This is a genomic window from Streptomyces sp. NPDC001828 (assembly GCF_042892175.1).
Classification (GTDB): domain Bacteria; phylum Actinomycetota; class Actinomycetes; order Streptomycetales; family Streptomycetaceae; genus Streptomyces.
Genome location: NZ_JBIATV010000001.1, coordinates 850,836 through 963,676, shown reverse-complemented (window position 1 = coordinate 963,676; position 112,841 = coordinate 850,836). Strand labels below are relative to the sequence as shown.

The 112,841-nt window shown below is 71.6% G+C and carries 103 protein-coding genes and 3 pseudogenes (2 of these 106 cut by a window edge); 46 read left to right on the top strand and 60 right to left on the bottom strand.

The genetic code is table 11. The features are described from left to right. Positions 1-820: the 5' portion of an MBL fold metallo-hydrolase gene (locus ACFYZA_RS04475; protein ID WP_388487110.1), read on the bottom strand. The gene continues 50 nt to the left of window position 1, outside the view; the window shows 820 of its 870 coding nt (coding positions 1-820); it begins with the start codon at positions 818-820; its stop codon lies beyond the left edge, outside the window. A gap of 164 nt (positions 821-984) precedes the next feature. Beyond that, positions 985-2,922 (bottom strand): hypothetical protein, encoded by a 1,938-nt coding sequence (locus ACFYZA_RS04470; protein ID WP_388487107.1) that lies wholly within the window; start codon positions 2,920-2,922, stop codon positions 985-987. Between the two features lie 545 nt (positions 2,923-3,467). On the opposite strand from ACFYZA_RS04470, the pseudogene ACFYZA_RS04465 reads away from it, so the two are divergent. Both ACFYZA_RS04465 and ACFYZA_RS04460 read left to right on the top strand, forming a co-directional pair. Then, a pseudogene (locus ACFYZA_RS04465) lies at positions 3,468-3,578 on the top strand (VOC family protein); the annotation flags it as partial. 137 nt (positions 3,579-3,715) lie between these two features. Further along, complete coding sequence (locus ACFYZA_RS04460; protein WP_388487104.1) at positions 3,716-3,904, top strand: hypothetical protein; 189 nt, start codon at positions 3,716-3,718, stop codon at positions 3,902-3,904. A 60-nt stretch (positions 3,905-3,964) separates the two neighbouring features. Here ACFYZA_RS04460 and ACFYZA_RS04455 read toward each other — a convergent pair whose 3' ends face one another. Together ACFYZA_RS04455 and ACFYZA_RS04450 are read right to left on the bottom strand one after the other, a co-directional pair. Then, the gene (locus ACFYZA_RS04455) at positions 3,965-4,420 is read right to left on the bottom strand and encodes a GNAT family N-acetyltransferase (RefSeq protein WP_388487101.1); all 456 of its coding nucleotides are present in this window, start codon (positions 4,418-4,420) and stop codon (positions 3,965-3,967) included. Between the two features lie 267 nt (positions 4,421-4,687). Continuing rightward, the gene (locus ACFYZA_RS04450; RefSeq protein WP_100573672.1) at positions 4,688-4,861 is read right to left on the bottom strand and encodes a CsbD family protein; all 174 of its coding nucleotides are present in this window, start codon (positions 4,859-4,861) and stop codon (positions 4,688-4,690) included. A gap of 238 nt (positions 4,862-5,099) precedes the next feature. Here ACFYZA_RS04450 and ACFYZA_RS04445 point away from each other — a divergent pair, with 238 nt between their 5' ends. Then, positions 5,100-5,261: a hydrophobic protein gene (locus tag ACFYZA_RS04445; RefSeq protein WP_382596896.1), complete on the top strand. Its 162-nt coding sequence runs from the start codon at positions 5,100-5,102 to the stop codon at positions 5,259-5,261. A gap of 254 nt (positions 5,262-5,515) precedes the next feature. Here the strand turns inward: ACFYZA_RS04445 and ACFYZA_RS04440 are convergent, their stop codons facing one another. Beyond that, a complete protein-coding gene (locus tag ACFYZA_RS04440) occupies positions 5,516-6,373 on the bottom strand; it encodes a SigB/SigF/SigG family RNA polymerase sigma factor (protein ID WP_382596902.1) in 858 nt (285 codons plus the stop codon). Between the two features lie 262 nt (positions 6,374-6,635). On the opposite strand from ACFYZA_RS04440, the gene ACFYZA_RS04435 reads away from it, so the two are divergent. Both ACFYZA_RS04435 and ACFYZA_RS04430 read left to right on the top strand, forming a co-directional pair. Next, positions 6,636-6,827 carry a hypothetical protein gene (locus ACFYZA_RS04435; protein WP_388487099.1) on the top strand — a complete coding sequence of 64 codons (192 nt, stop codon included), beginning with the start codon at positions 6,636-6,638 and terminating at the stop codon, positions 6,825-6,827. Next, positions 6,824-7,789, top strand: a complete 966-nt coding sequence (locus ACFYZA_RS04430) for an SMP-30/gluconolactonase/LRE family protein (protein WP_388487096.1) — start codon at positions 6,824-6,826, stop codon at positions 7,787-7,789. The genes ACFYZA_RS04435 and ACFYZA_RS04430 overlap by 4 nt, the downstream gene beginning before the upstream one ends. A 52-nt stretch (positions 7,790-7,841) precedes the next feature. On the opposite strand, the gene ACFYZA_RS04425 is transcribed toward ACFYZA_RS04430, so the two are convergent. From ACFYZA_RS04425 to ACFYZA_RS04415, 3 genes are all read right to left on the bottom strand, one after another. Beyond that, a complete protein-coding gene (locus ACFYZA_RS04425) occupies positions 7,842-9,005 on the bottom strand; it encodes an oxygenase MpaB family protein (RefSeq protein WP_388487095.1) in 1,164 nt (387 codons plus the stop codon). Positions 9,006-9,086: 81 nt separating this feature from the next. After that, entirely contained in the window at positions 9,087-10,139 is a 1,053-nt protein-coding gene (locus ACFYZA_RS04420; protein ID WP_388487093.1) for a polyprenyl synthetase family protein, read from the bottom strand. Further along, complete coding sequence (locus tag ACFYZA_RS04415; protein ID WP_388487091.1) at positions 10,132-10,410, bottom strand: polyprenyl synthetase; 279 nt, start codon at positions 10,408-10,410, stop codon at positions 10,132-10,134. Before ACFYZA_RS04415 ends, ACFYZA_RS04420 begins: the two co-directional genes overlap by 8 nt. A 255-nt stretch (positions 10,411-10,665) precedes the next feature. On the opposite strand from ACFYZA_RS04415, the gene ACFYZA_RS04410 reads away from it, so the two are divergent. Beyond that, complete coding sequence (locus ACFYZA_RS04410; protein ID WP_382596883.1) at positions 10,666-11,436, top strand: maleylpyruvate isomerase N-terminal domain-containing protein; 771 nt, start codon at positions 10,666-10,668, stop codon at positions 11,434-11,436. Positions 11,437-11,439: 3 nt separating this feature from the next. Here ACFYZA_RS04410 and ACFYZA_RS04405 read toward each other — a convergent pair whose 3' ends face one another. Next, a complete protein-coding gene (locus ACFYZA_RS04405) occupies positions 11,440-11,934 on the bottom strand; it encodes a cupin domain-containing protein (protein WP_382596881.1) in 495 nt (164 codons plus the stop codon). A gap of 80 nt (positions 11,935-12,014) precedes the next feature. On the opposite strand from ACFYZA_RS04405, the gene ACFYZA_RS04400 reads away from it, so the two are divergent. Beyond that, positions 12,015-12,866: a LysR family transcriptional regulator gene (locus tag ACFYZA_RS04400; RefSeq protein ID WP_388487090.1), complete on the top strand. Its 852-nt coding sequence runs from the start codon at positions 12,015-12,017 to the stop codon at positions 12,864-12,866. 155 nt (positions 12,867-13,021) lie between these two features. After that, positions 13,022-14,158 (top strand): FAD-dependent monooxygenase, encoded by a 1,137-nt coding sequence (locus ACFYZA_RS04395; RefSeq protein WP_382596877.1) that lies wholly within the window; start codon positions 13,022-13,024, stop codon positions 14,156-14,158. A gap of 49 nt (positions 14,159-14,207) precedes the next feature. Here ACFYZA_RS04395 and ACFYZA_RS04390 read toward each other — a convergent pair whose 3' ends face one another. Beyond that, positions 14,208-15,932, bottom strand: a complete 1,725-nt coding sequence (locus ACFYZA_RS04390) for an acyl-CoA dehydrogenase family protein (protein ID WP_388487987.1) — start codon at positions 15,930-15,932, stop codon at positions 14,208-14,210. Positions 15,933-16,049: 117 nt separating this feature from the next. Next, a complete protein-coding gene (locus ACFYZA_RS04385) occupies positions 16,050-16,604 on the bottom strand; it encodes a PadR family transcriptional regulator (protein ID WP_388487087.1) in 555 nt (184 codons plus the stop codon). Between the two features lie 110 nt (positions 16,605-16,714). Here ACFYZA_RS04385 and ACFYZA_RS04380 point away from each other — a divergent pair. Then, positions 16,715-16,942, top strand: a pseudogene (locus tag ACFYZA_RS04380) (cytochrome P450); the annotation flags it as partial. A 48-nt stretch (positions 16,943-16,990) separates the two neighbouring features. On the opposite strand, the gene ACFYZA_RS04375 reads toward ACFYZA_RS04380, so the two are convergent. After that, entirely contained in the window at positions 16,991-17,632 is a 642-nt protein-coding gene (locus ACFYZA_RS04375) for a CatB-related O-acetyltransferase (protein WP_388487085.1), read from the bottom strand. Positions 17,633-17,705: 73 nt separating this feature from the next. Beyond that, the gene (locus ACFYZA_RS04370) at positions 17,706-18,377 is read right to left on the bottom strand and encodes a TetR/AcrR family transcriptional regulator (protein WP_388487083.1); all 672 of its coding nucleotides are present in this window, start codon (positions 18,375-18,377) and stop codon (positions 17,706-17,708) included. A gap of 99 nt (positions 18,378-18,476) precedes the next feature. On the opposite strand from ACFYZA_RS04370, the gene ACFYZA_RS04365 reads away from it, so the two are divergent. The 3 genes from ACFYZA_RS04365 (at position 18,477) to surE (ending at position 22,091) form a co-directional block, all read left to right on the top strand. Then, positions 18,477-19,742 (top strand): MFS transporter, encoded by a 1,266-nt coding sequence (locus ACFYZA_RS04365; RefSeq protein WP_388487081.1) that lies wholly within the window; start codon positions 18,477-18,479, stop codon positions 19,740-19,742. A 35-nt stretch (positions 19,743-19,777) separates the two neighbouring features. After that, entirely contained in the window at positions 19,778-20,878 is a 1,101-nt protein-coding gene (locus ACFYZA_RS04360) for an FAD-dependent oxidoreductase (protein WP_388487078.1), read from the top strand. Between the two features lie 307 nt (positions 20,879-21,185). Beyond that, positions 21,186-22,091, top strand: a complete 906-nt coding sequence (surE, locus tag ACFYZA_RS04355; protein WP_388487076.1) for a 5'/3'-nucleotidase SurE — start codon at positions 21,186-21,188, stop codon at positions 22,089-22,091. A 64-nt stretch (positions 22,092-22,155) separates the two neighbouring features. Here the strand turns inward: surE and ACFYZA_RS04350 are convergent, their stop codons facing one another. Then, on the bottom strand, positions 22,156-23,961 hold the full coding sequence (locus ACFYZA_RS04350; protein WP_388487073.1) for a coagulation factor 5/8 type domain-containing protein: 1,806 nt from the start codon (positions 23,959-23,961) through the stop codon (positions 22,156-22,158). 378 nt (positions 23,962-24,339) lie between these two features. Here ACFYZA_RS04350 and ACFYZA_RS04345 point away from each other — a divergent pair, with 378 nt between their 5' ends. From ACFYZA_RS04345 to ACFYZA_RS04310, 8 genes are all read left to right on the top strand, one after another. After that, complete coding sequence (locus ACFYZA_RS04345) at positions 24,340-25,461, top strand: DUF1996 domain-containing protein (RefSeq protein ID WP_382596859.1); 1,122 nt, start codon at positions 24,340-24,342, stop codon at positions 25,459-25,461. Positions 25,462-25,555: 94 nt separating this feature from the next. Then, complete coding sequence (locus ACFYZA_RS04340; protein WP_388487070.1) at positions 25,556-27,310, top strand: discoidin domain-containing protein; 1,755 nt, start codon at positions 25,556-25,558, stop codon at positions 27,308-27,310. Positions 27,311-27,356: 46 nt separating this feature from the next. After that, complete coding sequence (locus ACFYZA_RS04335) at positions 27,357-29,798, top strand: glycoside hydrolase family 3 C-terminal domain-containing protein (RefSeq protein ID WP_388487067.1); 2,442 nt, start codon at positions 27,357-27,359, stop codon at positions 29,796-29,798. A gap of 98 nt (positions 29,799-29,896) precedes the next feature. Beyond that, positions 29,897-30,937, top strand: a complete 1,041-nt coding sequence (locus ACFYZA_RS04330; RefSeq protein ID WP_388487065.1) for a LacI family DNA-binding transcriptional regulator — start codon at positions 29,897-29,899, stop codon at positions 30,935-30,937. Positions 30,938-31,401: 464 nt separating this feature from the next. Then, the gene (locus tag ACFYZA_RS04325) at positions 31,402-32,718 is read left to right on the top strand and encodes an ABC transporter substrate-binding protein (protein ID WP_382596851.1); all 1,317 of its coding nucleotides are present in this window, start codon (positions 31,402-31,404) and stop codon (positions 32,716-32,718) included. A gap of 14 nt (positions 32,719-32,732) precedes the next feature. Beyond that, a complete protein-coding gene (locus tag ACFYZA_RS04320) occupies positions 32,733-33,725 on the top strand; it encodes a carbohydrate ABC transporter permease (RefSeq protein ID WP_388487062.1) in 993 nt (330 codons plus the stop codon). Next, positions 33,718-34,611 carry a carbohydrate ABC transporter permease gene (locus ACFYZA_RS04315; protein WP_382596847.1) on the top strand — a complete coding sequence of 298 codons (894 nt, stop codon included), beginning with the start codon at positions 33,718-33,720 and terminating at the stop codon, positions 34,609-34,611. The genes ACFYZA_RS04320 and ACFYZA_RS04315 overlap by 8 nt, the downstream gene beginning before the upstream one ends. 29 nt (positions 34,612-34,640) lie before the next feature. Continuing rightward, positions 34,641-35,999, top strand: coding sequence for a GH1 family beta-glucosidase (locus ACFYZA_RS04310; protein WP_388487059.1), 1,359 nt, complete (start codon positions 34,641-34,643; stop codon positions 35,997-35,999). A 136-nt stretch (positions 36,000-36,135) separates the two neighbouring features. Here the strand turns inward: ACFYZA_RS04310 and ACFYZA_RS04305 are convergent, their stop codons facing one another. From ACFYZA_RS04305 to ACFYZA_RS04270, 8 genes and pseudogenes are all read right to left on the bottom strand, one after another. Beyond that, positions 36,136-36,684: a hypothetical protein gene (locus tag ACFYZA_RS04305; RefSeq protein WP_388487057.1), complete on the bottom strand. Its 549-nt coding sequence runs from the start codon at positions 36,682-36,684 to the stop codon at positions 36,136-36,138. Then, a complete protein-coding gene (locus tag ACFYZA_RS04300) occupies positions 36,681-38,135 on the bottom strand; it encodes a sensor histidine kinase (RefSeq protein WP_388487055.1) in 1,455 nt (484 codons plus the stop codon). Before ACFYZA_RS04300 ends, ACFYZA_RS04305 begins: the two co-directional genes overlap by 4 nt. Continuing rightward, entirely contained in the window at positions 38,132-38,830 is a 699-nt protein-coding gene (locus ACFYZA_RS04295; protein ID WP_388487052.1) for a response regulator, read from the bottom strand. Before ACFYZA_RS04295 ends, ACFYZA_RS04300 begins: the two co-directional genes overlap by 4 nt. Before the next feature lie 160 nt (positions 38,831-38,990). Beyond that, the gene (locus ACFYZA_RS04290) at positions 38,991-40,223 is read right to left on the bottom strand and encodes an acyltransferase family protein (protein WP_388487050.1); all 1,233 of its coding nucleotides are present in this window, start codon (positions 40,221-40,223) and stop codon (positions 38,991-38,993) included. 13 nt (positions 40,224-40,236) lie between these two features. Then, positions 40,237-41,094, bottom strand: a complete 858-nt coding sequence (locus ACFYZA_RS04285) for an SGNH/GDSL hydrolase family protein (protein WP_388487046.1) — start codon at positions 41,092-41,094, stop codon at positions 40,237-40,239. 171 nt (positions 41,095-41,265) lie between these two features. Beyond that, positions 41,266-41,822, bottom strand: a pseudogene (locus ACFYZA_RS04280) (pyridoxamine 5'-phosphate oxidase family protein). A 205-nt stretch (positions 41,823-42,027) separates the two neighbouring features. Beyond that, positions 42,028-43,896 carry a carbohydrate-binding module family 20 domain-containing protein gene (locus ACFYZA_RS04275; protein WP_388487044.1) on the bottom strand — a complete coding sequence of 623 codons (1,869 nt, stop codon included), beginning with the start codon at positions 43,894-43,896 and terminating at the stop codon, positions 42,028-42,030. Between the two features lie 399 nt (positions 43,897-44,295). After that, complete coding sequence (locus tag ACFYZA_RS04270; protein ID WP_388487041.1) at positions 44,296-44,907, bottom strand: hypothetical protein; 612 nt, start codon at positions 44,905-44,907, stop codon at positions 44,296-44,298. Positions 44,908-45,260: 353 nt separating this feature from the next. Between ACFYZA_RS04270 and ACFYZA_RS04265 the strand changes: the two genes are divergently transcribed. Further along, the gene (locus tag ACFYZA_RS04265; protein ID WP_388487039.1) at positions 45,261-46,682 is read left to right on the top strand and encodes a hypothetical protein; all 1,422 of its coding nucleotides are present in this window, start codon (positions 45,261-45,263) and stop codon (positions 46,680-46,682) included. Positions 46,683-46,698: 16 nt separating this feature from the next. Here ACFYZA_RS04265 and ACFYZA_RS04260 read toward each other — a convergent pair whose 3' ends face one another. Beyond that, positions 46,699-47,823 carry a hypothetical protein gene (locus tag ACFYZA_RS04260; RefSeq protein ID WP_388487037.1) on the bottom strand — a complete coding sequence of 375 codons (1,125 nt, stop codon included), beginning with the start codon at positions 47,821-47,823 and terminating at the stop codon, positions 46,699-46,701. Positions 47,824-48,165: 342 nt separating this feature from the next. On the opposite strand from ACFYZA_RS04260, the gene ACFYZA_RS04255 reads away from it, so the two are divergent. Continuing rightward, positions 48,166-48,621 (top strand): lamin tail domain-containing protein, encoded by a 456-nt coding sequence (locus tag ACFYZA_RS04255; RefSeq protein ID WP_382596823.1) that lies wholly within the window; start codon positions 48,166-48,168, stop codon positions 48,619-48,621. Between the two features lie 134 nt (positions 48,622-48,755). On the opposite strand, the gene ACFYZA_RS04250 is transcribed toward ACFYZA_RS04255, so the two are convergent. After that, the gene (locus tag ACFYZA_RS04250; RefSeq protein WP_388487034.1) at positions 48,756-49,343 is read right to left on the bottom strand and encodes a dihydrofolate reductase family protein; all 588 of its coding nucleotides are present in this window, start codon (positions 49,341-49,343) and stop codon (positions 48,756-48,758) included. A gap of 132 nt (positions 49,344-49,475) precedes the next feature. After that, on the bottom strand, positions 49,476-49,829 hold the full coding sequence (locus tag ACFYZA_RS04245) for a hypothetical protein (RefSeq protein WP_388487985.1): 354 nt from the start codon (positions 49,827-49,829) through the stop codon (positions 49,476-49,478). Positions 49,830-50,061: 232 nt separating this feature from the next. Here ACFYZA_RS04245 and ACFYZA_RS04240 point away from each other — a divergent pair, with 232 nt between their 5' ends. The 3 genes from ACFYZA_RS04240 to ACFYZA_RS04230 all read left to right on the top strand — a co-directional run bounded on the left by ACFYZA_RS04240 (position 50,062) and on the right by ACFYZA_RS04230 (position 52,358). After that, positions 50,062-50,781, top strand: coding sequence for a DUF6215 domain-containing protein (locus ACFYZA_RS04240; protein WP_388487031.1), 720 nt, complete (start codon positions 50,062-50,064; stop codon positions 50,779-50,781). Positions 50,782-50,862: 81 nt separating this feature from the next. Further along, complete coding sequence (locus tag ACFYZA_RS04235) at positions 50,863-51,069, top strand: hypothetical protein (RefSeq protein WP_388487030.1); 207 nt, start codon at positions 50,863-50,865, stop codon at positions 51,067-51,069. A 128-nt stretch (positions 51,070-51,197) separates the two neighbouring features. Further along, a complete protein-coding gene (locus tag ACFYZA_RS04230; protein ID WP_388487027.1) occupies positions 51,198-52,358 on the top strand; it encodes an epoxide hydrolase family protein in 1,161 nt (386 codons plus the stop codon). Between the two features lie 121 nt (positions 52,359-52,479). On the opposite strand, the gene ACFYZA_RS04225 is transcribed toward ACFYZA_RS04230, so the two are convergent. Next, on the bottom strand, positions 52,480-54,006 hold the full coding sequence (locus ACFYZA_RS04225; protein WP_388487025.1) for a neocarzinostatin apoprotein domain-containing protein: 1,527 nt from the start codon (positions 54,004-54,006) through the stop codon (positions 52,480-52,482). Positions 54,007-54,361: 355 nt separating this feature from the next. Here ACFYZA_RS04225 and ACFYZA_RS04220 point away from each other — a divergent pair, with 355 nt between their 5' ends. Then, positions 54,362-55,060: an ANTAR domain-containing protein gene (locus ACFYZA_RS04220; protein ID WP_388487024.1), complete on the top strand. Its 699-nt coding sequence runs from the start codon at positions 54,362-54,364 to the stop codon at positions 55,058-55,060. A 47-nt stretch (positions 55,061-55,107) separates the two neighbouring features. On the opposite strand, the gene ACFYZA_RS04215 is transcribed toward ACFYZA_RS04220, so the two are convergent. The 5 genes from ACFYZA_RS04215 to ACFYZA_RS04195 form a co-directional block, all read right to left on the bottom strand. After that, the gene (locus ACFYZA_RS04215; RefSeq protein ID WP_388487983.1) at positions 55,108-55,416 is read right to left on the bottom strand and encodes a transcriptional regulator; all 309 of its coding nucleotides are present in this window, start codon (positions 55,414-55,416) and stop codon (positions 55,108-55,110) included. Positions 55,417-55,476: 60 nt separating this feature from the next. Next, a complete protein-coding gene (locus ACFYZA_RS04210) occupies positions 55,477-55,653 on the bottom strand; it encodes a hypothetical protein (RefSeq protein WP_388487022.1) in 177 nt (58 codons plus the stop codon). A gap of 23 nt (positions 55,654-55,676) precedes the next feature. Then, positions 55,677-56,084, bottom strand: coding sequence for a GntR family transcriptional regulator (locus ACFYZA_RS04205; protein WP_388487020.1), 408 nt, complete (start codon positions 56,082-56,084; stop codon positions 55,677-55,679). A gap of 111 nt (positions 56,085-56,195) precedes the next feature. Then, the gene (locus ACFYZA_RS04200; protein WP_388487017.1) at positions 56,196-57,176 is read right to left on the bottom strand and encodes an ABC transporter permease; all 981 of its coding nucleotides are present in this window, start codon (positions 57,174-57,176) and stop codon (positions 56,196-56,198) included. Further along, the gene (locus ACFYZA_RS04195) at positions 57,173-58,117 is read right to left on the bottom strand and encodes an ABC transporter ATP-binding protein (RefSeq protein ID WP_388487014.1); all 945 of its coding nucleotides are present in this window, start codon (positions 58,115-58,117) and stop codon (positions 57,173-57,175) included. Before ACFYZA_RS04195 ends, ACFYZA_RS04200 begins: the two co-directional genes overlap by 4 nt. A gap of 328 nt (positions 58,118-58,445) precedes the next feature. Between ACFYZA_RS04195 and ACFYZA_RS04190 the strand changes: the two genes are divergently transcribed. Continuing rightward, positions 58,446-60,299, top strand: coding sequence for a M1 family aminopeptidase (locus tag ACFYZA_RS04190; RefSeq protein ID WP_388487012.1), 1,854 nt, complete (start codon positions 58,446-58,448; stop codon positions 60,297-60,299). Positions 60,300-60,403: 104 nt separating this feature from the next. Here the strand turns inward: ACFYZA_RS04190 and ACFYZA_RS04185 are convergent, their stop codons facing one another. From ACFYZA_RS04185 to ACFYZA_RS04170, 4 genes are all read right to left on the bottom strand, one after another. Beyond that, positions 60,404-61,597: an FAD-dependent oxidoreductase gene (locus ACFYZA_RS04185; RefSeq protein WP_388487010.1), complete on the bottom strand. Its 1,194-nt coding sequence runs from the start codon at positions 61,595-61,597 to the stop codon at positions 60,404-60,406. A 58-nt stretch (positions 61,598-61,655) separates the two neighbouring features. After that, a complete protein-coding gene (locus tag ACFYZA_RS04180) occupies positions 61,656-62,348 on the bottom strand; it encodes a TetR/AcrR family transcriptional regulator (RefSeq protein WP_388487007.1) in 693 nt (230 codons plus the stop codon). Positions 62,349-62,448: 100 nt separating this feature from the next. After that, the gene (locus ACFYZA_RS04175) at positions 62,449-62,913 is read right to left on the bottom strand and encodes an SRPBCC family protein (RefSeq protein ID WP_388487004.1); all 465 of its coding nucleotides are present in this window, start codon (positions 62,911-62,913) and stop codon (positions 62,449-62,451) included. Next, positions 62,901-63,857 (bottom strand): RNA polymerase sigma-70 factor, encoded by a 957-nt coding sequence (locus ACFYZA_RS04170; protein WP_388487001.1) that lies wholly within the window; start codon positions 63,855-63,857, stop codon positions 62,901-62,903. Before ACFYZA_RS04170 ends, ACFYZA_RS04175 begins: the two co-directional genes overlap by 13 nt. A gap of 227 nt (positions 63,858-64,084) precedes the next feature. Between ACFYZA_RS04170 and ACFYZA_RS04165 the strand changes: the two genes are divergently transcribed. The 3 genes from ACFYZA_RS04165 (at position 64,085) to ACFYZA_RS04155 (ending at position 67,084) form a co-directional block, all read left to right on the top strand. After that, entirely contained in the window at positions 64,085-64,411 is a 327-nt protein-coding gene (locus tag ACFYZA_RS04165; protein WP_382596792.1) for a helix-turn-helix transcriptional regulator, read from the top strand. A gap of 159 nt (positions 64,412-64,570) precedes the next feature. Next, on the top strand, positions 64,571-66,697 hold the full coding sequence (locus ACFYZA_RS04160) for a SpoIIE family protein phosphatase (RefSeq protein ID WP_382596790.1): 2,127 nt from the start codon (positions 64,571-64,573) through the stop codon (positions 66,695-66,697). A gap of 72 nt (positions 66,698-66,769) precedes the next feature. Next, positions 66,770-67,084, top strand: coding sequence for a hypothetical protein (locus ACFYZA_RS04155; RefSeq protein WP_382596788.1), 315 nt, complete (start codon positions 66,770-66,772; stop codon positions 67,082-67,084). A gap of 126 nt (positions 67,085-67,210) precedes the next feature. Here the strand turns inward: ACFYZA_RS04155 and ACFYZA_RS04150 are convergent, their stop codons facing one another. Next, entirely contained in the window at positions 67,211-67,846 is a 636-nt protein-coding gene (locus ACFYZA_RS04150) for a VanZ family protein (RefSeq protein ID WP_382600827.1), read from the bottom strand. Positions 67,847-68,099: 253 nt separating this feature from the next. On the opposite strand from ACFYZA_RS04150, the gene ACFYZA_RS04145 reads away from it, so the two are divergent. Continuing rightward, positions 68,100-68,936: a polysaccharide lyase family 7 protein gene (locus ACFYZA_RS04145; protein WP_388486997.1), complete on the top strand. Its 837-nt coding sequence runs from the start codon at positions 68,100-68,102 to the stop codon at positions 68,934-68,936. 55 nt (positions 68,937-68,991) lie between these two features. Here ACFYZA_RS04145 and ACFYZA_RS04140 read toward each other — a convergent pair whose 3' ends face one another. After that, entirely contained in the window at positions 68,992-69,462 is a 471-nt protein-coding gene (locus tag ACFYZA_RS04140; RefSeq protein WP_382600831.1) for a Dps family protein, read from the bottom strand. 270 nt (positions 69,463-69,732) lie between these two features. On the opposite strand from ACFYZA_RS04140, the gene ACFYZA_RS04135 reads away from it, so the two are divergent. The 3 genes from ACFYZA_RS04135 to ACFYZA_RS04125 all read left to right on the top strand — a co-directional run bounded on the left by ACFYZA_RS04135 (position 69,733) and on the right by ACFYZA_RS04125 (position 71,608). Continuing rightward, on the top strand, positions 69,733-70,002 hold the full coding sequence (locus ACFYZA_RS04135; protein ID WP_382600833.1) for a GlsB/YeaQ/YmgE family stress response membrane protein: 270 nt from the start codon (positions 69,733-69,735) through the stop codon (positions 70,000-70,002). A 156-nt stretch (positions 70,003-70,158) separates the two neighbouring features. Continuing rightward, positions 70,159-71,121, top strand: coding sequence for an SMP-30/gluconolactonase/LRE family protein (locus ACFYZA_RS04130; RefSeq protein WP_388486994.1), 963 nt, complete (start codon positions 70,159-70,161; stop codon positions 71,119-71,121). A gap of 82 nt (positions 71,122-71,203) precedes the next feature. Continuing rightward, positions 71,204-71,608 carry a DUF4440 domain-containing protein gene (locus ACFYZA_RS04125; RefSeq protein WP_388486991.1) on the top strand — a complete coding sequence of 135 codons (405 nt, stop codon included), beginning with the start codon at positions 71,204-71,206 and terminating at the stop codon, positions 71,606-71,608. A 23-nt stretch (positions 71,609-71,631) separates the two neighbouring features. Here ACFYZA_RS04125 and ACFYZA_RS04120 read toward each other — a convergent pair whose 3' ends face one another. Then, entirely contained in the window at positions 71,632-72,870 is a 1,239-nt protein-coding gene (locus ACFYZA_RS04120; protein ID WP_388487982.1) for a serine hydrolase domain-containing protein, read from the bottom strand. Positions 72,871-73,205: 335 nt separating this feature from the next. On the opposite strand from ACFYZA_RS04120, the gene ACFYZA_RS04115 reads away from it, so the two are divergent. Next, positions 73,206-74,174 carry an SDR family NAD(P)-dependent oxidoreductase gene (locus ACFYZA_RS04115; protein WP_388486988.1) on the top strand — a complete coding sequence of 323 codons (969 nt, stop codon included), beginning with the start codon at positions 73,206-73,208 and terminating at the stop codon, positions 74,172-74,174. A gap of 343 nt (positions 74,175-74,517) precedes the next feature. On the opposite strand, the gene ACFYZA_RS04110 is transcribed toward ACFYZA_RS04115, so the two are convergent. The 3 genes from ACFYZA_RS04110 to ACFYZA_RS04100 form a co-directional block, all read right to left on the bottom strand. Further along, positions 74,518-76,902: an ATP-binding cassette domain-containing protein gene (locus ACFYZA_RS04110; protein WP_388486986.1), complete on the bottom strand. Its 2,385-nt coding sequence runs from the start codon at positions 76,900-76,902 to the stop codon at positions 74,518-74,520. 203 nt (positions 76,903-77,105) lie between these two features. Further along, positions 77,106-77,462: a VOC family protein gene (locus tag ACFYZA_RS04105; RefSeq protein ID WP_388486983.1), complete on the bottom strand. Its 357-nt coding sequence runs from the start codon at positions 77,460-77,462 to the stop codon at positions 77,106-77,108. A gap of 353 nt (positions 77,463-77,815) precedes the next feature. After that, positions 77,816-77,995 carry a CsbD family protein gene (locus ACFYZA_RS04100; protein ID WP_382593906.1) on the bottom strand — a complete coding sequence of 60 codons (180 nt, stop codon included), beginning with the start codon at positions 77,993-77,995 and terminating at the stop codon, positions 77,816-77,818. Between the two features lie 158 nt (positions 77,996-78,153). On the opposite strand from ACFYZA_RS04100, the gene ACFYZA_RS04095 reads away from it, so the two are divergent. Then, positions 78,154-78,468, top strand: coding sequence for a hypothetical protein (locus ACFYZA_RS04095; RefSeq protein ID WP_382593725.1), 315 nt, complete (start codon positions 78,154-78,156; stop codon positions 78,466-78,468). A gap of 60 nt (positions 78,469-78,528) precedes the next feature. On the opposite strand, the gene ACFYZA_RS04090 is transcribed toward ACFYZA_RS04095, so the two are convergent. Further along, positions 78,529-80,112 carry an MFS transporter gene (locus ACFYZA_RS04090; RefSeq protein ID WP_388486980.1) on the bottom strand — a complete coding sequence of 528 codons (1,584 nt, stop codon included), beginning with the start codon at positions 80,110-80,112 and terminating at the stop codon, positions 78,529-78,531. Between the two features lie 148 nt (positions 80,113-80,260). On the opposite strand from ACFYZA_RS04090, the gene ACFYZA_RS04085 reads away from it, so the two are divergent. Continuing rightward, the gene (locus tag ACFYZA_RS04085; RefSeq protein WP_388486977.1) at positions 80,261-81,280 is read left to right on the top strand and encodes an Lrp/AsnC family transcriptional regulator; all 1,020 of its coding nucleotides are present in this window, start codon (positions 80,261-80,263) and stop codon (positions 81,278-81,280) included. A gap of 10 nt (positions 81,281-81,290) precedes the next feature. Here the strand turns inward: ACFYZA_RS04085 and ACFYZA_RS04080 are convergent, their stop codons facing one another. Next, positions 81,291-81,557 carry a DUF5133 domain-containing protein gene (locus tag ACFYZA_RS04080; RefSeq protein ID WP_382593734.1) on the bottom strand — a complete coding sequence of 89 codons (267 nt, stop codon included), beginning with the start codon at positions 81,555-81,557 and terminating at the stop codon, positions 81,291-81,293. 313 nt (positions 81,558-81,870) lie between these two features. On the opposite strand from ACFYZA_RS04080, the gene ACFYZA_RS04075 reads away from it, so the two are divergent. Then, positions 81,871-83,193: an aldehyde dehydrogenase family protein gene (locus tag ACFYZA_RS04075; protein WP_388486974.1), complete on the top strand. Its 1,323-nt coding sequence runs from the start codon at positions 81,871-81,873 to the stop codon at positions 83,191-83,193. Between the two features lie 79 nt (positions 83,194-83,272). Here the strand turns inward: ACFYZA_RS04075 and ACFYZA_RS04070 are convergent, their stop codons facing one another. The 4 genes from ACFYZA_RS04070 to ACFYZA_RS04055 are packed head-to-tail and all read right to left on the bottom strand — an operon-like array spanning position 83,273 to position 85,392. After that, positions 83,273-84,178 (bottom strand): aminoglycoside phosphotransferase family protein, encoded by a 906-nt coding sequence (locus ACFYZA_RS04070; protein ID WP_388486971.1) that lies wholly within the window; start codon positions 84,176-84,178, stop codon positions 83,273-83,275. A gap of 43 nt (positions 84,179-84,221) precedes the next feature. Next, positions 84,222-85,046 (bottom strand): ABC transporter ATP-binding protein, encoded by an 825-nt coding sequence (locus ACFYZA_RS04065; protein WP_388486969.1) that lies wholly within the window; start codon positions 85,044-85,046, stop codon positions 84,222-84,224. After that, the gene (locus ACFYZA_RS04060) at positions 85,043-85,150 is read right to left on the bottom strand and encodes a hypothetical protein (protein ID WP_388486966.1); all 108 of its coding nucleotides are present in this window, start codon (positions 85,148-85,150) and stop codon (positions 85,043-85,045) included. Before ACFYZA_RS04060 ends, ACFYZA_RS04065 begins: the two co-directional genes overlap by 4 nt. Beyond that, on the bottom strand, positions 85,138-85,392 hold the full coding sequence (locus tag ACFYZA_RS04055) for a hypothetical protein (protein ID WP_388486963.1): 255 nt from the start codon (positions 85,390-85,392) through the stop codon (positions 85,138-85,140). Before ACFYZA_RS04055 ends, ACFYZA_RS04060 begins: the two co-directional genes overlap by 13 nt. Before the next feature lie 183 nt (positions 85,393-85,575). Here ACFYZA_RS04055 and ACFYZA_RS04050 point away from each other — a divergent pair, with 183 nt between their 5' ends. From ACFYZA_RS04050 to ACFYZA_RS04035, 4 genes are all read left to right on the top strand, one after another. Further along, positions 85,576-86,271, top strand: coding sequence for a FadR/GntR family transcriptional regulator (locus ACFYZA_RS04050; RefSeq protein ID WP_388486960.1), 696 nt, complete (start codon positions 85,576-85,578; stop codon positions 86,269-86,271). A 450-nt stretch (positions 86,272-86,721) separates the two neighbouring features. Next, on the top strand, positions 86,722-88,179 hold the full coding sequence (gene proP, locus ACFYZA_RS04045; RefSeq protein ID WP_382593751.1) for a glycine betaine/L-proline transporter ProP: 1,458 nt from the start codon (positions 86,722-86,724) through the stop codon (positions 88,177-88,179). Positions 88,180-88,298: 119 nt separating this feature from the next. Next, positions 88,299-89,216: a glutaminase gene (locus ACFYZA_RS04040; RefSeq protein WP_388486956.1), complete on the top strand. Its 918-nt coding sequence runs from the start codon at positions 88,299-88,301 to the stop codon at positions 89,214-89,216. A 181-nt stretch (positions 89,217-89,397) separates the two neighbouring features. Continuing rightward, entirely contained in the window at positions 89,398-89,811 is a 414-nt protein-coding gene (locus ACFYZA_RS04035; protein WP_388486953.1) for a tautomerase family protein, read from the top strand. Positions 89,812-89,838: 27 nt separating this feature from the next. On the opposite strand, the gene ACFYZA_RS04030 is transcribed toward ACFYZA_RS04035, so the two are convergent. Beyond that, positions 89,839-91,092 (bottom strand): MFS transporter, encoded by a 1,254-nt coding sequence (locus ACFYZA_RS04030; RefSeq protein ID WP_388486951.1) that lies wholly within the window; start codon positions 91,090-91,092, stop codon positions 89,839-89,841. A gap of 192 nt (positions 91,093-91,284) precedes the next feature. Between ACFYZA_RS04030 and ACFYZA_RS04025 the strand changes: the two genes are divergently transcribed. The 3 genes from ACFYZA_RS04025 to ACFYZA_RS04015 all read left to right on the top strand — a co-directional run bounded on the left by ACFYZA_RS04025 (position 91,285) and on the right by ACFYZA_RS04015 (position 95,290). Beyond that, complete coding sequence (locus ACFYZA_RS04025) at positions 91,285-92,271, top strand: LysR family transcriptional regulator (RefSeq protein WP_388486948.1); 987 nt, start codon at positions 91,285-91,287, stop codon at positions 92,269-92,271. 94 nt (positions 92,272-92,365) lie between these two features. Further along, positions 92,366-93,748 carry an amidase gene (locus ACFYZA_RS04020; protein ID WP_388486945.1) on the top strand — a complete coding sequence of 461 codons (1,383 nt, stop codon included), beginning with the start codon at positions 92,366-92,368 and terminating at the stop codon, positions 93,746-93,748. 135 nt (positions 93,749-93,883) lie between these two features. Next, positions 93,884-95,290 (top strand): hypothetical protein, encoded by a 1,407-nt coding sequence (locus ACFYZA_RS04015; protein ID WP_388486942.1) that lies wholly within the window; start codon positions 93,884-93,886, stop codon positions 95,288-95,290. Between the two features lie 3 nt (positions 95,291-95,293). Here the strand turns inward: ACFYZA_RS04015 and ACFYZA_RS04010 are convergent, their stop codons facing one another. Next, on the bottom strand, positions 95,294-96,199 hold the full coding sequence (locus ACFYZA_RS04010) for a class I SAM-dependent methyltransferase (protein ID WP_382593772.1): 906 nt from the start codon (positions 96,197-96,199) through the stop codon (positions 95,294-95,296). Between the two features lie 182 nt (positions 96,200-96,381). Here ACFYZA_RS04010 and ACFYZA_RS04005 point away from each other — a divergent pair, with 182 nt between their 5' ends. Further along, a complete protein-coding gene (locus ACFYZA_RS04005; protein WP_388486940.1) occupies positions 96,382-97,806 on the top strand; it encodes a pyridoxal-phosphate dependent enzyme in 1,425 nt (474 codons plus the stop codon). On the opposite strand, the gene ACFYZA_RS04000 is transcribed toward ACFYZA_RS04005, so the two are convergent. The 11 genes from ACFYZA_RS04000 to ACFYZA_RS03950 form a co-directional block, all read right to left on the bottom strand. Continuing rightward, positions 97,763-98,104, bottom strand: a complete 342-nt coding sequence (locus ACFYZA_RS04000) for a YkvA family protein (RefSeq protein WP_382593777.1) — start codon at positions 98,102-98,104, stop codon at positions 97,763-97,765. The genes ACFYZA_RS04005 and ACFYZA_RS04000 overlap by 44 nt on opposite strands. A gap of 33 nt (positions 98,105-98,137) precedes the next feature. Further along, the gene (locus tag ACFYZA_RS03995; protein WP_388486937.1) at positions 98,138-98,623 is read right to left on the bottom strand and encodes an Asp23/Gls24 family envelope stress response protein; all 486 of its coding nucleotides are present in this window, start codon (positions 98,621-98,623) and stop codon (positions 98,138-98,140) included. A gap of 141 nt (positions 98,624-98,764) precedes the next feature. Next, complete coding sequence (locus ACFYZA_RS03990) at positions 98,765-100,408, bottom strand: ABC transporter substrate-binding protein (RefSeq protein ID WP_388486935.1); 1,644 nt, start codon at positions 100,406-100,408, stop codon at positions 98,765-98,767. Between the two features lie 55 nt (positions 100,409-100,463). Beyond that, a complete protein-coding gene (locus ACFYZA_RS03985) occupies positions 100,464-102,578 on the bottom strand; it encodes a hypothetical protein (protein ID WP_388486932.1) in 2,115 nt (704 codons plus the stop codon). Positions 102,579-102,792: 214 nt separating this feature from the next. After that, entirely contained in the window at positions 102,793-104,397 is a 1,605-nt protein-coding gene (locus tag ACFYZA_RS03980; RefSeq protein ID WP_382593909.1) for an APC family permease, read from the bottom strand. A gap of 119 nt (positions 104,398-104,516) precedes the next feature. Continuing rightward, positions 104,517-105,431 carry a GH25 family lysozyme gene (locus ACFYZA_RS03975; RefSeq protein WP_388486929.1) on the bottom strand — a complete coding sequence of 305 codons (915 nt, stop codon included), beginning with the start codon at positions 105,429-105,431 and terminating at the stop codon, positions 104,517-104,519. Between the two features lie 167 nt (positions 105,432-105,598). Next, on the bottom strand, positions 105,599-107,494 hold the full coding sequence (locus ACFYZA_RS03970; RefSeq protein WP_388486926.1) for a phospholipase C: 1,896 nt from the start codon (positions 107,492-107,494) through the stop codon (positions 105,599-105,601). Positions 107,495-107,682: 188 nt separating this feature from the next. After that, positions 107,683-108,915, bottom strand: coding sequence for an iron uptake transporter deferrochelatase/peroxidase subunit (gene efeB / locus ACFYZA_RS03965; RefSeq protein WP_388486923.1), 1,233 nt, complete (start codon positions 108,913-108,915; stop codon positions 107,683-107,685). Continuing rightward, on the bottom strand, positions 108,912-110,183 hold the full coding sequence (locus ACFYZA_RS03960) for an imelysin family protein (RefSeq protein ID WP_388486921.1): 1,272 nt from the start codon (positions 110,181-110,183) through the stop codon (positions 108,912-108,914). The genes efeB and ACFYZA_RS03960 overlap by 4 nt, the downstream gene beginning before the upstream one ends. 189 nt (positions 110,184-110,372) lie before the next feature. Continuing rightward, on the bottom strand, positions 110,373-111,305 hold the full coding sequence (locus tag ACFYZA_RS03955; protein WP_388487980.1) for an NADP-dependent oxidoreductase: 933 nt from the start codon (positions 111,303-111,305) through the stop codon (positions 110,373-110,375). A gap of 277 nt (positions 111,306-111,582) precedes the next feature. Beyond that, a protein-coding gene (locus ACFYZA_RS03950) for a cytochrome P450 (RefSeq protein WP_388486918.1) crosses the window boundary here: on the bottom strand, positions 111,583-112,841 show its end. The gene runs 1,897 nt beyond the window's last position; the window shows 1,259 of its 3,156 coding nt (coding positions 1,898-3,156); its start codon lies off the right edge, out of view — the gene reads right to left on this strand; it ends in the stop codon at positions 111,583-111,585.

Here is a 112,841-nt window from a genome sequence, read left to right as displayed (position 1 = left end):
TGCGTTCCGTCAGCGCCCGCAGCCGCCTGGACATCTCGGCGGCGGGCAGCCGGTGGCGGTCGCCGTGGCCCGGCAGTACCCATTCGAAGCGGAGCCGCCCGGCGTTCCTGGCCAGGGAGGCGGCCTGCTCCTCGATGGAGTACCAGGTGACGCTGTCCGCCACCGCCAGGTCCCCGGCGGCGCGTGACCAGTAGAAGCTGTCACCGCTGAAGCAGTACCGGTTGTCCGCGAGGTAGAGCACGCTCCCCCGGGTGTGGCCGGGCAGCGGGTGGACGGTGACCCCTTCGGCGATCTCCACGGGGTCGATGCCCCTGATCACCCGGTCGGCGTCCGGGGCCGCGTCGAGGTCTCCCTCGTGGATCCACAGGCGGGCTCCGAAGTGGTCCGCGTACCGGCGGCCGTGCGCGGCGTGGTCCCGGTGCGTCAGGAGTACGTCGGTCACCGGGCTCAACGCCGCGTAGCGCTCGGCGAGTTCGGCGCTCCAGCGCGGGGTGTCGATCATCATCGCCGTGCCGGAAGGCCGCAGCAGGAGGTAGGAGTTGGCCGCGGCGGTGTGTGGGGAGTTGTGCCCGCAGATCCACAGCCCGTCGTCCAATTCCATCGGAAACGGGTCGAGGGACTGGTCCGCCCGCCCGGACCTGCGGCGGATGGAGCGGGTGGGGCAGGCGAAGACGGCGGCGTGCAGACGCCGGGTCTCCGCCGCGTCGCTGGGGGGACGCCGGATCCGCGACTTGCCGTCGACCTCGCCGATCAGCTCGGGCGCGAACTGGCGGGCGACATCGCAGTTGGTGCAACGGTCGTCCACGTACCAGTCGTCCATGGCAGGGCTCCTTCGACAGAGGGGCGTGCTGAACCAGGGCCGTCACCGGTCTGCCAACTCCCTTACGGATGCGGCTGGTTGCGGTGACCGAACGGCCAAGTATTCACACCGACCGCCCCTCTCGCACATGGCCGACCACTGAGCGGCCGGGCCGCGCGCCGCGTTCAGTGAACGGCGCCGAGCGTCCTTCCGGTGCTGAGCACCCCACTGAGCTGGGCCGACTGACCCGCTGCCGCCTTCACGGCGAGCGTCGTTCCGGAGCCGTCGGCGCGCACCTGGCCCGTCACGGCGATCCGGGTGACGGCCCGGCTTCCGGCGGCCAGGAGGTACTGGGTGCCCGAGGGTGCGCTCCAGTGGGCGGCGGCGAGGATGTGCTGGTTGAAACGGCTGCAGTACGAGGTGTCGCGCGCGTCGGCGACCAGGGTGCCGGGCTCCCGTGGTGTCGTCGCGGGCGGCTGGAACCGCACGGTGGCCCGCCCCGGGCCGTTCCAGGTGTCGGCCCTGGAGCACAGCCACTCCGCTTGGCCCGCGCCCTCCGGCAGTTGCTGTTCCGCGAACACCCAGTTGTTCACCGCCCGTACGCCGTCCCCTGCCGTGGACCGCAACGTACAGGCCGTGTGCGACCAGCTCACCAGGGCTGCCGCGCTCGTCGCTTCGCGGGGCTGGCGGGCCGGGGCGCCGCTGCCCGGCGGCGGGGTGTAGGTGAGGTGGACCGGCGACAGGCCGCCGAGGTCGGTGAGCAGAAAGGCGTGCTTCTCGGCGATGCGCTCGGAGGAACGCAGTTGCAGGGCGGGCCAGTTGGAGCAGGGACCGGTGAGGCCGGGACGCGGCACCGCGTCGCTGACCCCGTCGTCGGCGACCGGCAGGGGGCGGGCCGGGCTGTCGGGTGCCAGCAGGTCGCGCGTGGTCGTCTCGGCGACCCAGGGGGCGAACAGGAAGCGGATCCGGCTCTCGGTCCGGGTGAGGACGACGGCGGCCGCCGTGGTGACGTCCGCGTTGTCGGCGCGGGAGAAGGCCAGTTCGGCCGGCTGCCCGGCTGTCTCCGCATAGCGCACGACCCGCTCGCCGTCGTACAGGAGGACCACGTCGGCGTCGTCCACCCGTCCCGCGTACAGGAGTTGAGGCGCGGCTGACGTGGGGCCGGTCCCGGTCCTGGGCGCGGCCGAGACACGGACGGCGGGGCCCGGGCGCGCCCAGGCGCGCAGCGCGCGGCCCAGCAGCGCGCGGTCGCCGGTGAGGCTGCCGCGTGCGGGCCAGACGGTGAAGTCGATGCGCGAGCTCGACTGCCAGGCCGCGGCGGGAGCGCGCACCAGGGATGCCGGATCGACCATGGCGACTGCGACGGCGGCGCGGTCGGTCAGATCCCGGGACGCCGGGTCCTTGGCACTCTGGCCCACGGTCAGCATGACCGCGACCAGGAGGGCAGCCGTGAGCCCCCAACGCCGCCAGTGGCGACGACGCAGCAGGTCCGTGGGCCGGGCCTGCACCGTGCACGGGTCGAACTCGACGGAGTCGAGCAGCAGCCCCGCCTGCGTCCCGTCCTGCGGGCCGAGCCGCTCGGCTGCGCTCAACGCGGCCTCCGGCTCCGGGATTCCGGCCGCTTCCAGGAGCTCGGCCGCGGCGTCCGGGGCGTAGCCCTCCAGGTGCTGCAGCACGAAGGCCGCCCGCACCTCGGCGGGTACGGTCGCCAGCTGCTGCTCCAGGGCCAGCTCGTCCGCGCCGCCGATGCGGGGCGACAGCCTCAGCCCCCACACGGTGGGCAGCGCCGGCCGCACGGCCCTGCGCCAGCGGGCGGCTCCGTGCTCGTACGACAGCGCGGCGCCGACCACGCGCCGCACGATCCAGCCGAGGGCCGGAGCCCTGTCCCCCCGTGGTGCGGGCACCCGGCCCTTCTTGATCGGCCCGGGCCTGGCGGGCAGCGCGTTCTGTACCACGCCGTGCGCGGCGAGCACGCGCCGATGGCGGCCGAGCCGGGGCGGGAGGATGAGGTAGGCCAGCCGGACGAGCCGGGGGTAGTGCTCGACCAGCGTCGCCTCCGCCTGGCCGAGCGCGGGCACCGGACCGGCAGGACGGGGATGACGCTCGCGTTGAGGGGCTGGCATGGTGGGGCACCTTCTCCGGGGCGGACGTTGGGACGATGCCCTTCAAACGAGCGAATCGGATGACAGTCACACCGCGAGCGCCTCTTGCAGGCGCACGCCCGCATCCAAAGCGCCCTTCGCGCCCCCGCATCCTCCGGGGGCGCTCCCTCGTTCGCCCTTCCATGGAAGAGTGCGCTCATCCGATCAACGGCCCGCGCGTGGCGCGGCGTCGGCCCGCACCGACGAGGGACGCCGACGCCGACGCGCCGCGCGACGAGGGCCCACCGCCCGGGGATCCGCGTGCGCGGCGCGGCCCGACCGGGACCGAGGCCAGCTTCAACCGGTGGTGCACGGTGTTGTTCTGACGGCCATGCGCGGAATTGGGCACCTCCGACACGGTGGAGCGCCGCTCCCCCGCCCCGCCGGGCAGGGGATCATCGAGAGCCAGAACGGGCCGGCGGCGAACCCGATGATCGGCGCGAGCGGCTGTACCGGCTGCGGGGCCACACCCGACGCCGTCCGGCCCTCCTTCGAGCGGGGAGGCGGCCTAGGCGAAGGCGCGGGAGCTCGGGTACGAGATCGTGCACCCGCTGACCACGGAGCCGTGGGGCTTCCGCCGCTTCTTCGTGCGGGCCCCGGACGGCAACGTGATCAACATCGGGTTCCACTGCGAATGAGGGCCCGCCACGGCACCGTCGACCGGCCCCCGCGCCCCCAATCGCGTCCGCGCCGGATTCACCCGAATAGCGTCCTGGACGGGCGTGGGCCCCCCAGGGGTGTTGGTGTGGAGTGCTCTCCCCTGTAGGAGGACCCCATGTACGAAATGCACGTCGGCACGGCCGTCACCGGCACCCGCCGGGTGTGGCACGTCGTCGCCCACGACCAGCGCGCCACCTTGTGCGGCCAGCCCCTGGACCCGGACGAGAACACCCAGACCGACCACCACTGCCTGCCCTGCATGACGGCCTTCCAGCGCCTCATGCAAGCTGTCGAGCCCGCCTGACGTCCAGGACCGGACGGCGGTCACGGGTGTTCGCCGCCGAGATCCGGGGCCCGGCACCCGCTAGAGGCTCCTGGTCATGAACGTACTGTTCCGGTCCGGCCGGTAATCGGCGAACGGCCCGCACGGGGCGAACCCGAACTTCTCGTAGAGCCTTCGCGCGGGCAGGAAGAAATCGGCGCTGCCCGTCTCCAGGCTCAGCCGCGTGAAACCCATGCGCCTGGCCTCGGCGATGACGTGCTCCAGCATCCGGGAGGCGATGCCGCTCCTCTCGCGCGCCGGGGCGGTACGCATCGACTTCAGCTCGGCGTGCGCCGCGTCGAGCCTCTTGATCGCGGCGCAGGCGAGCAGGATGCCCCCGTCCCGCGCCGCCCAGAAGGTGATCCCGGGCCGGCGAAGGGCATCAAGATCGAGGGCGTGTTTGCTCTCCGGAGGCGTGATGGACTGCATCTGCCTGACGTGTTCATCGAGGAACCCGGCGACATCGGAGCCGGAGAGGTCGTCCACCGCGATCTTCACCTTGTTCGTCCTCTTCCAGGTCACGTGGGGGCGCAGGGGCCGCTTGGCTCTGGCGCTGCGCCGACCGTACGCGGCCGGGAAACGGACTGCCAGGACTTCGACGCGTCCGCCGAGCCCGGACAAGGCGGTGTAGCGGCTACGGGCCGCCGACGTCGGGCGCCTGTCCCACCAGTGCTTCTGTCCAGGGTGCCGCCATTGACATGGAAACGGGGGCGGGGCCGACCGGATCAACCGGTCGGCCCCGCCCCCGCGCACTGACCGAATCGGTCAGTGCTTGAAGACGTCCTTGATCTTTTCCTTGGCCTGGCGGGCGTCACCCTTGGCCTGCTCGCCGCGGCCCTCGGCCTCGAGGCGCTCGTTGCCGACGGCACGGCCGGCGGCCTCCTTGACCTTGCCCTTGGCCTGCTCGACCTTCGACTTGCCCTTTTCCTCACCGGACACAACGACCACTCCCACACATCGACGCCAAACTACGACAGCAGTACTCCTCGCCGCATTCGGCCGATCCAAACCGCAGGAGCCAGAAGAATGTCCGCCGCCTTCCTCAAGCGTACGGGATGACGTCGGGGATTCGATCGGGCCCGGGATTCGGGAACCCGAACCGGGGAATACGTATCAAGCCGATTCGAGTATGTGACGGGTGCCTATCGGGCACACGGCGGACTGGAGGTTGATAGCCATGGTTCCCCTTCTTCTCGTGCTGCTGCTCGCCCTGATCCTTTTCGGCGCGGGGTTCGCTCTCAAGATTCTCTGGTGGGTCGCCATCGTGGTCCTGGTGCTCTGGCTCGTCGGCTTCGTCGCCCGCCCGCGAGGCGGAAGCGCCCGCTGGTACCGCTGGTAGGCGAGTAACGCGACGACAGACGAGAGGGGCCGGACCCGTCAAAGGGTCCGGCCCCTCTCGTCTGCGGTAGCCACCATCAAATGGCAAGGCCGCCGACGTCGAGAAAGAAATGCGCTGAAAACAACTTGAAGGAAGAAGAGCCGAAGAGAGGCCATTCATGGACGGGTTCGCGCCTGCGAGCCCAGAGGTGGAGCACCTCCATGGCAAGCCCGAACCCGGCCGCTTTTCCCTCATTCAGTCAATGCCAGGCATTTTCAGGCAGTGGCAGAAGTGGCGGTCTCGAACATTCCCGCGCGGAGCTTGGCGACGGTACGCGACAGGAGTCGGGAGACCTGCATCTGGGAAACGCCCAGCTCTTCGCCGATCTGGCTCTGCGTGAGCTCCTCGCCGAAGCGCAGCTGCAGCAACAGACGCTCGCGGTCGGAGAGTTCGGCCATCAGCGGGGCGAGGGTCTGGAAGTTCTCGACCAGGTCCATCGCGGGGTCCTCGGCGCCGATGAAGTCCGCGAGGGCCGCCTCGCCGTTCTCCTCGTCACCGGAGAGCGCGGCGTCCAGGGAAGCGGAGTTGTAGCCGTTGGCGGCCATCTGCGCCTCGACGACCTCGTCCTCGCTCAGGTCCATCAGAGCGGCCAGTTCCTTGACCGTGGGCGAGCGGTCCAGGCGGCTCTCGAGCTCCTCGCGGGCCCGTGCCAGCTCGCTGCGACGCTCCTGAAGGCGGCGCGGCACATGGACGGCCCAGGTGGTGTCGCGGAAGAAGCGCTTCATCTCGCCGACGATGTAGGGCACCGCGAACGTCGCGAACTCGGTCTCACGGGACAGTTCGAACCGGTCGATCGCCTTGATCAGACCGATCATGCCGACCTGGACCACGTCCTCCATCTCGTCCGCGAAATTGCGGAAGCGACGGGCGGCGAACCGCACGAGCGACATGTTCATCTCGATCAGGGTGTTCCGCGCGTACTGGTAGTCGGCCGTGCCCTCCTCCAGCACCGCGAGGCGCTCGAAGAACTGCCGGGACAGCGCCCGCGCATCGCGAGGCGCCACGCGCGCCGGGTCCACGATCACCGGAAGCACCTGTACCTCGTGTCCGGTCTCCGGCTCGGCGGTCCTCATCGTCGCAGTCGCTACGGCAGTCACAGCCACTCCCCTCCTCGTCCCCCGTACAAATAACATTCGTCCCGCGTCTGCCCCGATCTCACCGATCCATTCGTCGCGATGTCGAATCAGTTTCCGGCGTCTCGCCCCCACCCTCCCCGCCGCCTCCCCACGGGGGTTTTCGGCGGACGGGAGCGGTCACTCTTGCGAGTGGCTCGCACACGGGGCCCCGGCCGCGAAGCCCGTCACCTGTCACCTGTCCGCGACGAGAAGGGCCGCCATGCAGACCCAGACCGCATCCGTCCTCGCCGACCTGCCGGCCCGTACCCGGGTCCCTCGGCGCAAGGGGCCCGACCTTCCGCTCTCGATCATGGGCGGCGCCGCCTGTTCGCCCCGCACGGATGTCGCCCCGCCGCGCGCGGATGAGGCGAAGCGCTGCCTTCGGGCCCGCGCGGGCCGGCGCGACGCATGAGCCGCCGACGCCCGGCCCCGGACCCGTTGCCCCGGCTGCACCGCGTCGACCTCGACGCGACCGGCCCCGAGGACGTCGTCTTCGACCACGACGGCCGGGTGCTTGCCGGGGTGGGCGACGGCCGCGTCCTGCGGATGGAGCTGCCCGGGCGCCCGGGCGAACGCGCCTCGGTGGCCGAGGTGGGACGCACCGGCGGACGCCCGCTGGGGCTCGAAGTCCTGGCGGACGGGCGGCTGTTGGTGTGTGACGCGCAACGGGGCCTGCTCCGGCTCGATCCCGACGGCGTGCCCGGGCCCGATGTGCTCGCCGACTCAGTCGCCGGGCAACCGCTGCGGTTCTGCAGCAACGCGGCGGCCGCCTCGGACGGGACCGTCTACTTCACGGTGTCCAGCCGTCGTTACGGGCTCGCCGACTGGCCGAGCGACATCGTGGAACACCGGCCCACGGGCCTGCTCGTACGCCTGATTCCGGGCGGCGAGCCCGAAGTGCTGCTTGACGGGCTCCAGTTCGCGAACGGGGTGGCGCTCGCGCCCGACGAGTCGTTCCTCGTAGTGGCCGAGACGGGAGCGCGCAGGCTCACCCGGTGGTGGCTGACCGGCGCCGCGGCGGGCCGGCACGACACGTTCGCGCAGGACCTGCCGGGCTTCCCCGACAACATGTCCCGCAGTCCTGGCGGCGGGTTCTGGGTCGCGCTCGCCGGGCCGCGCACCCCGCCCCTGGACTGGCTGCACCGGACCCCTTCGCCGGTGCGCCGGGCGGCGGCGGCCGCGCTCCGGCTCCTGCCGCCCCTGCCCGCGCACGCCGCCGGCGTGGTGGAGCTGGACCTCCAAGGCCGGTTGCTGCGTCAACTCGCGGACACGGGACGGCAGTTCCGCATGGCAACGGGCGTGGCCGAGCGCGACGGGCGGCTGGTCCTTGGCAGCCTGGTGGAGGACGCGGTCGCCTGGTGCGACGTCCGGTAGAGCCGGGGCGGACCCCGCCCCGCCCGGCTGCCCTCGGAAACGGGCCAGCAGGTCAGGGGGCGACCGTGGCGGGCGGCGGCGTCCACCGGTGGGTGCGCGAGACCGTGCCGTCGACGCCGAAGTCCTTCTTGAGCTGTTCCGGGATGGCGTAGTGCATGACCCGGCCCCGGGTGAGGGAGGACAGTTCGAGGACGGCGGTGAGGTGGCCGAGGCGGTCGAGCGCCCAGGCACCGAGAGGGGAACGGTCCTCGATCGTCTCCAGTACGCCGAGGAGGTGCGGCACCGCCTTGACGACGGTGTCCCAGCGGGTGCGCGGCACCTGGAGCCAGTCGGCGCAGGTGTCGCCGACGAGGTGGCGGATGAGCGCGGAGACGATCGGGTCGAAGAAGGTGCCGGGCACGATCTCCTCGTAGAGGTCGATGAGCTGCCGGGTCAGATGGGCGCCCTCGTCGGACGGCGCCATGTGCCGGACCATGTACAGGTCGAGGAACTGTCGCGCTTCCTCAAGGGACTTGGGGACGGCCTCCTGGTCGATGCCGAGCATCGCGCCGACCACGCGCCAGGCGTAGTAGTACGCCTCGGCTCCTTCCGTGGACATGTGGATGCCGAGGCGGTGCAGACTGTCCAGGACGAGCATGGAGAAGAACATCTGCCCGCCGATCATGTCCTCCTGGCAGATCGGAGTGCCGAGCGTCCCGGTGTCCCAGCGGTTCTCCCGCTGGAGGTGGTGGCGGATGGAGGCGTGCAGGAGGCGGACCTTCTGGGCGGCGGGAATGAAGCGGCTGCCCGCCTCGAAGGCGTCGGGCTGCATCAGATAGACGGTGAACTGTCCGGTCTCCGCCATCCGTTTGGAGGGGTACTTGAGGCCGTGCGTGGCCGAAAGGAGTTTCGCCACGTGCGGGACGACGTAGCACGCCGGCATGGAGGCGAAGGACAGTGCGGTGGAGATGTGCACGTTGTTGTCGATGAAGAAGAGCCGGGCCCGCTCCATCTCGCCCCAGTCCACCCAGGCCGGCGGCGCGCTGGAGACCTGGAGGTATTCCCGGGCAACGTCGGGCAGCCCCTCCGGCAAGGGGGCGCCGACGGTGGAGACGTACCGCATCAGGGTGTTGAACTTGCCCACCTCGCCCCGCTCGAAGAGCGTGGCCACGGTGGCGTCGGCGAGTTCGTCACCGGCCTGCCGCAGGGCGTCCATCGATGCCTCGGTGTAGGTCATGACAGGTCTCCTCGTCCTTCACGGGTCGTCGGCGACGCGCGGGCTCCGCCGCCGGAGGCGGCACGGCCCGGCTGTACGGGGTCAGGACAGACGGATCGCGGCGGAGCGCGCCAGCACGGTCAGGGCGGCGGTGGCGGGCGCGGGTGCGTTCAGGGTGTGCAGCACGGCGAGGGCCTCCTCGACCCGTTCGCCGATCATGGCCTCGATGCGGTCGGGGGCCTTGAGCCGGCGCATCACCGCGCGGACCTCGGCCAGCCCTTCCTCGTCCAGGTCGCGGCGGCCGAGGAGCGACCCGAGCCGCTCCCGTTCGCCCTCTCCGGCCAGCCGCCAGGTCTCGGCCAGCAGGGCGGTGGGCCGGTGGCCGCGCACGTCGTCGGCGTTGGCCTTGCCCGTGCGTTCCGGGTCGCCGAACAGGCCGAGCAGATCGTCGCGCAGCTGGAAGGCCTCCCCCAGCGGAAGTCCGTACGCGGAGTAGCCCTGCCGCAGCCGCTCGCCGGCCCCGGCCAGGGCGGCGCCGATCAACAGGGGCTGTTCGACGGTGTACTTGGCGGTCTTGTAGCGGATGACCTTCAGCGACGCCGAGGTGTCCGGATGCGTTCCGGTGCGCAGGATCTCCAGGCACTCGCCCGCGATCAGCTCCCGGGCGAGCAGCGACCACAGCGGGCGGGCCCGGGCCAGATAGGCGGCGGGCAGGCCGCTGGTGGCGAAGAGCTGCCCCGCCAGGGACATCAGGAGGTCCCCCACCAGCATGGCGAGGGACCTCGCGGCGGCGACGGCACGCGGCCGACGGCGCACGGCACCACGTAACGCGATGTGCGCCGTGGGCCGGCCGTGCCGCAGCGGGCTGTCGTCGATGAGGTCGTCGTGCACCACCGCGGCGGCGTGCACCAGCTCCATCGAGGCCGCCGCGCGCACCAGCGCGTCACTGTCCGGCTGTCCCACCGCGCGCCAGCCCCAGTAACAGAACGCCGATCGCAGCCGCTTGCCGTCGGCGACCGCGGCCTCCAACTGGGCCGCGACCGGGCCGAGAAGAGGATCGACGGCCGCCAGCTGGTCGGCCTCATCGGCCACGAAACAGTGCAGCACCTCGTCGACCCGGGCCTTGAACGCGACCGGCTCCCACCGGTCAGACATCGTCGCCGGCCCGTCGGGCCCGGGCGTGCCGGGCGAGAACCTCCAGGTGGGCCGGCGGGACGGCCGCGTACCGGTCCATCACCAGGCGGCCGCGCGCCACCAGATCGTGCTCGGCGTCCGCCGCCAGCTCGGCCGCGTCCGAGCGGCGCAGCAACCCCCGCGCGACCCCGACGGCCGAGCCCAGCGTGCTCACCGCCAGATCGGCGAGTCCCGCCGCCAGTAAGACCGCCTGCTCGTCCAAGCCTCCGCGTCGGCCCGGTTCCCCTGTCATGGCACGCATCCCCTCACCCTCGGCACAGCCGGACGGCGCCCGTCATATGCCACCCCTCCCAGAATCGGGTCGCACCGGGGTCCGGGCCGCGAGAACTCACGATCGGGTGATGGGATCGCTCGTCCGTGCGCACCGGCTGCCGTCGCCGCAGCCCAGGGGCGCCGGTGTCCGGCGGTCGCGCCGGGCGGTCGCCCGACCGGGCGCCGTTCGGCCGCAGTGGTTTGGCGGGGCACCCGACCGGGATACCCGTGGCACGTGATCCCCTCTCACGTCGATGACAAGCTGCCCGAACTGGCAGCCTTCCTCCACGAGGTACGGGCCCGGCGGCCCGACGACGGCACCTGGTGCGAGGCGTGGACGGTACGCGACGTACTCGCCCACCAGACGGGCACCGCCGAGGAACTGGCCCGGGTGCTCGAGGCGTTCCTCGCGGGCTCCCCGGTGGAGACCCGCGGGTTCGACCGGGAAGAGCCGTACCGGCGGCTGTCCGACTCCGATCTCTGGACGGCGTTCATGAGCCGCTGCGAGCGTCTGGCCGAGATCGCCGCGGCCGCCGAACGGGACCTTTCGCCGGACACCGAGGTGATGTGGACGGGCCGGTCCGTGTCGGTGCCGTTCTTCGCGGAACACATGCGGGAGGAGCTGATCCTGCACCGCTGGGACCTCAGCGGCGACGACCGGACGGCGGCGTTGGCCCTCGGTGAGCCCTGGATGACGGAACACAGCGTGGTGTCCGTCGGACGCCCGCTGCTGGCCAGAGGCAGCACCGGTCTCGATCTGGGTCCCGACGGGAGCGTCGAGGGGCGTCTGCGTACGCCCGGCACCGACGATGTCGTCGTGACGGCGGACGCGGAGGGCACCGGCATTCGCCTCGCGGCCCCCGAAGGCCCCGCCACCATCGAGAGCGACGCGGCCACCCGTGTCCTGCTGCTGTGGGGGCGGCGTCCGGCCGACCCCTCGCGCTGGCGCAGCTCCGCCGGCCCGGAGCACTTGCGTCGGGTCCGGACGCTGCTGAGCGGCTACTGAGGTTCAGGCCGGGTCGACGGCGGGCTCGGTGGCGTACCGGCGCATCGTCCGGACCGTCGCCTCGGGTGTCATCGGCCGGCCGCCGGCGATCATGTCCTGGAGGTCCCGGAAGTACTGGACGTAGAGGTCCGGGGTGAACGTGCTGAGCATGACGGCCGGTTCGGCGGTCACGTTGGCGAAGGTGTGCGGGGCTCCGGGCGGGACCATGACGAGGGTGCCCGCGGGGGCGTCGTGGTCGCGGTCTCCGACGGTGAAGCGCACCGTGCCGGAGATGACGTAGAAGCCCTCGTCGTGCTGGGCGTGCCGGTGCTGCGGCGGTCCGGGGGTGTGCGGGGCGAGCACGGACTCGGCGATGCCCAGGCGGTGTCCGGTGTTGCTGCCGTCTTCCAGGAGGCGCAGTCGCGTGGTGCCCAGGACGATCGTCTCACCGTCGCCCGGGCCGACCACCGACACGGCGGGCTCGGCGGCCGGCTCACTGTTCTTCGGTTCCTCGGTCATGACTCGATTCCACCGCGGGGCCCTCCCGACTGTCCAAGACCCGTCTCGTGAGGCCGATACCGGACGGGTATCGTCGCAGCATGGAGCTACGTACGCTGCGCTATTTCGTGGCGGTCGCCGAGGAACTCCATTTCGGCCGGGCCGCTCGGCGCCTGCACATCAGTCAGCCGCCACTGAGCCGGGCGGTCAAGCAGCTGGAGACGGACCTCGGTGCCCGCCTGCTCGACCGCTCCCCGAACGGGGTCTCGCTCACCCCGGCCGGTGCGGTGCTGCTCGACGAGGCACGCGCCCTGCTCCTCCGGGCCGACCGGGTACGGGGACGTGTGTCCGAGGCAGCCGGACCCGCGGTCCTGACCGTCGGCATCCTGGGCGAGAGCGGCGATCCGCGCGCCCTTCGGCTGGCCGACGCCTATCGCCGACGGCACCCGCAGGTCGAAGTCCGCGTCCGCGAGGCCGACTTGAGCGATCCTACCTGCGGCCTGCACGCGGGAGCGGTCGATGTCGCCCTGACCCGGGGGCCGTTCGACGAGACCGGCCTGACCGTCCACGGACTCGGCGCCGATCCGGTCGGCGCACTGCTGCGCCGCGACGACCCGCTGGCCCGTCAAGTCAGCCTGCGATTGGGGGACTTGGCCGACCGACGCTGGTTCGTCTTCCCGGAAGGGACCGACCACCTCTGGCAGGCCTACTGGGGCGGCGGGGAGTCCCGCGAGGGCCCCGTCGTGCGTGCCGTTCAGGAGTGCCGCCAAGCCGTGCTCTGGAACGGCACGGTCGGCCTGACGCTCCTGGACCACGCTCCCGGCGAGGGCCTGGCCGTGGTCCCCTTGACCGACATGCCGCCGAGCCCCCTGGTGGTGGCATGGCGCGAGAGCGGGGCGACCCCGCTCATCCACTCGTTCGCGCGGACCGCGGCCGCCGTGTACGCGGCCTGACCGCGCCGCCCCGCGGACTTTGCCCGGAACGCAACGATTGCTTGCCGATCTGTGCATTGCCGTCGTGACACCCCCGTGCCAAGACTCGGAGTCGACGAGCCCGCGGGCACCGGCGCTCGGTCGACGTGATCCGGATCGGCAGAATGGACAGAGCCATGCGCAGCATGAACGTACTCATATCCGGAGCGAGCGTGGCGGGGCTGACGCTCGCCCACTGGTTGCAGCGGGCCGGATTCCGTCCCACCGTCGTGGAGCGGGCGCCCGGGCTGCGCAGGGGTGGGCAGGCCATTGACATCCGGGGCTCGGCGTTAGGCGTCGTGGAGCGGATGGGGTTGCTCGACAAGGTCCGGGCGGGCACCACCGACATGCGGGGCATGTCCTTCGTGGACGCCCGGGGCGAGGAGCTGTCCCGGTCGACCGAGGCCACCCTGACCGGCGGCCTGATAGACAACGACGACGTCGAGATCATGCGGGACGACCTGACGACGCTGCTGTTCGACGCGAGCCGCTACGGCACGGAGTACCTGTTCGGCGATGTCATCACCTCCATCGAGCAGAGTGACGACACCGTCGAGGTCCGCTTCCGGCACGAGCGTCCGCGCGGCTTCGACCTCGTGATCGGCGCGGACGGCCTGCACTCCCATGTGCGGCGGCTGGCCTTCGGACCGGAGTCGCGGTTCCTCCGCTTCCTCGGCAGCTACCTCGCCATCTTCAGCGTGGAGAACTTCCTCGGCCTCGACCACTGGCAGATGTACCACACCACCGAGGACGCGCTGGTCGGCGTGTACAGCGCGCGCCACAACACCGAGGCGCGGGCGATGCTGCTCTTCGGTTCCCCGGAACTCGACTACGACCACCGCGATGTCGATCGGCAACGGACCATCCTCGCCGAGCGGTTCGCCGGGTCCGGGTGGGAGACGCCACGGCTGCTGGACAGCATGTGGCAGGCGCCGGACTTCTACTTCGACTCGATGAGCCAGGTCCACCTCGACCGCTGGTCGAGCGGCCGGGTGGGGCTCGTCGGTGACGCGGGGTACTGCGCCTCGCCCCGGTCCGGACAGGGCACCAGCATCGCGATGGTCGGCGCGTACGTACTCGCCGGTGAACTCGCGGCCCACCGCCACGACCACCGCGCCGGCTTCACCCAGTACGAGCACCTGATGCGGGACTACGTCCGGAACAACCAAAGGCTCGCCCAGGACCGGGCGTCGGACAACAGCAGGACGCCGCCCGACGCGCTGGCCCGCGCCGCCAACTCGATCACCCTGCGGGACTATCCCCACGTCGGCTGATGTGCCGGCCGGGCGGCGAGGGCCGCCGCCCGGCGGACGACGGCGTCGGTCAGGGAGCCATCTCGTAGCTGCCGGACAGCGCCTCGACGCGCTCCCAGACCCGCGCCGAGCGCGCCTCGTCGACGACCGGGCGACGGACCGCGCCCAGGGCCCAGGCCTGCTGTTCGGGCGTGGCGGAGTCCTTGCCGTGCAGTTCGACGGCGTGCGCGGAGAAGTCGCGTACGAGGACGGCGAAGAGCTCGTCGAGCACATCCGCGTCCAGGTCCGTCGGACGGGCCTGCTCCAGGATCAGCTGTCCGTGGACGACCAGCGCGAAGAGCTGGCCGACGGCGAGCAGCAGGTCGAGGTCGCGGCTCTGCTCCTCGTCGGGGGCGGCGGTGGTCACGAACTCGCAGAGGGCGTCGGCCTGTTCGCGGAAGCGGGCGACGTTGGGCAGCTCGGCGAACGCGTCGTAGGCGGTGCGCCAGTCGTGGAAGCGTACGGATCCCAGGCCGCGGGCGGGCCCCTGCTGGAAGAGGAAGGCGTCGTCGGCCGCGTCGAGGCGCGTCGGAACGGGCGCGTAGTCGGCCGGGTTCAGCAGGTGGTTGCGCATGAACTTGAGGATCAGGGCGAGGTTGACGTGGACCGTGCCCTCCAGCTTGGGCAGGCCGCGGATCTCGACGGCGGCCTGGGCGAAGTACGTGTCCTTCTCGAAGCCCTTGGCCGCGATCACGTCCCACATCAGGTCGATGACCTTCTCGCCCTCCGTGGTCACCTTCATCTTCGTCATCGGGTTGAAGAGGAGGTAGCGCCGGTCGTCGGGCCCCGCGGAACGGAAGTAGTCGACGGCACGGTCGCTGAACAGCTTCATGCCCACGAGGCGGACGTACGCGTCGGTCAACTCCCGCCGCACATGCGGGAAAGCAGTGACGGGACGGCCGTACAGAACGCGGTTCTGCGCATGGGTGACGGCCTCGTACATCGCGTGTTCGCAGATGCCGATCGAGGCGGTGCACAGGTTGAACTTGCCGACGTTCACCGTGTTGAGGGCGGCGTCGAAGGCGGCCCGGCCGGAGTGGAGGACGTCCTCGGCGCGGACCGGGTAGTTCTCGAGGCGGAACTCGCTGACGTACTTGGAGGAGTCGACGACGTTCTTCACCAGGTGGTACGCCTCGTGGCGGCTGTCGGCGGCGAAGAAGACGTAACCGTCGGGTCCTTCGACGTCGGTGCGGCGGCCGAACACGGAGACGAGGCCGGCGGCGTTGCCGTTGCCGATGTAGTACTTGCCGCCGGTGGCCCGGAAGCCGCCGTCGCCGTCCGGTTCGAGGAGCATGTCGGTAGAGTAGATGTCCGCGCCGTGCGTCTTCTCGGACAGGCCGAACGCGAACACCTCGCCCTGGGCGAGGAGTTCGGCCGCGCGGGTGCGGGCCTCGGCGTTGTCGCTCTGCCAGACGGGACCGAGGCCCAGGATGGTCACCTGCCACGCGTACCAGTAGTCCAGGCCGTAGAAGCCGAAGATCTCGTTGAGGGCGGCGATCCGGGCGGTGTCCCAGCGCTTGTCCCCCTCGTCCTCCCCGGCGGCGGACGCCGGGGTGAGGAAGGTGGCGAAGAGGCCTTCCTTCGCGGAGAACGCGAGGAAGTCCGCCAGCCAGGCGCGCGTGCGGTAGTCCTCGATGAGACGGCGCTTGCCGCGCTGCTCGAACCAGTCGACGGTCGCGCGCAGCAGCCTGCGCGTCTCGGGGTCGAAGTGCGTCGGGTCATACGTGTGCGGGTTGAACAGCAGCGCGTCGGCCATGGTCATTCGCCTTTCCGGCTCGGGGAGTTGCTGAGGGGTGGACGGAAGTCTTCGGTGGCGTGGGGCACCGGGGCGGGGGTGCGGGCGTCCGCACCCGGTGTCGGTTCAGCGGCGGGGTCAGTCCTCGGCGCCGAGCCGGTGGAGAGTGGCGATCACGTCGTCGAGCCAGGCGAGCGTCATCCGCTCGTACGCGATGCCGCCGCGCAGCACCACGTGCTGGAGCTCGCGGCCCGCGTCGGGCGTGGGGGCCTCGGGTCCTGTGAAGTCGCGCAGCTCCCCCGCGAGATAGTGCGCGAGCCGTTCGGCGTGTGCCCGGCGGTGGCGCTCGACCTCGCGGAGCAGGGCCGAGGGGTCGTCGAAGGCCGCGCCACGGATCTTCACCGCGAGCTCGTGCCGGACGCTCTCGGGTTCGATCGGCTCGTGCAGCCACTGCGAGAGGGCGGCCCGGCCGGGGGCGGCGACGGAGTACTCCTTCTTGTTCGGCCGGCTGTGCTGCGCCACCTCACGGACATCGATCCACCCGTCGCCCTCCATGCGCTTGAGGATGCGGTAGATCTGCTGGTGGGTGGCTGCCCAGAAGTAGCCGATGGACCGGTCGAAGCGCCGGGCCAACTCATAACCGGAGCCCGGCTTCTCCAACAGCGAGACGAGAATCGCGTGCTCAAGCGCCATACCCGAATCCTTCTATGCAACTCGTTGCATAGACAAGCCGCACCGGCCAGGTGAGACACGGCTCACCCGGCGCCCTTGTGCCGGCTGTCTCGTTCACGTTGGCTGTCGCACCCAGCGCGGCGGCGAAGCGGCCGCGGCTCGCCCACATCCCCTTCGGACTCGGTCCCCGCCGTTGCGAGGGCGCTCAACTCGCCACGTTCGAGGCCCAGTTGGTTCTGGCCGTACTCCTCAAGCGCTTCCGGTTCCGGCCGGTGCCGGGGCACGAGGTGATCCCGATCGAACGGTTCGTGCTGTGGGCGGCGGACGACATCCGTATGACGGTGAGCCCCCGGGACTGACCGGACCGCCGGAGGCGCAGGCGCGGGAGCCCCGGGCCGCCCGCGCGCTCAGCGGCGCCGGGCGACGGATTCGAGATCGTCGATGCCGCCCGACATGATCGTCCGCACGTGCTCGGTGATGAGCTCCGCCGGCCAGTCCCACCACGCCACGGCCAGCAGCCGGGCGATCTCCGGTTCGCTGTAGCGGGTGCGGATGAGGCGGGCCGGGTTTCCGCCGACGATCCCGTAGTCGGGGACGTCGGAGGTGACCACGGCGCCCGAGGCGATGACCGCGCCGTTCCCGATGCGCACTCCGGGCATCACGGTGGTGCCGTGCCCGAACCAGACGTCGTGGCCGACGACGGTGTCTCCCCGGTTGGGCAGGCCGGTGAGCAGGTCGAAGTGGTCGGACCACGAGCCGCCCATGGTCGGGAAGGGGAACGTCGAGGGCCCGTCCATGCGGTGGTTGGCCCCGTTCATGATGAACCGCACTCCGGTGCCGAGCGCACAGAACCTTCCGATGACCAGCTTCTCCGGCCCGTAGTGATAGAGGACGTTGCGCGTCTCGAAGGCGGTCGCGTCATCCGGGTCGTCGTAGTAGGAGTACTCGCCGACCTCGATCAGCGGGGACTTCACGAGCGGCCTGAGCAGCACCACCCTCGGCTGCCCGGGCATCGGATGGAGGACGGTCGGGTCGGCGGGTACTGGCATGGAAGCGGTTCCTTTCGCGTGGCGCGCCGGCATCCGCCTCATGATCCCCGCGCCCGCCCCTCCGGGAAAGCGATTACTCGGCGCCTCGCTCCAACTCCCTTTCGCCGGGACTACGCCGACGGCTCCCCGCCTCGGCACGGCCGCGTCCTCGCGTGGCGGTGGCGGCCCAGCCGGCCTCCACGAAGTCGAAGGTCTCGTCGATAACTTGGGCCGCCTCGTCCAGTGAGGTGATCGACGGGATCACCCCGAGAGCCGTACGGGCCACGAGGCGCGAGGCGGTGTCGGGGGCGGAGAGTCCCACGTCGGTGGCGATGGCGTCCGCCAGCGCCTCTTCGTGACGCAGCCACATCTTCGCCGAGTAGTCCCGCAGGGCCGGGGTGCTCTCGATGAGCCGGTGGAAGCGGTCGAGGTCCGGTTCGCTCCTGGCCGTCTCGGCCATCCCGTGGAACCAGCGTCGCAGGGCCTCGGGGGTGGAGACGTCCTGGGGGCGTCGGCGCACGACGTCGAGGAGCGCCTCCTCCTGCTCGTCGTCCTGATCGAAGACCAGGGCCTCCTTGGAGGGGAAGTGCGCGAACAGCGTGGCGGTCGCCACGTCCGCTTCCTGCGCCACCTCGCGCACGCCGACGGCGTCGTATCCACGCTCGAGGAACAGCCTCAGCGCCGTCTCCGCGATCGTCCTGCGCGTCTGCGCCTTCTTCCGCTCACGCCGTCCGAGCTGCTCGTTCGCCGTCCCGTTCGCCACCATGGGATAACCATAGCAGTTGTAAAGTCGGAACGGTTCTGATTACAGTGCCGTTCCGACGGCCGCTGTGATGCGGCGTTCCCACGCTGGCTGGAGGAAGCCGTGAACACATCAACCACCGACTCCGGGTCCGCACCGGTGGAAGGCCCGTCGGCGCCCCGGCGGGCCTGGCTCGTCATCGTGTGTCTGACCCTGCTGAACGCGATCGGGATGACCGTGGTGTTTCCGGTTCTGCCGTTCGTCACGCTCGAGTACGTCGACGGCGGCTCGCTCGCCCTGTGGGTCGGCGTCCTCGAATCGGTCAGCGCCCTGTGCGCGTTCCTGGTCGCGCCGCTGCTCGGCGGCCTGTCCGACCGGATCGGCCGCCGCCCGGTCCTGATCATCAGCGCTTTCGGCGCCGCGGCCGCGTACGCGATGTTCGGCGTCGGCGGCGCGCTGTGGGTGCTCGTCGCGGCCCGCGCGCTCCAGGGGCTGTCCTCCGGAGACATGCCGGCGATCTTCGCCTACGTCGCCGACATCACCCCCGCGAAGGACCGCACCAAGCGGTACGGGCTGCTCGGTGCGCTGACCGGCGTCGGCATGATGGTCGGACCCGCCATCGGAGGCTTCCTGTCCAAGGTGAGCCTCGACGCCCCGGTCTACGCCACCGCCGTGACCGCCGCCCTGGTGGGGCTCGTATCGGTCTTCGCCCTCCCGGAGAGCCTCGCACCGCGAAACCGCACGGCGAGGCTGAAACTGGAGGACCTCCACCCGTTCAAGGTCCTGCGGGACGCCTTCGCACGCCCCGAACTACGAGTGCTGCTCACCGGGTTCACCCTCGTCAGCATCCCGTTCTACTTCTACGCCAACAACCTGTCCGTGCTGGGCAAGGACGCCGTGGGATGGGGGCCCACGCAGGTCGGCCTGCTGCTCTCGGTCGCCGGGATCCTCGACATAGCCGTCCAGGGCGGGCTGCTCGCCCTGCTCCTGCCCCGCATCGGGGAGCGCGGGGTCGTCATCGCGGGCATCGTCGCCCAGGCAGTGGGCTGCGGCGGCATGGCACTGGTCGCCTTCTCCCTCGACATGCCCCAACTCCTCGCCGTGACAGCCCTGTTGTTCGCCTCCGGGCAGGGAGCGATGACCGCGGCACTGGACGGTCTGATGTCCAACGCCGTGGCGGCGGACGAGCAGGGCTGGCTGGCCGGCGGCATCTCCTCCATCGGCTCGGCGATACAGATGACGGCGCCGCTGCTCGCCGGATGGCTGTACGCGAGCACCGGTCACGCCACTCCGTACGCCCTCGGCTTCGTCATGATCGTCGCCGCGGCCGTACTCCTCGTGCGCGCGGTGGCCGCCCCCGCCCGGGAATCCACCGCTCCCACGCCCTGAACCTCCCCCGCCTCCCCCTCCGAAGGGACTCCACCATGACGAACGACCACCCCCGCATCGCCGTCGTCGGCGCCGGACTCGGCGGCCTGCTGTGTGCAACCGCCCTGCACCGGTACGGGATCGACACCACGGTCTTCGAAGGCGATCCCGGGCCCGACCATCGCGACCAGGGCGGCAGCCTCGACCTCCACGAAGACACCGGCCAGGCCGCCCTGCGCACGGCGGGCCTCCACGACGCCTTCATGTCACTGGCCCGCCCCGAGGATCAGGAAGTGCGCGAGTACGACCACACCGGGCGCCTGGTGCACCGGGAGGAGTCCCCCTCGTCGTCGTCCCGTCCCGAGATCGACCGCACGGCGCTGCGGGGCATACTCCTGTCCGCTCTCGGCGAGGGCGAGGTCCGCTGGGGAACACCGGTCCGCGCGGTGACACCGACCCTCGACGGGCCGGCCCGTGTCACCCTCGGCACAGGCACCGTCGAAGAGTTCGATCTGGTCGTCGGCGCCGACGGCGCGTGGTCCAGGGTCCGGCCCGCCGTCTGTGACACCCGCCCCTTCTACACCGGCAACACCCTCGTCGAGATGTGCTTCACCGACGTGGAGGAGCACCACCCCGAACTCTCCCGGACGATCGGCCGCGGCATGATGATCGCCGTCGACCGCAGCGACACCGAGCACGTGCTCATCGGCCAGCGCAACGGGGACGGCATCCGCGTCTACATCGGACTCAAGGGCCCGCAGGACTGGGCCGAACGCGCCTCGGTGGATCTGTCGGACAGCGCCGCCGCGCGTACCCACTTCCTGAAGCTGTTCGCCGGCTGGCACGACGATCTGCTGCGCGCGATCCGCGAAGCGAAGGGCCCGTTCATCAACCGCCCCGTCCACCGGCTGCCGTATCCCCACACCTGGAAGCACAACCCCGCCGTCACGCTCCTCGGCGACGCCGCCCACCTCATGCCGCCCGCCGGGCAGGGCGCCAACCTCGCCCTGATCGACGCGGCCGACCTCGCCGGCGCCATCGCTGACGCGGTCACCGCCGGCGTCCCCCTCGGCCGGGCCGTCGCCCACTACGAGGAGATCATGCAGCCGCGCGGGGCGGTCGCGGCCGAACAGTCGGCACGCGCCCTGGAGCAGTGAGGCGCGGGTAGGGGCCCGCCCACGCCCGACACCCCGTCTGTTCGACCGGGTGCGGCCGGGCACCCCACCCCACCGCAGGGCCGTGGCTTCAAGAGCCGGAGCGCAATGACCCCGTCCCGAATGACGCACACGTCTATCCACGGCGACTCCCCGGGTGCTAGACAGTCCTCACCGAAATTGACACGTGTCACCACCACTTTCGCGCCATCCCTCACACCCTGACGGGCGCGCTCCGCGGGTCTCGCAAGCGCCGGGACCTCAGCCCCGCCTCCCCTTCACCTCCCGCACGTTCGAAGGAGCACCCACCATGCGACGCACGCGCGTCCTGTCTTTGGCGACCCTGCTGCTGTGCACATCCGTACTCGCCGGTGCGGTGCCCGCCGGCGCCACCCAGCACGACGTCCCCTCCGCGCCGCTGCGGATCCTGCTCACCAATGACGACGGCTACGACGCCCCCGGCATCCGGCTCCTGTTCCAGCGACTGACGTCCGCCGGGTACGACGTCACCGTCGTCGCCCCGCTCACCAACCAGAGCGGTACCGGGACGAAGATGCTGAGCAGCGCCTCCGTCGCGGTCGAGCACCCCGCGCCGCGGGTGTGGGCGGTGGGCGGAACACCGGGCGACGCGGTGGCCTTCGGGCTGGCCGAGGTGTTCGCCGACCGGGCCCCCGACCTGGTGGTCTCGGGAACCAACTTCGGGCCCAATGTGGCCGCCCTGGCCACTCACTCCGGCACGGTCGGTGGCGCCATCGCGGCCCTGGAGAGCGGGGTGCCGGCGATCGCGGTGAGCACCGGCGGGCTCACGGCCGAGGTGCCGCGGCTCGTCCTGAACGCCATGCGCCCCACCGCCGATTTCGCGGTCGGGCTCATCGACCGGCTGCGCTCCCGGGCGAAGCACGGGCGGCTGCTGCCGCCCGGCCTGGGCCTCAATGTGAACCATCCCGTCGTGGGCCCGGACGGCACCGGCACCGCACGCGGCACCGCCCTCACCCACCAGGATCCGCAGCTCCTCCTCCAGCCGCGGTACACCGACGCGGGCGACGGCACCTGGAAGGTGCGCATCGACGAGGTTCCGCGGCCCGTGCAAAGGGGAAGCGACGCGGAGGCGGTCGCCGCGGGCAAGGTGTCCATCGCGCCGATCACCCCCAACTGGGATGCGGGAGCTGACCGGTTGACCGGAATGACGGCGCTCCTCGCCGGGCTGCGCCCCTAGGCCGCACGCCCGCCCGGTCCCTTGTCCCGCGCGGGCAAAGGACCGGGCTCAGGGGCTCAGGGACTCAGGGGTACGACACCACCGTGGACGGCGTCGTCGACGTGCCCGACGTCGGGGCGCCGGCCTCGTTGATGACGTGTTCGTACTGTCCGTTGCCGCCGAGCGAGACCACGAGCACGCCGTGGAACTTCACCCCCGGGGTGTTCGGCGCGGCGAAGCCGTGGTGCTGCACGATGCCCGTGTCGGCGGTGTAGTTGCAGTAACTGCCGAGCCCCCAGGCCTCGTGGGCGGTGACGTTGTCACCCACCTTGTAGGCGGCATAACCCTTGACGTTGCCGTCCTGGACGGCCGCCTGGTTGGGTGCGTCGTAGGCCTTCTCGTTCTGGAAGAAGATGGTGCGGCCGCGCTGGCCCAGCCACTGGACGTCGTACTTGTTGAAGTGCTCCACGAACAGGCCGGTGCACAGCACGTCGTCGCCGTTGACGACGACTCCGTAGTCCGCGCGGTTGGTGTCCCAGCCGACTCCCGTGCCGTGGTCGGCGCGCCAGACCCAGGTGTGGTCGACGATCGTGTTGCGGCTGTTGATGACCATGCTGGTGGTGGCCTTGCCCGCGCCGGCCCCGCCGATGCGTACGAACACGTCCTGCACGGTGGTGGGGTTCGCCGAGTGGTCCTGCGACGCGCCCCTGGGGCCGACCTCAAGGAGCGTGGCGGAGTTGACCGGCCCGGCGTCGATGAGGAATCCGGCCAGACGTACGCCGTCCACGTCGGCGACCTTCACCGCGGTCACCCCGTTGTCCGGCACGATCGTCGCGTAACCGAGGCCCAGGACCACGGTGTTGGCCCGGTTGACCTGGACCGGCTGGTCGACGTGGTAGATGCCCGGGGTCAGCAGCAGGTGGAGACCTTGCGCGAGCGCCTGGTTGAGGGTGGCGGCGCTCACTCCGGGCTTCGCCACATAGAACTGGGAGAGGGAGAGCGAGGTACCCCTCGGGGTGCCGTTCCCCCAGGTGACCCCGCGTGCGTTGGTGCGCTTCTCCGGCAGGAAGACGCGGAACTCGCTGCCGTTGAGATACAGGAAGGGCTTCTCGCGCGAGACCGGTGTGGTGTCGAGCGTGGTGTACGGCGGGTTCGGGAAGCTCTGCGCGGGGGCGCCCTGGACACCGGAGAACACCATGTTCCACACGGCGTTGACCCAGCCGCCGATCACACTGTCCCGGGTGTACCACTGCTGCTGCGAGTACGGTCCGACCTGGCCGTCGACGCGGCTGTCCGCGATGTAGCCGCCGCTGGCCCAGCCGTAGCCGGACGGTGCGAGGTTGAGGCCGCCGCGCACATGCATCCGGCGGAAGGGCGCGGCCTGGGCGACGGCCCAGCGGTCGGTGCCGTTGACCGGGACGAGAGCGAGGTTCTCCGCGGAGCGCCAGAAGTTCTGGGTGGCGTTGCCGTTGGCCCAACCCGCGTCGACCGTGACGTCACCGTTGATGGTGGTGTCGTCCGGCGAGAGTCCGAGCCCGGCGATCGAGGTGTAGAAGCCGATCTGGGCATTGAGACCGCTGTAGGTCCCGGGCTTGAAGAGCAGGGCGTACCGCCCGGTGCCGAACTGGGCCGACTCCTGCTGGTGGAAGATCTGGTCGAGCTTGGCCTGGATGCCGGACGTGCCCGGGTCGAAGACCAGCACGTTGGGGCCGAGGTCTCCGCCGCCGGGCAGGGCGCGCGGCCGGACGGCCGAGGGCGCCGCCGAAGCGGGAGCGGCCAGACCGGTCAGCAGGGGAGCCGAGGCGGCCGTCGCGGCGACGGCGCCGAGCACGGTGCGGCGCGTGACCGTGGACGGGCGGGGGTCGCTGGACTCGGGCGGTACTGGGGGCATGGGGCGACTCTCCTGGTTCAAGAGGTGAACGAAGGGGGGCGGGGGAGCGCTCTCTCGCCGGGGAATGCTTCATCCCGCTGAAGGCAACGTCAAGGGCTCTGGCAGAAATCCTCGGGGTTCGCGTTCACAGGTCGTCAACCGGCTGGTGGCCACCTGACGGCACGACAGATGTTCCCCAACTGCCCTTGTCCCCATGGCCATGGGGTTCGCCCGGCAGACCGAGCGCCGCTCCCCTTTCTCCTGCCGCATCCCTTGACACCTTCGCTCCGACGCCCCGAGACTCCAGGACGGGAGAGCGCTCTCCCGGCGACCGGCCGGTGAACTCGCGCAGCCGGTGGCCCGCTCTGCCTCCCCATCCCCCACCTTCAGGAGGTCTCCATGCCAGGGAGATCGAAGCTCCTTTCCGGCACGCTGATCGCCGGCGCGGTCCTGCTGACCACGCTCGGCCTGGGCGGCGTCGCCGCGAGTGTCGACGCGCCTTCGGGCGGCTCCTCTGCCGCCTCCTCGGTCACGGCCGCTCAACAGGGTCATGACATGAGCGGCATGGCGGGGATGGCGGGCATGCCCGCGTCCACCGCCAGTTCGCCCGACGACCCGGACGGAGACGGCTACATTCCGGCGAACCCGCCGGTCACCGGCGTATCGCCGTCCACACAGGATCCACCGCACCGCTACTTCCACGAGTTCCAGGCCAACTGTTCGGTCACCCACACCGCACCGGACGACCCGATCGTCTACCCGCAGCAGCCGGGAAAGTCCCACGACCACACCTTCATGGGCAACACCACGACGAACGCGAACAGCACCACGGCCTCACTGGACGCCGGCTCCACGACCTGCAAGGCGCCCGGTGACAAGTCGGGTTACTGGATGCCCTCCCTCTTCAACGGCACCCAGAAGATCCTGCCGGTCGGCCCTCAGACGATCTACTACAAGGCCGGTGTCACCGACTACACCAGCGTCCGGCCGTTCCCCAAGGGACTGCGGTTCGTGGTGGCCAACCCGATGCAGTCGGCCGACGAGTTCCGTCACCACCCCGGCTTCGTCGAGGGCTGGGAGTGCGGTGACAGCTTCTTCAACGTCAACTTCCCGGTCAACTGCCCGAACCGGGCCGACGTCCAGCTCAACATCCGCTTCCAGGCGCCCAGTTGCTGGGACGGGAAGTACCTGGACACGCCCGACCACAAGAGCCACATGGCCTACCCCGTGGTGAAGCCCGGCACCAACGACAACATGTGCCCGGCCGACCACCCCGTCGCCCTGCCGATGATCGAGTTCAAGATGGCGTTCCCGGTCAACGGCGATCTCTCCCAGGCGAAGCTCGCGAGCGGACCGAGCTACTCCTTCCACTACGACTTCTTCAACGCCTGGGACGACGCCACGCTCAAGGCGCTCGTGAACCACTGCGTCGTCGGCGGCCTGCAGTGCGACGCGCGCGGCTACGACCAGACCCACCCCGAGGCGGGCGCGGCCCTGGACGCGAACTACCGGCTTCCCTGAGGCGGTTCGCCCTCCCCATACGCCGGCCCGGCCGCCCAGTCGTCCCGCCGCGGCCGGGCCGGCACCCACTCCCCCCATCCGAAGAGGACCCGACATGAGCCGACCACCCCGCACCCGCCCACGCCGTCTGCTGGCCCCCCTGGCCGCAGGAATCCTGACCGCCGGCGCCCTCGCCGCCCTGCCCGCGACGACCGCTCACGCCGCCGGAAGCGTCGTCAAGGTGACCGGCGCCCAGGGCAACTGGCAGCTGTCCGTGGACGGACACCCGTACCAGATCAAGGGCCTGACCTGGGGCCCCTCCGTCGCCGATGCCGACAAGTATCTGCCCGACCTCCAGTCCATGGGCGTCAACACCATCCGCACCTGGGGCACCGACGCCTCCAGCAAGCCCCTCTTCGACTCGGCGGCGGCGCACGGCATCAAGGTCATCGCCGGGTTCTGGCTCCAGCCGGGCGGGGGTCCGGGATCGGGCGGCTGCGTCAACTACCTCACCGACACGGCGTACAAGAACCAGGTGCTCGACGAGTTCCCGAAGTGGGTCCAGACCTACAAGGACAACCCCGGGGTCCTGATGTGGGACGTCGGCAACGAGTCCGTGCTGGGCCTCCAGAACTGTTACAGCGGAACCGAGTTGGAGCAGCAGCGCAACGCTTACACCACGCTCGTCAATGACATCACCAAGAAGATCCACAGCATCGACCCCAACCACCCGGTGACATCGACGGACGCCTGGGTGGGCGCGTGGCCGTACTTCAAGAAGAACGCCCCCGACCTCGATCTGTACGCGGTCAACTCCTACAACGCCGTGTGTGACGTCAAGTCCGCGTGGCAGCAGGGCGGTTACACCAAGCCCTACATCGTCACCGAGACCGGGCCCGCCGGTGAGTGGGAGGTGCCCAACGACGCCAACGGGGTACCGCAGGAACCCACCGACCAGGCCAAGGCCGACGGATACACCAAGGCGTGGGGGTGCATCACCGGCCACAAGGGCGTGGCCCTCGGCGCGACGATGTTCCACTACGGCACGGAGTACGACTTCGGCGGCATCTGGTTCAACCTGCTGCCGGCCGGGCAGAAGCGCCTTTCGTACTACGTGGTGAAGCGTGCCTACGGCGCGGACACCTCGCACGACAACACTCCCCCCGTGATCTCCGCCCTGGACGTCGAGGGTGGCGCGGGCAGTGTGCAGGCGGGCCGCGATGTCACGCTGGACGTCCGGGCCACCGACCCCAACGGTGATCCGATCACCTACGAGGTCCTGGACAACAGCAACTACATAGACGCGAGCAAGCAGTTGGTGTCCGTACCGTTCACCAACCTGGGCGGTGGCCGGCTCAAGTTCACGGCACCGGACCGGCCGGGCGTGTGGAAGGTGTACGTCAAGGCGACGGACGGCCACGGCAACGTCGGTGTCGAGACGCGCTCCGTCAAGGTCGTGCCGCCCGTGGTGAACGGGACGAACATCGCGCGCGGCAAGCCCGCCACCGCCTCGTCGTTCCAGGCGAGTTACGGCGACTGCCCGTGCACTGCGGCGAACGCGGTGGACGGCAACAACACCACGCGCTGGGCCAGTGACTGGAGCGATCCGCAGTGGCTCCAGGTCGACCTCGGCACCCGCACGTCGTTCAAGCACGTGCAGCTGCTGTGGGAGGCCTCGTACGCCAAGGCCTACACCATCCAGACGTCCGACGACGGCCAGAACTGGCAGACCCTGCGCACGGTGACCGACGGCAACGGCGGCGTGGACGACTTCGACCTCCAGGGCACCGGCCGCTACGTCCGCGTCAACGGCACGGCGCGCGGCACGGGCTACGGCTATTCGCTGTACGAGTTCGGCATCTACAACTGACGATCCGTCACCTCCGACAGCGGGGACGGATGACGAGGGGGGCGGCATGAGGGACGAGGACGAGCTGGACCGGCTGATCGACAAGCTCATACCGGAGGCGAAGGTCAGGCTGCTCACCGGCGCCGACACCTGGGCCACGGCGGCGGAGCCGGCCGTGGAACTGCGGCCGTGGGTGATGTCGGATGGCCCGGCCGGGGTGCGCGGCCCGTCGTGGGACGAACGGCACACCGCCGTGCTGCTGCCCTCGGCCACCGCGCTCGCCGCGACGTGGGACGAGCCGCTGGTCGAGCGGCTCGGCTCGCTCCTCGCCCTGGAGGCGCGGCGCAAGGGCGTGCACGTGGTCCTCGCGCCGAACCTCAATCTGCACCGCAGCCCGCTCGGCGGCCGGCACTTCGAGTGCTTCTCGGAGGACCCCGAGCTGACCGGCCGCATCGGGGCCGCCCTGGTGCGCGGCATCCAGGCGCAGGGGGTGGCCGCCGCGGCCAAGCACTACGTGGCCAACGACTCCGAGACGGACCGGCTGACCGTGGACGTGCGGGTCGGCGAGCGGGCGCTCCGCGAGGTGTACCTCGCACCGTTCGAGGCGGCCGTGGCGGCCGGCGTCCGGGTCGTCATGGCGGGCTACAACGCCGTCAACGGCACGACCACGACGGCGAGTTCACTGCTCAGCACGCCACTCAGGACCGAGTGGGGCTTCGACGGGTTGGTCGTCTCGGACTGGGGGGCGGTGCGCACCACGTGCGAGACGGCGCGGGCCGGACTCGATCTGGTGATGCCGGGGCCGGAGGGCGCGTGGGGCGAGGCGCTGCTGCGCGCGATGGAGAGGGGGGAGGTGGCACCGCACCTCGTGGACGCCAAGGTGCGCCATCTGCTCCAACAGGCCGACTGGCTGGGCGCGTTGGGGCCGGTCGGCCGCCCATCGAACCGACCACGCCCGCGCCCGGCGGCGGTGCGCGACCTGGTGCGCAGGGCGGCGGCCGCCGGGACGGTCCTGCTGGCCAACCGCGACGTCCTGCCGCTGGATGCCGAGCGCCTGGCGACGGTGGCCGTCATCGGCGCCCATGCCGCGCGCACGCGCACCCAGGGAGGTGGCAGCGCCGGAGTGTTCCCCCAGGCGGAGGCGAGTGTCCTGGACGGCGTTCGGGCGCGGCTGCGCGGCCGGGCGAAGGTGGTGCATGTGCCGGGCCCCGGTCTCGGCGGGCCACCGCCGGCGCTCGACGAGGCCCTGTCCACCGATCCGGACTCCGGAGTCCCCGGGGTGCTGCTGAGGGTCCTGGACGCCGACGGAATCGAGTTGCACGCTGAACACCGCTCCACCGCAAGGCAGTTGGAGCCACCCCTGCCCGACGGCGCGCATACGGTAGAGATCAGGGCCCAGCTGCGTCCCCGCGCATCGGGTGTCTGGACGCTGGGCATCGCCGGATTCGGCCGGATGAGCCTGCGCCTGGACGGACGGGAGCTCCTGGCCGGTGACTTCCCCCGGGAGACCGACGACCCGGCCCTCGTCCATGTCACGCCTCCGGTCCACACCGTCACCGCCGAGCTGACCGCCGGCACCCTGCCCCTTCTCGTGGCGCGCCGCGAACTCGCCCCGGACACCGGCCGCGCGGTGGTCGTCAGCGCCGCGCCGCCCGTCCCCGACACGGCGGCCGCGCTCGGCGCCGCCACGCGGGCGGCCAGCGCGTCGGACGTGGCGATCGTGGTCGTCGGCACGACGGAGGACGACGAGTGCGAGGGGCGCGACCGTGTGCACCTGCGCCTCGGCGCGGACCAGGACGCCCTGGTCCGCGCGGTGGCGGCCGCCAACCCGCGCACGGTGGTGATCGTCAACAGCGGTGGTCCGGTGGAGCTGCCCTGGCGCCACGAGGCCGGCGCGCTGCTCTTGTCGTGGTTTCCCGGGCAGGAGGGCGGCGCGGCTCTCGCCGATGTGCTGTTCGGGCGCAGGGAGCCGGGCGGACGGCTCCCCACCACGTGGCCGGCCGCGCTCGCGGACGCCCCCGTCACCAGCACCGCCCCTTCCGGCGGGCGACTCGTTTACACCGAGGGCCTGCACATCGGACACCGTGGCTGGCTCCGGGCGGGCCGGGAACCGGCCTACTGGTTCGGACACGGGCTGGGGTTCACGACCTGGGAGTACGAGGACCTGACCGGTCCCGCACAGGTGGCGGCGGGCGAGTCGTTCACCGTGCGCGTCCGGGTGCGCAACACCGGCGACCGCGCGGGCCGTGAGGTGGTCCAGGTGTACCTGGCCCGTCCCGGCTCGTCGGTGGAGTATCCCGAGCGTTGGTTCGCGGGCTACGCGGCCGTGCACGCGCGTGCCGGGCAGACGGTGACGGCAGTGGTCCGCGTCCCGGCACGAGTGCTGCGGCACTGGGACGAGCACGCGGGCGGGTGGCGTACCGAAGCGGGGCCCTGCCGGGTGCTCGCGGGCCGCTCGGCGGGGGACGTACGACTGGACCTGGAAGTGGAACTGCCGGCAGCCGACTGAGCCGCTCGCACCTGCGAGGGAGCTCGGGGCACGGCAGCCGCGAGGGAGGAGGGAGAGCGCTCTATACGGTGTCACCGGCATGCGGTTAAGGTGCGGGGATGAGCAGGCAGGCCCCCACGCTGGAGGACGTGGCCCGCGAGGCGGGCGTCTCCCGGGCGACCGTGTCCCGGGTCGTCAACGGCGTCCGCAATGTGGACCCGGCGATCCAGGAACAGGTACAGCGCGCGATCGAGCGGACCGGTTACGCCCCCAACCGGGCGGCCAGGTCCCTGGTGACCCGGCGCGCGGAGACCATCGCCCTGGTGGTGTCCGGCGCGGGCGGCGGCCCCGAGGAGAGCCAGGAGGCCTTCGCCGCCCGGGTCTTCGCCGACCCGTTCTTCGGCAGGGTGGTCGCGGGTGTCGTCGGCTTCCTGCGGCCGCGCTCGATGCACCCGGTCCTCATGTTCGCCGAGTCGGCCGACGACCGGCACGAGGTGCTCACCTATCTGCGGCAGGGCCGCGCCGATGGCGCGCTGGTCGTCTCGACGCACCCCGACGACCCCCTGCCCACGTTGCTCGCCGCGGCGCGCCTGCCCACGGTGCTGTTCGCACGGCCGACACCCCCGGTGCCGCTGAGCTACGTGGACCTGGACCACCGCGATGGCGGGCGGCTCGCGGCGCAGCGCCTGTTGGAGCGCGGATCCCGCCGACCGGCGACCGTGGCGGGCCCGCTGGCCGTATCGGCGAGCCAGGAACGGCTGGCCGGCTTCCGCGACACGATGGCGCGGGGCGGCCATCCGTATGTGCCGGTCGCCGAGGGCGGCTTCACACTGGACAGCGGTATCGCCGCCATGTCGCGGCTGCTTGCCGAACACCCCGATGTGGACGGCGTGTTCGCGGCCAACGACCTCATGGCCCAGGGCGTCTGTCAGCTCCTGCGCGAGCGTGGACGACGTGTCCCCGACGACGTCGCGGTGATCGGGTTCGACGACTCCGGCATCGCCCTGTCGTGCCGCCCCCCGCTGACCACGGTCCGCCAGCCGGTCGAGCAGATGGCGGCGGAGATGGCCCGCCTCCTCGACCAGCACATCCGCGGCGAGCGCACCGACCCCACGTCGGTGGTCTTCGACCCCGAACTGGTGGTCCGCGAGACGGCGTAGCCAGGGGTGTGGTGGCGGCACGGCCAGGGGTGGGGCGGCGGCCCGACCACTCACCTCCCCGGCACACCGATGGCCTCGTGAGACTGCAACTCTCCCTCACTTCAGCATGTTTGACGGTGTATCAGCGCGGGTGTCATCCCGGCCCGTGCCGAGCGGGCCCTGAACCCATCAAGTGCACCTCCGGGGCTCAACACCCCACCGAGATACAACCGTTGCAAAGCCCGCCTCGATCGCGGCGCCGCAGGTGACAGGCCGTACGGGCGCCGCATATGGCGATGTGACCGGCCCGCTCTACGAGTTCGTTGGGTGAGACACCCTGCTTTACATCTTGACGCCTCACTTCCGGCGCCGCTTAACTCACGTCTTAAATTAAGCCATGCGGACCTTCAGGAGTCGAACGCCTTGCAGGCGTCTCCGAAGGCGCCCTCACGGTTTTCGACTCCCGGGAAGGGACACCAGGGGCCATGCGCAACATCAGAGCCGCGGCCATCGGCGCCGCCACCCTGTCACTCGCCCTCGCGGCCACGGCCTGCGGCGGAGGCTCCGCCTCCGGCGGCGGGTCCAACGACTCGCCCAAGACGCTCACTTACTGGGCCTCCAACCAGGGCGCCAGCATCTCGGTGGACGAGAAGGTCCTCCGGCCCGAGCTCGACAAGTTCGAGAAGCAGACGGGCATCAAGGTGAAGCTGGAGGTCGTGCCCTGGGCGGACCTGCTGAACCGGATTCTCACCGCCGCCACTTCGGGCCAGGGCCCGGACGTGCTGAACATCGGCAACTCCTGGAGCGCCTCCTTGCAGGCGACCGGCGCGCTGCTGCCGTGGGACGCCGCCAACTTCTCGAAGATCGGCGGAAAGGACCGGTTCGTCGACTCGGCACTCGGCTCGACCGGAGTCGTGGGCAAGGACCCGGCCGCGGTGCCGCTGTACTCGATGTCGTACGCGCTCTACTACAACAAGCAGGCCTTCGCCGAGGCGGGCATCGCCAAGCCGCCGGCCACCTGGGACGAGCTGGTCGCCGACGGGAAGAAGCTCGAGGCGAAGGGCAGGAACGGGCTCGGCGCCGAAGGCTCCAACCTGTCGAACAACATCCACCAGGTCTTCGTGCTCGCCAAGCAGCACGGCGCCGAATTCTTCACCGCGGACGGCAAGCCCAGCTTCACCAGTGACGGCGCGGTCGCCGCGGTCAAGCAGTACGTCGACCTGATGGCCAAGGACAAGATCGTCAACCAGAGCAACGCCGAGTACGCCCAGAACCAGTCGCTGAGCGACTTCGCCAAGGGCAAGACGGCGATGGTGCTGTGGCAGACCGCCTCGGCCACCTTCGAGTCCCTGGGCATGAAGGACTCCGAGTGGGGCGTGACCGCAGCCCCCGTCCAGTCCGGAGCGCCCGGGACCGGAGCACAGACCAACTCGATGGTCGCCGGCATCAACATGGCCGTCTTCAAGAACACCCACAACCTCGACGGCGCCGCGCAGTTCGTGAAGTTCATGACCAGTGACGAGGAGCAGAAGCTCCTCAACACCGCCTACGGATCCATCCCGCCGGTCAAGGCGGCGCAGTCGGACCCGGCGTTCAACTCCCAGGCCACGGCGGTGCTCCGGCAGACCCTGGCCGGCAGTGCGCAGGCGCTGCCGCAGGTACCCGACGAGTCGCAGTTCGAGACCGCCGTCGGCACCGCGGTGAAGGACCTCTTCGCCGACGCGGCGGCCGGTCGCGCGGTGACCACCGAATCGGTGAAGGCCAAGCTGCAAAAGGCCCAGCAGCAGATGCCCGCGAAGTGAGGACCGACACCCTCATGACGACCACGGCCCCTCCCGCAGGCACGCGGTCGGTGCCCGAGCACTCCCCCGGGGCGGCGCGCGGCCCGCGCCGCCCCGGGCGGATCAGGCGCATCGGACTGCCCTACCTGCTCCTGCTCCCGGCCCTGCTCCTCGAACTACTCGTCCACCTGGTGCCGATGGTCATCGGCGTCGCGATGAGCTTCAAGGAACTCACCCAGTTCTACATCCGCGACTGGGGCACCGCGCCCTGGTCCGGCACGGCCAACTACCGCCTGGCGGTGGACTTCCACGGTGCCGTCGGCGAGGCGCTGCTCCACTCGTTCATGGTCACCGTCGTCTTCACCGTGCTCTCGGTCGGCCTGTGCTGGCTGATCGGCACCACGGCCGCGCTCTACCTGCAGGACAACTTCCGCGGCCGGGGTGTGCTGCGGACCATCTTCCTGGTGCCGTACGCGCTGCCCGTCTACGCGGCCGTCATCACCTGGGCGTTCATGTTCCAGCACGACAACGGCCTGGTGAATCACGTCCTGCACGACCAGTTGCACCTCACCGACAAGCCGTCCTTCTGGCTCATCGGCGACAACAGCTTCTACGCCCTGCTGATCGTGTCGGTGTGGAAGGGCTGGCCGTTCGCCTTCCTCATCGTGATGGCCGGCCTCCAGAACATCCCGAGGGAGCTGTACGAGGCCGCCGCGCTCGACGGCGCGGGCATGCTGCAGCAGGTCCGCCGGATCACACTGCCCTCGCTGCGCCCGGTCAACCAGGTGCTGGTGCTGGTGCTCTTCCTGTGGACGTTCAACGACTTCAACACGCCGTACGTCCTGTTCGGGAAGTCGGCGCCGGCGGCCGCGGACCTCATCTCCATCCACATCTACCAGTCGTCGTTCGTCACCTGGAACTTCGGCACCGGCTCCGCCATGTCCGTCCTGCTGCTGCTCTTCCTGCTCATCGTGACGGGCGGCTACCTGCTGCTGACCTCCCGAGGAAGGAAGACGGCCGATGTCTAGCACCGCCGACACGACCCGGCCGTCCCGGCGGCCGGCCCCCTCGCCGATGGCGCCGCCGCGCTCCTTCCGCTGGTCGCGGCGCGTCTTCCTCACCCTGCTCACCGCGTTCGTCCTGCTGCCCGTGTACGTCATGGTGTCCAGCTCGCTCAAGCCGCTCCAGGACGTCTCCGGGAAGTTCCGCTGGGTGCCGAGCGGGCTCACGATCCGCCCGTACATCGACATCTGGTCGACCGTGCCCCTCGCGAGGTACTTCGTGAACTCGCTGATCGTGGCGGGCACCGCCACGGTCTGCTCGGTCGTCATCGCGGTGTTCGCGGCGTACGCGGTCAGCCGCTACTCCTTCCGCGGCAAGCGCGTCTTCACGGTCACCGTGCTTTCCACCCAGATGTTCCCGGGCATCCTGTTCCTGCTGCCGCTGTTCCTGATCTACGTCAACATCGGCAACGCCACGGGGGTCGCCCTGTTCGGCTCGCGCGGCGGACTGATCCTGACGTACCTCACCTTCTCGCTGCCGTTCTCCATCTGGATGCTGATCGGCTACTTCGACTCGGTGCCCCGCGACCTGGACGAGGCGGCCCTGGTGGACGGCTGCGGCCCGCTCGGCGCGCTGTTCCGCGTGGTGGTGCCGGCCGCGATACCGGGCATCGTCGCGGTCGCCGTCTACGCCTTCATGACGGCATGGGGCGAGGTGCTCTTCGCCTCGGTCATGACCAACGACGACACCCGGACCCTGGCCGTGGGCCTCCAGGGCTACTCCACGCTCAACGACGTGTACTGGAACCAGATCATGGCCGCCTCCCTCGTCGTCAGCGTCCCCGTGGTCGTCGGTTTCCTGCTGCTCCAGCGCTATCTCGTCACCGGGCTGACGGCGGGCGCCGTCAAGTGACCAACTCCCGCATTCCGAAAGGGACTCACGTGTCCGCACCGATCGACTTCGCCGCGCTTCCGCACGACTTCGTGTGGGGCACGGCCACCTCGGCGTACCAGATCGAGGGGGCCGTCGCCGAGGACGGCCGCTCGCCGTCCATCTGGGACACCTTCTCGCACACCCCCGGCAAGATCGACAACGACGACCACGGGGACACGGCCTGCGACCACTACCACCGCTGGCCGCAGGACGTGTCCCTGATGAAGCAACTCGGCGTCAACGGCTACCGGTTGTCGGTCGCCTGGCCGCGTGTGGTGCCGGGCGGTGACGGCCCGGTCAACGCCAAGGGCCTCGACTTCTACGACCGGCTGATCGACGGCGTCCTGGCGGCGGGGATCACCCCCTCCGTCACCCTCTACCACTGGGACCTGCCGCAGGCCGTCCAGGACCGGGGCGGCTGGCCCGAGCGCGAGACCGCCGAGCACTTCGCCGCGTACGCCTCGGTCGTCGCCGAGCGCCTGGGCGACCGGGTGTCGCACTGGGCCACCCTCAACGAGCCCCTGTGCTCGGCCTGGATCGGCCACCTCGAAGGGAGGATGGCTCCCGGCCTCACCGACCTCACCGCGGCCGTCCGCGCCTCCTACCACCTGCTCCTCGGCCACGGCCTGGCCACCCAGGCCATCCGCGCGGCGGCCCCGGGCGCCGAGGTGGGCATCGTCAACAACCTCTCCCCCGTCCACCCGGCCACCGACCGCACCGAGGACCTGGCGGCGGCCCGGCGCATGGACGGCCACGTCAACCGCTGGTGGCTCGACCCCGTCCACGGCCGCGGCTTCCCCGCCGACATGCGCGAGGTGTACGGGGTCGAACTCCCGGAACGCGCGGGCGACTTGAAGACCATCGCGGCCCCGCTGGACTGGCTCGGCCTCAACTACTACTTCCCCGCATACGTCACCGACGACCCGGGCGGTCCGGTCCCGTACGGCCGTTCCATCCGCCGGGAGGACGTGCCACGCACCGGCATGGACTGGGAGATCGAGGCGGACGGCATCGAGTCCCTGCTGCTGCGCCTGACCGAGGACTACGGGGCCCGGAAGATCTACGTGACGGAGAACGGCTCCTCCTTCCCGGACGTGGTCCGCCCCGACGGCAGCATCGACGACCCGGAGCGCGTGGACTACCTGGAACGCCACCTGGCCGCCTGCGCGTCGGCGGCCCGCAAGGGCGCCCCGCTGGCCGGCTACTTCGCCTGGTCGCTCCTGGACAACTTCGAGTGGGCCTACGGCTACGACAAGCGCTTCGGCCTCGTGCACGTCGACTACGCCACGCAGGCCCGCACGCTCAAGGCCAGCGGGCACCGGTACGCGGACATCGTCCGGGCCCACCGCGCCGGCCAGGCGGACTGAGCCGCCACGCTCCCGAGCGGTGGGGCGGCTCGGCCGCGGCCGGCCCACCCGCCTCGGCGGAAGTCCTCCGGGTGGCCCCGCATCCGTACAGGTGCTGATCCTGTCGCGCGTGCCGAGCCACCGGCTTCGGCCCGCCTCAGGGGCCGCTCGGCGACGCGTTCGGCATGGGCAGGACGTTGCCGGCCGCGTTGCAGCGCACGGTCCAGACGCCGGGCGTGTCCGCCTCGTGGACGCGCACGTCCACAGCGGGTGGCTGCTTGCCGCCCGGTACCTGGGCGTTGGCGGCGGTGCAGACGAGCTGGGTCACGCCCAGGCCCCCGCCGCTCATCCTCGCCACCGGTACCGGAAGGTAGAGGTCCACCGCCCCGGCCCCGGCGGTCGCGGTGGGGCGTCCCGGCATCGCGGGCACCTCGGTGATCAGCCCACGGGCGCGTTCCGCCGCGTCGGGGCCTTCGAGGAGCAGATCGAGAGCCTGCTGCGGACCCGCCGGGGGCTTCGCTCGGCGGGCGACGGCCTGGACCCCGTACGGGCCGACGAAGTAGACCTGCGCGTAGTACCGCACGCTGCCCGGCGCGCGCAGCCCGGACGCCGGCGGCCCGGCCGGCGCCGGACCCGTCGTGCCCACTCCACATCCCGCGAGCGCGGCCGTCAGCAGGGCGGTGAGCGATACGAGACGGCGCCTCATGCCTGCTCCTCCCCCAGCGTTCCGATCGGCAGGGTCAGGGTGAACACGGCTCCCGCATCAGGGGAGTTGGCGGCGGTGAGGGTGCCGCCGTGCAGCCGCACGTTCTCCCTGGCGATCGCGAGGCCGAGGCCGCTGCCCTCGGAGCGGGTCCGCGCGACGTCCGCCTTGTAGAAGCGGTCGAAGACGTACGGCAGTACGTCCTCGGGGATGCCGGGGCCACGGTCGGCGACGTCGATGACGAGGCTCTCGTCCATGACGCGCGCCTCGACGGTCACGGGCGGGGCGCCGTGCCGCAGCGCGTTGGCGATCAGGTTGGCGAGCACGACGTCGACGCGGCGGGCGTCGACCCGTACGCGTACGTCATGGCCGGGCAGGCGGGTCACGACCTGCTCCGGTTCGTGCCAGCCGCGCAGGGCGAGCGTCTTGTGCAGGAGCGTGCGCAGAGGGACCTCGTCGAGATGGAGGGCCGCCGCGCCCGCGTCGAAGCGGGAGATCTCCATCAAGTCCTCGACCATGCGGGCGAGTTTGCGGGTCTCGTCGCTGATGAGGAGCACCGCGTCGGCGGTGTCCGGGGGCAGTTGGCCGGAGTGCGCGTCCTCGTCGAGCGCGTCGGTGACGGCGGCCATCGCGGCCAGTGGGGTGCGCAGCTCGTGGGACACGTCGGCGGCGAACCTGCGGGCGTTGGCCTCCATGCGGCGCAGCACCGCGTCGTCGCGTTCCAGTGAGGTGGCCATCGTGTTGAACGTCCCGGTGAGTTCGGCGAGTTCGTCGTTGCCGGTGACGTCGAGGCGGGTGTCGAGCGCGCCCGAGGTGATCTTCTCGGCGGCGGTGCGCAGGTGGCGTACGGGACGCAGTACGCGACGGGCCGCGAACAGGGCCGCCACGGCGGCGAAGGCGAGCGCCGGGACGGCGCCGGCCCACGCGGCGGTGATCAGGGCGGAGATGTCCGCCTGCTCGGCACCCAGGGCGAACGCGGCGTACACGACGATGCCCGACGGCTTCGAGGCCGAAGTGCCGTCCCTCGCGTCGTAGTTGACGGGCATGGCGATGAGCAGGCGCGGGCCGTCGCCCCGGTCGGTGCGTTCGTACAGGGTGGTGTCGCTCTTGCGGGCCGCCGCGCCCAGGGTGGTGCTGATGGGGCTGGCGGTGCCGAGCGGAGGTCCGTCGTCGCGGGAGACGGCGGTGTTCCAGCCGCGCGCGCCGCCGACGCGGTCCAGCTGGTGCGAGAGGCCGCGCAGGTCGTCGTCCGTGGGCTCGGCCGGCAGGTTCGGGGCGAGCGAATCGGTCTGGAGCCGCAGGTCGTGCACGGCCGCGTTCTGGGTGCGCTGGAGGATCGCGCCACGGGCCTGGCGGAAGGTGAGGGCCGCGGTGATCAGGGCGCTGAGCGCGGCGACGAGGAGGAACGCCACGACCAGGCGCGTGCGCAGGCCGCGCGCCAAGGGCAGTCTCACGCGGGCACCGGGCCGAACCGGTAGCCGAAGCCCCGTACGGTCTGGACGTACTCGGGGTTGCGCGGATCGTCCTCGATCTTGGACCGCAGCCGCATCACACAGGCGTCGACCAGGCGCGCGTCGCCGTAGTAGCTGTGCTCCCAGACGTCTTCGAGGAGTTGCTGCCTGCCGAAGGTCCGGGCCGGGGCGGCACTGAGGAAGAGCAGCAGTTTCATCTCGGAGGGGGCCAGCGGTACGAGTTCGCCGCGCTTGTGGACGCGCAGCGCGCCCCGGTCGATCTCCAGGTCCCCCACCACCGTCGGCCCGGCCTGCGTGTCGGTGTCGGCCTGCGAGGGGGCGACGCGGCGCAGCACCGCGCGCATCCGGGCCTCGATGAGCGCGCCGCTTGCGGGCTTGACCACGTAGTCGTCGGCGCCGGCTTCGAGACCCACCACGACGTCCATGTCGTCGCCGCGTGCGGACAGGATCACGATGGGGATCTGGCTCGTTTCGCGGATGCGCCGGCACACCTCCAGGCCGTTCATGCCGGGCAGCATCAGATCGAGGAGCACGAGGTCCGGCCGGAAGGCCTCCAGCGCCTCCATGCCGTCCTCGCCGTTGCCGACCGCCTCGGTCTCGTGTCCGTAGCGGCGCAGCCCCAGGACGACACCACGGCGTACCGCCGGATCGTCCTCGATCAACAGCACGCGGGTCATGAATGGATCCCTTCACCTTCACCGGACGCAATGCGCATGCGACACATGCACGGTAATAGCGGTACGAAGTCCGCGAACACTGCCGCACCGCGCCTTCGCTCCCTGACACCTCCTCCCGATCTGAGGCCTTTTGCGCGGCCCCGCCGGTGAAGGGGCGGCTTCAGCGCAATTGGTTGACGTCGACCGTGCCCGCGCCCGGCGCCGGGACCGGGATCAGCAGCCACAGGGCGACCGTGGCCAGCACCAGAACGGCCACCACGACCGGGCCCCGACGCCCGCGCGCCCAGCCCGAGCGGAACCGGACCGGATCCTCGACGAAGCGCTTGGTCGTCGCGGCGGCAGCGAGCGACACCCCGATCGCCACCGCCGTGGCACCCCACCCTCCCAGCCCGGACAGGCGCGGCAGCAGCACCAGATAGACCGGCCAGTGCCACAGGTACAGGCTGTAGGACCACTCGCCCAGGCGGCGCGGCAGCAAGCTCCCCACCAGCCGTACCGCCCTGGTGCCGGGCACCTGCGCGATGACGACGATCAGCAGGGCGGCGGCCACGGAGTGGAGGAACAGGCCGCCCTTGAAAAGCAGCGGCGCCTTCTCGCCGTCGGTCGCCACCCAGGCCGCCGCGAGCCCGGCGGCGAGCAGCAGGCAGAGCGCGTCCGCCGCGCGGCGCGGTATCGCGGCGGTGAGGGAACGCACCGGCGCGGTCGCCGCCAGCGCCCCGAGCAGCAGCGCCGCCGCCCTGGTGTCGGTGCCCTCGTACGCCCGGGTGGTGTCCACCGCGGCTCCGAGCGTGACCGTCAGGGCGAGGGAGACCAGGACACCGGCCCCGGCCACGGCGACCACCGCGCGCCGGGCGTGCCGGCCCCGGGCGACGGCGGCGAGGACCAGCGGCCAGACCAGGTAGAACTGCCACTCGACGCCGATGCTCCACAGGTGGGCGAAGACGCGGGTGTCCGAGGCGTTCCAGTAGCCGGTCCCATCGGCGATGTAGTGCCAGTTGACCGCCTGGACGGCGACCCACGGCAGGTCGCCGAGTGCGAAGCGCAGCTGCTCCACGGTGCCCAGCGCCCACACGAGCGGCACGGTGACCACGACCACGACGACCAGGGCGGGGAGCAGACGGCGGGCCCGGCGGATCCAGAACCGGGCGAGCGCCCCCGGTCCACCGCTCTGTGCCGCTCCGAGCAGCAGCCCGGTGATGAGGTACCCCGACAGGACGAAGAAGAGGTCCACGCCGAGGAATCCGCCGCTCAACTGCCCGGCGTGGAAGAGGAGTACGGCCGCGACGGCGAATCCGCGCAGCCCGTCGAGCGCGGCGATGTGGGCACGTCCGCCGTCGGGGCGCGGGGCGCGGTGGCGGGGCGGCGCGGTGGACGCGAGAGGGAGGACGGACATGGGTCGCGGGTCCTCAGCCGCCGCACTTGAGGTTGCCGTACCGGGCGTCCCCGGTCCACGCTCCCGTGGCCCAGGCGTCCACGGGTGCGGGCGTGAACCCAGCCTCCCGGCCCAGCTGTTCGCTCAGCCACTTGGCGAAGGCGGCCGCTCCTTGCTGGCAGTTGTGGATGCCGTCGGAGGAACGCAGCGCCTTCTGCGCCGCCGCGTCGGTGCCCCACAGCGGGGAGGAGTCGAGGAACACGGCCGCTCCGCCGCTGTTCTTGGCGGCTTCCCGAGCCGCCTTGGGGGCGGTACGCATCTGGGGTTCGTACTTCTTGTAGAAATCGTCGATCTTGATGGGCGGGGCCGGTACGAGGACGAGTTCGGCGCCGGCGTCCTGGGCCGTCCTGGCGAGCTTTTCGTACGCGGCCCGCTGTTTGTCCTGGGGGCCCCAGTCGTAGGTGGTGACCTGATAGGCGATCACGGTGGGCTTGAACGAGCCGATGTTCGCGGCCAGTTGCTTCCAGGTGTCGGCGGATATCTTGCCGGTGATCCCGTCGCCGGCGTCGACGACCGTGCCGCCGCCGTCGGACGACGCGTCCTTGAATGCCACCCCGCCCGCCTTCAGGGCCGCGCCCAGGGCGGGGGCCTCCGCGCCGGCGATGGAGTCCCCCACCCACAGCACCCTCGTACCGTTGCCGCCGGCGCCCGACGGCTTCGCCGCCGCGTCGGCGCCGCCTTGCCGTGCGTCCTTGTCGTGTCCGCCGCAGCCGACCAGCGCGACGCCGAGCACGGCGGCGAGGGCGGCTGCGCAGCCGGCGCGCCGGGTCAGGCCAGGGAAAGGGTGCTGGTGGGTTCGGTGGCCGGTCGAACCGGAGTAGTCGCTGTTCATGGCCTCAGCGAACCAGCACACAACGGGCACGAGGCCCGCCGTCATCGTTCGCTCACACAACACGAAGAAGGCTGTCAAAGAGCCGGGGGCCCGGTGGCCGTCGATCCCCGGGCGGGGCTCTCGCCCGCGCCGGAGCCGGACGGCCCCGCGACGCCTCCCTCCGTCACCGCTTCAGAACGACCACCGCGTGTGGGTGAAGGCCCCGCCCTCCCGGCCGAAGCCGTACGCGGTGGCCGGAGCGACCGCGAACAGCAGCACGTCCCCTTGCGCAAGGCGTCCCCGATCCCGTGGAAGGTGCCCTCGGGTGCGGTGATGTGGGCCCCGTACTTCGCCTCGTACGCCGCGATCACCTCCTCGAGGACCGCGGGATCGGTGACGGCCCGCGCCCTGCCCTCGACGACCAGGTCGAGCCCCTCCGTGAGCGAGTTGCCTCCGGTGGTGAGGGCGCAGTGGCCGTCATGGGCGAGGTTCTTCGCCTTCTGCTCGTCCGGGCCGGTGGAGAAGTACAGCACCCCGTCGTGCCAGGCGGCGATCACGGGAGTGACGTGCAGGCGACCGTCCGGCCGCACCGTGGAGACCCAGAAGATCTCGGCCCGCGCCAGCTGCCGCCGCGCCTCGGCCCACTCGGTGGCGGCGGCCTCCTCGGCGCCGGGCCTGGGGTTGAGCGCGGAGCTGTAGCGGGAGTCGAGCTCGGTGGTGGGCTGCTGGGCGGATCCGTGTGTAGGCATGGCGGATCTCCTTTCGCTCTCCCCCATAACGACTCCTGGGGCGCGTGGAAATCATCGGCCTGCCGATCCGTTCCCCCCGACCTGCCCGAAGCCGCGCGGCGGGCGGGCGCGGAGCCGCTCCGGCCCCGCGCCCGCCCGCACTCGTCCCGGCGGGGTCGGCGCCCCTTCCCACCTACCCGGCTTCCCACCCACACAGGGGCCCGCACTACTTCCAGGTGTCGTCCAACGTCTCCGAACCTGACGCCGCCGCCGTGTGGACGCGGTTGGCCCCGGACTCCCAAGTGACGTTCCCCGAACCGTCCTTGACGATGTACTTGTACTCGAATGGCGTGCTCGCCGGGGTGTTCACAGTGGCCGACCACACGGGGTAGGACGCCGAGGACAGGGCGATGGCGGCATTCGGGTCCCAGGCGCCCAGGGCCGGGATCGATCCGACCACGTACACGTTCTGGCCCCACGCCGTGGTCTTGGTCTCGTGGAAGGTCTCGCTCACAGTGCCGGACGCCGGGGGCGTGGGTGAGGAGGTCGGGCAGTTGCCGGTGCACGCGGCGCCGGCCGCGTACAGCGCCACCGAGTCACCGGCGTTGACCGTGACCGTGGCCTGGCCCGAGGAGTTGACCGTCACCGCCGGGCCCGTGCAGGTGCCGCCGTTGGCCGGCGTGCCGTGGATGACATCGCAGTACGTCCCGGCCGCGAGGCCGGTGGTGAAGGTCTGGGTGACCGCGCCGCCGCCGTTGTTGATGGCCACCCACGCGGCCTTGCCCCGGCTGAAGGCGATGGCGTTGGCGCCGTTGTCCCACCAGTTGGCCACGCTCTGGCCCTTGGCGGCGTTGTGCCACCCCACCATGTTGGCGATGCCCTGGTCGCGGTCCGCGCAATTCCAGGCGCTGGAGGAGCAGTCGGTGTCGGTGACGTAGCCCTTGGCGTCGGCCGGCGGGGAGTCGTCGTTGCTGTTGAACCGGAATCCGGAGTAGACCTGCGGGGTGCCGTAGCCCCAGGCGAGTTCGAAGATGTGGGCCAGGGTGTACTTGGACCCGTCCTTGTAGGTGAGCGTGCTGTTGTCGCGCTCCAGGTCGTGGTTGGTCACCATGACCGCGGACTTGTCGCTCGGCTCGAAGCCCCAACTCTGCCCGAACGTCTTCAAGTTGGCGATGCTGCCGTTGAACTGGTCCTTGAGCTTGTGCGCGTAGGTGAACTCCAGCACGCTGCCGTTGCCCTCGAACGCGCTGGGTGCCAGCTGCCCGCTGCCGCCCGGTATGACCTCCTGGTAGACGTAGGGCCGGCCGCCCCACCGGGTGTCGCCGACCTTCGCGAGGATCGCGGCCATGTCGGTCTGCGCGATGTGCTTGGCCGCGTCCACCCGGAAGCCGTCCACGCCGTAGCCGACCAGTTTGTTGAGGTATCCCGCGATCTTCGAGCGGACGTCGTCCTTCTCGGTGTACAGGTCCGAGAGCGACACCAGCTGGCACTCCTGGACCTGCTGGGCGCTGTTCCAGTCGTTGATGACGTTTCCGGCGTTGGGGCAGTTGGCCGGGTAGTCGTGGAAGCTGGAGCGGTCGTAGCCGATGCTGCCGTAGGTGTAGGCCCCGGGGTTGAAGCTCGCGCCGCCGTAGGAGTCGGTGCTGGTCTGGTTGGCGCCCGCGGTGTGGTTGATGACCGCGTCCGCGTACACCTTGACGCCCGCGTTGTGGCAGGCCGTCACCATGGCGGCGAACTGGGCTTCCGTACCCATCCGGCTGTTGAGGTCGTAGCCCACCGGCTGGTAGACGTCCCACCAGGGGTGGGTGCCGTCGGACAGCCTGATCGAGTCCCCGGGCGGGGCCACCTGGACCGCGCCGTACCCATTCGGGCCGAGGACGGTCGCGCACTCCTGGCCGACCGACTTCCAGTTCCACTCGAAGAGGTTGGCGATCACGTCTCCGCCGTTGGCGGTGGCGGCGTGCGCGGTGCCCTGGAAGGCGACGGGCAGGATCGCGCCGGCGAGCAGCGCTCCGGCGGCGAGCAGGCCGGCCGAAGCGCGGCGGGGCCCGGTCGACAGGGCGGCGGTTGCTCTGCGGCTCGGTGGTGCGGTCATGGCGGCTCCCTGGGCAGGTGGGGGCAGCGCCGATCCGCGCCTGTGGGCGGCCATGGGGAAGTGGCCGCCCGGCGCGCTCGTGCTGCGGGGAGGTGACCCGCGGCGTCGGCCGACACCGCGGCTCGCGCGACCCGCCCGCCGCCCACGGCACCACCCGCGCGCCCGGTCCGTCCCGGGACCGGCGCGCGGGCGTCCCGTGCCGAACGCCGGTGTGTCCGGCCGGCATTCGGCACTCGGCCCGCCGGGGCGGTCGGGCTCGGTCGCGCGAGGATGACGATCCCGCCGCGCCCGGCACCCCGTCAAGAGTTGGCGCAAAATCATTCAGAAACTTGCAGCAAGTTCTTGATGCTGTGCCACCGGCGCCGCGCGGACCCTGCTCTCCGCCCCTCAAGTGCCTGCTCAGGCGATGCGGGTGTGGACCGTCGCGGTGTTGTTGGACGTGGTCCTCTCGGGAGACGTGGTGGTCACCTTGGTGACGAGATGGACCTTGCCGCCGCCGTACGAGGGCCCGCGGCCCGCGATCTGGAGGCGTACGGTCTCACCGGGCTTGAGCGCGTCGACGCTGACCACGACGCGGCCCTGACCGTTCAGCTGGGCGTGCCCGTTGCCCTGCACGACGCGGTGGGCGCGGTGCTCGATGCCGTTGGGCATGGTGGTGACCGAACGCACCGTGTGAGCCGTGGACTTGCCGGTGTTGGTGATCGACACCGTCCACAGCCCCTCCACGTCGTGGTCGATGTGCGCGGGCCCGGACGCGGTGACGGCGACGTCGGCCCGGTTCTGGGCCGGCACGCGCGGGGTCCAGGCGTCGCCGTAGTCCTTGTCGTACGTCTTCGTCCAGTTGTCGCCGTAGTTGCCGGTGTAGCCGTTGGCCCACGCGTCACCGTAGTCGGGGCCGTACGCGGCGGAGGCCGGGCCGGCCACGGCGAGGGACACACCCGCGACGGCGGTGGTGACGATCGCGGCGGCGGCCACGCGGACGCGCAGGGGGCGAGTCGACCGGGAGAACATCAAGGGACAACCTCTCGAATGGGAGAACGTCAGGAGGCGCCACCCCACGGGTTGGAGCGGCACGAATCAAGCCTGTCCAAGCCGACGGCCGCCCCTCCCCGCCACAGGTCCTCGATGCGAGGGCCCTTGGCCCCGGCACGCCCGAGGGCCCCCTCGGCCGAAAGCACGACGGCCGAGCCGTCGGGCATCGGCCGGAATTCGGGCAGGGCGCCCGAAGCACCCTGAACTCCGCTGCCCAGGCGGACAGTTGGCGGGGGCGCACAATAGGCCTTGACCAGGCGCGTTCCCCGGGCGATAGTTGCGCGCCGAACCCATTCCAGCGGATCGGCGGGTTCATCAGGGGTGGGGAAACCATGCAGGCCGAGCACCAAGAGGTCATGTCCGCGTACGCGGAAGCGGAAGGGCACCTTCGGGCGGGGCGACTCGCCGACGCCCGGCGCACCGCGCGGAACGCGCTGAAGGCCGAGGGCCCCGACGCGCGGCTGTTCCTGGTTCTCGGCCGGGCCCACGCCGCCGAGGACGAGGACGACCACGACGACCGGGCGGAAGCCGCCTACCGCGAAGGCCTCGAAGCCTTCCCGGACGATGTCGAGCTCCTCGCCGCGTACGCCGAACTGTGCCTCGCCTCTGACTACATGGACCACCCCGCTCGCCATGGACGGGGCGCGCAACTCGCCGCGCGGGTACGCGAGTTGGCGCCGGGTTCGACTCAGGCACTGCGTGTGGAGCAGGGCGGTGCCGGGCTCCGGGGCCCCAAACCGACATCGCCGTCGCGGACTCAGCTGCACGACGTACGTCTGGCCCTGGCAGCCTTCGGCAACCCGGCCGTGGCCGCCGCACGAGCCAGAAGCCGAGCCGAGGCCAGCCCCTCGGACGATCGCCTCGCGGTGCTCGCCGAGACCCTCACCGCCCTCGGGCGCCCCGGCCGTGCACCGCTGCGCTGGCTGGTTCGGGCCCCCCTCACCACGGCACTCCTGCGCGGGGCCTGGTGCGTGGTGCTGCTGTTGGCGGTCCCGGCGTTGCACCTCCCTTCCTGGTGGAGGCTCGCCGCTTTCGCGCCGCTCCCGGTGCCCCTCGTGCTGAACACCTTCCTGCGTCGCGCCCGGACCCGCGCGGCCGTCCGCCCACTGGCTCCACCCGTCGACCCCACCGCCGCCCCGCCCTTCCCGGCCTTGCCGCCGGTCCCGGCCTACAGCCGACACGAGTTGGCGACCGGCGTCGTGGTGCTCGTCGCCGTCGTCGCGTCGGGCGTAGCCTCGGGCATCTGGAGCTACCGCCAGTACGCGGCGTACCCGCGCTACACGGTGTCGGCGCCCGACCGCTTCCAGGGCTTGGCGCGCCAGGACGCGAGTCCGGTCCAGGCACTCATGAAGAACGCCGCGCCGGACCTGTCCGACGAGGGCGCCCAGTCGTTCGCCTATGTGTACGGGCCGGATCCCGACCAGCCGGCGCTCATGATGTGGGGCGAGACGGGAGACTTCCACGACGCGCCCACCGACGCGCTGGGCGACTTCCAAAGCGGCATGGACGCGGCCGGATTCCCGGTGCACGCGACCTGGACCGCCGCCCCCGGCAGCCTCGGCGGTTCGATGCGGTGCGTGTCCTACGAGGTGGCCAACACCCCCATGGTGAACTGCGCCTGGCTGGACAAGGGCAGCATGGGAGCCGTGTACTTCGCCGACGAGGGCCAGACCCACGAGGCGACGGCGAGCCGCGCCAGAGCGGCACGAGAGGCCGTCCTGCACTGGGGGGCGCGCGGCGGGTCCGAGGTGTAGCGGGCGCGCCCGAGCGTCACGCCGCCTGCCCCGTCGTCGCGCGAAGCGGCGTGGAGGGGCGTTCCGCGGCCCGGGTGCGCTCCGCCTGACGGTGTGTCAGCTGGGGTGAGAACTGGCAGAGCAGATAGAGCAGGGCCAGGCTGATGAGCCAGTCGGTCACCCCGGAGAACTGGTTGATCGTGAACTTGAAGACCTGCCCGACGAGCAGGTCCACCAGGAGTGCGGCGCGCAGCGTCCGCAGGGCGGTGTCGCGGTCGCGGAGCAACTGGGCCGTTCCGCGCAGGGAGAGCACCAGGGATGCCAGGGAGCAGGCGAGCGCGCCGGCGATGGCGGTCCACTGGGTCTCGCCGTCGAGGCCGCCGGTGAGGCCTTCGGCGGCCACGGCGATCAGGAGGACCGCCGCCTGGAGTGTCGTGCCCCAGGCGACGAGGTGAACCAGCCTTCTTTTCGAGGCCAGTTGGGCCACTCGTGCCGATGCCCACCCGCGGGCCCGCTCCAGTGCCTCGTGGTGCGGGGCGGCCTTGCGGAGCGGGCGTTCGGGCACCGCTTCGAGCAGGGCCGCGAGCGCCTCGTCCACGGCGGACGGCCGCGCGTCGGTGCTCCGCAGGCGGCGCAGGGCCTCGCCCCGCTCCTGCGCGGTGAGGCCACAGAGGAGGCCCTGCAGGGCGGCGTCCGCGGCGCGGGCCGCGCGGGCCGCGCCGGCGCCGGGGGCCTCCTGCCGGTCCGTACGCGCGCGCCGCGCCACCCACCAGGCGAGGCCCGTCAGCGCGACGAACGACAGGTAGATGATCCCGGGGGCCGGCCGGTAGAAGTAGCCGTCGGTGGCGACGAGCTTGCCCACCTCGTCGATGAAGAGGCCGAAGCCGACGCCGCCGATCACGGCTCCGCGCCGACGGGACGCGACCCCGGTGAAGACCAGCATCACCAGAAGCCCGGCCAGCATCAGCAGGCCGCCCCACAGCATGTGCGAGATGTGCAGGCCGCCGTTGCCCGCCCCTCCCCCGAGCTTGGGGTAGCCGGTCAGCGCCAGGAAGGCGCGGGTCACCAGGACGGTGACGACGCCGACGAAGACGAACAGCCGAAGGTGCGCCGCGGCGCTCGCGGTACGCAGGAACCCGTTGTTCAGAGGCGTACGGAACATGCTCCGAGCGTCGCCCATGCGCCCGGCCCGGACCATGGGGCCAGCCCCCGTCCCACCCACGGGCTGCCCCCCGTTCGCACCGGTGCGTCCAAGTACCCGGCGGGTGCCGTACCGGGCCGCTACCCGCACGTGGCGCGCGTGCACCGTTCTGCGCGCGGGGGCGTACGCGCCGTGATCGCTGACGGTGTGTCATGTTCCGTGTTTGGTTACGTGTCACCGTTCTCCGGGCGGCCCGGCCGCACCCGGGCCACAGTGTGGGTGTCCGGCCGAACCAGCGTCGGACTTCACACCGTTCGGCACCCCCGGGCTCATGCCCCGGGCTGCCGTGAACTGGGAGTTCACATGTCTCCTCGCACCATCACCCGCGTCGCCGCACTCGCCCTGGCCGCCTCCGGCCTCGCCGCGGCAGCTGCCGTCCCCGCCTCCGCCACCGTACGGCCGGCGGCACCGCGCTCCCCGATCGTCTTCGGAGCGATCCAGTACGACAGCCCCGGACGCGACGACCACTCCCAGAAGAGCCTCAACGCCGAGTGGGTCACCGTCACCAACACGGGCCGCGGCGCCGTGAACCTCCGGGGCTGGACGCTCACCGACCGCGCCCACCAGACCTACACCTTCCACAACCTGCGTCTGGCCGGACACCAGTCGGTACGGGTCCACACCGGCAAGGGCCGTGACACCGGTCGCGACGTCTACCAGAACCGCCGCGACTACGCCTGGGACAACAGCCGGGACACCGCCACCCTGCGCGACGACCACAAGCACATCATCGCCACCAAGTCCTGGGGCCGCCGTTAAGCACCACTGCCACCGTCCGGTGCCGCCGCCACGGCGCCAGAGGTGAGAAGGCCGGCACCCCGAAGGTGCCGGCCTTCGGCGCGTCCGAGAACCAGGGGACCGTCGCGACGGAAGCGTCGAACTACTTCTGCTTCCTACTCCTGCTTCGAGGTGTCGGTCGCGTCGGCCGGCGCGTACAGCAGGTTCATCACGCCGGTGCCGAACGTCTCCGAGTGCACCAGCTTCAGAGGGAAGGGCCCCGCGCCGTCCTCGAAGAGGCGCAGGCCCCGGCCCAGGACGATCGGGTGCACGAGAAGGCGCAGTTCGTCGAGCAGGCCGGCGGCCAGCAGCTGACGGATGACGGAGACCGAGCCGGTGACGGCGATGTTCTTGCCGCCGCCCTCCGCCTTCAGCGCCCTGACGCCCGCCACGAGGTCGTCGCCCTGGAGCTGCTCGGAGTTGCGCCAGGTGAAGTCGAGCTCGCGGCTCGACACGACGACCTTGCGGGTGTCGCCGAAGTCCTTCGCCATGCCGGCGTCCTCGCCACCCGCGTCCTCGCGCGGAGGCCACGCCTCGGCAAAGCCTTCGTAGGTGGTGCGGCCGAACAGGAACGTGTCGGAGTTCTGTACGTCGCCCACGACAGCGGCGGCCATCTCGTCGCTGAAGTACGGGAAGTGCCAGGTGTGGGGATCGGCCACGACACCGTCGAGGGAGATGAAGAGGCTTGCCGTGATCTTGCGCATGTCGAGGGCTCCTGGGCTTGCGGGACGCGGTTCGTTCCGTCGCGGGTGAGACGGAGGGGAGCCTCGGAACTCATCGGTCCCCCGCACCAGAATCCCCCGACCGCCCGGCCGACGATCACCGCCCCGCCCACATCACGCTGGTGGAGTACTGGGGGACGGCTCGGGCGATGCCTCGGCCGGGTCGTCGAGAAAGCGGCGCAGGACGTCGGCTTCCGCATGGAGCTGGGCCGCCCGGTCGGCATGTGCCGGCGAGCTCAACTGCTCTGCTGCCGACACCCGTTCGGCGATCTCGGCGCGCACGATCTCCGCCATGTCCGCCTCGGTCAGCTCACGCCGTGCCGCCTCGGTGGCGCCGGCGCCGACCGGCGACTCCTCCAGCGAGAGGCCGCGCAGTTCGACCGCGCCGACCGGCACCGCCTCCGCGTTGTCCAACGCGGCGAGCGTGGCTCGCAGGGCACGTACCGCGACCTTGTCGCGGGCACGCATCGCTTCGGGCAGGGCTTGACGCATACGGGCGTGCAGTGACATGTCGGTGACCCTATGGCCCCCTGGTGGAGGGTGCAACGAGATACCCCCTGTCGGATCGGCCGCCGCACCGGCATCTCCGCCGTCGGAGACACACCTGGCGGCCCTGACGGCCTCAACTGCCTTGTCCCACCGATGATCACGGGTTATGGTCCGCGAGCACATATCCGGGGGGATCATGCAGGTGGGGGACATGACTGAAGACATCGGCGCGCCCGTGGACAAGGGGAATCCATGGCGGCAGGGCATAGCCGCCGTGGTGGCGGTGGCGGCGCTGTGTGGCGGTGCCTGGTGGCTCGGGGAGACGTCCGGGACGAGTCCCGCGAAGCCCGCGAGGTGCTCGGGCGGCAAGCCCGACAAGACGGCGGCGCCGGCCGAGCAGGCACACACCTCCGGCGCACAGCTGTGTGAGGCACTGAACCGTCCCGATCTGGCCGAACTGCTCGGCACTCCGGACCAGAAGCCCCGGACCGCCTCCGGCAGCCAGAAATCGATGCGCCTGCTGGGCAGCGAGGACATCGTCTCCCCCTCCGCCCGGGTGGAGTTCGACGCGTACACCGTGGAGCTTTCGGCCACCTACGACCGGCTGACGGTGGCGGAGTCGGCCGTGGTGTTGGGGAAGGGCGCACAGCAGCAGGCGGTTCTCGGGCACCCGGCGTTCTTCTACTCGGATCGCACCGTCACCTTCAGCATCGGCACCGACGGGCGCGGCACCAACAGCGGACCGGGCTCTCCGGTACGCGCCCTCACCGTCGCCCTGGGCGACAAGGACAGCGGCGGCTCCTACGAGGTGACACTGTGGCGCGCGGACGGCGTGTTGCCGGACGACGCCGTGGTGCGGCGCGTCGCCGAGAAGGTGCTCCCCACCGTGCCGGGATGGACCACCGGCGGGGCCGGAGTCACCCAGGGGTGACGCCCGGATGCGTGCGGAACGTGCCCATGGGGGGCGGTCCTTGAGGAGTGTCGCCGGACGCGGCCGGTCGTTGGGCAGCGCATGCTTCTGACTCGTACCGCCGTCGCCACGGTCACCATCGCCGCCTTCACCTCCCTCGCACTCGCCGGTGCCGCCCACGCCGTCCCTGCCACACCGAACGATGACGACAACTGTGCCGGGACCGGCGTGCATGTGGGGCTGTGCCAGGTCCTGGCCGAGCAGCATGTGCTCAGCGGCAACAACCAGCAGCTGGGCAGCCATCCCTGACGTACCGTCAACTGTGCGGCCCCTGTGCGTCCATGGACAACTCTGCTCCCATCCGGCGCAGTACGCCCGCCCGGATCGATCGCCGCCGCTGCTCGGTGCGGAGCGGCCTCATCGGTAGGGTGCGTCCCATGTCGGACACACTGCCTCGCCCCGAGCCGTTCACCCCGCAGACCGCCCCCTCGGCGCTCGACGACCTCCGCACACGACTGCGTGCGACCAGGTGGCCCGACGCGCCGGAGGACGCGGGGTGGGCGCTCGGGACCGATCTCGGATACCTCCGCGAACTCGTCGCCTACTGGGCCGACGGTTTCGACTGGTCCGAGCAGGAGGCGGCGCTCGCGCGGCTCCCCCGCTTCCGCGTCCCGCTCGGCGGGCTCGGGATCCACTTCGTGCACGCCCGGGCGGTCGCCCCGACCGGTCCCGTACTGCCCCTGGTCCTCAACCACGGCTGGCCGGACTCGTTCTGGCGGTACTCGAAGATCGTCCCCCTCCTCACCGACCCGGGCGCGCACGGCGGCGATCCCGCCGACGCGTTCGACGTGGTCGTACCCGACATGCCGGGGTACGGGTACTCCGACCGGCCCACCGGGGCACCCCTGGATTCCATCGCCGTGGCCGGACTGTGGGCCGAGCTCATGCGCGTACTGGGCTACGAACGCTTCGGCGCGTCGGGCGGTGACATCGGCAGCCACGTCAGCCGCTACCTCGCGCTCGACCACCCGGACCGGGTCGTGGCGGTCCACCGCACCGACGCGGGCGTACCGGTCTTCCTCGGCGACCGCGCGGACCTCGCGCCGGAGGAGCGCGCGTGGCTGGAGAGCATCGCGGCCTGGGGCGCCAGTGAGGGCGCGTACGGCGCCATGCACCGAACGAAGCCGCAGACCGCCGCCTTCGGCCTGACCGACTCGCCGGCGGGGCTCGCCGCATGGATCGTCGAGAAGCTCAGGGCGTGGAGCGGCTGCGACGGAGACATCGAGCGCAGCCTCACGAAGGACGAGATCCTCACGAACATCACGCTGTACTGGCTGACGGGAACCATCGGCTCCTCGATGCGCATGTACCACGCGAACGCGGCGATCCCGCCCGCGCAGCTGGCCCGCCGGGTCGAGGTGCCGTCGGGATTCTCGATCTTCCGCGGCGACGTCGTCCGCCCGCCGCGGGCGTGGCTGGAACGTACCGCCAACGTCGTCTACGCCTCGGAGCCGGAGCGCGGCGGCCACTTCGCCCCGTTCGAGGAGCCCGAGCTGTACGCGGAGGAACTGCGCGCGTTCTTCCGGCCGTACCGCTGAGCGGGCGGCCGAGGAACACCCAGGGGTGCACATGACGGCGGGGCCGCGTCCTGGGACACGGCCCCGCCCGGTCACCGGGCTCCGCCCGGGCATCTCACCGCGACGCACTGCCTGGGAAGGCTCAGCCTCGCGGCGTCGCGGCCGGCGTCGGCACGAAGCCGAGGGGGTGGCGGACGGTTTCCGGGCCGCGCACCCTCGTGCCGAAGACCACCAGCTCGCAGGCGTTGGCCGCACGGCAGTCGATGGTGCGGCCGTCGATCGCGGTGAACGTCGCCGACAAGGTCACCGTCTCGTCCAGGCGACCGTTGTCGCTGGTGGCCGGCGGCCTGGAACGCGGGCGGCAGCCGAGGGTGTCGGCGGAGCCGGTGGCACACTCCATGACCAGCACGTGGTACTGCACCTCGTAGCCCTTGCCCGTCGCCCGCACCGCCTGGCCGTCGACCAGCCCCTTGTCCGGGTTCACCTGCAAGGTGGGCGGCGCCTCCAGCGGCCCGTGCGGGGCGAAGCGGAGCGGAACGGTGGTGAGCAGCGCCCCGTTGTTGTCCGTCAGGGCCAGCGTGCACGGGTTGGCGGTCGAGACCGTACGGCAGTCGAACGACCCTGCTGTGGTGGAGAGTTGGGCGTACAGCTTCTTCGGGGAGAGCTGGTACGTGCCGTCCGGATACACCCGGAACTGGCGGCCCGTGTCGTCGTCGCAGGTGGTCACGGACGCCGAGGGGCCGCACTCCTTGACCCAGACGTAGTCCTTGGGCGGGCCGCCCGCGATGGCGAACTTGACGATGTCACCGTCCCGCAAACCGGTGGTGCGGTCCACGTTCAGCTGCGGCCCGGCCGGGGCGGCAGCCGGCGAGGGCGCCGCCAACGCTGCCGGGGACACCAGCTGCCAGGGGCCCCAGCCGCCGCCGGGCAGCGTCTGGTAGACCTCCCACATGCGGTCGCGGTTCCACTCACGTGCCGTCAGATGCAGCCTGCCGTCCGGGAGTTGCTCCACCGTGCTGGGCTGGCTCAGACCCACGTCCTGGCCGGGGACCAGGCCCGTCGACAGGACCGGGCCCCAGCCGGATGCCGCGTTCTGCTGGTGCCGCAGCTCCATCGTGCTGCCGTTCCTGGAGCCGGAGGCGAAGGCGTCGATGCTGCCGTCCCGCTCCTTGAACAGCACGACTCCGCCGTGGTACGGGGTCGGGGCGAGGCCGAACGCGTCGGGCTCGCTCCAGCCGCCGGGGCCGGCGGTCTCCACGGAGTGGCAGAACGTCCCGTAGGTGGAGAACAGCAGCTCGATGGCGCCCGCCGAGTTCTCCATCGCCGTGATGTAGTAGCTCTTCGGGCCCACGGTCGCCGCGCTCACGCGCTGCCAGGCACCGTAGGTACCGCCCGGCGTGACCTGTTCGCGGTGCCAGACGAAGGGCAGGCCCCTGGTCGCCGTCGAGTCGTAGAAGAGCTGGAACTGGGCGATCCGGCCGTCCGTGCGGTCCACCGAGACCAGGCTGTCGGAGACCGGCGAACTCGCCAGGCCCTTCGCGCCCGTGTCCGTACTACACGCGGACGTCGTGGCGGCCGTGGCGGCCGTCGCAGCCGTGGACGCGGTTCCGGCGGGAACCGCCTGGGCGACCGCCGGCAGCCCCGCCACTCCGGCACAGGCGATGGCCACGGCCACCAGACCACGCCCGAGCAGCCCAACTCCCCTGTCCGGAGCCCCTCTTCGTCGTATCCTCATCTGCTCCCACCCCTCTCGGTATCCCCACCCGGCAGGGGAGAATCCTCTCGGCGCACGCGGCCCACGACCAGCTCGCAATCGGCCAGCGTCACCCGCGAGAACAAGCCGCGCCACGCGATCACGGCGTCCCGACCGTCGCGGCCCGGGGTCCGTGTACGCGTGAATCGCAGGTCCGGCGGTTCGCGATGCGGAATACCCGAACCTGGCTTCCGGTATCACTTGACGTGTATCGCGTGGGCGCGCGAATCTGAGCGGGAATGAACTGCCGTAGCGTGCAGGGGGAGATGCCATGCCGCGCTGTGAACAGGACGGGGCCGGGCCGACCGGCACATGCGGCGGGCCGGCCGGATTCGCCGGAGCGCACCGGCTGTCCGGGCTCACGGTCTTCAGCCGCCCCGACGGCGACCGGACGGTCGTGAGCGTGTGCGGCGAGCTCGACCTCGACGCGGACCACCGGCTCCTGCACGCCCTGCGCCACGATTCCGCCGCCTCGGACGCGTCCGGCGCAGCCGATGCGTCCGAGGCCACGCCGAGCGGAGAGACCTTCCAACTGGACGTCGGCGGTGTCGACTTCCGCGCCTGCTCCGGCGTCGACCTCCTCCTGATCGTCAAGCGGCATGGCCTAGACCCGGATCACGACGAGCCGCCGTCCCCCCACCCGGACGGTGCGGACGACCCCGATGCGGACCTGCGCCTCGAACTCGACCAGCTGCGACGCGCGATGCGGAGCCGGGGAACCATCGACCTGGCCCGTGGCATCCTCATGGCCGCGTTCGGCCTGAGCCCCGACGAGGCCTGGAAGGTGCTGGTCTCCACCTCCCAGCACACCAACACCAAGCTGCGGCGTCTCGCCGAGCAGGTGGTGGACTCCGCCGGGGGCACCCCGCTGCCCGAACCCGTACGCAAACAGCTGGCCGCCGCTGTCGCCCAGGAAGGCAAGGAAGCCCGGGAAGCCCGGGCAGCCTCGTCCGCCGAGTCGCAGGTGTAGCAGGTGTAGCAGGTATAGGGGGTGGAGTGAGCAACTCGCTTCGGGGCCTAGGTGTTGGGGCGCGCGCCAGGACGGGACGAGTCGCCTCCCGCGCGTGCCGCTCCCACGCTGCGGGCCGCCGAAGCCAGGTCCTGGAGGGCCTCCAGGTGCCGGGCCGGCGCGTCGCGCCCGGCGTCCGTGAGGTACAGCCAGGTGCGGAAGCGCCTGCCGGCCGCGCCCTTGCGGATACCGAGGTAGCCTGCGGCCTCCAGGGCCGAGGCCGCCTTGCTGAGGACCGAGTCGGAGACCTGGCAGTAGTCGCGTACGCTCGCGAACTCGGCCTCGTCGCAGGCGCTGAGGAACGCAGCGGCCGTCAGCCGGGTCGGATGCCGGAAGGCCGCATCGAAGGCGGCACTCTCCGAATCGGGGGGACGTCGTCATACGCCTTGCCTCAACTTCCGTCCGACCGTGGCGTTCTGCCAGGCGGAGTGCGCCCAGGCACCGAGGCCCAGCGTCACCCCTGTCACGCCGAGCGTGACCGGGGTGCCGAGGCCGAGGAGCCGGCAGGCTCCCCACACCAGGGCGAGCGCGACGGCGACGGACCCTCTCAACAACTTTCCAATTTGGAAAGTGGACCTCAGGCCGACGGCGTCCGGGTGAGCCCGGCGGCGTAGATGTGAGACCGGACCGTGTCGAAGAGGGTGCTGACCTCCTGCTCCGTCAGACCCGTGGCGGCGGCCTCCCGCATCCAGTCGGCGAGCCGGGCCCGCAGCGGGGAATCGGGCTCGCTCTCGGGAGCGGCCAGGGAGCGGAGGATGAAGGTGCCGGCGCCCTGGCGCACCTCGACGAGACCCGAGCGCTCCAGCTCGCGGTACGCCTTGAGCGTGGTGTTGGGGTTGACCTTCGTGTCGGCGGCCACCTGCGCCGCGGTGGGCAGGCGGTCGCCCTCCCCCAGCGCACCCATCCGCAGCGCCTGCTCGACCTGCTGGACGATCTGGAGGTACGCGGGCACTCCGCTGCGTCGCTCTATGCGGAACACGACCATCGCACCCGCCTCCTTCCCCTTCGCCCTGACAATACGGACTGCCGCAACAACTGCCGTACGGCTGTGGCGACCATACGGACCGATGTGGACCCGCATGGACCCGCGCTGCGGCTACAGCGCCTGGCGCCGGGTGCGCCACACGATCAGCGCCACCAGGAGGACTGTCGGCACCAACAGGAGACCGGCCGCCGTCCACTGCAGGGTGGCCATCTGGTCGTAACCGAAGTAGTCCCACACCGAGTTGACGATCCCCAGTCTGGCCCGGCAGGCCTCGGTGGCCGCGTCGTTCACACACGTACCCCAGCCGTAGACCTTGCCGGAGGCGGTGCCGATCCACTGGTCGACCTGGACCGCGTCGTTCAGCACGGCCGGGTGTGCGCCGTCGAGCGGGAAGGCGACGCGGCGCGGGGTGGCGAGCCGCGTCCTGAAGTGGTCGCACACCAGGAGGAAGGCCGCCGAGGTGAAGAACGTGACGGCCATCGCGGTGACCGCGCGTCGCGCCAGCGCGCCGATGGCGATGCCGAGGGTGGTGGTGAACAGGGTGAGCGCCACCAGGACGGGCAGGGTGTTGTCGAAGACCGTGCCCTCGAGCCAGGTGCTGGAGACCACGTGCCGCACGGCCCGCCACCACCAGCCGAACAGTGCTCCCAGGATCCCGGCGGTGACCACGGCCAAGCCGAGCGCGAAGCCCAACTTCCAGAGCAGCCAGCGCAGTCGGGACACCGACTGGGTGGCTACGAGGCGGGCGGTGCCGTGCTCGTGGTCGGCGGAGAGAAGAGGCGCGCCGATGAACACGCCGAACACGAGCGGCAGGTAACCGAGGTACCCGGCGAAGTTGCTGAAGGAGTTGTCGAGGCGCTGTACCGTCGCCCCGTCCAGGGCCTCGGTGGACTTCGCGGGCCAGCCCGCACTGTGCAGCGTGTCCAGCATGGTGGCGCGCTCATGGATGACCCAGAGCGCGCCTATGAGGGTCGCCGCGGTGCAGGCGATCAGAGCGGCGCGATGCTGACGCACCATCAGCCACGCCAGTCCGCGGATCCGGCGGGACCCGCCGAACGAGGCTTCCTGCTGTCCGGCGGTACGGGCGCTCATGCCGCGTGCTCCTTTCGGTGGCCGGGGACGGCGGTCGGGGAGAGCAGCGCGGGGGCCTCCGGGTGGCGCAGATAGCCGAGCAGCACCTCTTCGAGGCTGGGTTCGGCGAGCTGCCACGAGGAGTCGAGCGGTATCTCATGGCGGACCAGGGCGGTGAACTGCCTTCCGGCGGTGCGGACATCGATCACCGTGTGCGTGCCGAGCGCGTCGGGCAGGCCGCCGTCCGTGGTCACGCCGGTGACCAGGGTGTGCATGGGCACCAACTCGTCGGCGTCACCGGCCATGCGGACCCGGCCGTCGGACACCACGAGCAGGAAGTCACACATGTGTTCAAGCTCGGAGAGCAGGTGGGACGACATCAGTACGGTGGTGCCGCGTTCGGCCACCTCCGACATGAGCAGGGAGCCGATCTCGTCCCGGGCGAGCGGGTCGAGGTCGGACATCGGCTCGTCCAGGAGCAGCAGGTCGGGGCGCTTCCCGAAGGCGAGCGCGAAAGCCACCCGGGTGCGCTGGCCGCCCGAGAGGGTGGCGATCTTGGCGTTCGGGGCCAACTGCCCCTCACGAACGATCCGTTCGGCCGCCGCCTGGTCCCAGCCGGGGTTGAGCTCCTGCCCCATGCGCAGGGTCTCGGCCACGGTGAACCGCTTGAACAGCGGCTTGTCCTGGCCGAGGTAGGCGCACCGGGGCATCACGGACGGGTCGCCGACCGGGCGCCCGAAGATCCGCAGTTCGCCGCGCGTCGGCTGGACGAGCCGGGCCGCGATCCCCAACAGGGTGCTTTTCCCCGCCCCGTTGGGCCCGACCAGACCGCAGACGCGGCCGGCCGGAATCCGGAAGGTCTCCTCCCGCAGCGCCCACCCCCGGCGGTACTTCTTGCCAAGACCGTGCGCCTCCAGGGCCCACCGGTCGTCACCCCCACCCGAAGTGGCCGTGCCGCTCATGCTCCCCCTCTCGACCGATTCCATTAGTCAACTAGTGGAATCATGGTCTGGCGGGCGCGAACCTGTCAATCTCCGCCGACGGAGCCGGATGGCGGAGGGCCGGATGGCGGGGGCGTGAACAGCTCCGGCGGGTCTCTTGGCATGGCCTGGTCAGACCTGCGAAGCTTCCCCCCGGCTGTCGCCCTGACCCCAGGAAGACACGCGCTCAAGTCCCACCCCAGTGATCGTGCACGTGCCGCACACAGTCCGCGGCCGCCTCCGGCGCACCCAAGCCGGTCGGGCGGCCACCGAGCAGGCCGAAATCCCGGCCGCCTCAAAGGAGTTCCGTGTGAGATCCACCCCCCACAAGTCCCTCGTGGCGGCCGCCTGCGCCGTCGCCGCGCTGGGCACCGTCTCCCTTCCCGCCGTGTCGGCGTCGGCCGCGGCACCTGCCGCTCCCGCCGCCTGCGCCCCGGCCCAGGTCGTCGCCAACGGCGACTTCGAGAGCGGTACGTCGCCCTGGACCCAGTCGTCGACGAGCGTGATCACCAATCGGACCGGCGAGACCGCCCACGGCGGCACCCACTTCGCATGGCTGAACGGTGTGGGCAGCACACACACCGACACCCTCTCCCAGAGCGTGACCATCCCCTCGGGATGCAGCACCGCCACACTCACGTACTGGCTGCACATAGACACGGCCGAGACGACGACGTCGACCGCGTACGACAAGCTGACGGCGAAGATCGGCAGCACCACGCTCGCGACCTACTCGAACCTCGACAAGAACACCGGCTACGTACAGAAGTCGGTCGACGTGTCCGGGTTCGCGGGGCAGACCGTGAACCTCGCCTTCACCGGCACGGAGGACTCCAGCCTCAAGACGAGCTTCGTCCTCGACGACATCGCCCTCAACACCTCGGGCGGCTCCACCCCGCCGGCCGACTCCACCCGCACCCCGGCATCGCCCGCGTACACCGTGAACCTGAGCAGCAACGCGAGCGGCAACGGCTGGACCGGGCACGAGAGCGCGACCTTCACCAACGCCTCCGCCACCGCGCTCAGCGAGGTGTACCTGAGGCTGTGGGACAACTACCACGGCACCTGCTCGGCGATGCCGATCACGGTCACCAACGTCACCGGCGGCACCGCGGGTGCCCTTTCGGTCGGCTGCACGGCCCTCAAGATCGACCTGCCGGCGCCGCTGCCCCAGGGCCAGAGCACGACCATCGGCTTCGACCTGGGCATCACCGTGCCCGACGGCGCCGACCGCTTCGGCGCCGACGGGGCGTTCAACAACATCGGCAACGCGCTGCCCGTCCTGGCGGTACGCGACGCGGCGGGCTGGCACCTGGACCCGTACACCAACAACGGGGAGTCCTTCTACTCGCTGGCCGCCGATTTCAAGGTGACCCTCGACCACCCCACCAGCCTGCTGGTCCCGGCCACCGGCACCTCGGTCGACACCCCCGGGTCCAGCGGCCGCACGATCACCACGGCGACCGCCTCCAAGGTCCGCGACTTCGCCTGGGCGGCCGGACCCTTCAGCAAGATCTCCGGCACCTCACCGGCCGGGACCGCCATCAACATCTACTCGGTGTCGGGCATCAGCTCGGCCAACGCCCAGTCGATGCTGGCCACCGCCAAGTCCGCCGTGGACACCCACGCGGCCCGCTTCGGGGCCTACCCGTACGGTGAGCTGGACGCGGTGATCGACAACAACTACTGGTTCGGCGGCATGGAATACCCGGGCTTCGTGCTCGACCTGGTGTCCACCACGGCGCTCACGCACGAGATCGGGCACCAGTGGTGGTACGGCATCGTCGGCGACGACGAGTACAACAACCCGTGGCTGGACGAGGCGTTCGCCGACTACTCCACCGACCTCGCCCAGAACCAGACCGGCACCAACTGCTGGAACAGCGTCTCGTGGGCCTCGTCGAGCGAGAAGATCACCAACTCGATGGCCTACTGGGACGCCCACTCCTCCCGCTACTCGACCGTCGTCTACGGGTACGGGAAGTGCGCCCTGCACGATCTGCGCCGGGTCCTCGGTGACAGCGTGATGGCCAAGTTGCTGAAGGACTACGCCACTTCGCACTGGTACGGCGTCTCCACCACGGCCGAGTTCAAGGCGGCCGCGCAGGCGGCCACGACCACGGACCTCACCTCGTTCTGGACCCAGCACCGCATCGACGGCTGACCAACCGTCACGTCCCGCCGGCCGGCCGCGCAGGACCGTGGTTCCCCACGCGTCCTGCGCGGCGAACCCGCGACAGGGGGAACTCGCGTGCCCCGTCGCCGACTTCAGGCACGCTCCGTGTCGAAGGCGGCGAACATGTCGAGCAGCGGCTGTGGCGCACGCGAGTTGAAGATGGCTTCGAGCCCCTCGGCCGAATCCCGGGCCGTCGCCTCGCTCCGGGGGAAGAGCGCCTCCTCGTACGCCGCGAGGGCCGCCTCCGTGTCTCCGGCGCACCGGGCCAGGGCAAGGCCGAGGTCGGAGCCGTCCTTCATGGCGAGGTTGGCGCCCTCGCCGGCGAACGGGGACATCAGGTGCGCCGCGTCGCCGAGCAGGGTCACACCCGGCACCCGCTCCCAGCGGTGGCCGATGGGCAGGGCGTGGATCGGCCGGGCCGTCAGCGGGCCGTCGGCGTCGGTGACCAACTGCCGCAGCGCGGGCGCCCAGTCGCCGAAGTGCGCGAGGAGTGCCTTCTTGGCGGTGGCCGTGTCGCCGAAGTCGATGGTGGACAGCCAGTCCTCGTCGGCGCGCAGCGCGGTGTAGATGTGCAGGCTGCCGTCGGTCTCCCGGTGGCCGAGGAAGCCCTTGTGGTCGCCCAGGGCGAAGAACATGCCGCCGCCGATGAGGCGTGCCGCCTCGGGGTGGCGGGCCTCGGCGTCCAGGAGGTCGAGTTCGACGAAGGAGATCCCGGTGTACGCGGGTGTCGCGCCGGAGAGCAGCGGCCGGACCCGGGACCAGGCGCCGTCCGCGCCGATCAGCACGTCGGCCGTGAACATGCCCCCGTCGGCGAGCGTCACCTCGTGCACTCCCGCGCCGGCCGGGCGCGCGGCCGTGACCTTGGCGCCCCAGCGCACCGTGCCGGGCGGCAGCGAATCGAGCAGCAGCGCGCGCAGGTCGCCGCGGTCGATCTCCGGGCGGCCGCCGGTGCCGTCGTCGGGTTCCTCGCGCAGGACGCGCGCGTGCTTGTCGAGGACGCGCATCGACTGGCCGCCGGGGTGCACCTTGGCGAGGAACTCGTCGTGCAACCGCGCTGCGCGCAGGGCCTCTTGACCCGATTCTTCGTGAATGTCGAGCATGCCGCCCTGCGTGCGGGCGTCCGGGGAGGCGTCGAGGTCGAAGACTGCGGCGCGGATGCCGTGCACGTGCAGGACCCGGGCCAGCGTGAGGCCGCCGCCGATGACGGCGATGGGGTGGTGCGGAATGCCGCCGGGCGTGGACGGGCCGGCGGAGGCGTTCTCGGAGTCGTTCGTCGGCGTGGTCATGACGAGGTCCTTTCCTTGCGTGGTGCGCTGAGTGCGGCCGTTCCGGGCGCCGGCCCGCTCACGGGGTGTCGCGCGGCGTGGCCTTCGTACCGTTGATCACCGCGCGGAAGATCCAGGCGAAGCGCTGCTCGGGCGTGCCGGAGACGAGGTCGTCGCCGAGCGCGGCGATGCGCGGATAGGTGGCGGCGGGCGCTTCGCGCAGGACCGCCGTGAGCGCCGCGTGCTCGTCGTCGGCCGTGCGGGACCGCGCGCGCGTCGACTGTTCGGCGGCGGTCGCGGTGGCGACCTGGAGCAGCACGTCCACGCCCCAGGCGGCCTGAGTGTCCGGCACTCCCCCTTCGTGAAGGAGCGCGAGGACGCCTTCGACCAGGGCCAGGTAGTGGGGGCCCGAGGGCCGCGCGACCAGCGCGGAGCGGGCCAGGCCGGGGTTCGCGAACAGCACCTCGACGTAACTGCCGAGCACCCGGAGCAGCCGCTCGCGCCATTCGCCCCGCGCGGTGACGGGGGTCAGATCCACCGCCCCGAGCAGCGCCTCCAGGATGGCCGCGTGCAGCTCGGCGGTGTTGGCCACGTACACGTACAGCGAGGCGGGGCCGGTGTCGAGCTCCTGGGCCAGGCGCCGCATCGTGACGCGCTGCAGCCCCTCGGATTCCATGAGGCGGACGGCCGTCGCGACGATGCCCTCGTACGTGAGCGCGGGCTTGGCGGGCCGCTCGCGGCGGCTGCGGGGGGTGGCGGGCTGCGAAGTCACAGCCTCAGGGTAACGAACATGTTCGTCACGAACAAGTACTGAGCGAACACGTTCGTCCAGCGCGGACCGAGCGGCCTCGGGCACATCTTCTGATGCGGCGTCACTTCCCTTGTGCATCAGGGCTGTTGACCAGAGCCCTGTCAGCCGCGTCGAGGATGCTGTCGAAGGAGCGGGTGATCATCGGGCGTACCAGGTGCCGGGTCAGTACGGGCCCGAGCAGCGGCAGCTTCATTTCGGCGCGGGTGGTCCAGCGCACCAGGGTCTTGCCGTCGGCCTCGCTGAAGGTCATGCTGCCGAACTCGTGCCGGGACGGCGGCACGCTCCGCTCGACGACGTACTCCGTGACGTACGGCGCCTCGTAGCGGGTGATGCGTTCCCTGAGCCAGCCGATCGCCCAGAGGTGGCTGCGTACCGCGCCCACGCCGTACGGCGCCCCCTCGCCCCGGCGGGTCAGCCGGCAGCGCAGCACCAGCGGCGAGCGGGTGTAGTGGGTGGTGGTCGTGAGCCAGGCGAAGACGTCGTCGATGGGGGCGGCGATGACGCGCTCGGAAGTCATGGTTTCCACAGCCGGTGATCTCCTCTGTCGAGTGGGCGCACCGTGTCCGCGCGGTGCAGCTTGTCCGGGTTGCGCATGGCGTAGAGGCCGGTGATGCGTCCGTCGTGGATCTCGAAGGCGACCAGCCAGTCGAGCGCGCCGCCGGTGAGGAAACGCGCGGCGGGCATGCCGTTGTAGGTGGCGTGCTCGATCTCGGTCGCCTCGGTGAGGCTGGTGCGGGCCACCCCCAGGACGAACCGGGCGACGTCGGCACTGCCCGTGATCGGGCGGCGCGCGGCGGACACCTTCCCGCCGCCGTCCGAGATCTGGACGACGTCGGGCGCCATCAGGTCCATCAGCGCCTGGATCTCACCCGCCGTCGTGGCGAGCAGGAAGCGCCGGACGATCTCGCGTCCTGCCGCGGAATCGGGCTCGAAGCGGCGACGGCGCGCATGGACGTGCCGCCGCGCCCTGTGGGCGATTTGACGGACCGTCACTTCGGTCTTGCCCACCGAGGCCGCGATCTCGCCATGGGTGTAGCCGAACACGTCGTGCAGCACGAACACCGCGCGCTCGGTGGGGTTCAGCGTCTCCAGGACGAGCATCAGGGCCATCGACACCGACTCGGCCAGGATCGCGTCCTCGCTCACCGCGGGCCCGGTACGGATCGGCTCCGGCAGCCAGGTGCCGACGTACTCCTCGCGCCGGGCCCGGACCGCACGCAGATGGTTGAGGGCCTGCCGGGTCACCACCCGCACCAGATAGGCACGCGGGTGCTCGACCCCCGCCGCGTCGACCGCGCTCCACCGCAGATAGCTCTCCTGGAGCACGTCCTCGGCGTCGGCCGCGCTGCCCAGCATCTCGTAGGCGATGGTGAACAGCAGCGCGCGATGTTCGGTGAAGGCGTCCCCGCCGGGGGCCGCCTCCCGGCGCGCGGCCCCCTCCTTGCCGCACCCGCCCGAATACTCCGGCATTCCGTCCGGCCCTTCCTCACGGTGCACGCGGCCCCATCGGCCCGTGTATGCCCATCGAGACACCTCGGCCCGGAGAAGCGTGACAGACCGCCCATGTGATGTGCTTCACAACGGCGGCCCACGGTGGTGTGCCGGGAATGTGGGCGCGGGGCACATACACGACGTGGGTTACGTGAACTACGTTTCTCCTGATTGTTTGCGCGAATGGCACGACCTACCCTGAGGGAATGGGTGCCGTACCTGAACCACATGCCGGCTGGACCTTCCTCACCAACCACGCCCGCGTGCTGGCCGCGATCGCCGACGACCCCCAGACCCGCATACGCGACATCGCCGCGCACTGCAGACTCACCGAGCGCGCCGTCCAGCGGATCATCGCCGATCTGGAGGAGGCCGGTTACCTCTCCCACACCCGGCACGGCCGCTCGAACACGTACCAGATCGAAGCGGGCCATCCCTTGCGGCACCCGGCCGAGGCGGGGCTGACCGTGGCCACTCTGCTCGCGGTCCTGGCCCAGCACGACGAGCAGCGCGGGAAGCAGTCGCAGCACTGACCGCTCGGCCCCGGCCGGGGCTCGGCGCACCCAGGTCACTCACCGTGCTCACCTGCCTCTCTTGCGACGTCTGGTCTGCCGATCGAGCCGGGCGGGGAGAAGATGGTGAAGGCGCTGAGGCAGGAGTGAGGCACCGGACGGGCTGACGAAGGGCCGACGATGAACGCATCCGAGGTATTCGGGGAGCAGCTGAGCCCCGTCCGCGTCGCCGCCTCCGAGCCGGGCGGGCTCCTCGACGTGCTGGGTGTCGCCGCGATCGTCCTCGACGAGGGCGGACGGATCACCCTGTGGAGCCCGCAGGCACAGGAACTGTTCGGCTGGGACGCCCAGGAGGCCCTCGGCCACTCCGCCGCCACCCTCCTGGTCGCCGAGGAGCACCGCCCGCTGGTCCTCGAACTGTTCGCCCGGGTGATGAGCGGCGGCGGTACCTGGGCCGGGGTCTTCCCCATCCGGCACAAGGACGGCCGTACGCGGATGGTGGAGTTCCGCAACATGCGGCTCCAGGACGAACACGGCGGCCTGTACGCGCTGGGGATCGCCACCGACGAGCCGACGCTGCGGGCCGTGGAGCGCGACCTCGCCCTGTCGGTGCGGCTCGTGTCGCAGTCCCCGATCGGTCTCGCCGTCCTCGACACCGAACTGCGCTACGTCCTGGTCAACCCGACGCTGGCCCGCATCAACGGCGTCTCCCCCGCCGACCACATCGGGCGTTCGGTGCGCGACGCCCTGCCGTTCCTCGACCACGTGCACATCGAGTCCACGATGCGACGGGTCCTGGAGACCGGTGTGCCGCTTCTCGACCAGACCGCGATCGGCCGGACCCCGGGCGATCTCACCGAGCACGCCTGGAACGTGTCGTACTACCGCCTGGAGGACCCGGCCGGGCGGGTCCTCGGCGTCGCGACGTCGATCGTGGACGTGAGCGAGCAGTACCACGCGGCGAACGAGGCGGCCGAGGCGCGCAGGCGCCTCGACCTGATCGCCCGTGCGTCGGTGCGCATCGGCACCACCCTCGACCTGAACCGCACCGCGCACGAGCTCGCGGACCTCGTCGTGACCGACCTCGCCGACATCGCGGCCGTCGACCTCCTCGACTCCGTTCTGGACGGCCGCGGCCCCGTCGAGGACCCCTCGGCCGGGCCCGTGGCCATCAGGGCCCTGGCCGTCGCGGCGGCCTACCCGACCGACGCCCTCCAGGCGGCCGACCCCCCGGGCAACATCGCCAAGTACAACGCGGAGCGCCTGGTCACCCGCTGCGTCACGACCGGCAGGCCCGTCCTGATCAGCCATGTCGGACCCGGCGACCTGGCGAACATCGCCCGCGACGACGCGGCGGCCGCCTTGCTCGCGCGGGCGGGCCTGCACTCGTATCTGGCAGTCCCGCTGATCGCGCGCGGCGAGGTCCTCGGCGCGCTCGACCTCAAACGGGCCAGGAACCCCCAGCCCTTCACGCACGACGACGCCGTCCTGGCGCTCGAACTCGCCACCCGGGCCGCCGTCTGCATCGACAACGCGCGCTGGTTCCAACAGCAGCGCCACGCCGCGCTCGCCCTCCAACAGCACCTGCTGCCCCGCCAGCCGCCCCAGCCCACCGGGCTCGACGTCGCCTACCGCTATCAGCCGGCCGCGACGGTCGGCGAGGCCGGCGGCGACTGGTTCGACGCCATCCCGGTGGCCGGCGACAAGACCGCCCTCGTCGTGGGCGATGTGATGGGCCACGGCATCAACGCCGCCGCGACGATGGGCCAGTTGCGCACCGCGACCCGTACGCTCGCCGGCCTCGACCTCGACCCCGCCGATGTGCTGCACCACCTCGACCGCATCACCGCCGAGCTGGACGAGACCACGGCGACCTGTGTGTACGCCGTCTACGACCCGCACCGCACGACCTGTCGCATCGCCCTCGCCGGGCATCTGCCGCCCATCTGGGACCGCCCGGGCCGCGCCCCCCGCTTCCTCCAACTGCCCACCGGGGCGCCGCTCGGCGTGGGCGGCGTCCCGTTCCGGGCGACCACGGTCGACTGCGCGCCCGGCGACCGGCTCGTGCTGTACACGGACGGGCTCGTGGAGACCCGGGACCAGCCCATCGACGACCGGCTGCGCGCCCTGCTCGACGCCCTGACCCACCATCGGCTGCCCCTGGAGGCGACCTGCGACCGGCTCCTGGCGGCGATGCCCCCGCCGCAGGGCCACGACGACATCGCCCTGCTGATCGCCCAGGTCACCCCGTCGAGGCGGCCGGCCGACGGCACCCGGGCCCGGGCGACCCCCGCCGACGGCCGGTAATCGCCGCCCGGGCACCCCGTTCGCCGCAGCGCGGGGTGTACGAAGCGGGCCCACGGGGCACCCGGTAGCTCTATGACCACCTATGTCGTAACGATCCCCGGCACCCTCCTCGCGGAGCGCACCGAGGAGACCATCAAGACCCTCGAAAGCGCCCTGCGCCCGGCCGACCCGCGCGGAACCCAGCTGGGCGAGGCGGAGCATCTGGAGATGCTCACCTTCTACAGCGGGTCCTCGGCGTTCAGCATCCGCCTGGAGGTGGAGGCCGACGACACCGCGACCGCCGAGCAGCAGGCCCGTGAGACGGTCGCCGCCGCGCTGCGGACGGCGGGCTACTCGCAGGATCAGGCGCCCCTGGGGGACGCGACCATCACGGGAATCACCGAATAGCGGCGGAAGCGCACGGGGCGGGTTCCTTCCGTCAACTCCCTTGTTGCTCAAGGGAGTTGACGGAAGGAACCCGCCCCGGCGTCGTCGTTCAACGGCCGGTCCGGCTCGCCCCGTCTCGCGACGGGCTCAGCGGACCGGCTTCCGCACGGCCCTCAGGATCGCGGGCAGGCGTGACTTGGAGGCGTAGGGAGAGTCCGAGGCCTCGGGAGGGGGCGCGTCCCCCTCTTCCACCGGACGGCCCTGGGGATCGACCGGCTCGGCCGGGCGGTGCTGCCACCAGTGCCGGCGCCGGGGGTGCAGGGCGCGGCCGAGCCGGCGGCCGAGCAGCAGGTAACCGGCGAAGGCACCGGTCGAGTTGAGGATGACGTCGTCGATGTCGAAGGCGCGCCCGGTGACCAGGAGCCCTTGAGCCCCCTCGACGGTGAGCATCACGAAGGCGGTCATGAGGACCACGCGCACGACCCCGCGCGTCCTCGGGAACAGTACGGGCAGCAGCACGCCGAACGGCATGCCGAGCACCACGTTGCCTCCGACCTGCTTCACCGCGTCCCGCCAGTCGGGCTGCGCGAGATAGGCGCGGATCGAATCGCCGGGGTGCAGATTGGTGTGCGTGAGCCGGACGGACGCCGGTGACGGAACCAGGGTGGCCTTGGCCAGCACCACCGCGAAGCCCACCATGCAGACGAATCCGACGACCAGCACGACGGCGCGGGCCGCCACCGCCGCCCAGGTACGGCGTTGAAGCCGTGGTTCTGATGCCATGCCATCCCCAGTACCCGCTGCGCATCCGGGCACGCCCCCGGCCCGGGGCCGCAGTCGACGACCGCCGCCCCTCAACACGCGCCGCCCGCCGATGAGTTCGCGTAACGGCGGCTCGCGCATCTATTGACGCGCCCACGCCAGGGTTCTACGGTTTCCCCGTTCACATCCAGGCATGTCGTTCATCATACGGAACGCGCCGCCTCGGAGAGGTCCCGCACCGAGCCACCCCACCCCCCCACGAAAGGGTCCCCTCATGCGCATACGCCCTCTGCTCCTGCCCCTCACCACCGCTGCCGTCGTCGCCGTCGGCGGCCTGGCCTTCGCGGCCCCCGCCTCCTCAACCACCCACGACGGCACCCGTGTTGAGGCACAGAGAGGCGGCGGCGCCTTCGGGCCGGCCGCGAGCACGTCGGTCGCGCCCGGGGGCAACTTCGACCTGTCGGTGTGGGAACTCCAGGAGCCGGTGGGCTCCCCGGGTTCGCCGACCACGATTCCCTCGTCCCGGCTCCAGGGCGCGGACGGCTTCCAGGACTCGTACTTCTACACCGACACCCGCGACGGCGCGATGACGTTCTGGGCCCCGGAGAAGGGCGTGACCACGCCGAACTCCAACTACGCCCGCTCCGAGCTGCGCGAGATGAACCGCGACGGCAGCCCCGCGAACTGGTCGCTGAGCGGCTCCCACAAGCTGAACGCGACGCTGCGCGTGGTGTCGGTGACGTCCAACGTCTGCGTCGGACAGATCCACCTCGGCACCGGCGGCTCGTCCACCAAGCCGCTGGTGGAGCTGTACTACCGCGCCTCCGGCGACATCGTCCTCGGTACGGAGAACTCGCCCTCGGGCGGCCAGACGACGCACACGGTGGGCCATGTGGCGGTCGGCAAGACGTGGAGCTACACGATCGCCGTCTCGGGAGGTCACACCGTCGACCTGACGGTCAACGGCAGTACGACCCACTACGCGATCCCGTCCTCCTTCGACAGCTACCGCCAGTACTTCAAGGCGGGCTCGTACAACCAGTCGTCCTCCAGCAGCACCACGAAGGGCGCGCGCGTCGCCTTCTACGGCCTCGGCGTCTCGCACGGCTGAGTGCCCGGCCGTCCAGTCATGTGAACGGCTAGCCGTTCGCCGCGTGGCCCATCGGCTAGCTGTTCTCCGCCTGGAACATCCAGGCGTGCTTCTCCAGCTCGCCCGTCACGGTGATGAGCAGGTCCTGGCTCACCGGGTCCGGCTCGGCCGTTGCGGTGATCCGCTCACGCATCCGCTCGATGATCCTGCCGAGGGCGGTGACCAGCACCTGGACCGCCTCGGAGTCCTTGATCCAGCCATCCGGCACCGTGCCGATCGCACTGGCCCCGGCAAGCGTGGCGGCCCGCCCGTCTGGGTTCACGCCGAGCGCCGAGGCGCGTTCGGCCACGGTGTCGGAGTGCTGGCGGGCCGTGGCCACCACCTCGTCGAGCTGCAGGTGGACGGAACGGAAGCGCGGGCCGATGACGTTCCAGTGCACCTGCTTGGCCACCAGCGACAGGTCCACGAGGTCGACGAGCGCCCCCTTGAGGGCCGGTCCGACCACCTTCAGATCCGCGTCGGACAAAGAACCCTTCACTCCAGACACCGCTTCTCCCTTCGACGATCCCCGTCGATCGACGGTCGTCGATCCCGGTAGACCGCGTTCCTCGCAAAGCGCGCGTCAAACCCGGGCGGACACCGCCCCCGACCACCTGCGACCCGGCACCCCACGCACCACCAATGGCCGATGCGACTGGCATAGCGATTCCCGGCCTGGGCACTCTTCCTGACAAGGCCCTCGGCCACTCGGAACAGCTCACCACCAGCACCGCACCCATCAGGGTGCGGTCACATCGACGTTGGGACGGACCTCACCATGAGCATCATCGCCTGGATCCTGATCGGCCTGCTCGCAGGCGCCATCGCCAAGGCACTCATGCCGGGCAGGGACCCGGGCGGCTGCGTCGTCACCATGATCATCGGCATCGTGGGCGGCCTCCTCGGCGGGTGGCTCGGGAAGGTCATCTTCCACGTCCACTCCATCAACGGCTTCTTCCACCTCTCCACCTGGATCGCCGCCATCGTCGGCTCGATCATCGTGCTGATCCTCTACCGCCTCATCATCGGCAACCGCAGCCGCAACTGAGCACGCGCGGACAGCGGTGACGACGCACACACCGGTGAAGCGCCGGCAAGTCGGTTGAACTCCCCTCGCCCTGCCTCCTGTTGACGCACAATCTACGGAGCCGGATGACCCCGGAGCCGAAGAGTTGCCCAACAGCCCAGGCAGGGAAGGGAATTGATGAGGCCGACGCACACGCGCCGCACCGCGATACGAGGCTCCTACCGCAGCACCCTGTTCGCGGCCGCACTGGCCACGGCCGCGGCCCTGCTCACCCCCGCCACCGCCCAGGCGGCCCCCGCGTGCGAGTCTTCCACGTCGGCCGCGCCGGTCCAGCTGGCGCAAGTCCCCGACTGGACCGAGTCGATCGTGGTCGACCAGCGGGGCCGGATGTTCGCCACCGCGTACTTCACCGGCCGCGTCTACCGCATCGACGCACCCGGCAGCACCCCCGTGCCGCTCACCGCGGGCATCGGCGCCAACGGCGGCATCGTCGTCCGCCCCGACGGCCGCCTGCTCGTCGGCACGGGCAACGATCTCGGCCACTCGCTCACCGGTGACGTCCTCCCGGTCTCGAAGCTGCTCGAAGTGGACCCCGACTCCGGCGCGGTCAGCACGTACGCCTCCGGGCTCGGCGGCATCGACGGTGTGGCCCTCGCCCCCGACGGCACGGTGTACACCACCACGGTGGGCGGCCGGCACATCGGCCGTGTGACGCCCGACGGCCGGGTGAACCCGGCGTGGGCCCAGGTCCCGATGCCCAACGGCATCGCCGTCTCCCCCGACGGCGCCCAGGTCTACGTCATCCAGACGACCCCGGCGCCGGCCCTGTACCGCATCCCCGCCGACAACCCGGCACAGCCGCGGCGCTGGATCAGCACGGGCATCGCCGACGCGCTCGCCCTTCCCGACGGGCTCACCCTCGACAGCCGGGGGCGCCCCCTGATCGCCACGCACGCCGCGGGCCAGATCTGGCGGGCCGAGGGCGGAACGCTGTGCTCCGTGCAGTCGGGGATGTACCTCTCCACCCAGATCACCTACGGACACGGCGACCACGGCTTCTCGGCGGGCAAGCTCTACCGGTCCGGCGTCGACGGAAAGATCTACGAGGTCCCGGCGGGCGCCGACCCCGCCGCGCGATAGCCGTACGGGCCCCTGGACAATCACCTCACAGCCAGTGCGAGGACAACCCCAGCGAGGCGACCCACCCGTGGAAGGCGTACCCGTGCCCGACGTCAAGGCCGAGATCGACCAGCTGATGCGCGCCTTCCTCGGGGCGTTCACCAATACCGACGGCGATCGGCCGAACCTGGGCGCCGTCCGCGAGGTGTTCGTCCCGCAAGGGATGATCATCAACAACTCCGGCGCGCAGCCCGTCGTCTACGACCTCGACGGGTTCATCGCGCCTCGGGAGAAGATGCTCACCGACGGCACCCTGACGGAGTTCTCCGAGTGGGAGGTCGCCGAGCGCACCGAGATCTACGGTTCGGTCGCGCACCGCTTCAGCGAGTACGCCAAGTCCGGCTTCCACGACGGGCAGTGGTTCGAGGCGGTCGGACGCAAGACCACCCAGTTCGTGCGCACCCCGGCGGGCTGGCGGATGAGCTCGATGGCCTGGGACGACGCCTAGGCACATGCCCGCTTGACGCCGGGTCAGATGCGCGAGTCCTCGACGGCCACCAGCGCGTGCGTCCGCCCGGTGGGCGCGTGCCTCGGGGTGGCGGGGTGGGCTCCGCCGCAGAACGCGGGCTCGAGGAGATCCATCAGGGCTTGTGTGACGGCACCGTTGTTGGAGGCGTTGGCGAAGACGACGACCGTGCGCCGCCCGTCCGGCGTGGCGAACGCCTGCGACTGGTAGCCCTGGACGATTCCGCCATGGCCGAACACCGGGCCGCAGGTGAGCGAGATCTGGCGCAGGCCCAGCCCGTATCCGATCCTCGGCACGCCCGTGGGCAGTGCCCGTTCCAGCTGCCGCAGGGAGGCGTCCGAGACCAGGCCTCCGGCGCGCCCGGCGAGCAGCGCGGTCAGGAACCGGTCCAGGTCGCCCGCGGAGGACACGACGGCTCCGGCGCTCCAGATCCACGATGCGGTCTGCTCGGTCGAGTCGAGGAGGGGCTCGCGGGGGTCGTCGTTGGTCAGGTATCCGGTGATGTGCCGGCCCGCGATCCGCTTCGCGGGCACGGTGAACGACGTCCGGCGCAGTCCGAGCGGCCGGACGATCCCCTCGCGCAGAAGCTCGGCGTAGGGGCGGCCGGTGAGGTGTTCGGCGGCCAGGGCCAGCAGCACGAAGCCGGTGTTCGAGTACGCGTAGGCGCTGCCCGGCGCGTACTGCGGGCCGTGCTTCACCGAGAGGGCCACCAGGTCGCGGGGCGCGTAGACGCGGTCGCGAATGCGTGCCTCGAAGACGGCCGTGGTTTCCTCGCCGCTCTGCTCCAGGAGGTCGTTGACGTGGTCGTACAGCCCGGCGCGGTGTTCCAGGACCTGGCGTGCGGTGATCGGCCAGCTGTCGGGAAGCGTGCCGGCCGGCAGATAGTGGCGCAGGGGCCGGTCGAGGTCGAGGAGCCCCTGTTCGGCGAGGCGCATCACGATGACCGCGGTGAACATCTTGGTGTTGCTGCCGACCCTGAACCGCGCGTCCGCCCTCATGGCCGTGCCGTCCAGATCGGCCTCGCCGACGGCGAGCGACCGGTCGAGTCCGGGGTGGGCGTGATCCCGGATCACGGCGAACGCGCCCGGCGCCCCCGCCGCCACGACCCTCAGCAGTCCGGCGCGCAGCCCGCCCGGGTCGGGCCGCGTCCGCGCCTGCTCACCGGACGCACTCGGCGCGCTCGGAGCCACGAGGGCCACGGCGGCGGCGAGCGTGGTCACCGAACGGGCGAGCCTTGTCCTCATCACGGTCGCGGTCCTCACTGTCCATGGGTGCGGCCCCTGGATCCCCTGGGTGGTGTCCGAGCCGCCTCCGGCTGCTGTCCGGCGGCCGAGATCGTATCCATGTGCCGGGTCCCGGCCCCGGCAGCGGCGGACGCCCGGCGTTTCGGCGTACATGGGGAGCGGTTGACGTGGGTGGGGACCGCCACGTGGGTGGGGACCGTTGATGTGGGTGGGAGGAGCGGTCGCTGTAGGTGGGATGTCGGGGAGATGTAGGTCCGGCCTGTGAGGTTGTGGGTGTCACCGCGACTCGGTGGGCCGGTCCCCCGCACGTCGCGCACCGAACGCAAGGAGCTCCCATGAAGTCCACCGCACCCCGGAACCGACCGTGGGACGTGCGCGATCTGCCGCGTGCCGAGGGCAAGAACGTTCTGGTCACCGGCGGCAACGCGGGCATCGGGTACTTCGTCGCGGAGCAACTCGCCGGAGCCGGCGCGGTGGTGACGCTCGGCAGCCGGGACCCGGCGAAGGCCGAGGCCGCCGCCGGTTCCATCCGCGCCCGGGTTCCGGGCGCTGAGGTACGCCATGTGCGGCTCGACCTGGCCGACCTGTCGTCCCTTGAGCACACGGTGGGGTCGCTGGGGCCGTGCCGTCTCGACGCGGTGGTCCACAACGCGGGGGTGGCGCTGGACGATCCGCCCCGGCGCGAGACCGAGGACGGCCACGAGCTCATGTTCGGCACCAACCACCTCGGGCACCTGGCACTGACCCGGTGGCTCGCACCTCTCCTCGCCGAGGCCCCGGCCGGCCGCATCGTGACGGTGGGCAGTTTCGCGGCGAAGTCCGAGCGCCTCGACCTCGACGACCTCCAGTCCCGCGAGGACTACGTCCCCAAGCGCGCGTACGCCCGGTCGAAGCTGGCCCAGATGTATGTGGGTCTCGAACTCGCCCGGCGGCTCGGGGCGTTGGGCAGTCCGGTGAGCAGTGTGGTGGTCCATCCCGGCGGCGCGCTGGACTCCCTCACCCCCGCACGGCCGCCCGTACACAGGCGGACCTCCGGCGAGCGGCTTCGGGGACTGCCTGCGGCTCTCGTCCTCCAGGGCAAGCACGCCGGTGCGTGGCCTGCGGTGCGGGCCGTCCTCGATCCCCGGGTGAGGACGGGCGAGTTGTGGGGGCCACGGGCGTTCGGCCTGCGGGGCCGACCGCACCGCGAGGCCGTCTGGAGTCAGCTCACCGACACGGCCGTGGCGTCCCAACTCTGGTCGGCCAGCTGCGAGTTGCTCGACATCGACCCGGATTTCCTTCGTGACCGACGGGCATGTTCATGAGGATCGCGGGCAGGAGCACCGTACAGACGTTGGTTCGAAGGGGAGGCTGCTGCCATGTCGGTGCTTGGGCGTTTTCCCGCTGGCGGTCCGCGCGGCTCTTGGCCGGCCGAGGAGCTCGCGGCTCAGTTGAGGCGGCGTGGCCGCGCGGCCACGGTGGTGATGGACCTCGACAGTGACATGTTCCTCGTGGTTGAACAGCGCCACGAGGAAGCCGCGTAACCACTCCCCGACCCTGGGCCTCCGCCCCTCTCCGGTTGTCTGCCCGCACCCCCTTGAGGGGTAGCGGGCAGACGACCGCGCCATGCAACTCGCCTATTCCTCAAGGTACTTGAGGTGCACACCGTCACCCGGTGACGTACTTCGCGAGGTGTTCGCCCGTCAGGGTGGGACGGGAGGCGATCAGGTCGGCCGGGGTGCCCTCGAAGACGATCCGGCCGCCGTCGTGGCCGGCGCCGGGGCCCAGGTCGATGATCCAGTCCGCGTGGGCCATCACCGCCTGGTGGTGCTCCACGACGATGACCGACTTGCCGGAGTCCACGAGCCGGTCGAGGAGGCCGAGGAGTTGCTCGACGTCGGCGAGGTGCAGGCCGGCGGTGGGCTCGTCGAGGACGTACACGCCACCCTTCTCCCCCATGTGGGTGGCCAGCTTCAGCCGCTGGCGCTCGCCGCCGGACAGCGTGGTGAGGGGCTGGCCGAGGCTCAGGTATCCGAGGCCCACGTCGGAGAGCCGGGTCAGGATCCGATGGGCCGCGGGCGTCGCCGCCTCGCCGGAGCCGAAGAACTCCGTCGCCTCGGTCACCGACATCGCGAGCACCTCGCTGATGTCGCGGCCGCCGAAGTGGTAGTCGAGCACCGACGCCTCGAACCGCTTGCCGTCGCACTCCTCGCAGGTGGTGGCCACCCCGGCCATCATCGCCAGGTCGGTGTAGACGACGCCCGCGCCGTTGCACGTGGGGCAGGCGCCCTCCGAGTTGGCGCTGAACAGGGCCGGCTTCACGTCGTTGGCCTTGGCGAAGGCCTTGCGGATCGGTTCGAGCAGGCCCGTGTAAGTCGCCGGGTTGCTGCGCCGCGAGCCGCGGATCGCCCCCTGGTCGACCGATACGACACCCTCGCCCGCCGGGATGGACCCGTGCACGAGCGAGCTCTTGCCGGAGCCGGCGACGCCGGTGATCACGGTGAGCACGCCCAGCGGGATGTCGACGTCCACGTCGCGCAGGTTGTGCGACTTCGCGCCGCGCACCTTCAGCACACCGGTGGGCTCGCGGACCTCGTCCTTGACCCCGGCGCGGTCGTCGAAGTGACGGCCGGTGATGGTGTCCCCGGCCCGCAGCTCGTCGACCGTGCCCTCGAAGCAGACCGTGCCGCCGCCCGCTCCCGCGCCCGGCCCGAGGTCGACGACGTGGTCGGCGATCGCGATGGTCTCCGGCTTGTGCTCGACGACGAGCACCGTGTTGCCCTTGTCGCGCAGCCTGAGAAGCAGGTCGTTCATCCGCTGGATGTCATGGGGGTGCAGCCCGATGGTGGGCTCGTCGAAGACGTAGGTGACGTCGGTGAGCGAGGAGCCGAGGTGGCGGATCATCTTGACGCGCTGGGCCTCGCCGCCCGACAGCGTGCCGGAAGGGCGGTCCAGCGAGAGGTAGCCGAGGCCGATCTCCACGAACGAGTCGAGCGTTTCCAGGAGGGTGGTGAGCAGCGGAGCCACCGACGGTTCCGTCAGGGCCCGGACCCATTCGGCCAGGTCCCTGATCTCCATGGCGCACAGGTCGGCGATGTTCTTCCGCTTGATCTTCGACGATCGTGCGCCCTCGTTGAGCCGGGTGCCGTCGCAGTCGGGGCAGGTGGTGAAGGTGACCGCACGCTCCACGAAGGCCCGGACGTGTGGCTGCATCGAGTCGGTGTCCTTGGACAGCATCGACTTCTGTACGCGCGGGATCAGCCCCTCGTACGTCATGTTGATGCCCGCGATCTTCATGCGGGTCGGCTCGCGGTGGAGCAGGTCCTGGAGTTCCCGCTTGGTGAACTTGCGGATCGGCTTGTCCGGGTCGAAGAAGCCCGACTCGATGTACAGGCGGGAGTTCCAGCCGCCGCCGGTGTAACCGGGGATGGTGAACGCGCCCTCGTTGAGCGACTTGCTGTCGTCGTAGAGCTGAGCCAGGTCGATGTCGGTGACCGCGCCCCGGCCCTCGCAGCGCGGACACATGCCGCCGGTGATGCTGAAGCTGCGCCGCTCCTTCACCTCCTGCCCGCCGCGCCGCACGGTGACGGCTCCGGCCCCGCTGATGGAGGCCACGTTGAAGGAGAACGCCTTGGGCGAGCCGATGTGCGGCTTGCCGAGCCTGCTGAACAGGATGCGCAGCATGGCGTTGACGTCGGTGGCGGTGCCGACGGTGGAGCGGGGATCGCCGCCCATCCGCTGCTGGTCGACGGTGATCGCGGTGGTGAGACCGTCGAGCACATCGACCTCGGGGCGCCCGAGCGTCGGCATGAAGCCCTGCACGAAGGCGCTGTACGTCTCGTTGATCAGGCGCTGCGACTCCGCGGCGATCGTGTTGAACACCAGCGAGCTCTTGCCCGAGCCGGAGACACCGGTGAACACCGTGAGGCGGCGCTTCGGGATCTCGATGCTGACGTCCTTGAGATTGTTCACGCGTGCCCCGTGCACACGGATCATGTCGTGGCTGTCGGCAGCGTGCGGCGCGGGTGGCTGCGTGTCCGTCCTCTTGGCCATGCTGATCGCGTTCTCCATCCCGTAGGGCGGGTCCGCCCGAGCGGACCCCTCCCGATGTCGCCTGATTCGACCTGCCCGCCTGCGAGCAGTACGTACGGTTCTACTTCGTCGGGACGGCCGCGGCAACGCTCCGCCGCCCACCGCCCGGTGGGGCCGGCCGGTGCGGGAGCCAAGCACGCCGGGCCGGCGCCGGCGCGCCCCGGTCAGCTCTGGATCAGCCCGAGGACGTTGCCGTCGGGGTCGGTGAACGTGGCCACCAGACGGCCGCCGCCCACATCGTGCGAGGGCTCCTTGACCTTGGCGCCGGCCGCGGTCACCTCGGCGAGCTTCGCCTCGATGTCCGGCACGTGCCAGTACGCCACCGGCGAGGTCATGCCCTGCTCGGCGCCGCCCGGCACCAGACCGATCTGCTGGCCCTCGGCCTCGTAGCCGACGTAGTACGGCTCGTCGCTCGTCGGCGTGACGCCGAGCAGGGCGGTGTACACCGCCTTGGCCGCCGCGAGGTCGGTCACGGGGTGCAGCACGGTCTTGATTCCCTGGGTGGAAGAGCCGGTGGTCATGGTCACTCCTGAAGTCGTGAGTCGCGTCAACCCGGTACGGCATGGCGCGGGTGGTGTCGTGCGGGTGTGGTCCCGCAGGTGTCCTGTCACCCTCGGCGCCGGGCCCGGCGCCCGGTGGAACGAGGTGCTGATCACGCTAGTGCCGGGCCGGTGGCCGCGCTTCTCCGTTCCTGACCGGTTGGCGCGGGGCGCGCCCAACAGGGGAACACCCCCCGGGATCACACGGTCCGCGCGGGACGAATCGGCCGGAGGGAGTCGGCCGCTGGAGGGAGTGGAATCGGCCGGAGGGAGTCGGCCGGGCGCACGGCGAAGCCCCCGGCCGAGTACGGCCGGGGGCTTGGCTCTGCTACCGCTCAGGAGTCGTCGCGCTTGTCGGTCAGTGAATCCCTGACTCCCTCGCCGCGCTCCTTCATGTTCCGCATCGCGTCCTTGGCCTTGCCCTTGGCCTGGTCGGTCTTGCCCTCGGCAGCCATACGGTCGTTGCCGGTGGCCTTGCCCGCGGCTTCCTTGGCCTTGCCCTTGATCTTGTCCATGGCGCTGTTGTCGCCCACGGCGAACTCCTACTGGTCGGGTTCACTGACAGCACCAAGCTAGGACATATGCCTACATACCGCCCGGCGAGCGTCTCTGGTCGGGTGCATCGCACCCCCTGGCGGCGAGGGCCCGTCCGGCGGCACGGGATGATGGCGTCATGAGCCTTCCCGACGCCATCACCGCCACCCTCGCCGCCCGCGACAAAGTCGACTTCGAGCAGGACTTCACGCGCACCCGTCAGATCATGACGTTCGTCCACAGGACGGAAGGCGCCGAGGCGGTCGAACTCGCCATGTTCGAGGGCCCGTTGCCCATCCCGACCGTCGGGCAGAGCGTCACCCTGTGGATCACGGGCCACCCCCTCGTCGTCCAGCGCGTGGAGACCCACTACGGACTCGGCGGCGCCGAGACCCACGCCAAGCGGGAACAGGTCGCCTCGGTCATCGTGTTCGTGGCGCCCCGAACTCCCTGACGCGGCAGCCCGGTTGAGACGACCGGCCTTGCTCCCTGGGTGAGGTGCGGCCCCGCCCGGTCACACTCCCGACGCGACGGATTCCCTCTCCGGCCGCGCCTGCGGTGAGCCGCCGCCGTGGGCGCCCGGAGCGGACCGGCGCGGCGGCCGGACGAGTGCGAGGACGATCAGGCCGCCGAGGGCCGCCGCTGCCGCCGACAGCAGGAACACACGGTCGAGGCCGGTGGCGAACGCCTGGTGGACGAGGTGCTGGGCCGCTTCCTGGTGTCCGGCGGGGGCCGCTTCCACGAGGCGCTGCGCCTGACCCGCCGCCAGTGCGTCCGCTCCCCCGTCGGCGTCCGCCACCGTGCCCGACCCGGCGAGTGCGGCAGCCGTGCGGCCGGTGAAGACGGCGCCGAGCACGGCGATGGCCAGGGTCATCCCGAGCTGGCGGAAGGTGTTGACGGCGCCGCCCGCCATGCCCGCCCGCTGGGGCGGCACGGTGGAGGTGGCGGCCGAGACCAGCACCGGAGTGGCCAGGCCGACGCCGATGCCCGTGACCACGAGACCCGCTATGAGGGAGGCGCGCCCGGCGTCGGCCGTCATGCCCGTACGCAGCAACAGCATGCCCGCCGCGACGACGAGCAGGCCGCCGCCGATCGGCACGCGGGGCGCGAGGCGCTGGATGTGGCGGCCTGCGAACACGGCCACGACGAAGGACGCGGCGGCCAGCGGCGTCAGGGCCAGGCCCGCGGCGACCGGGCTGAGACCCAGCACGGACTGCAGCCACAGCGAGAGCAGGACCAGGCAGCCGAAGGCGCTGCCCTGGAGCAGCAGCGCGCCGCCCATCAGGCCCGCGAACGAGGGGCGGCGCAGCAGCGCCAGGTCCAGCATCGGGGCGCCGCCGCGCCGCGCGGTGCGGTGCTCGATCACCACGAACGCGAGCAGCGCGAGCACGGTGACGGCGAACGTCGCGAGGGTCACGGCCTCGGTCCAGCCGGACTCCCCGCCCCGGATGAGCCCGTACGTCAGACTGCCCGCGGCGATGGTGAAGGCGGCGGCGCCGGGGAGGTCGACGCGGGACCGCGCGCCGCCGCCGGACGAGGCGCGGGGGCTGTCGGGGCGCACCACGCGCAGCGTCAGGGCGATGGCGACGGCGGCGATGGGCAGATTGACCCAGAAGATCGTGGGCCAGCTGATGTGTTCGGTGAGCAGGCCGCCGAGGAGCGGGCCCGCAGCGGCGGCGGCGCCGTTGGCCGCGCCCCACACACCGAATGCCGTGCCTCGGTCCCGGCCCTGGTAGGAGCCGAGGAGCAGGGCGGGGGTGGTGGCGAACATGGCCGCGCCGCCGACGCCCTGCACCACGCGGGCGGCGATCAGCACACCCGCGTTCGGTGCCAGGCCGCACACGAGGGAGGCCGCGGCGAAGAGCGCGAGGCCGTAGACGTAGAAGCGCCGGTGGCCGAAGCGGTCCGCGAGGGAACCCGAGGCCAGGAGCAGGGCGGCGAGCGCCAGCGCGTACCCGTCGATCACCCATTGCAGCGAGGAGAAAGAGGCGTCGAGGTCGTCAGCCATGCTGGGGAGTGCCACGTTCACGATGGTCACGTCCACCAGCAGGATGAAGGCGCCAAGGCAGACCGCTGTAAGGGGCCACCACTTGCGCATGTCAGGTTCTCCGATCGGATCGAGGGTGCTGTCGGGACCCGAAGGGCGCTTACGGTCGGCGCCGGCCCCGGGAGCGAGTGTTGAACGGCCCGACCGATTTCCTTGAGCCAGCGCTCACGTTTTGCGCGGATCCGACATCATGGGCTCCATGAAGACGTATCTCGACACTTCGAGCCGTGGTGACCGTGAACTGTCGGAGGAGGACCTGGCCCTCGCGCACGCCCTGCAGATCAATGGGCGGGCCTCCTTCCGGGAGATCGCCGACGCCCTCGGGGTGTCCGACCAGACGGCCGCCCGGCGCTGGTCGCGGCTGCAGTCCGCCGGGAAGCTGCGGGTCCTCGGGCTGACCGACCCGCAGCGCGTCGGCGACTCCCCGTGGATCGTCCGGGTGCGCTGCACACCGGACGCCGCGGCCTCCATCGGGGAGGTGCTCGCACGGCGGCAGGACACCAGCTGGGTCAACCTGAGCTCCGGCGGCACCGAGATCTCCTGCTCGGTACGCACGCGGGGCCCCGGTACCGAGGAGTCGCTGCTCCTGCAGAAGCTGCCGCGTACACCGCAGGTGGTGGACGTCTCGGCGCACTGCCTGCTGCACGTCTTCTTCGGGCAGGACCTCAGCACCATCAACAAGAGCGGTCCGCTGACAGCCGCGCAGGTCGAGCAGCTCACCCCGCCCGCCCAGCCGGAGCAGGCCACGGCCGACACCCCGCCGGTCACGCTCGACGAGAGCGATCGCCGGCTGCTCGACCTGCTGGCCAGGGACGGCCGGGCCGCACCCGCGGAACTGGCCGCCGCGACCGGCCTGTCCCTGTCGACCGTGCGCCGGCGCATCACGGAACTCAGGACCGCCGGGGTCCTCTACTTCGACGTCGAGTACCACCCGAGCGTGCTCCACCGGAAGTTCAGGGCCGCCCTGTGGCTGGAGGTCGACCCGTCCCGGCTCGCGGAGGCCGGCGCGGCGATCGCGGCGCATCCGGAGGTGTCCTTCGCCGCCGCCGTCACGGGCACGGCCACCCTCTACGCGAGCATCGACGTGGCGAGCGCGCAGCTCTTCTACCGCTATCTCACCGAGTCGGTTGCCGCGCTTCCGGGCCTGCGCCACACCGCGACCGTCCCCATCCACCGCACCCTCAAGGGCCCCGGACCCCATCTGCCCGCCCGGCCCTGAGGCGCCCGCGTCAGCGTGCCCGGTCCGGGGCGGCGGCCGCGACGCCGGGCAGCATCGCGCGGCGACAGTGCGCGAGGTAGCGCTCGGCGGCTTCCACGGCGGCGGCCATCGAGCGCTCCCCCATCAGGACGCACAGGGTGTACGCGGCGTCGTCCCGCGCCTGGAGGGCACCGGAGTCCAGCGGTGCCCGGGCGGCCCGGCGCTCCCTGCTGCGCAGCAGGGCCAGGAGTTCATGGACGACGTGGCAGTGGGGCAGCAGCATCGTGTACTCCGGCATCGGACGAAGGACGTGGGGCATGGCGGCGTCGACGCCCCTACGGGCGTCCGCGTCGCCAGCCACTGGCGACCCGGCCCTGAAGCGCCTCTCATCGTCGCCCCCCACCTCACGATCCGCACCCCGAAGCATCACATTGCGTTACGGAGGCGAGCTTCCCCCGCAGCGCCACCGTCCGCCTCACCCTGATCACGCAAAGTAGTTCCCCTCCCCATGGAATGTATTTCGCACCCTCAATGGTTGGCATATACATCGACCGAATCGGATCGACCCGCCGGCTCATCGCCGGTCGGGCCGGCACTGACAGCGAGGCATCGTGAACGACCACACCACCGAGCAGCCCGCCGAGACCGTCGCGCGGCTGCGCGCCACCTTCCGCTCCGGCCGTACCCAGCCCGTCGAGTGGCGCACCACCCAGCTGCGCCGACTGCGCGAGATGCTCACCACGCACGGTGCCGACATCGCCGAGGCCCTCCACGCCGACCTCGGCAAAAGCACGACCGAGGCCTTCCGCACCGAGATCGACTTCACGATCCGGGAGATCGACCACACCCTGGAGCACCTCGACGAGTGGCTGCGCCCGGAACCCGCTCCGGTTCCGGCCCACCTCGGCGCCGACGCGACGGCCCGTACCCAGTACGACCCGCTGGGCGTCGTCCTCGTCATCGCCCCCTGGAACTACCCGGTCCAGCTGCTCCTGACCCCGCTGCTCGGCGCGCTGGCCTCGGGCAACGCCGTGGTCGTCAAGCCGAGCGAGCTGGCCCCCGCCGCCTCCGCGGCACTGGCCCGGCTGCTGCCGCGCTACCTGGACACCGCCGCGGTCGCCGTCGTCGAAGGCGCCGTACCCGAGACCACCGCCCTGCTCGCGGAGCGTTTCGACCACATCTTCTACACGGGCAACGGCACGGTCGGCCGCATCGTGATGCGGGCCGCCGCCGAGCACCTCACTCCGGTCACCCTCGAACTGGGCGGCAAGTCCCCGGCGTTCGTCGACCGCGACGCCGACCTGTCCGTCGTCGCGGACCGTCTGGTGCGCGGCAAGTTCCTCAACGCCGGACAGACCTGCGTCGCCCCCGACTACGTCCTCACCGACCCGGAAACCGCCCGCGCCCTGGAGCCCGAGTTCGCGCGCGCCGTCGAGGCGCTGTTCGGCGCCGATCCGCAGAGCTCGCGCGAGTTCGGCCGCATCGTCAACGAGCGCCACTTCGACCGGCTCAGCTCGCTGCTCGACTCCGGGCGGGCCGTGACCGGCGGCGGCACCGACCGGGCCACCAAGTACATCGCGCCGACGGTCCTGGCCGACGTCGACCCGAAGTCGCCGGTCATGCGGGAGGAGATCTTCGGTCCGATCCTGCCCGTCGTCACCGTGGCGGACCTGGACGAGGCGATCGGGTTCATCAACGACCGCGACAAGCCGCTCGCCCTGTACGCGTTCACCGAGTCGGAGCGCACCCGCGACCGGCTGGCCTCCGAGACGTCGTCCGGCGGCCTCGGATTCGGTCTGCCGCTGGCCCATCTGACCGTCTCCGACCTGCCGTTCGGCGGGGTCGGCGAGAGCGGGATGGGCAACTACCACGGCCGCTACTCGATCGAGACGTTCAGCCACCGCAAGGCCGTACTGAGCAAGCCGCTCGCCTGATCCGCCCCTGCTCGGCGAGCGACACCGCCGGGACGGTCAACTGCTTTACGACGTAGTGCAGTTGACCGTCCACACAGCATCAGGCCCACTCCCCCATCACCTCGCGGATCACATGACGGGCATTGCGCGCCATCGTCGGGTTCGTGGTGCGGTAGTACGGCAGGGCGATCAGCGCCTGCGACAGCGTGCGGGCCCGGCCTCGGCGCCACATCGCGTCGTCCACGCCGAGTGCTTCCCGGAAGGCCTCGCGCCCGGCGGCCGGAAGCAGGTTCCAGGCGGGGAAGAGGTCGCAGGCGGGGTCGCCCACGCCCGCGCAGCCGAAGTCGATCACGGCGGCGAGCCTGCCGCCGCCGTCCACCAGCAGGTTGCCCGGCATGAGGTCGGCGTGCAGCCACACCGGCGGGCCGTCCCAGGCCGGAGCACGCAGCCCGTCCTCCCACACGGCATCGACGGCATCACCGTCGATGCCCTCCTGAGGGATGCCGCGCAGCACTGCGAGGGCCTTGCGCGTCTCCTCGTCGAGGGCGTCAAGTGGCCCGCCCCGGTGGGCCATTGGGGCTTCCGGCAGCGTGACGCGCCGCATCGCCGCGACGAGCCCGGCCAGGTCCCGCGCCAGCTCGACGGGCTCCCGCAGCGCCCCGGCCTCCGGGTTCTCACCGGGTAGCCACCGGTACACCGACCACGGTGCCGGGTACCCCTCGGCGGGCGCCCCCGCGACGAGTACCTCGGGGACGGGGACGGGCAGCAGGGGCGCGAGCCGGGGCAGCCACTCGCGCTCCATCACCACGTCTCCGGCTCCACCCGCGACCAGGGGCAGCCGTACGACCTTGTCGTCGCCGAGGCGGTACATGGCGTTGACGGTGCCCCCGGACGCGAACCGCTCCACCGCGAGGCCGTCCCATTGCGGGAACTGCCGGGCGATCAGCCGCCGTACGAGATCGTCGTCCAGGGCGTACTGACCGGGGTGCAGGGGTTGGGTGCTCATGAGGCGCCATCCCATCGCCGTACGGCCCGGCCCGTCAAACACATTAAGAGCGGCCCACACCCGCCGTTGTGGCCCGGCCCGGCCGCAGGGCGCGGACCGCCCAGCGGCCGTCTACGCGGGTCAGCCGGATCGGGTGGTCGAAGCACGTGCTGACCAGATCGCCGGTGAGAACGTCGTCGGCCGGCCCCGAGGCCAGCGCCCGACCGTCGCGCAGCAGCATCACATGGCTCGTGCCCGGGGGCAGTTCCTCCAGATGATGCGTGACGAGCACCGACGAGAGCTCCGGGTCCGCGAGTTGGAGCTCGTCGAGGCGTTCGATGAGCTGCTCGCGTCCGGCGACGTCGAGCCCGGTGGCCGGTTCGTCGAGCAGGAGCAGCCCCGGCCGGGGCATGAGGGCCCGGGCGATCAGTGCCCGGCCCCGCTCGCCCTGGGACAGGGTCGGCCACCGTGCCTCGCGGCGTTCTCCGAGGCCGAGCAGCCCGATGAGCCGGTCGGCCCGCTCGGTCTGCTCCGGCGTGGGGCGCCAACGCGGCACCCACTCGGTCGTGTTGGTCGCCCCCGTCAGGACGACGTCGCGGACCCGCAGTGGCGTGCGCGGCGCGTGCCGGGGATCCACATGCCCGATGTATGTGCGCAGTTGGCGCAGATCGACCCGGCCGAGCCGCTGCCCGAGGACCTCGACCGTGCCCCGGGTGGGGTGCACGAGCGCGCCGAGCAGACTGAGCAGGGTGCTCTTGCCCGCGCCGTTGGCGCCGAGCAGTGCCCAGTGCTCCCCCGGGCGTACCGTCAGCGACACATCGCGCAGGATCGGATTGCCGTCGCGGACGACGTCGGCACCGGTCACCCGGATCACGGGCGTCGTGGTCACGGTCGGGCCGCCACGGCTCGGTTGACGGCGGCCATGACCGCCTGCACGGACGCGGCGAGGATGGAGGTGTCCCAGCCCGCTCCCCAGCGGGTCACCTCGCCCACCCGGCATTCGGCATGGGTGACCGCGGGGCTGTCCGGTCCGATGGCGGTGGAGTGCGCGGCAGGCCCTGGACGGAGTCGACGGTCCGGTCGGTGAGGGGCAGCGCGACCCGTTCGTGCGCGGGCCGGTAGCGGTGGTGGGGCATGGCGCTCGGGCGCTGCGGGTTCCAGAGGGGTGCGCCCTGCGGCACGGGGGCCGAGGAGGTGCGCAGGGTGGGGAACGTCCTCGTGCTGGACGAAGTCATGGGACGGAGCTTCTCTCGGTCGGCCAGGGGCGACCGGCACGGCCAGGCACCCGCTGCGGGGGGCCGGTCGTGTCAGACCCCGCAGCGGCGGCCGAGAAGAAGGAGCTCGCGCGGCAACATGCCGGTACAGTAACCACAGTTGAACTCCTCAGACAACCTGAGGACCGAAAGAAGGTGGCCGGGATGCCGCTTGGTGCGCTGCGCCCAACTCCCCTCGTACAGCAGGCGACCGACCGCCTGCGCGAGCAGATCACCGCCGGCGAGTGGCCCGTGGGGACCAAGCTTCCCGGCGAGACCTCGCTGGCCCAGATCCTCGGTGTCGGCCGCTCGACCGTCCGCGAGGCGCTGCGCGCACTCGCCGGGGCGGGCCTGGTCCGGGCCCGCCAGGGTTCGGGGGTCTTCGTCATCGCCACCGAGCCGGAGGAGACCTGGTCGACGCAGCTGCGCCGGGCGGCCGTCGTCGATGTCTACGAGGTCCGTGTGCTCCTGGAGGTCGAGGCGGCTCAGCTGGCCGCGCTGCGCCGTACCGGGGAGGACCTGACCGCCATCGAAGCCGCGCTCGCGGGGCGCCGTGCCGCTTCCAGTGGGGGCGACGCCGAGTTCGTCGACGCCGACATCGCCCTGCACACGGCCGTGGTGGCCGCCGCCCACAATCCCGTGCTCACCGCCCTGTTCACCGAGTTCGTGCCCGCCCTGCGGCAGGGTCTGATCGATCTGGTGGAACTGCTCGGCCCGCGCGGCGACGAGCCCGGCCACGGCGAGGCGGGGCACACCGCGCTCGTGGAGGCCATCGCGCGAGGCGACGCCGGGGCGGCCGGCAGCACGCTGCGCGCGGAGCTGCACGGAACGCTGGCCCAGCTCCGGGCCGCCCGGGGCTGATCCGAGGGCGGCACATCGGCGACGCGCGCGATCGTGCGCAGCCCGCCCACCCTGGCCGGGCAGCCCGGCTGACGGCTCACGAAACCGCTGGTCACAGCCATCTCTCGCAGCCGCATGGTTTGAGATCCGCAGAATCGGCCAGGCGTACTCCTGTCGGAAACATGATCAACCGCAGGTGGAGGTAACCCATGACGAGCGACGAGCGGGCCTCGCGGGCACACGGCAACGCCGAGAGCGCCGCCAAGGACGTCGTCGACGGCTGAGCCGTCGGTCTCCCACCTCCCCCTCCCTCACCTCGCGCGGATCCCTTATGTCGCGTTGAGGACCAAAGCCCTGCCGTCAGTCCGGGCTTTGGTCCGGCGATCAAGGACTTTCACCGCGTGATCGCGCCGCCCGGAGGGAGTTCCATGTAGGGCGCACCCTTCTATTGTCGAACGAGAGAGACGTTGCGTGCTGAGCACCGAGGATCAACAGCCAGAGTCAGAGGCAGTCGCCCGGCACCGTTCGCTGTTCCGGGCGGTCCACCGCAGGCGTAACCCCGCGCTGCGCCGCTCGGACATCACGGTCACGGACGAGGCCGCCGTCAAGCGCGCGGTCAAGGCCACGGCCCTTGGCAACGCCATGGAGTGGTTCGACTTCGGCGTCTACTCCTACCTCGCCGTCATCATCGGCAAGGTGTTCTTCTCCGGCGCGGGCGACACGATGCAGGTCATCGCGTCGCTTGCCACGTTCGCCGCCGCCTTCCTGGTGCGGCCGCTCGGAGGCATGTTCTTCGGACCGCTCGGCGACCGCGTCGGCCGGAAGAAGATCCTCGCCCTCACCATGATCATGATGGCCGCGGCGACCCTGTCGATAGGCCTGATCCCCAGCTACGCGACCATCGGCATCTGGGCACCCGTGCTCCTGATCCTCTGCCGCATGGTCCAGGGCTTCTCGACCGGCGGCGAGTACGGCGGCGCCGCCACCTTCATCGCGGAGTACGCGCCGGACAAGCGCCGCGGCTTCTGGGGCTCCTTCCTCGAGTTCGGCACGCTGATCGGCTACACCGTGGCCGCCTCGCTCGTGACCGCCCTCACCGTGTTCCTCAGCGACGACGCGATGCAGTCGTGGGGCTGGCGGATCCCGTTCCTGGTGGCGGGACCCCTCGGTCTCGTCGGCCTGTACCTGCGGCTGAAGCTCGACGAGTCGCCGGCCTTCAAGAAGCTGGAAGAGAGCGGCTCGTCCGACCGGGAGCGCGAGAAGCTGCCGCTCAAGCGCATCCTCTTCGGCAACGGCCGCGCGATGCTGCTGTGCCTGGCACTGGTCGCGGCGTTCAACATCACCGACTACATGCTGCTGTCGTACATGCCGACGTACCTGTCGACGCAGGGCTTCAACGAGACGACCGGCCTGATGTCCATCGTGATCGTGATGATCGTGCTGATGGCGATCATCAATTCGGTCGGCCGCCTCTCCGACCGGGTCGGCCGCAAGCCCGTCCTCATCGGCGGCTCCATCGGCTTCATCGTGCTCGCCGTGCCCAGCTTCCTGCTGATCAAGCAGGGCAGCACCGTCGCGGTGTTCACCGGCCTGCTCGCCCTCGGCCTCGCCCTGGTCTGCTACATGGGCACCATGTCCTCGGCGCTGCCCGCCCTCTTCCCGACCGCGATCCGCTACGGCTCGCTCTCCATCGGGTTCAACATCTCGGTGTCCCTGTTCGGCGGTACGACGCCGCTGGTGGTCCAGGGCTTGATCGGGGCCACGGGCAACGACCTGATGCCGGCGTTCTACACGATGCTGGCCGGCCTCGTCGGTCTGGTGGCCGCGATGGCCATGAAGGAGACGGCCCGCCAGCCCCTCGACGGCTCCCCGCCCTCGGTCGCCACGGACGAGGAGGCGGCGGAACTCGTCGCGGCCTCGCGCGCCTGACGCGGTACGAAGCCACACATCAAAGCCGCACCCCGCTGATCGCCTGCGCAGCGGGGTGCGGCGGCTGTCGTAGGGTGAGGCAGTCGTGCAGTGCCGCGGGAATCCGGAGCAAGTTGAGCGTGTCCTCGTCCTTCCAGTCGGTCCTGGACCGCATCGCCACCGAGATCGCGGCCACCCCGGGTCGCGGCCGCCCGGCCGACTACATCCCCGTACTCGCCTCGGCCGACCCGCGCCGCTTCGGAATGGCGGTCGCCGAGCTCGACGGCACGGTGTACGGGGTGGGCGACTGGCAGCACCCCTTCTCCACGCAGTCCATCACCAAGGTCTTCACGCTCGCGCTGTGTCTCGCGCGGGAGGGCGAGGAACTGTGGGAGCACGTCGGCCGTGAGCCCTCCGGCAACCCCTTCAACTCCCTGGTGCAGCTGGAGTACGAGGCCGGGATCCCCCGCAACCCGTTCATCAACGCGGGCGCCCTCGTCGTCACCGACCGGCTCCAGTCCCTGACCGGCGACGCGGCCGGCACCCTGCGGACCTTCCTACGCGCCGAGTCCGGCAACCCCCTCCTCGACCACGACGAGCAGGTCGCCGCCTCCGAGGCCACGCACAGCGACCGCAACGCCGCGCTCGCGCACTTCATGGCCTCGTACGGCAACATCACCACGCCGGTCCCCGAGCTCCTCGACCAGTACATCCGCCAGTGCTCCCTGGAGGCGTCCTGCGCGGACCTCGCGCGGGCCTCCGGATTCCTGGCCCGGCACGGGATACTGGCCGACGGTTCGTCCCTGCTCAGCCGCAGCCGGGCCAAGCAGATCAACGCGGTCATGCTGACCTGCGGTACGTACGACGCGGCCGGCGACTTCGCCCACCGCGTGGGCCTGCCCGGAAAGAGCGGGGTCGGCGGCGGCATCATCGCCGTGGTGCCGGGCCGCTGCACCCTCTGCGTCTGGAGCCCCGGCCTCGACGAGCGCGGCAACTCGGTGGCGGGCGTGGCCGCCCTGGACCGCTTCACGACCCTGACCGGCCTCTCCGTATTCTGACGTAGCGTCAAAAGACTTACGCCGCTCGGGCGTTGAGCCAGACCCCGGATCGAGCCGCATGCGCCGCTCGTCGGCCGTTTCTGTACCTACTAGTATGTACGGGCTACCGTTTCGCCACCGCCGGAGCAGGGCCGGACGCATGTCCGCCCGGTGTCCGGCCAACCGCAAGGGGGAACCCGCCATGCCGTTCGTCCGTATAGACGCGCTGGGCGCCGACAGCGAGCGGCTCGACGCGCTCGGCCGGGCGGTGCACGACGCCCTGGTCCAGACGATCGGCATCCCGCCCGACGACCGGTTCCAGGTACTGGTCGGCCACGACGGAACGCACAGCACGCTGCGCTACGACGACTACCTCGGGGTGCGCCGGGACCACGGGATCGTGTACGTGGCCATCACCCTGCGCGCCGGACGGACACCCGATCAGAAGCGGGCGCTCTACCGGAGGACCGCCGAACTCGCCCACGCGTACGCCGGCACCGAGCCGCGCAACGTGTTCATCGCGCTCACCGAGAACGAGTCGGTCGACTGGTCGCTCGGGGAGGGGGTCGCGCAGTACGCGCCGGCCCCCGACTCCCCCGGCCCGCGCGGCGCTTGAGGGCGCCGCGCATCGGGCCGGATGCGCTCAGCCGGCGCTCGGGACCGGCTCCGGGTCGAGGCTCGGCGTGCGGGCGGACCGGAGCAGCAGGAACGGGGTGGCCAGCATGAGGACACCCGCGACGACGATCGCGGTACGGGGGCCGGTCAGGCCGGCCAGGACGCCGCCCAGGGCGGTCAGGATCGCGATGGTCGCCTTGCTGGCGACCGTCCACGCCGACAGGGTGCGGGCCACGCGGTCCATGCCGGTCTGTTCCAGGCGGTAGGTGGCGAACACCGGGTTGAAGATCCCGCAGCAGGTGATCAGGCCGAGTTCGACGGTCGCGACGAGCACGAGCCCGCCGACGCCGGGGCCGATGAACGCCAGCCAGGGCACCCAGCACGCGCGCAGCACTCCGGAGGCCAGCAGGATCCTTCGCTGCCCGAATCGCGTGACGAGCCGGCGCGCGAGGCGCGAGCCGATGAGTCCGCCGATGCAGGGCGCCCCGAAGGCGAGGCCGTACTGCCACGGTGCGAAGCCGAGGGAGCCGAGCATGAGGGTGGCGAGCAGCGGGGCGGTCGTCATGATCAGGCCGTTGACCAGGATCGTGTTGAAGAGCAAGGGGCGCAGCGAGGGGTGGGTCAGGATGTGCCGCCAGCCTTCGAGCAGCTCGTCCCGGCGCAGCCGTGCCGAGGCTCCCGTCCGGACGGGTGGCGGCGCCTCCTTGCCGCCGATCGCGCGGATCCCCAGCGCGGAGAGCAGATAGCTGATCGCGTCGGCGGTCACGGTGGTCACCGGTCCGAACGCTCCCATCGCGAACCCGCCGAGCGGCGGTCCGATCATGGTGGCGGTCCAGGAGGTGGACTCGAACCGTCCGTTCGCGACGAGCAGGTCCTCCGGCGCGACGAGCGCTTTGAGATGGGCCCCGCTGGCCGCCCTGAAGGCGATGTCGGCCGTGCCGACGACGACGGAGACGACGAGGAGCTGGACGAAGCCGAGCAGGCCGAGCGCGAACGCGGCCGGGATGCTGGCGACGGCCACGAACCGGATCAGGTCCATCGCGACCATCACCGGCCGCTTGGGGCGGAACTCGACCCACGGGCCGAGCGGGATCGCGAGCACCGTCCCGACCGCGAGGCCGGTCGCGGCGAGCGCCGACACCTCGGCGGGGCCGGCGTGCAGCACCAGGATGGCGATCAGGGGAAACGCGTCGAACGCCAGCATCGTGCCGACGGTGCTGACCCCGTACGCGGCCCACAGCCATCCGAACTGCCGCCCCAGCGACCGCCGCCCGCCCGCCATGCCCAGCACCCTTCGCCCGCCCGGTGAAACAACCCCACGTTGACCAGTGAGATCCAAGCGATCGGCACAGCGGCAGGTCAAACAACCGGTCCGACGGAAAGCCACAACCAGGAATTGTGCACCAAGCGCCCCCGGCGGCACCGACCGCCCGGGCCGGCCCGGCTCACCTCGGATGCCCTAGGATCCCCCGGCGTGGATCTCAACGCCGTACGCACCTATGTCGCCGTCGCGGACGCGGGCCAGTTCCAGAAGGCCGCCACCGATCTCGCGATCAGCCAGCAGGCCGTCTCCAAACGGATCGCCGCGCTGGAGAGGGACCTGGGTGTGCGCCTTCTGACCCGGACCGCGTCCGGGGCCCGGCCGACCATCGACGGCCAGGCGTTCCTGCCCCACGCCCGCGCGCTGCTCCAGGCCGAGGAACGGGCGGCGGCCTCGGTCCGGCCCGGCCGCCGCGCGCTGCGCGTCGACGTGATCGGCCGGCGCCTCGCGCCCGCCGGCCTGCTGCGCGGCTTCCACCGTGCGCACCCGGGGACCGAGCTGGACGTGGTGACGCTCTTCGACGCCGAGGCGGCCTTCGCCGCCGTGCGCTCGGGCACGATCGACGCGTCCTTCCGCGCGGTGACGCTGCCGGAGCGGGATCTGCCCGACGGGATCGAGACCGTCCGGGTGCACGACGAGCCCGTGCAGCTGCTGACCGGGCCGCGCCACGCGCTCGCCCAGGCCCGCTCGGTCACCCCCGCCGATCTCGCCGGGCACCGGATCTGGATGCCCGGCCTCGTCGCGGGGACGGAGTGGGCGGCGTATTACGACGCGCTCGCCGCGGCCTTCGGCCTCACCATCGAGGCGACAGGACCCGACTTCGGCACCGAGCCGCTGCTCGACACCATCGCCGACTCCGCGGTCCTGGCGACCCTCGTCGGCGAGCAGACCCGGTTCGCCTGGCCCGCCGACCAGGGCCTGCGGCGCATTCCCCTCGTCGATCCGACACCGGTGTACCCGCACTCCCTGATCTGGCACAGCGGCAACCCCCATCCCACGCTCGCCGCGCTCCGCGACCACCTCGCCTCCCCCTCCCCTCCGGATCGCAGCAACTCTCCTGCCTGGACGCCGAGTTGGAGCCACGTGACGGCAACCTCACAACGCTTCGGCGGTGACGGCGAGTTGTTCCACCGGTCCTGAACGACGGTGAAGATCGCGGTATCGACAGAAGGCGTACGACCGTACACAGTGGCCTCCTCAGCCTTCGTGACCACACCAGCGACGAGGAGCCACCGTGACGAAGTGGGCAGGCCGGACCGCCATCGAGATAGCCGAGGCGGTGCGCCGCAAGGAGGTCACGCCCCGAGAGGTGGTCGCCGACCACCTGGCCCGCATCGCCGAAGTGAACAACCGCGTCGGGGCGTTCCGCGTGGTGCGCGCCGCCGCCGCGCTCGCGGAGGCGGACGCGGTGGGCAGCCGTACGGATCTGGGCCAACTGCCGCTCGCGGGCGTGCCGGTGGCCATCAAGGACAACCTGCCGGTCCGGGGCGAGAGCACCCGGAACGGCTCCGCGGCCACCCCCACGGCCCCGGCCACCGCCGACCATGTCACGGTGGCCCGGCTGCGGGCGGCCGGCGCGGTGGTGGTGGGACTCACCCATGTGCCCGAGCTGTGTGTCTTCGGCACGACGGACGGGGTGCACGGCATCGCCCGCAACCCCTGGGACCCGACGCGCACGGCGGGCGGCTCGTCCGGGGGCAGCGCGGCAGCGGTGGCGGCCGCGCTGGTGCCCATCGCGCTCGGCAACGACGGCATGGGCTCGCTGCGCATACCCGCCGCGCACTGCGGTCTCGTCGGCCTCAAGCCGGGCACCGGGCGCATACCCGTCGAGCTCGGCGGCGGCTGGTTCGGGATGTCGGAGCACGGCCCGCTCGCGACGACCACCGCGGACGCGCGGCTGATGTTCTCGGTGCTCGCCGATGAGCCCGTCGGCGCCTACGGGCCGGACGGCCCGTCGGGCGGCTCCCCCGGCAGGCTCCACATCGCCTTCTCCACCCGCAGCCCGATCGCGGGGATCCGCGTCGGCGCCGCCCATGCGGCGCTCGCCCGCCGGGCCGCCCGCACCCTCTCCGGCGCGGGCCATCACGTGGCGACCGCCCATCCGCCCTACCCGCTGTCCTTCGGGACGACCGTCCTCGCCCGCTGGACCGGAGGCACCGCGCAGGACGCCGAGGGGCTCGATCCGCGCCTGCTCGCCCCCCGCACCCGGCGCCACGTCCAGGTGGGGCGGCTGGCCGGGCGGCTCGGCATGCTGCGCACGGACCACCGCGCGGCACTGAACGAACGGCTGGAGCCGTTCTTCGAGAAGTACGACGTGCTGCTCACCCCGGCGCTGGCCAGGCCGGGCCCGGCCGCCGACGCCTGGCACGAGCGCGGCTGGGTGGCCAACATGCTGGTGAACACCGCCTGCTCCCCCATGACCCCGCCGTGGAACCTCTCGGGCCGCCCCGCTCTCGCCGTGCCGTTCGGCTCGCTGCCGTCGGGGCTCCCGGGTTCCGTCCAGCTCGTCGGGCGGCCGGGCTCGGAGCATCAACTGCTCGATGTGGCGGCACAGTTGGAGGAGCTCCAGCCGTGGCGGCGCACCGCCCCCTTGGAGGCGGCCGGGCAGCACCCCTAGATGAACCTTCAACAGACCTACGGGCAAGGGGAGTTGGCGCATCCCGAGATGACCGTGACCCGGCGGGCATGGCATGATCATCTTCACGTTACCTGTCGGTAATGGCCACTCCCCCAACCTGAAGGTCACACCTACGTGCGCACGCTCACCAGACGCCTCCTGCTCCCCGGCCTGACCGCGCTCGCGCTGGCCGGCACGGGCTGCTCGGCGCCCGCCCACACCATGGCGGCCGGGCCGGAAAGCGCCGCCACTCCCTCGTCGTCGGCCGACGGGGACCAGCAGCTCGAAGTGAACGCCGCCCCGCGGCCGTCGGCCGAGCCGACCCCGCTGGCCCGGACCCGTAGCGGCAAGGGGCAGCCGGAGAAGTCCTCGCTCAAGGTCGCCTCGTACGACAGGGCGAGCGGACGCGCCGTCATATCCACCGCCCCGCCCAGCCACACGCCCGGGCCGAGCCACTCCCCCGCGCCGGGCAAGCCCGTCGACCAGCCCGTCGCGGCGGGCGACGTCATCGCCAGCGCGCCCGCGCCGGGCGCGCCCGACGGACTGCTCGCGAAGGTCACCGAGGTCGTCGGCAGGACCGACCGCGGCACCGAGGTGAAGACCGCCTCCACCACGCTGGCCTCCGTCCTCAAGGACGACAGGGCCGACGGCAAGGTGCCCGTCGACCCCGCGTCGGTCAGCGTGGTGCCCCTGATGAAGGGCGTCACGTTCTCGTGGGCCAAGTCGCGGGGCGTACGGTTCGGGCCGCGGGGGGCCGAGCTGCCCCTCGGCAATCTGCGCCTCGATGTGAACGCCGGGATCGACACCGCCGAGGACGCCCCCGCGTCGGCCGCGGCGTCGGTCTCCGGCTTCGTCCAGCTCGCCCCGCAGGTGGAGTTCGCGTACGACGGCGGCAAGGCCGGCGGGCCCGGGCCGAGTTCGGCCTTCCTCGGCATGAGCGGTGACTGGTCCTCGCGGTGGGCGCTCAAGGGCCGCGCCGCCGCGAGCACGGGCACGCCCCGGCGGATCCCGTTCGCGAAGCTGCACAGCGCCCCGGTCATCCAGGTGGGCCCGGTGCCCGTCGTCGTCAGCCTCGACCTCACGTGTTACGTACAGGTGGAGGCCGACGGCCGGGTCACCCTCGACGTCCAGCAGGACGTCAAGGGTGACTTCCGGGTGGGCGGCAGCTACGCGGCGGGCAAGGGCTGGGACCCGGTCAGCACGGCGGCCGTACACAGCACCCCGGTGAACGCGAGCGTCACGGCCGCCGGGACCGTCAAGAGCGCGCTCGGCGCCGAGGCCTCCGTCGGCCTGTACGGGGCCGTCGGCGTCACCGCGGACTTCGCCCCGTACCTGCGCGGCGAGGCCGACGCCAAGGCCGCCGCGGCCGCCGACGGCAAGGCGTCGGCGCATGCGTCCTGGGCGGTGCACGGCGGCTTCGACCTCGACGGTCGGCTCGACTTCCACCTGTCCCTGTTCGGCACCCCGGTGATCGAGCACCGCATTCCGCTGGGCGCGCTCCACCGCGAGTGGGCCCTCGCCAAGGGGCAGGCGGCCGGGTAGCCGTCAGGCGGGGCGCACGCCGGTGTGGACCGTGGTGGCGGACAGCAGGAAGGCGTCGGCCCGGCGCAGGATGCCGTCCGGGGACTCCCGGTCGAGCAGCAGGTCGAGGGTCTTGATGTCCGCCGCGTCCAGGGACTCGCTCATCGTCTCCCGAAGGCGCGTCAGCTGCGTGTGCAGGAAGGCGCGGGCCGGCTCGCCCAGGGGCGCCGGCAGATCGAGAAGCAGGGTGAAGCTCGCGACCCGGGTGAGCCCGGCACGGCGGAACATCGCGGGCCAGTCCTCCACCACACTGGCGCTGCCGGGCAGTTCGGCCCGCATGACCTCGAACCAGTACTCCTGGGCGGCGTCGAGCCGGGCCTGAAGTCCGGGCCTGCCGGTGCCGATGTCGCGGGGAAGGAAGCGCGTCGGCAGTCCGCCCTCCGCCACCGCGAGCAGCCCGCCGGGGTTCAGCGCCCGGGCGAGCGCGTCGAGGACGCCCTGCTGATCGCCGATGTGGTGCACGGCCTTGCTGCTCCAGATCAGGTCGGCCGCGCCGAGTTCGTCAAGACCCTCGGGGAGTTCGGCGTGCAGTACGCCGACGCGCTCCCCCACCCCGAGCCGCTCGGCGCGGCCCTTGGTGTGGGTGAGCAGTGCGGGCGCGCCGTCCATCGCGACCGTCTCGGCGGCCGCGAAGGTGTCGGCGAGCACGCAGGTCATCACGCCCGGCCCGCTGCCGATGTCGAGGACCCGCCGGACCTCGTGCTCCGGTCCGAGCAGCTCGCCCAGGCGCGCCGCCGTCCGGCGCAGGACCGGAAGCTGGAGTTCGCCGCTGTTCTCCAGGTGGGCGGCCATGGCCTCCCAGTCGAGGTCACCGTGCTGGTGGCCGTGGCCGTGTGCGTGTGCTTGTCCGGAATCGTGGTGTGCGCTCATGCGGAGGAGCCTGCTCCCGCCGGACGGGCACGGCAACTTTCGTTGCTGATTCCGGGACGGGGGTGCTGGGCGGCCGCTGCCCACAGGGCCGGCACCCGGCGCGCTCCAGCACACCGGTTCCGCGCCAACTCGCCACCCCCGTACGGCGTTTGCCCCGCGCGGCCGTTGGCTAGGGTGCCGTGATGGACACCATCGACGCACACGAATCCGCGCTCGGCCTGATCGGCGGCACTCCGCTGGTCAGGCTGCGCACCGAGGGCACCGCCGCCGTCTACGCCAAGCTGGAGTACCTGAGCATCGGGGGCAGCGCCAAGGACCGGATCGGTCTGCGCATGATCGAGCAGGCGGAGAAGGACGGACAGCTGCGGCCCGGCGGAACCGTCGTCGAAGCCACCTCCGGCAACACCGGCATCGGGCTCGCGCTGGTGGCGGCGGAGAAGGGGTACCGGGCCGTCGTGGTGGTGTCGGACCGGGCCAGCGAGGAGAAGGTGAACACCCTGCGGGCCCTCGGCGCCGAGGTGGTGATCAAACCGGGCGGCCTGCCGCGCCAGCACCCCGACCACCCGATGAGCTTCGCGACCCACCTCGCCGGGACGACGCCGGGAGGCTGGCTCGCCAACCAGTACGACAACCCGGCCAACCCCGAGGCCCACTACCTCACGACCGGCCCGGAGATCTGGCGGCAGACCCGGGGGCGGGTCACCCACCTGGTGTCCTGCGTCGGGACGGGCGGCACGATCAGCGGTGCCGGCCGCTACCTCAAGGAGGTCAGCGAGGGGGCCGTCCAGGTGATCGGCGCGGACCCCGCCTCGTCCGTGTACTCCGGGGGCGACGGGCGCCCCTACTTCATCGAGGCGGCCGGGCACTTCCTGCACCCGGACACCGAACACGACGTATGGCCCACGTCCTACCACCCCGGCGTCGTCGACCGGATCGTGCCCGTCGCCGACCGGCACGCACTGCACACCCTGCGCCAACTCGCCCGCGAACAGGGCCTGTTGGCGGGCGGATCGTCCGGTACCGCACTGGCCGCGGCCCACCGGGTGGCCGCGGAGGCCGGCGCGGACGCCGTCGTGGTCGTGATCCTTCCGGACTCCGGACGCCAGTATCTGTCCAAGTACTTCAACGACGCCTGGATGCTGCGCCTCGGCTTCCTCGACGGGGACGCGGGCGCCGCCCGGGTCGCCGACGCCGCCCCTCAGGACGGCGGCATCTCACCGCTGCCCTACCTCAACACCCACACCCCGGTCGGCGAGGCCCTGAAGGTGCTCCGCGCCAGGAAGCTCGCCGGGGTCGAACCCGTCCTTCCGGCCGGCCCCTGCCCGGCGGGCCCGAACCGGCGGCCCACCGCACCCGAACTCACCGGCTCGGTGACCCTGGCCGGGCTCGAAGCCGCCCTCCAGGACGGCGGCGCGGCCCCCGGGGACCCCCTGTCGCAGCACCTCGAACCTCCGCTCCCCCAGTTCGGCTACGGCGAGCCCGCCCACGAGGCGCTCGACACACTGACCGGGCATCCCCGGGACACGGCGGTCGTGCTGCGCGACGGCTGCGCCGAGGCCCTGATCACTTCAGCCGGCCTGGCCGCTCTGCCGCCCACCGATCGCTGAGCTTCCCGTCGCCGAGCTCGCTCTGCGAGGCGCGTGCCGCCGCCATGTGCAGCGTGCGCAGGGCGAGCAGGAGCACGCCGATGTCGTCCAGGTAGATCGGGTCCGGCAGGAGGTCCACGGGACTGAGGACATAGAGGAGCGCGCCCCACCAGGCCGCCTTGTGGGTCAGGGGGATCCCGGCGTCCTGGAGGATCTTGCGCGCCTTGATCAGCCGAATGGTCAGGACGACCGTGACCACGGCGGTCGCCAGGAGCGCGAGGGCCGCGAGGACCAGGCCGACTTTCACTTCGGTGCTCATCGAGCCGCCTTCCGTCGGTCGGTGGCGGCGATGCTACTGAAGCCGGCTCTCGGGGGCCTCGGACTCGCTCTCGTCCGGGAGGTGCACATCGCTGACGGCGATGTTGACCTCGACGACCTCCAGCTCCGTCATCCGTTCCACCGCCCCGATGACATTGAGGCGGATCTCGGCGGCCACCTCGGTGATGCTCACTCCGTACTCGACGACGATCTCCAGGTCGATGGCCGTCTGGCGTTCGCCGACCTCGACCTTCACACCCCGGGTCACGGAGGAGCGGCCCGGCCGTATCGCGCCGAGCGTACGGGCCAGGCCACCGCCCAGGGCGTTGACGCCGGGCACCTCGCGGGCGGCCAGTGCCGCGATCTTCTCGACGACGCCGCCCGCGATGGTGGTCCGCCCACGGGTCGCGGGGGGCTGCCCGACGCCGCTCTTGGCCGGCTCGAGGACCGTGCTGTCCTTGGCCGTGCGGAACTCGTCCGACTCGGGTTTCCGCAGGGTCTGGCCGATCGGCTCCGTCATGCGAAGCCACCTCCTCGGAGAGTGCTGTGGCGGCCCGGGCGGCCGCCCCTTCACTCCTTCCGGGTACCGTGCCCCGGGCGGTTCATGCGGATATCGGGGCACTCACCCGCGGCGGCCTTCGCGCCCCCGCGGGTGTGCGCGTCAGCAGCCGGGCGCGCCCTTGCCGCCGCGCTGCGGCAGGCTGAGGTTGGGGGCGCCGTCCGGCCAGGTCAGGGCGACCGTCTTGGCCTTGCCGTCGGAGCCGAGCTGAACCACCGGGGTGGGCTTGCCCGCAGGGGTGCCGTCGCTGCTGAACGACAGCCAGCCACTGGCCCCGGGCAGCATCTGCGCGCAGTAGAACTGGTGCAGGATGCCGGTCTCCAGACCCGGGTTCTTCAGGCCGACCGCGTCGCGCCGCCCGGCGCTGATCGCCGCGACGGCCGCGTCATGGGTGAGCATCGCCTGGCCGCTGGCCAGGTCGACGGGGTCGAAGGAGAGGGTCGCCACGTCCTGGTCGGCGGTCAGCGGCTGGCCGGTGCAGGGGTCGGGGCGGCCGGTGAACGCGGTCCAGAACTGGTCGTAGTTGTGCTTGGCGTCGGAGCCTGGGCACTGGGTGCCCCACTCGTCGGGGCTGGCCAGCGCGGTGTAGGCGACGGTGACCCGGCCGGACGCGATGCCGTTCAGGACGCCCTTGTCGCGGATGGACTCCGAGGCGTCGTCACCGGCGAGGATGTGCAGCTGCGCGATGCCGCAGGGCGCGCCCTGCACCCAGTTCTCCACGAACGCCCCGAGGTCGCGGCCCCGGCCCGCGAAGTACACGACGGAGGGCGCGGCCTGGCACAGGTTGGCGTGCATGAGGTTGAACTGCTGCACCAGATAGGCCTGACGGCCCGACCCGGCGGGCAGATCGACGGGCGATGTGTACGGGAGCACGGTCACGGTGCGGCCCTGCGCCTTGAACTTGGCCTTGGCGTCCTCGGCGAGCGTCTGGGTGTAGTCGTCGCCCGTGACGCTGTCCGCGACGACCGCGAGCGAGGTCACCGCGGGCCGCAGTCCCGACACGTACTGGTTGGCCGCGGTCACCGAGTCCGAGTTCGTCGGCGAGACGCGGAACATGTCGACGATCTGCTTCTTGCCGGTGGGGTCGGACGGGTCCAGGTTCATCGAGTTGCCCGTCACCGTGGAACCGATGACGGGGATGTGCAGCTGCGCGGAGATAGCGGCGGCCGCGCGCCGGGTCTGGTCGGTGGACTGGCCGAGCCCGACGACCGCCGAGACGTGCTCGGAGCTCGCCTTCGCCTTCAGCTGGGCGACGGTCTGCTCCCACGAGCCGTACTGGCTGCCCATGTTGGCGAGGTACAGCTTGATGGCGGGCGTACTGCCGTACGCGGCCGTGTTGTTGGCCCGCCAGACGGCGGTCAGGGCGCCTTCGATGTTGGGGTAGAGGGAGTCGTAGGTCAGGGTGTCGACATCGGAGATCGGTGAGAGGTCCAGCATCAGGACGATGCTGGTGTAGGGGCCCTTCACCGAGTCGTTGGCCGACTTGACCATGTGCTCCAACTCCCGCATGCGGGGCGGCTCGTGGTCGGTGAAGGGCCCGCTGTCGATGTTCACGCCGGCGCAGGCCAACGGGGTGCCCGTGGCGGTCAGGCCGGCGCCGCAGGTCAGCGAGGGCGGGAAGAGCTTGCCGTATCCCCAGCGGCCGCCGAACACGAGCCCGGCGAGGATCACGAGCGCCGCGAGGGCCGACAGCACGGGGTGGCGGCGCAGCCGGCCGAAGCGGGGGTTGCCTACAGCGGGTGGCATGGACACTCCTTGCGGTGCGGTCGGCGGACGCGGGCCTGCCGCGTCCGCCGCGGGGCTAGGCGAAGGCGGCCGCCGCCTGCTGGAGCGGACTGACGTCCAGCAGACGGGAGTTGTGCGCGAGGCGGGTGAAGCATTCCTGGATCTCGCCGTCCCAGCGCCGGGTGTGCTCGGTCAGCGGGTCGTTGTACAGCCACAAGAGGGCGAGCAGTTTCGCGGTGGCCACCGCGAACACCGTCTGCCCCGCGCTCTCGACCCCGCCGAGCAGGCCGGCGTACGCCTCCTGGGGCGACTGCTCGTACAGCAGCCGGCAGGGCGCCGACGACAGGTAGTCGAGGAGCCGGATCCAGGCGCGGTGGTCCTCGTCGAAGCGGTCGGCGAGGGCGGCGGCGACCGGTTCGAAGCGGCCCAGGGCCAGGTCGTGGAAGAGCCCGCGCTCCACGGCCGCCGCGTCGCCGCCGAGGGCCGCCGGTGTGGCCAGGGAGAAGGACTGCTCGGCGAACACCTCGTGCCACAGGGTGGGTTCGGCGGGCTGGGTGCGGCGCGCGGTGTTCAGGGCGGTGAGCGCGGAGCGGGCGAGCCAGGGGTGCAGTGTGGCGGGCGCGTCGGCGTCGCCCCAGCCGATCTGGCGGATGCGCGACGGCCGGTGGGTGAAGGTGCTCACCCACAGGTGGCGGCGCAACAGCTCGAGGCTGCGCGGGAGTTCCGTGGAGTCGGCCGGCAGGCGTGGGTCGTGCGCGGTGCGCACGTCCGAGAGGTAGGCGGCCGCGAGGACGATCGCGGGGGCGGTGCTCCAGTTGGTGCCGGGGACGGGCAGCCCTTCGGGCAGGCTGGTCTCCAGGGCGTGCGACCACAGCGGTGTGCCGTCCTCGTCGGCGGGGTCGAGCAGGGAAACGGCGGGGCCGTGCGGGCCGGGGTGGACGCCGAACGGCTCCTCCAGGACGGCGGAGACGGCGCCCCGGTGGCCCCCGGTCAGACGGTGTACGACGGATGCGGGCAGCGGCCGGGCGGGCGACGGGTCGGAGCGGTCCATCGAGTAGCCGACCTGCTCCTCGGTCATCGGATCGAGCCACACCGGGTACCACCAGGCGGCCGCGGGTCCGCGTTCGACGCCGACGGCCGCGTCGTTCTCACTGGCCCACAGGGTGCGGGTGGCGCGGGAGAGCAGCGGGACGCGGCGCTGCGGCGTGGCGGCCAGCGGGGTCGAGCGCCAGGGCTCGCACCACCAGGACGTCCACTCCGACTGCCACTGCGCGCAGGCGGACAGGACGAGCAGGGGGTCGGCGGCGCCCGTTCCGTCCAGGTCGGACAGCTGGTTGCGGGCGCGGGCACCGGCGAGTTCGGTCAGGAAGCGGCGCCCTGACGGGGTCTGCGCCCCGTCGACCAGGAGCACCCACGCGTGGTCGTGCCGGTCGCGGCGGGCGCCGTGTGCGGGCAGCGCACAGGAGCAGGCGGAGCGTATGGGCGGGTGCCGTTCGGCCTGGTCCTTGACGTCGGCGAGGAACGCCGCCATCAGGGGGCCGACGGCGGCGGACCGGGAGGTGGAGCTCAGCCGGATCAGCGCGTCGATGGAGCGGGCGGACTCGGCCTCGGGAACGCTGATGTGCCAGCGCAGCGCGTCCCGTACGCCCCAGCGGGCGGCGCTCTGGAACAGCGAGCCGATGACGGGCTTGGCCTGTTCGCGGACCGCGGCGACCACCTCGCGCGCGGGCCCGGACACCAGGGGGCTCAACACGCCCTGGGTGACGACGTCCATGGCGCCCGCAGCGGCGCCTTCCAGATTCGTGGCGATCCTGCCGCCCCGGGTGCTGCGGACGTACTGCTGGATGAGTTCGCGGATCTGCGTGGTGGCCCGGCCGCGGTCGGCGTCCAGGTTCTCGTTGAGGGCGAGCAGGCCGAGCCCGAAGCGGTGGAACACCGGGCCCCGGCGCAGGTTGTCCCAGCCGCGCATCATCTGGAACGCGGCCAGCGCGGCCGCGGAGACCGGGTCGACCGGGTTCTCCTCGAAGTCGAGCCCCGCGTGGATCACCGTGCCGCCGCACGCCCTCGACACGGCCCTCAGCAGGTCGGTCTTGCCCGACTGCCTCGGGCCCAACAGCGCGACGATCGGCTGCCGTTGACCCGGATACCGCCACAACATGTGCCGCAGGAACGCATCCGCGCCCTCTGCCACGTCAAGATCCCCCACCGCACTCACCGTCCCCCGGAACCGACCTGCCAAAGGCGCACCTTCGGCATCGATTGACACGGAAGGTAACACTGGAGGGACAGGTTGCGACGGGTGTTCCACCACATCGGCCGGCCGGATGGGCGGGCGTGGGGCAGTTGAGTGGATTCGGCATGCGGAGGCGGCCCATCTCCCTTGTGGGGACGCCCAGTTGTGGCGGTCAGTCGGTCGGCAGGGAGGTGACCGGAGCCGTCCTGAGGTGGGCCGCGCCCGAGCGGACCGCCCAGACGAAGACACCGAGCGCGAGGACTCCCACCGCTACGGAGTCGTACGGGGCCGGCAGCCGGCCCGAGCCGCCGAACGTGCCGAGCCAGGACAGCAGGGTCAGCGCGGCCAGGTGGAAGACGAGCCACGCGCCGTGGCGCAGTTCGACGCGGGTGGACCGGCCCTCGGCGTCGCGCCGCAGCATCAGGAACAGGGGGACGCCCGCGAGCACCAGCGGCAGGGCGAGCCGCAGATGGTGCCAGCCCGACCAGAAGACGAACTCGCTGGCCACCACGAAACTGATCGGCGCGATCCAGTTCACTCCGGCGACCTGGCCGTCCGCGGGCGGAAGCCCCTGGTCCCGGTCGTGGGCGCGGAACGCGGCGGCGGCGACGGCCGAGGCCGCGTACACGATGAGGTACATGTCGCCCATCACGCTCACGATGTCCTGCCAGCCGCCGAACGGCAGCATGAAGACGATGATGACGAGGAGGTTCAGCACCAGGGCCCGGCGCGCCGTGCCGGAGCCGGGGTCGATCCGCATGAAGTAGCGGGGCAGCAGCCCGTTCTTGGAGAGGGCGTAGGTGTGCCGGGCGTCGATGGCGACCCCGACGTAGGCCGAACCGCCGGGTGAGACCACCGCGTCCGCGTACAGCAGGGTGGCGAGCCAGTGCAGGTTGAGCACGAGGGCGAGCTGGCCGAAGGGCGATTCGAAGTTCACGCCGTGCCAGCCGTGGCCGAGCAGCGAGTCGGGCACGGTGAACAGGAAGGCGAGCTGCAGCCCGAGGTAGACGAGCACCGCGAGCCCGATGCCGGTGAGCACGGCGAGCGGCACGGTGCGGCGGGGGTTGCGGGCCTCGCCGGAGAAGTCGAGGGGTGCCTGGAAGCCGTTGACGGAGTACACGATCCCGCCTCCGGCGAGCGCGGTCAGACAGGCCGCGTAGCCGTACGGTGCGAAGCCGCCGTGGTCGGTGAGGCGGCCGGAGTGCGTCCCGGACAGGAACAGGGCGACCACGGTGAGGACCGGGATGAGGACCTTGAACAGGGACACCAGGTTGTTGAGGCGGGCGAAGGCGCGCACCGCGAACCAGTTGAGCGCGGTCAGGAGCACGCTCAGACCGGTCGCCACGGCGAGGCCCGCGCCGGTGAGGCGGCCGTGGTCGTAGAGCCCGGGCAGATAGTGCGCCGCGTACTGCATGATCGCGCTGATCTCCGCCGCGGTGCCGCCGACCGACAGCAGTACCGACCATCCGACGACCGTGCCGACCAGGCGCCCGCTGGCGTACAGCGGCCAGCGCACGGTGCCGCCGCCTTCGGGGCGGGTGGCTCCGAGCTCCACCATCACCAGCGCCACGAGGGCACACAGCACGCCGGCCCCGACCCAGGAGAGGAGGGCCGCGGGGCCCGCCGTCTGGGCGGCGAACATCGCGGCGAACAGCCAGCCCGAGCCGAGGATGTTGGAGAACCCGATCGCGGTCAGGCTCCAGAAGCCGAGTTCCTTGCGGAGCCGCCGCTCCTCGCCGAGCACCGTCAGGATCCCGGGGTCCTCCCCCGCCTCGATCGGCCGCACGCGCACCCGCCTCCTTGCATGACTCGGGACACAAGAGTGCCCAGCGTGTCACGCCCCGCGCCTCGCGTCCCCGAGGAGGGCGACAAGTCCCGGCGGGTTTCGCGCGGGTCCTACCAGGTCTCGACGGCGAAGGTGACGCCCGCGGTGTCGGTCTGCAGGCTCAGCTTCACATCGCCGCTGGTGATGTTCACGTCGACCGTGCCGCTCGCCGCCTCGACCCGCACGTCCTCGATGTCGCGCCACCCGGTGCCGTTGTGGAGGGCGACGCGGACCGAGCCGACCGCCGGGACGTCGGTGATCTGGTCCATGCCGAGGTGCAGCCGGCGGTTGAAGCCGGCCCAGGCGGTGCCGTGCGGCAGCAGGACGACGGTGGGCTGAGCGCCCGGGTCGACGCGGCCGGTGATCCATTGGGGCATGTCGGTCTCCTGAGGCGGTGAGGGCTGGAACGAGAGGGCCCAGCCGCGCAGTTCACTCGTGCTGGCGAGGCGGCAGTAGTCGCGGTCGAGGCCGTTGGACTCGCCGTACTGGTGGAACAGCCAGTTCGCCTGGATCCCGGGGTCCCCGGCCGCGCGCCCGGCCGTGGCGATCCACAGGAAGTCGGCGTAGTAGCCGTCCTGGTCGACGTTCCACCAGTAGTCGAGGTTGGCGTACATGCCGACGGGGTTGTGCGGAAGGCGGCTCTTGGCGTACCTCAACCAGGCGTCCTTGTAGGCGCGTTGGGTCGACTTGGCGACGCGGGAGTTCGCCGCGTCGTAGCCCTCCCAGTCGAGGATGACGACATCGCCGGGCTGCCAGTCGACCCGGTCGATGAAGTAATCGGCCTCGGCCCGGGCGCTGTTGGCCATGTTGGGGTAGTGGTATCCGCCCCACACGAGGCCGTTGGCCTTCGCGTGGTCGCGCTGGGACACCCAGTTCGGGTTGATGTAGGAGAGTCCTTCGGTGACCTTGACGAAGGCGAAGGACAGGCCGCTCGTATCCGGTGTCGACGACTGGTACGACGCCCAGTCCTGCCCGTAGATCCCCATCGGGGGTCCTTCCGCGAGGTGGCGGAACCGACTGTTCCTACCTGTTGCTTGCCCGCGTCGGGGCGGCCCGACTCCCGAACGGGCGTGTCATGCACGTGTCTTCGGTGGGCAGCGCGAAGGGCCGCCGACGGTGTCGGCGGCCCTTCGGCAAGCGGGTGTTGCTGGTGCTACCGGGTGGCGGTCCTGCGGTTCCTGCGGCGGTGCAGGGCGAGGGCGATGCCCGCCCCGCCGACCGCGAGCGCACCCGCGGTGATCCCCGCCGGAAGCAGCGTCGAGGAGGAGCCCGACTCGGCGAGGGCCGCACCGGCGGCCCGGGTCACCGGGGTGTTCCCGGCACTGCCCGCGGCGGCCGTCGCCCCGGGGCCCTCGGCGGGCGGCGCCGGGTGCTCGGGGATGTCCCGCACGGACTTGACCGATCCGTCGGCGTTGAGCAGGACCTGCTTGCCGTTGGGGTGCTTGAAGTCGAAGGCCTCGGTCAGCGAGCCCGCGCGGGCGTCGAAGGAGGCGTCACCGATGCGTCCGGTGCGCCAGTTGTCCTCGATGAAGCGGGTGATGGACGCCTGCTCGGTCCGGGTGTGGTCGACCGAATTGACCTTGCTGTACGGGGAGATGACGAGCAGCGGCTGACGGGTGCCGGGGCCGCAGCGGTCGGAGTAGCCGCCGGCGGCCGCGGGCCCGGCCTGGCAGGCGGGGCTGTCGGGGGCCCTGCCGTCGGAGCCGGGCTTGGTGTCCTTGGAGCCGTTCTGCGGCTTGGCGTAGGCGTGGTCGTACCAGCCGTCGGAGTCGTCGTAGGCGACGACGACCGCGGTGTCCTTCCACTGCGGGGACTGCTGGATCTTGTTGATCCGCTGGACGAGGTAGTGCTGTTCGTCGAGGGGGTCGGAATAGCCGGCATGGCCGTCCTGGTACTGCGGGGCCTTCAGGAAGCTCACGGCGGGGAGGTTGCCGGCCTTGAGCGCGGCGTCGAAGTCGGTGAGGTCGTAGTTGTGGTTGGCCTGCCCGTCGTGGCCGATCTCGGCGGTGTTCTCCGGCGGCAGGTGGTGCGGGTTGGACGTCGACGCGTAGTACTGGAACGGCGCGTGGTGCGGGCTGTAGTCGATGGCCGCGGCGCCGCCCACGTTGGTGTGGGTGGTGCCCGAGCACTTGGCGTAGTGCCCCTGCTCGCCGTCCCAGGCGGTGCTGGGCCGGAAGCCGCCCTGGAACCAGCCCCAGGTCACCTTCTGCCGGTTGAGCAGGTCGCCGATGTTGCGGCCCTTCAGTGCGGCAAGCGGGCTGGTGCTGGTGTGGTCCTTGCCCGAGCAGTCGTCGTACGCCGGTTCCGGGTCGTTGACGAGGGTGCCGACGCCGTCCGCGTCGGGCGAGACCACGGCGTACGGGTCGGGCGTGGCGGTCTGCTCGGGATGCTCGGTGCCGGACGCGGGGTCGGTGGAGATCACGCCGTGGGTCTGGGCCGAGACGAGGTTGACCGCGCCCGGTGTGGAGGGGCCGTAGGTGGTGCTGAAGGAGTTGTCCCCGAGCGAGTAGTGCTGGGCGTAGTTCCACATCGCGGTGACGGTGTTGCCGTCGTAGTAGTCCATGACCAGGCCGGGCTCGCCGAACAGGTTGCCCGAGCATTTGCCGGAGTCGGTGTTCTGCACGTACAGATCGGCTCTGCCGCCGTTGGCGGCGTACTGCTCGGGTCCGTAGCTGTGGTTCTGGTCGCAGGTCATGGCCTGCTCGGGGGTGAGCCGCTTGGGCAGGTACTGGTTGGGGTTCTTGGTCAACAGGCCCGCGTTGCGCAGGGTGTTGACGTCCTTCGGGGTCCGCCTGTCGGGGGTGAACTTCGTGCCGTCGGTGTTGGCCGCTACCGGGTAGGTGCCGAAGTAGTGGTCGAACGACACGTTCTCCTGGAAGAGCACCACGAGGTGCTTGACCGGGGTGGCCGTCTGGCCGCCGGGGCGGTCCGCCGTGTGTGCGGCGGCCGGGACCGTACCGCTCAGCAGGCCGAGTGCCGCCGCTCCGGCGAACGTCCCCCACCGTCCGGCCCTGCGTCCCCGACCCGCCGCGCTGCCTCTGCTGCCCATGCTCCGCGTGCCTCCACTGGCGCCCGGCGGACGGCCGCCTCCGTGCTGCTGTCGTTGACGAATCGCGATGCTTCGCGCGGACCACTACACCGCGACGGCGACACCGTGTCCCCATGGTGGACAAGCCGCCCGGGACATCAGGCGAAAACTTGACCCTCCGTTTGCCGAGTTCGCCCGGTCGGCGGAGGTCAGGCGAGCAGGGCGCGGCCGAACCAGTCGGCGTGGTCGCGTACTCCGGGCAGCGCGAAGAAGTAGCCGCCGCCGAACGGCTTGATGTAGTCCGCCAACGGCTCGCCCTTCAGCCGTTTCTGTACGGTCTCGAACTGGCGGGACAGGTCCTGCTGGTAGCAGCAGAAGACCAGCCCCATGTCGAGGTCGCCGTTGCTGTCCATGCCCCGGTCGTAGTTGTAGCCGCGGCGCAGGACGCGCTGGTTCTCGCTCGGCTGCCCGGACCGTGGGTTGGCGAGCCGGATGTGGCTGTCGAGCGGGATCACGTCGCCCTTGGGGTCCTCCGCGAACTTCGGTGCGTCGAACTCGGCGGAGCCGTCCAGCGGGGCGCCGGTGTCCCGGTTGCGGCCGACCATCCGCTCCTGCTCGCTGAGCGAGACCCGGTCCCAGAACTCCACCAGCATCCGGATGAGCCGCACCACCTGGTAGCTGCCGCCGGCCGTCCAGGCGGGCTCGGCGCCGCCGGGGCCCACCCAGACGAGCCGGTCCATCGCGGCCGCGTCGGCGGTGTCGGGGTTGGCGGTGCCGTCCTTGAACCCCATGTGGTTGCGGGGAGTTCCGCTGGGCCGGGGCGGGCTGGTGTAGCCGTCCATGCGCCAGCGCACCTGCATCCCGCCGCGGGTGTGCCGGGCGAGGTCGCGCAGGGCGTGCAGCACGACGTCCTGGCTGTCGGCGCACAGCCACACGCTCAGGTCGCCGTGGCACCAGGCAGGGTCGAGGTCGTCGTCGGGGAAGGCCGGCATCGTGGCGAGCCGGGCCGGCTTGCGGCCCTTGAGGCCGTACCGGTCGTCGAAGAGGGAGGCGCCGACGCCCGCCGTGACCGTCACGCCGCCCGTGGGCCCCTGCGGCCCGAGCACGCCCGAGTCGCTGGGCGGCGCGGTGATCCCGAGCGGGGCGGGCGAACCGCCGGTGGCCAGGAAGCGGGCCCGGTCCGTGAGCGTGCGCAGCAGCTCCGTGAGCTCCCCGCGGTCCACGGCGGTCACGTCGAAGGACACCAACGCCGTTGCGCGCTGCGGGGGTTGGAGGATGCCGGCCTGATGAACGCCGTGGAAGTCCAGGTGCGCGGCCGCCGGGTCCGCCGCTTCCGGCGGGGCCGGGCGCGGGATCGCGCCGGACAGGGCCGCGCCGGTGACCGCGGCGCCCACTCCGGCTGCCGCGCCCCGCAGGAAGCCCCGGCGTCGTACCTCGCTCATGTCGTCCTCCGCGCGTCACAGATCGTCGCCACCGGGGCGAGGAGTTCCACCGCCTGCCCGATGTCGCTGTTGAGCCGCTGCCGGTCCCGGCGGCCGAGCCGGTCCAGCGGTGTCCACCGCCCGTCGTGGCCGAAGCCGTCCAGGGTGTGCTGGGTGCGGTCGAGCCAGGCGTCGAGCCGGGGCAGGCCGGGATAGCGGGTGGTGAGCAACGGCCGCAGCAGCGTGAGGAGTTCGCGGGTGCCGTCGAGGTTCGCGCGCGCGGTGGCGAGGCTGGTGCCGCTGCCGTAGTCGGTGCGGCCGGTGAACTCCGACCGCGCGGTGGCCTCCAGGATCTCGTGGGCGCGCAGGCCCAGTTGCGCGGGGTCGAGCCGTTCCTGCGGCCAGCTGTCGCGCAGGGCGTGCACGGCCTGCGCGAGCCGGTCGGCGTGGACGCGCAGCGAGGCGGCCGACTCGCCGTGCCACAGCCCGTACTCGACGCGGTGGAAGCCTTCGAAGTCCTGGCCGGATGCCGCGTCGGCCGGGGCGGGCCCCGATCCGTTGATGGCCCCGTCGGCCTCGCCGAACGCGTCGTACGCGGCGCCCATGCGCTCGTAGACGAGGTGCGCGGGCAGCCACGCGGAACGTGCCGCGCCGAGGTCGCCGTCGTCCACGGCGCGCTTCAACTCATCGGTGCGCTCGGCGAGTTCGACCGTTCGCGCCGCGATCCAGCGCTGATGGGCGAGGGCCACCGGGATGAGGTCGTGCTGGGTGACGGGGACCGTGGCCGGGCCGCCGCCGGCTCGGGGGCCGGTGACCTTCACGGTGGGGCCGGTCACGGCGTCGGCGTCGTCCGGCAGACAGGTGAAGGCGTAGGAGCCCCCGCCGAGGACGACCCGCAGCTCGCGCGTCGTGCCGGGGGCGAGGCCTTCGACCTCGCCGTGGACAGCGCCGGTCGCGGGGTCCTTGAGGTCGACCTCGGCCGCCGTCGAGGACGTGTTGCGCAGTGCGAAGACCTGGGGGCCCGCCACCGCGCCGCTCCAGCCCTTGCCGCAGGCGCCGGTCGACACCTCGACGGTGGTCGGTCCTCCGGCGGCCGGGCGCTTCGCGTCCGGGCCGTCGTCGCCGAGCGAGCCGAGCGCCCAGACACCCGCGCCCACGGCGACGGCGACCACGGCCAGAGCGGCGCCGAGCCGACGGCCGCCGGTCGGCCAGGCCGCCCGCACCCGTGTCGCCGACCCGGCCTCGGGCTCGGCCGGCTCCTGAACCGGCCCCCGGTCGGGGTCGCTCATCACGGCACTCCGTTCGTGTCGGCGGCGGGGACAGCGGGAGACGGCCACCGCCCATGCTGGGCCCGCTCATGCTGGGCCCGCTCATGCTAGGCAGCCCGCCCGGCGCGGACGCACACCCGGCCGGGCGTGCGTCCAGATCTACCCCTGTGCCGCCGACATGTCACCGGTCCGGGTCGCGGACGGCGATGGTTACGCCGAGTCCCCGCCGACCCGGATCACGATCTTGCCGTGGGTGTGGCCCTCCTGGCTGAGTTCGAACGCGTCGGCCAGGCGTTCCAGGGGGAACGTCTCGGCGACCGGGACGCTGAGCTGTCCGGCGTCCGCGAGCGCGGCGAGGGCTTCGAGCCCGGGGCCGTCGGGGCGTACCCACATCCACTGGCCGCCCGCCTCCAGGACGGAGGGGTCGGCGATCGAGGCGTGGCGGCCGCCCTCGCGCAGCACCGCCCGGGTGGCGTCGAGGACCCCGCCCACGTAGTCGACGACGACGTCGACCCCGTCGGGTGCGAGACCCCGGACGCGGTCGGCGACGCCGTCGCCGTACGTCACCGGTTCGGCCCCCAGTTCGCGCAGCCGGTCGTGGTTGCGCTCGGAGGCGGTGCCGATCACGCGCGCGCCCAGCGCCTTCGCGATCTGTACGCCGAACGTGCCCACGCCCCCGGCCGCCCCGTGCACCAGGACCGTGTCCCCCTCGCCGGTGCCGAGCCGGGTCAGGGTCTGCCGCGCGGTGAGCCCCGCGAGCGGCAGGCCGGCCGCCTCCTCCCAGCTCAGGGACTTGGGCCGGCGCGCGAGTGCCCGTACGGGGACGGTGACGTACTCCGCGAAGGTGCCGCCGTGCACATAGTCCTTGCGGGCGTACGCGAAGACCTCGTCCCCCTCCTTCCACTCGGGGGTGTCGATGCCCACGCGCTCCACCACACCGGCGACGTCCCAGCCCGGGACCACCGGGAAGACCGTGTCCATCATGCCGTCGAGGCCACCGGACATGATCTTCCAGTCGACCGGGTTGACGGCGGCGCAGCGCACCCGGACGAGCACCTCGCCGGGGCCCACCTTGGGCAGGGGCTGCTCGGTCAGGCCGAGGACCGAGTTGTCCCCGAACGAGGCGTACGTCATGGCCTTCATGGTGCTTGCGGAGCTGGTGGGCATCGCGTGCTCTCTCCCGATGTCGAGGTGGGCGGACTCGCCCTGGGGCGGCCGTCCCGGTTCCTACGATTCTGGTGCGCGCCGCGCGGACGCGCTCCCCGGCCGGGCGGACTGCTCGCCCGGCCGGGGAGCGCGTACCCGGGTGTCCCAGCCGCATCCCCGGGTCCGCGGTGCCGGTTTTGTCCCGGCCCGCGAGCCGGGACAGCCAGCACTGGGTCGTCTCAGCCCGCGTACACGTCCTCCACGTACCGGGTGGTCAGCCCGCGTACACGTCCTCCACGTACCGGCCCTCGGCGGTGAGCCGGTCCAGCCAGTGCTCGGCCTCCTCGGCGGAGCCTCCGGTACGCAGGGCGTACAGCTCGCGGAATGCCTCGCGCACACCCGGCGCCATCCGGTTTCCGTCGCCGCAGACATACACCCGGGCGCCCGCCTCCAGGAGCGGCCAGAGCTCGTCCGCGTCCTCGGCGATGCGGTGCTGCACGAAGCGGCCGGCGCCTTCGGCTGGGGCGCTGAAGGCGGGGCGCAGGGAGAGGGCTCCGGCCAGTTCGGCGGCCCGCAGTTCGTCGGCGTGCAGGAAGTCCGAATCCGGTGCGTCACACCCGAAGTAGAGGACGGCCGGGGCGGGTTGAGGGATCGTCAGGCGGTCGGCGACCGCGCCGCGGAAGGGGGCCAGGCCGGTGCCCGCCGCGATCATGATGACCGGTTCCGGTGCGTCGGGCGCGATGCGGAAGGCTTCGCGGCAGGGCTGGATCCGGGCGAGCACGGTGTCGCCGGGCCGCAGCGAGTGCAGATGGCCGGAGCCCGTGCCGCCCGGGTTGAGCGAGATCATCAGGTCGGCGTGGCGCGGGTCGCGCGCGGGCGAGGAGGACACGGAGTACTGGCGGGGCCGCAGCGGGGGCAGCAGTTCCAGGACGGTGGGCCAGTCGAGGGCGCCGCGCAGCGCGGGGTGGTCCTCGATGAGGCCGAGCAGCGGGCGCGGGTCGTCGGCCGGGAGGTGTTCGAGGGCGGCGCGCTCGGGCGGGCAGGGGTTGCGCGCGGCGAGCAGCGCGATCTGGTCGCGGGTCGGCCGTCCGCCCAACTCGACGTGCCGGGTGAGGAGTTCACGTACCGAGAGCGGTCGGTCGACCGGCAGCGCGGCAGGTGTGGCGCCCGGAGCGTGGATGCTGAGGACGGTGTCGAGGTCGACGCCGAGGGCGGTGGCGGCCCGGGAGACGACGGCGGGCGAGTTGGCGGGCAGGACCGTGAGGTGGTCGGCGGTGCGGTAGTCGACGCCGTCGGGCAGGGCCAGGCGCACGAAGCGCTTGGGCCGGGGGTGGCCGGGCGCCGTCAGGTCGCGGGCCTCGGTGACGGTCATCTCGCACAGGCCGTGGCGCGCGGCGAGGGCTTCGCGCGGTCCGCCGGTGACTTCGGTGACGGTGTACGCGGCCTCGGCGGGGGCGGCGGTGGCACCGATGCTCTCGGGGTCGCCGTACCGTTCGAGCAGCGCCACCCGGAGCGCAGCCGCGAACTCCCTTA

Coding starts and splice junctions, on each gene's coding strand:
- ACFYZA_RS04470 (WP_388487107.1), bottom strand. CDS start 2,922: ATGCCAGCCCCTCAACGCGAGCGTCATCCCCGTCCTGCCGGTCCGGTG.
- ACFYZA_RS04460 (WP_388487104.1), top strand. CDS start 3,716: ATGTACGAAATGCACGTCGGCACGGCCGTCACCGGCACCCGCCGGGTG.
- ACFYZA_RS04445 (WP_382596896.1), top strand. CDS start 5,100: ATGGTTCCCCTTCTTCTCGTGCTGCTGCTCGCCCTGATCCTTTTCGGC.
- ACFYZA_RS04440 (WP_382596902.1), bottom strand. CDS start 6,373: ATGAGGACCGCCGAGCCGGAGACCGGACACGAGGTACAGGTGCTTCCG.
- ACFYZA_RS04435 (WP_388487099.1), top strand. CDS start 6,636: ATGCAGACCCAGACCGCATCCGTCCTCGCCGACCTGCCGGCCCGTACC.
- ACFYZA_RS04430 (WP_388487096.1), top strand. CDS start 6,824: ATGAGCCGCCGACGCCCGGCCCCGGACCCGTTGCCCCGGCTGCACCGC.
- ACFYZA_RS04425 (WP_388487095.1), bottom strand. CDS start 9,005: ATGACCTACACCGAGGCATCGATGGACGCCCTGCGGCAGGCCGGTGAC.
- ACFYZA_RS04420 (WP_388487093.1), bottom strand. CDS start 10,139: ATGTCTGACCGGTGGGAGCCGGTCGCGTTCAAGGCCCGGGTCGACGAG.
- ACFYZA_RS04415 (WP_388487091.1), bottom strand. CDS start 10,410: ATGACAGGGGAACCGGGCCGACGCGGAGGCTTGGACGAGCAGGCGGTC.
- ACFYZA_RS04405 (WP_382596881.1), bottom strand. CDS start 11,934: ATGACCGAGGAACCGAAGAACAGTGAGCCGGCCGCCGAGCCCGCCGTG.
- ACFYZA_RS04400 (WP_388487090.1), top strand. CDS start 12,015: ATGGAGCTACGTACGCTGCGCTATTTCGTGGCGGTCGCCGAGGAACTC.
- ACFYZA_RS04395 (WP_382596877.1), top strand. CDS start 13,022: ATGCGCAGCATGAACGTACTCATATCCGGAGCGAGCGTGGCGGGGCTG.
- ACFYZA_RS04390 (WP_388487987.1), bottom strand. CDS start 15,932: ATGGCCGACGCGCTGCTGTTCAACCCGCACACGTATGACCCGACGCAC.
- ACFYZA_RS04385 (WP_388487087.1), bottom strand. CDS start 16,604: ATGGCGCTTGAGCACGCGATTCTCGTCTCGCTGTTGGAGAAGCCGGGC.
- ACFYZA_RS04375 (WP_388487085.1), bottom strand. CDS start 17,632: ATGCCAGTACCCGCCGACCCGACCGTCCTCCATCCGATGCCCGGGCAG.
- ACFYZA_RS04370 (WP_388487083.1), bottom strand. CDS start 18,377: ATGGTGGCGAACGGGACGGCGAACGAGCAGCTCGGACGGCGTGAGCGG.
- ACFYZA_RS04360 (WP_388487078.1), top strand. CDS start 19,778: ATGACGAACGACCACCCCCGCATCGCCGTCGTCGGCGCCGGACTCGGC.
- surE (WP_388487076.1), top strand. CDS start 21,186: ATGCGACGCACGCGCGTCCTGTCTTTGGCGACCCTGCTGCTGTGCACA.
- ACFYZA_RS04350 (WP_388487073.1), bottom strand. CDS start 23,961: ATGCCCCCAGTACCGCCCGAGTCCAGCGACCCCCGCCCGTCCACGGTC.
- ACFYZA_RS04345 (WP_382596859.1), top strand. CDS start 24,340: ATGCCAGGGAGATCGAAGCTCCTTTCCGGCACGCTGATCGCCGGCGCG.
- ACFYZA_RS04340 (WP_388487070.1), top strand. CDS start 25,556: ATGAGCCGACCACCCCGCACCCGCCCACGCCGTCTGCTGGCCCCCCTG.
- ACFYZA_RS04335 (WP_388487067.1), top strand. CDS start 27,357: ATGAGGGACGAGGACGAGCTGGACCGGCTGATCGACAAGCTCATACCG.
- ACFYZA_RS04330 (WP_388487065.1), top strand. CDS start 29,897: ATGAGCAGGCAGGCCCCCACGCTGGAGGACGTGGCCCGCGAGGCGGGC.
- ACFYZA_RS04325 (WP_382596851.1), top strand. CDS start 31,402: ATGCGCAACATCAGAGCCGCGGCCATCGGCGCCGCCACCCTGTCACTC.
- ACFYZA_RS04320 (WP_388487062.1), top strand. CDS start 32,733: ATGACGACCACGGCCCCTCCCGCAGGCACGCGGTCGGTGCCCGAGCAC.
- ACFYZA_RS04315 (WP_382596847.1), top strand. CDS start 33,718: ATGTCTAGCACCGCCGACACGACCCGGCCGTCCCGGCGGCCGGCCCCC.
- ACFYZA_RS04305 (WP_388487057.1), bottom strand. CDS start 36,684: ATGAGGCGCCGTCTCGTATCGCTCACCGCCCTGCTGACGGCCGCGCTC.
- ACFYZA_RS04295 (WP_388487052.1), bottom strand. CDS start 38,830: ATGACCCGCGTGCTGTTGATCGAGGACGATCCGGCGGTACGCCGTGGT.
- ACFYZA_RS04290 (WP_388487050.1), bottom strand. CDS start 40,223: ATGTCCGTCCTCCCTCTCGCGTCCACCGCGCCGCCCCGCCACCGCGCC.
- ACFYZA_RS04285 (WP_388487046.1), bottom strand. CDS start 41,094: ATGAACAGCGACTACTCCGGTTCGACCGGCCACCGAACCCACCAGCAC.
- ACFYZA_RS04275 (WP_388487044.1), bottom strand. CDS start 43,896: ATGACCGCACCACCGAGCCGCAGAGCAACCGCCGCCCTGTCGACCGGG.
- ACFYZA_RS04270 (WP_388487041.1), bottom strand. CDS start 44,907: ATGTTCTCCCGGTCGACTCGCCCCCTGCGCGTCCGCGTGGCCGCCGCC.
- ACFYZA_RS04265 (WP_388487039.1), top strand. CDS start 45,261: ATGCAGGCCGAGCACCAAGAGGTCATGTCCGCGTACGCGGAAGCGGAA.
- ACFYZA_RS04260 (WP_388487037.1), bottom strand. CDS start 47,823: ATGTTCCGTACGCCTCTGAACAACGGGTTCCTGCGTACCGCGAGCGCC.
- ACFYZA_RS04255 (WP_382596823.1), top strand. CDS start 48,166: ATGTCTCCTCGCACCATCACCCGCGTCGCCGCACTCGCCCTGGCCGCC.
- ACFYZA_RS04250 (WP_388487034.1), bottom strand. CDS start 49,343: ATGCGCAAGATCACGGCAAGCCTCTTCATCTCCCTCGACGGTGTCGTG.
- ACFYZA_RS04245 (WP_388487985.1), bottom strand. CDS start 49,829: ATGCGTGCCCGCGACAAGGTCGCGGTACGTGCCCTGCGAGCCACGCTC.
- ACFYZA_RS04240 (WP_388487031.1), top strand. CDS start 50,062: ATGACTGAAGACATCGGCGCGCCCGTGGACAAGGGGAATCCATGGCGG.
- ACFYZA_RS04235 (WP_388487030.1), top strand. CDS start 50,863: ATGCTTCTGACTCGTACCGCCGTCGCCACGGTCACCATCGCCGCCTTC.
- ACFYZA_RS04230 (WP_388487027.1), top strand. CDS start 51,198: ATGTCGGACACACTGCCTCGCCCCGAGCCGTTCACCCCGCAGACCGCC.
- ACFYZA_RS04220 (WP_388487024.1), top strand. CDS start 54,362: ATGCCGCGCTGTGAACAGGACGGGGCCGGGCCGACCGGCACATGCGGC.
- ACFYZA_RS04205 (WP_388487020.1), bottom strand. CDS start 56,084: ATGGTCGTGTTCCGCATAGAGCGACGCAGCGGAGTGCCCGCGTACCTC.
- ACFYZA_RS04200 (WP_388487017.1), bottom strand. CDS start 57,176: ATGAGCGCCCGTACCGCCGGACAGCAGGAAGCCTCGTTCGGCGGGTCC.
- ACFYZA_RS04195 (WP_388487014.1), bottom strand. CDS start 58,117: ATGAGCGGCACGGCCACTTCGGGTGGGGGTGACGACCGGTGGGCCCTG.
- ACFYZA_RS04185 (WP_388487010.1), bottom strand. CDS start 61,597: ATGACCACGCCGACGAACGACTCCGAGAACGCCTCCGCCGGCCCGTCC.
- ACFYZA_RS04170 (WP_388487001.1), bottom strand. CDS start 63,857: ATGCCGGAGTATTCGGGCGGGTGCGGCAAGGAGGGGGCCGCGCGCCGG.
- ACFYZA_RS04165 (WP_382596792.1), top strand. CDS start 64,085: ATGGGTGCCGTACCTGAACCACATGCCGGCTGGACCTTCCTCACCAAC.
- ACFYZA_RS04160 (WP_382596790.1), top strand. CDS start 64,571: ATGAACGCATCCGAGGTATTCGGGGAGCAGCTGAGCCCCGTCCGCGTC.
- ACFYZA_RS04155 (WP_382596788.1), top strand. CDS start 66,770: ATGACCACCTATGTCGTAACGATCCCCGGCACCCTCCTCGCGGAGCGC.
- ACFYZA_RS04150 (WP_382600827.1), bottom strand. CDS start 67,846: ATGGCATCAGAACCACGGCTTCAACGCCGTACCTGGGCGGCGGTGGCG.
- ACFYZA_RS04145 (WP_388486997.1), top strand. CDS start 68,100: ATGCGCATACGCCCTCTGCTCCTGCCCCTCACCACCGCTGCCGTCGTC.
- ACFYZA_RS04135 (WP_382600833.1), top strand. CDS start 69,733: ATGAGCATCATCGCCTGGATCCTGATCGGCCTGCTCGCAGGCGCCATC.
- ACFYZA_RS04130 (WP_388486994.1), top strand. CDS start 70,159: ATGAGGCCGACGCACACGCGCCGCACCGCGATACGAGGCTCCTACCGC.
- ACFYZA_RS04120 (WP_388487982.1), bottom strand. CDS start 72,870: ATGAGGACAAGGCTCGCCCGTTCGGTGACCACGCTCGCCGCCGCCGTG.
- ACFYZA_RS04115 (WP_388486988.1), top strand. CDS start 73,206: ATGAAGTCCACCGCACCCCGGAACCGACCGTGGGACGTGCGCGATCTG.
- ACFYZA_RS04110 (WP_388486986.1), bottom strand. CDS start 76,902: ATGGCCAAGAGGACGGACACGCAGCCACCCGCGCCGCACGCTGCCGAC.
- ACFYZA_RS04105 (WP_388486983.1), bottom strand. CDS start 77,462: ATGACCACCGGCTCTTCCACCCAGGGAATCAAGACCGTGCTGCACCCC.
- ACFYZA_RS04100 (WP_382593906.1), bottom strand. CDS start 77,995: ATGGACAAGATCAAGGGCAAGGCCAAGGAAGCCGCGGGCAAGGCCACC.
- ACFYZA_RS04095 (WP_382593725.1), top strand. CDS start 78,154: ATGAGCCTTCCCGACGCCATCACCGCCACCCTCGCCGCCCGCGACAAA.
- ACFYZA_RS04090 (WP_388486980.1), bottom strand. CDS start 80,112: ATGCGCAAGTGGTGGCCCCTTACAGCGGTCTGCCTTGGCGCCTTCATC.
- ACFYZA_RS04085 (WP_388486977.1), top strand. CDS start 80,261: ATGAAGACGTATCTCGACACTTCGAGCCGTGGTGACCGTGAACTGTCG.
- ACFYZA_RS04080 (WP_382593734.1), bottom strand. CDS start 81,557: ATGCCGGAGTACACGATGCTGCTGCCCCACTGCCACGTCGTCCATGAA.
- ACFYZA_RS04070 (WP_388486971.1), bottom strand. CDS start 84,178: ATGAGCACCCAACCCCTGCACCCCGGTCAGTACGCCCTGGACGACGAT.
- ACFYZA_RS04055 (WP_388486963.1), bottom strand. CDS start 85,392: ATGACTTCGTCCAGCACGAGGACGTTCCCCACCCTGCGCACCTCCTCG.
- ACFYZA_RS04050 (WP_388486960.1), top strand. CDS start 85,576: ATGCCGCTTGGTGCGCTGCGCCCAACTCCCCTCGTACAGCAGGCGACC.
- ACFYZA_RS04035 (WP_388486953.1), top strand. CDS start 89,398: ATGCCGTTCGTCCGTATAGACGCGCTGGGCGCCGACAGCGAGCGGCTC.
- ACFYZA_RS04030 (WP_388486951.1), bottom strand. CDS start 91,092: ATGGCGGGCGGGCGGCGGTCGCTGGGGCGGCAGTTCGGATGGCTGTGG.
- ACFYZA_RS04010 (WP_382593772.1), bottom strand. CDS start 96,199: ATGAGCGCACACCACGATTCCGGACAAGCACACGCACACGGCCACGGC.
- ACFYZA_RS04005 (WP_388486940.1), top strand. CDS start 96,382: ATGGACACCATCGACGCACACGAATCCGCGCTCGGCCTGATCGGCGGC.
- ACFYZA_RS04000 (WP_382593777.1), bottom strand. CDS start 98,104: ATGAGCACCGAAGTGAAAGTCGGCCTGGTCCTCGCGGCCCTCGCGCTC.
- ACFYZA_RS03995 (WP_388486937.1), bottom strand. CDS start 98,623: ATGACGGAGCCGATCGGCCAGACCCTGCGGAAACCCGAGTCGGACGAG.
- ACFYZA_RS03990 (WP_388486935.1), bottom strand. CDS start 100,408: ATGCCACCCGCTGTAGGCAACCCCCGCTTCGGCCGGCTGCGCCGCCAC.
- ACFYZA_RS03975 (WP_388486929.1), bottom strand. CDS start 105,431: ATGGGGATCTACGGGCAGGACTGGGCGTCGTACCAGTCGTCGACACCG.
- ACFYZA_RS03970 (WP_388486926.1), bottom strand. CDS start 107,494: ATGGGCAGCAGAGGCAGCGCGGCGGGTCGGGGACGCAGGGCCGGACGG.
- efeB (WP_388486923.1), bottom strand. CDS start 108,915: ATGAGCGAGGTACGACGCCGGGGCTTCCTGCGGGGCGCGGCAGCCGGA.
- ACFYZA_RS03960 (WP_388486921.1), bottom strand. CDS start 110,183: ATGAGCGACCCCGACCGGGGGCCGGTTCAGGAGCCGGCCGAGCCCGAG.
- ACFYZA_RS03955 (WP_388487980.1), bottom strand. CDS start 111,305: ATGAAGGCCATGACGTACGCCTCGTTCGGGGACAACTCGGTCCTCGGC.